The organism is Rahnella victoriana (assembly GCF_021276285.1).
Taxonomy (GTDB): Bacteria; Pseudomonadota; Gammaproteobacteria; order Enterobacterales; family Enterobacteriaceae; genus Rahnella; species Rahnella victoriana.
On record NZ_CP089919.1, the window covers coordinates 3,794,015 to 3,909,357 of the forward strand.

Sequence of the window (115,343 nt, forward strand, 5' to 3'; positions counted from 1 at the left end):
GACGCCGACCGTATTGCCGAAGCCGCGTCAGTGGAGAACGATAAAGATCTCTACGAAAGCCAGATGAGCATCTTCCTCGATCCGAATGATCCTGAAGTGATCGCCCAGGCTGAAAAAGACGGCATTCCGATTTCCGTGATGGACGCTGCGCGCCAGTCGCCGGTCTATAAAATGGCGATTGAATGGAAGCTGGCACTGCCGCTGCATCCTGAATACCGCACATTGCCGATGGTCTGGTACGTGCCGCCGCTGTCTCCAATCCAGTCCGCTGCCGACGCCGGTGCATTACCGCACAGCGGCGTGCTGCCGGACGTCGAAAGTCTGCGTATTCCTGTGCAATATCTGGCGAACCTGCTGACGGCGGGCGACACCGCACCGGTGCTGCGTGCGCTGAAACGTATGCTGGCGATGCGTCACTTCAAACGTGCTGAAACGGTGGACGGCATCACGGATACCAGCGCGCTGGAGCAGGTCGGATTGTCTGCGGCGCAGGCGGAAGAGATGTACCGCTATCTGGCGATTGCCAACTACGAAGATCGTTTCGTGGTGCCATCCAGCCATCGTGAACAGGCGCGTGAAGCCTTCCCGGAAGCCAAAGGTTGTGGTTTCAGCTTCGGTGACGGTTGTCACGGCAGCGACAGCAAATTCAACCTGTTCAACAGCAAACGCATTGATGCCATCGACATCGGCGCGAAAACAGAAAGGAAGGGCTAATGAACAGTTTACGCATCATCGGCCTGCTGCTGGATTATCCGTCCGAAGACTTGTGGGAACACAAGATGGAGCTTCTCGAGGCAGTGACTCAGTCTGCTGAACTGGACTCTGAGCAGCGTCTGGATCTGGCGCTGTACATCACGGATTTCTGTAAAAGGGATCTGCTGGATGCGCAGTCGGCGTATACCGGTTTGTTCGATCGCGGCCGCGCCACATCGTTACTGTTGTTTGAGCACGTGCATGGCGAATCCCGTGACCGTGGTCAGGCGATGGTTGATCTGATGGAGCAATATCGCGAAGCCGGGCTGGAAATTGACAGCCGTGAGCTGCCCGATTATCTGCCGCTGTACCTGGAATATCTCACCACGCATGACGAACAACAGGCCCGCGACGGCCTGCGCGATATCGCGCCAATCCTGGCCTTGCTGAGTGCCCGTTTGCAGGAGCGTGACAGCCATTACGCCGAACTGTTTGATTTACTGCTGGCGATGTCCGGCAGTGATATCGCCACCGAAACGGTGCGCGAAGGGATCAAACAGGAAGCCCGTGACGACACGCCCGCCGCGCTGGATGCGGTCTGGGAAGAGGAACAAATCACGTTCCTCGGCGAGCAAAGCTGTGCGTCAGGCGAGGAAGCCGCGCACCAGAAACGCTTCGCCGGTGCGGTCGCACCACAGTATCTGAACCTTGATGAAACGCCTGCGGGGGAACCACGCAAATGACCGACTTCCTCAACAACTTCTTCTTTAATATCTATCCGTACCTGTGCGGCACGGTATTTCTGGTCGGCAGCTGGCTGCGGTATGACTACGGTCAGTACAGCTGGCGTGCTGGCTCCAGTCAGTTACTGGAGAAAAAAACGCTGCGCATCGCGTCGCCACTGTTCCACGTCGGCATACTCGGCATCATTGCCGGTCACGCCTTCGGGATGCTGACGCCGCACTGGATGTACGAATCCTTCCTGCCGGTGCCGGTGAAACAGCAAATGGCAATGTGGGCGGGCGGTGCCTGCGGCGTGATGACCCTGATCGGCGGCGGTATGCTGGTGTGGCGTCGTCTGAGCAACGAACGCGTGCGGGCAACCTCCAGTTTTGGTGACATCATGATCATCATTCTGCTGGTGGTACAGTGTGCGCTGGGGCTGAGCACCATTCCGTTCTCCGCGCAGCATATGGACGGCAGCGAAATGATGAAACTGGTCGGCTGGGCGCAGTCGGTGGTGACCTTCCGTGGCGGCGCAGCGGCGCATCTTGATGGCGTGGCGTTTATTTTCCGCGTGCATCTGGTGCTGGGGATGACCTTATTCCTGCTGTTCCCGTTCTGCCGTCTGGTGCATATCTGGAGCGCGCCGGTGGAATATCTCACCCGCCGCTATCAGTTGGTGCGTAATCGTCGCTGATTGACCTTCACGATTGTGAACTGACGATTTTGACATAAAAAAGAAGGGCGCTATTATGCGCCCTTATCTTTATTTTATTGCTCAAGGACGCTTCTGATGGCCACCCCAAGACAACCCATGACCGTAGCCCGCCGTTTATTACGCAACAGTATGATTTTACTGGTTATCGGCATTGTTGCCACGATCCACGGTTTAGTGGTCGGCAGCCCGGAAACCCCGCCGGGAGAAATGGCTCCGCAACTGATGCTGGGTATCTGGTTTATCTTCATCGGCTGCGTGATGGCGCTGATCAGCTGGTTAGTGATCCGCAACAAAAAGAAAAAAGGCGAACTCTGATCTTTGGTCTTCCCCTGAAACAGCGCTCAACCGGGCGCTTTTTTTACGCCCTGAATCGCGGAAACCTGCGTTGCATCAACATCCGGCGCTCAGTTTTCACGCAATTTATTTTCTGGTATTGAATACAGCTAATAAAAATCCTAATCAACGTTGGCCAGGAAAAATAACATGACCAGAACGGTGTACCTCAACGGGGAGTTTGTTGCCGAGCATGACGCGAAGGTGTCGGTATTTGATCGCGGTTTTTTGTTTGCTGATGCGGTGTATGAAGTCAGCGCCGTGCTGAACGGTCGTCTGCTCGATAACGCGGCGCATCTGGCCCGCCTTGCGCGTTCCTGTCAGGCACTGAGCCTGCGTCTGCCTTGTGCGCTGAGTGACATTGAGATCCTGCAAAACCGGCTGATCGCAGAAAACAATCTGGTGGAAGGGGCGGTTTATCTGCAAATCAGCCGTGGCAACAGCGGCGATCGTGACTTTGATTTCCCCGGTGAAAGCGTCACGCCGACTTTTCTGATGTTTACGCAGGCGCGTGCGCTGATCGACCATCCGAAAGCGAAAAGCGGCATACGCATGGTTTCTGTTGAGGATATCCGCTGGCAGCGTCGCGACATCAAAACCGTCGGCCTGCTGGCACCTTGTCTGGCGAAAGAGTACGCCCATCAGCATGACGCCGACGACGCCTTACTGACTGAAAACGGCCTGATCACCGAGGCCAGTTCCAGCAACGCCTGGATTGTCGACGCCGACGGCACGCTGATCACCCGTCCGCTGAGCACCCACATTCTGCACGGCATCACCCGTCAGGCGCTGCTGGAACTGGCGAAGCAGCACGGTATCCGTTTCGAGGAACGTCCGTTCACGCTGGAAGAAGCGCAGAACGCTAGCGAGATATTTATCAGCTCCGCCACGACCTTTATCTGGCCAGTGATTTCGCTGGACGGCAAGCCGGTCGGAGAGGGAAAACCGGGGGGAGTAGCCGCGAAACTGCGGGAGATTTATGTGCAGATGGCGGTTGAGGCGGCGAGCCGGTAATTAGCTTTCAAATTCAAATTCAAATTCAAGGTCATGGTGCTCCTCCCCCTGCGAAGGGGGAGGGTGGGAGGGGGTTTTAATGGCTAACACCTTGTTAAAGTTCACTTTCACTTTCACTTTCACTTTTGGATTTTGACCTTAATACCCCACCCCACCCCACCCCAACCCTCCCCTTCGCAGGGGAGGGAGTGAACGTTTTTAACCTGAAAATAATCTCACATCGCTTTTTTTTATTTCAATGATAAAAATGACCCCCTCATTTATTGAAAATGATTTACCGGTTGATGGCGCCGTTTCTTTCTTATGACTAATTTTTTGAAGGCAGGGGCAATGGAATAATGCCCACCTTCGGAATTCATCACAGGAGAGGCATTTTGAAATCAATCATTAAATTCAGCGTCGCGATATTGATTGTCGTGATGGCAATAAGCGGGTGTTCCACCCATCAGTACGACGCGACGTTAGATAATCAGATTACCGATTTCGAAATGAAAGCTGACCGGCAATTTGTGACCTGGACGGCGCAGGCAATGGCTGACGATGCACAACCCGCCGCACCGGTTGTTGCCTGCCAGGCTGCGCCCGTGGCGGCAGGGCAAACGCTTTCACTGATTTCTTCCCTTTCTGCACCCGACAGTCAGTTCTTCAATTCCGCGGAAACCGATCTGGCGCTGATTGAATCCCGCACCAAAGCCTTAAATAACAATCCTGCGATTGACCAGCAGATATTCGGCCTGAGAAATATCTTCTATCAGATTAAATATAAAAGGCAGCATTGTTCGCAACAGGATTCTCCGGCGTATATCGCTATTCAGCGTAAACAGGTTTCCGTGATTATGCAGTCAATGCTGACGTATGAACGGGTATTAAAAAATGGCTCAGGCACATCGCAACAATAATAAAGGTGAACAGGATGAGTGATATTTTTGATTTAAGAGACCGCGCAATCAATGCGGCAAAAGTTTCGCTGGGCGCAAACTGGAATACGGTGGCAAGCAGTGCCGTCCCGCAGATTGAAGCCTTACTTCAGCTGACATGGGAGATTGAAAAGGGCAAAGGCAGTTTCCGTTCTGGGGAATATGAATCTTTGCTGGCGACGCAAAAATCCACTTTCGTGGCGGTGCTGACCACCTATGAAACGATCAGCGCAGAGATAGCCTGGCAGGCGCTGAATGCGGTCTTTGATGTGATTTTGAGCGGCGTGCGCAACGTGCTGTAAAAACGATCTTCCGGCGGGGCGCGTCTAAAATTATCTTTATCGATAACCATTTTCATTTAGACTGACGGACTTGCCCGCCTCCGGGCCGTTTCTATGAGGATGCATGATGCTCCGCCGTTTCTTCTCTTATTACGTGCCTTATAAAAAGCTGTTCTTTCTTGATTTCGGGTGCGCCATTCTGGCCGGGTTGCTGGAACTGGGCTTTCCGATGGCCATCAAAACCTTCATCGACACACTTTTGCCTGCCCATGACTGGGTGCTGATCATCGGGGCGACGGTCGGTCTGTTGCTGATCTACCTGTTCAATACCGCGCTGATGGCTATCGTCAACTACTGGGGACACGCGCTGGGCGTCGGCATTGAAACGGATATGCGTCGTCAGGCATTCAGCCATTTACAGAAACTGTCTTTCCGTTATTACGACAATACGAAAACCGGTCACATCATTACCCATGTCACCAAAGATCTGGAAGAAGTGGGCGAGGTGGCGCATCACGGGCCGGAAGATGTGTTTATCGCGGTGATGACCTTTATCGGCGCGTTTATCCTGATGGCGACGGTGCATGTGCAACTGGCGCTGATGACCATCATTATTGTCCCGGCGATGACCTGGATGGTGAGCCGTTACGGGGCGCAGATGACCGAAACCTGGCGGCGTCTGTTCGGGCAGGTGGGGAATTTCAACGCACGTATAGAAGAAAGCATCGGCGGTATTCGTGTGGTGAAAGCCTTTGCCAACGAAGAACATGAGCAAAAACTGTTTGCCTCGGATAACGATAACTACCGTACCACCAAACTGAAAGCCTATCAGATCATGACCGCCAGCCTGACGCTCAGCTACCTGAGTACCCGTCTGGTTCAGCTGATCGTGATGGTCGCCGGTACCTGGTACGTGATTAATGACCAGCTGACCTATGGCGGATTCGTCGGATTCCTGCTGCTGGTGGAAGTGTTCTTCCGTCCGGTGGCGAAAATCAGCTCGGTGCTGGAAAGCTATCCGAAAGGAATTGCCGGGTTTAAACGCTTTACCCAACTGATCGACACCGCGCCGGATATCGTTGACCGGCCTGGCGCGCAGGTGGTCAGCCATTTACGTGGCGATATCCGTTACGACAACGTGGTGTTCGGTTACACGCCTGCCAGCAAGATCCTCAACGGCATCTCGCTGACCATTAATGCCGGTGAAACGCTGGCGTTTGTCGGGCCTTCCGGCGCGGGCAAAACCACATTGTGCTCGCTGCTGCCACGTTTTTACGAACTGGACAGCGGCAGCATTACCATCGATGGCATTGATATCCGCGACATGACGCAAACTTCGCTGCGCCATAACATCGGCATCGTGCAGCAGGATGTCTTCCTGTTCGGCGGCACCATTCGCGAAAACATTGCCTACGGTAAACTGGACGCCAGCGAAGAAGACATCCGTCTGGCCGCCAGCCGTGCGCGACTCGATGAGGTGATCGACGCACTGCCGCTGGGGATGGACACGGTGATTGGTGAGCGGGGCGTGAAACTCTCCGGCGGGCAGAAACAGCGTCTGTCCATTGCGCGCATTTTCCTGAAAAATCCGCCGATCCTGATCCTCGATGAAGCGACTTCCGCACTGGATACCGCCACCGAGCAGGCGATCCAGCAATCGCTGGCCGAGCTTTCGGAAGGGCGTACCACGCTGGTGATTGCCCATCGTCTGGCGACGATTCAGAACGCTGACCGCATTATCGTGGTCGACAAAGAAGGCATTGTTGAGCAGGGCACTCACGATTCCCTGCTGGCCCTTCAGGGGCGTTACGCACAACTTCACGCCGCGCAGTTCCGCTAACTTTCTTTTAATCACCTCATTTTGTCCTCTCTTTACACAGAGAGGACATGTGCAAATGTCTTCTCATAAAATCCGCAAAGCCCGTATTGAATAAAAATAACGCAAACCGGTCATATTTAAATAACCGGTTTTGTTCAAACCAATCACGGGCGTCATTATTATTTCATTTAATTTGTGTTTATTTTGTTCGATGCTTTTAACAAAATTCCGAAATAAGAAAAAATGGCGTAGTACAAAAATCTTATGGCTGCATTTTCTATTAATGAGATAATGAACTTTCCCGCGAAATCATTACCCTGCTATGCACTATTTAAATGCAACCCTTCTTTTTCTCTCCTTAATTCATTAACGATTGTTAACAGAAAAAAACCTTTTGATAAAGGTGATTTGGCCTGCAACTCCTTTACAAAATGAAAGACGTTTTGCACCAAAAAGAGGCGACGCACCATTACTGTGCAAAACGTTATGCGAAAACCGCATATAATCAGGGGCTTAGTGGCTTATGATAGAAACATTATGTTACATCTCTTTACGTGAAAAAGACTTATTGAGGCGAACTTTTCCATTTTAACTTTTCGTGCTCAGTGTTAAGGTTCAAATCGTTTTACAGACAGACGTATTTTAAAACATGTACAAATACTCACAGCCCGATATCTAAAAGCGGGCATGAGAACTCCTTTATAAAAAAATCAAGGAAACTTAAATAATGATGAAGCGCAGTGTGTTGGCCTTAGCGGTCTCTTTAATTGCAGTGGGATCTACCGCAAATGCAGCCGAAATTTATAATAAAGACGGTAATAAACTGGACCTGTACGGTCGCGTAACCGCTAAGCATTATTTCACTGATGATTCAAGTTCAGAAGGCGACAAAACCTATGCGCGTCTGGGCTTTAAAGGTGAAACTCAAATTAATGACACACTGACCGGTTATGGCCAGTGGGAATACAACATTCAGGCTAACCACGCAGAATCTCAGGGCGACCTGGGCAACAAAACCCGTCTGGGCTTTGCGGGTCTGAAAATTAAAGACTTCGGGTCTATCGACTACGGCCGTAACTACGGTGTGGTATACGACGCTATCGGTTACACCGATATGCTGCCAGAGTTCGGTGGCGATACCGGCAACTCTGACAACTTCATGGTTGGCCGTTCAAATGGTCTGGCAACTTACCGTAACCAGGACTTCTTCGGTCTGGTCACTGGCCTGAACATTGCCCTGCAATATCAGGGTAAAAACGAAAACGACGGTCGTTCAGCCAGCAAAGCAAACGGCGACGGCTACGGCGCATCCATCGATTATTCTGATATCGCAGGTTCCGGTATCGGTGCCGTTATCGCAGGGTCTTCTTCTGACCGTACTGACGCACAAACCAGCGGCACTTACGGTAAAGGCGACAAAGCATCTGCATGGGCAACGGGTCTGAAATATGACGCTAACCAGGTTTATCTGGCAGCAATGTATAACGAAACACGTAACTCAATGCCAATCACTGTGGGTTCAACCGCTGGCTTCGCTAACAAATCTCAGGGTTATGAGTTTGTGGCTCAGTACCAGTTCGAAAACGGCCTGCGTCCATCCCTGGCTTACGTGCAGTCCAAAGCGAAAGATGTTGAAACCGTCGGTGACGAAGATCTGGTCAAATACGTTGATGTTGGCGCAACTTACTACTTCAACAAAAACATGTACGCCTACGTTGACTATATGATCAACCTGATCGATGACAACAACAAACTGGGTGTGAACTCAGACGACATCGTTGCTGTTGCACTGACTTACCGCTTCTAAGTTAGTGGATTACATTATTACCCCATTCTGTGTCTGAAAAAGGTAATCGCAAAGGCAGAGTTCATTGGCTCTGCCTTTTTTTATGCCTGCGGATCCTGCCTGTTGCCCTCATTTCCTGCCAGTCAAATAACCACAATAAATTCATATAGCTAAACCTATAGCCTGAAGTTATACCCCAGCGCCAAACAAGTATTCGTCAGCCGGTTTCTCCCGTGGAATATTCTCTGCAGCCTTATTAAAACCACACCTAAAAAATATTCCGGAGAAACTGACATGCAGCAAATTCCAAAGCCGTATCTTCTCTTCCTGGGTGATGTGATGGATCCGCTGGCGGCTAAAACGGCGCGCGGTATTCACGTCTGGCGTCCTGAAGCCTGCGTCGGGCAAATCCGTCTGGCGACGGATTCTGTGTCCCTCGGCCTGCCGGATATGGATATCGCCACCGCCAAAGCGCAGGGCGCGAAAACCATGGTGCTTGGCACCGCCAACTCCGGTGGTAAATTACCGGCACACTGGATTGATTCCATCAAAACGGCGATCACTGCCGGGCTGAACGTGGCGAACGGTCTGCATCAGGGGCTGAACGACATTCCTGAACTGGTCGCTCTGGCCGCAGAACACAACGTGCAGTTGTTTGACGTACGCCACATGCAGCCGGAACTGGATACCGGTACCGGCGAAAAGCGCAGCGGTAAACGCATTCTCACCGTGGGTACTGACTGTTCGGTCGGCAAAATGTACACCTCGCTGGCGCTGGAAGCCGCGATGCGCGAACTGGATCTGAACGCTGATTTCCGCGCGACCGGACAGACCGGGGTGCTGGTGGCCGGTGCCGGTATTGCCATCGATGCGGTGATTGCCGACTTTATCTCCGGTGCCGTCGAAGCCTTGTCTCCGGCCAATGACGACGATCACTGGGACATCATCGAAGGTCAGGGCTCGCTGTATCACCCGTCTTTTGCCGGTGTCAGCATGGGGCTGATCCACGGCGCGCAGGCGCACCTGCTGGTGATGTGTCATGAACTTGGCCGCCCGCATATGCGCCATCTGCCGCATCAGTTTATGCCGACCCTGCGCCAGTGCCTCGACACCAATCTGGCGGCCGCCAGCCTGACCAACCCGGACGTGCGGCTGGCCGGTTTCTCGCTCAATACTTCCGCCGTCAGTGAAGAAGAAGCCAAAGTCGCGCTGGCAAAAATCAGCGAAGAATTCGGCGTACCGGCCACCGACCCGGTTCGTTTCGGCATCAAAAACATCGCGCAATGGATCAGGGATAACGGCTGATGATGCAGATGACGTTTGAGTCCGTTGAATTGCCGCTGGCCCGGCCGTTTGCGATTTCACGCGGTACCCGTACCGCGGTCACGGTCGTGCGTGTTTTCCTGACCGACGGTGAATTTTCCGCCGTCGGGGAGTGCACGCCGACCGCGCATTATCAGGAATCGCCGCAAAGTGTGTGCGAGCAACTCGACCTTATCCGCCCGCAGGTTGAACAGGGCCTGAGCCGCGAGGCGTTGCAACAGGCATTGCCGATCGGTTCCGCACGCAATGCCCTGGATTGTGCAATGTGGCGTCTGGATGCGGCAAAACAGGGCAAGACCTTGTGGCAACTGCTTGATATGCCGAAGCCTGCGTCAGTCATTACCGCAGAAACCCTGAGTCTGGATTCACTGGAAAACATGGCGAAGGCGGCAGAAGTGGCCGTCGCCGGTGGCGCGCAGTTGCTGAAAATCAAACTCAACCGCGAGCAGATTATCGAGAAAGTGGCCGCTATCCGCGCCGCTGCCCCGCACGCCACGCTGGTGGTGGATGCGAACGAATCCTGGCTGGGTTTGGATCTCGGCAGTCTGTTTCAGGCACTGCATGAATTCAACGTGGCGATGATTGAACAGCCACTTCCTGCCGGTAATGACCACGATCTGGTGCGTTGTTTGCATCCCATTCCTGTCTGCGCCGACGAAAGCTGCCACGAACGGGCGGATATCGACGGGCTGCGCGACCGCTACGAGATGATCAACATCAAGCTCGATAAATGCGGTGGCCTGACCGAAGCACTGGCGATGACCGACGTGGCTCGTCAGCTTGGCCTGCGCATTATGGTCGGCTGCATGCTCGGTTCTTCCATTGCGATGGAAGCGGCGCTGCCGGTGGCGGTGCAGGCGGAACGTGTCGATCTCGATGGCCCGATCTGGCTGGCACAGGACGCCGAACCGGCATTGCGTTATGAGCACGGTGAAGTCTGGCTTTAACCATTCAACCTATAAAGGAGGCGTTTATTGATGACAGTGCCCATTTTGCAGATTAACGATTTGTCGGTGACATTTTCCGGCCGGCAAGGCAAAACGCAGGCGCTGAAAGGCGTTTCCTTCTCTATTCATAAAGGTGAGGTGGTGGCGGTGGTCGGCGAAAGCGGCTCCGGTAAATCCGTCACCTCACTGAGCGTCATGGGGCTGTTGCCGGATTCGGCACACATTGACGCCGGCAGCATCGAGTTTTTTGGCCGTAACGGCATGCGTCATGCGCTGACCTCGCTGTCGGCTGAATCGCGGCGCAAACTGCGCGGTCAGGAAATGTCGATGATTTTTCAGGAGCCGATGACCTCGCTCAATCCGGTCTTGCGGGTTGGCGATCAGCTGACGGAAGGGCTGCTCGATCACGGCATGGCGAACAAAGCCACCGCGCTGAACAAAGCCCGCGAACTGCTGAAACAGGTGCGCATTCCTGACGTTGACCGCATCCTCAAATGTTATCCGCACGAACTTTCCGGCGGCATGCGTCAGCGTGTGATGATCGCGCAGGCGCTGGCCTGCGATCCGGCGTTGCTGATTGCCGACGAACCCACGACGGCGCTGGATGTCACGGTGCAGGCGCGCATTCTGCAAATTCTGCGTGATCTGCAACGGGGCACCGACATGTCGGTACTGTTTATCACGCACGACATGGGCGTGGTGGCGGAAATTGCCGACCGCGTGGTGGTGATGTATCAGGGCAAAGTGGTGGAGCAGGGCAGCGTGACGGAAATTTTTGCCAACGCGCAGCATCCTTATACCCGCGCGCTGCTGGCCGCCGTGCCGAAACTCGGCGATATGCAGGGGCTGAAATGGCCGCGCCGTTTCCCGCTGTTAGCCGCCAAAACCGCTCAATCTGTTTCATCCGAAAAGCAATCGGTTGCAGGTGATCTCCCTCACATTCCTGCGGCAGAGGACGATCAGAAAACCGCGAATTACGATGCGCCACCGTTACTGGATGTACGCGGACTCCGCGTCTGCTACCCGATCCGCTCCGGCGTATTGTCGCGTGTGACCAAAGAAGTGCACGCCGTGGAACAGATCGACTTCTCCATCTGGCCGGGCGAAACGCTGGCGCTGGTGGGCGAGAGCGGTTGCGGGAAATCCACCACCGGGCGCGCCATCCTGCGGCTGGTGGGCAGCCAATCCGAAAGCATTCATCTTGAAGGCCGGGAAATTACCCTGATGCGCGACACGCCGTTTCAGGCGGTGCGCCGTCAGATCCAGATGGTGTTTCAGGATCCGTATGCCTCGCTCAATCCGCGTCTCACCGTCGGATTTTCCATTGCCGAACCGTTATTACTGCACGGCCTGAAAAAGTCGCTGGCCGATGCCACGCCGGTGGTGAATCAGCTGCTGAAAAGTGTCGGGCTGGAACCCTCCCATGCGCGGCGTTATCCGCACGAATTTTCCGGCGGCCAGCGTCAGCGTATTGCCATCGCGCGCGCAATGGCGTTGCAGCCGCAGGTAATTATTGCCGACGAAGCGGTGTCGGCGCTCGATGTGTCGATTCAGGCGCAGGTGGTCAATCTGATGATGGATCTCCAGCGCGATACCGGCGTGGCGTGGCTGTTTATCTCGCATGACATGGCGGTGGTGGAGCGTATCGCCAACCGCGTAGCGGTGATGTACAGCGGGCAGATTGTGGAGATTGGTCCTCGCGATGCCGTGTTTAGCAATCCTCAACATTCCTATACCCGACGTCTGCTCAGTTCGGTGCCGGTGGCGGATCCGACGCAGCGTGCGTTACGCAATTTTGATGATGTGGAAGTGAAATCGCCGGTGCATCCGGCGGGTGTACAGATAGAAAAACTCAAATATTCCCGCGTCAGTGAACATCACTGGGTCGCACAGGGATAACTCACCTTTCTTTTTTGGGACACACAGGAGAACACCATGCATTCGACCTTACTGCGTAAGAGCCTGCTTGCCGCCGGACTGGCGCTTTGCTTCGCGGCCTCGGCTCAGGCCAAAGATTTGCGTATTTCCATGTATGCCGACGTGACCGGTTTCGACCCGCACGACACCACTGATACCCTGAGTTATTCCATCCAGAGCGGCATTTTTGAACGCCTGTTCCAGTTCGACAGCAAAATGGCCGTCGTGCCGGTGCTGGCGACGGATTACACCAGTAACAGCGATGCCACCGAATTCACCATCAATCTGCGCCACGATGTGACCTTCCAGGATGGCACGCCGTTCAATGCTGATGCGGTAAAAGTTAACCTTGATCGTCTGGCGAATCCGGCTAATCACCTGAAACGCAACTCCCTGTTCAGCATGATCAAATCTGTGGAGGTGATCAGCCCGTATCAGGTCAAAATCACCCTCAACAAACCGTTCGGCGCGATGATCAACACCCTGGCGCACCCGTCAGCGGTCATGCACAGCCCGGCGTCGTTAAAACAATACCCGAACGAACAGGATCTGAGCGTACATCCGGTCGGCACCGGTCCGTTCAAATTTGTCGAATGGCAGCAGGGTAAAGACGTCAAACTGGTGAAATATGACCACTACTGGCAGAAAGGCTGGCCGAAAGTCGATTCAGTGACGCTTTACCCGACGCCGGAAGATTCCACGCAGGTGGCGAAACTGAAATCCGGCGGCGTGGATGCGGTCTATCCGTTGCCGTCCGATCTGGTGGATACCGTGAAAAGCGATCCGAAGCTGGATATCGCGCAGGATCCGGGCATCTATCTGTATTACATCGCTTTCAATACGCAGAAAAAAGAGTTCTCTGATGTGCGCGTCCGTCAGGCGATCAACTACGCCATCGACCGCAATCTGTGGCTGAAAGTCGGTTTCGCGGGGCTGGGATCGCCGTCAACGTCGCCGTTGCCAAAAAACGTTCAGTTCTATCAGAAACAAACCACGCCGGATTACAGCTACAACATCACCAAAGCCAAAGCACTGATGAAAGAAGCCGGATACGAGAAGGGCTTTGACGTGGAAATGTGGAGCTCAAACAAGACCGACCGTATCCGCAGTGCGCAGTTCCTGAAACAACAACTCTCCCTGATTGGCGTGCGCGTGAAACTGGTGCCGATGGATTCCGGTTCGCTCAACCAGCGTCTGTGGAGCACGCCGAAACCGGCGGATGCGAAAGTGGAAATGTATTACGGCGCATGGTCGGCGTCGACCGGTGACGCGGACTGGGCGCTGCGTCCGCTGTTCGCCACCGAATCCTGGATCCCGTCGGCGTATAACGTCTCTTATTACAGCAACAAACAGGTGGATGCGGCGATCACCGCCGGTCTGCAAACGGCTGACGTCGAAAAACGTAAAGCGGCGTATGCCGATGCGCAGAAACTGCTGTGGGCCGATGCCCCGGTGGCCTATCTCGGCGTGCCGGATAATCTGGTGGGGAAAAGCAAAGATCTTTCCGGCGTCTACATGCTGGCCGACGGCTCGCTGATCTTTAACCAGGCACAGTTTAAGTAATTTTTTTGGCTCCCGGCGCGTAAGCAGATTTTGGTCGGCTCCCTCCCCTGCGAAGGGGAGGGTTGGGGTGGGGTATTAAGGTCAAAAACTGATGTTAAGGTTTGTTTAAACAGGGTGTTAGCCTTTAAAACCCCCTCCCAACCTCCCCCTTCGCAGGGGGAGGAGCAAAGGGCAAAACCAATGTATGTTCCGGTCTGCTTCCCCCTTCGCAGGGGGAGGAGCAAAGGGCAAAACCAATGTATGTTCCGGTCTGCTTCCCCCTTCGCAGGGGGAGGAGCAAAGGGCAAAACCAATGCATGTTCCGGTCTGCTTCTCCCTTCGCAGGGGGAGGAGCACACCACCATCAATATTCAGGTTCAGGGAAACCCTTTTATGCTGACCTATTTTATCCGCCGGATACTGGAAATGATCCCCGTTTTACTGGTGGTGTCGTTACTGGTTTTCGGCTTTATCAAGCTGCTGCCGGGTGACCCTGCGCGTATTTACGCCGGTCAGGATGCGCCGATTGAGGCGGTTGAGTCAGCACGGCAACTGCTTGGCCTTAACGATCCGCTGCCCGCGCAGTACTGGCACTGGCTGGATGGCATGGTGCACGGCGATCTGGGCACGACGTATCGCACGCGTCAGCCGGTGTTAAGTGTGATTGAAAGCGGTTTTATGCCAACGCTGTTGCTGGCGCTGGCGGGCTTTGCGTGGTCGGTGGTGCTCGGCCTGGTGATTGGCGTGGTGTCAGCGCTCAAACGCGGAAAATGGCAGGACTGGACACTGATGAGCATGGCGGTCGGTGGAATTTCCATGCCGCCGTTCTGGCTCGGATTGCTGCTGATCCAGTTTGTCGCCATGCCGTTCGGGATCTTCGCCGTCAGCGGCTTTAACTCGCCCGCTGACATTATCTTACCGGCGATCACCCTCGGTTCGTCAGTGGCGGCGGTGATGGCGCGCTTCACCCGCTCGGCGTTTCTCGATGTGGCGCAGGAAGATTACGTGCGCACCGCCAATGCCAAAGGATTACGTGCGCGGCGGGTGACGTGGAAGCACATCATGCGCAATGCGCTGATCCCGATTATCACCATGCTTGGCTTGCAGTTTGGCTTTCTGCTCGGTGGTTCGATTATCGTCGAAAGCGTGTTCAGCTGGCCGGGGCTGGGCTGGTTACTGATCGAATCCATCAAGACGCAGGATCAGCCGGTGATCCAGGCGCTGGTGATGCTGTTTGTGTTTGAATTTATTCTGATAAACCTGCTGGTTGACCTGCTTTACGCGGTGGTCAATCCGGCAATCCGTCTGCGTTAGGAGCTGCTCATGACCGATCCTGTCTCTGTGCTGGAAGAAACCACACCGGCTGCGGTAGCCTCGCAAAACGATGATATCCGTTCGCCGTGGTACGACTTTTTTCATACCTTTATCCGTCATCCGATGGCGCTGGTCTCAGGCGGATTTATTCTGCTGCTGGTGCTTGTGGCGATATTCGCGCCGTGGCTGGCCCCTTTCGACCCGATGACGCCGGACTGGATGGCGCTCGGCGTCGGACCCACGCCGGCGCACTGGTTTGGCACGGACGATTTAGGGCGTGATGTCCTCAGCCGTATCATTTATGGCGCGCGGATCTCCCTGTACGTCGGCATTTTCTCGGTGACGCTGGGGATGATCGCTGGCGTGTTACTCGGCTTGCTGGCAGGGTATTACGGCCGCTGGCTCGATATGCTAATCATGCGCGGCTCCGACGTGCTGTTTGCCTTTCCCGGCATGTTGCTGGCGATCGCGGTGGTCGCGATCCTCGGGCCGGGGCTGAACAACGTGATCATCGCGGTCGCGGTATTCAGCGTGCCGGTATTTGCCCGCATCGTGCGCGCCGCCACGTTATCGATTAAACAAAGTGCCTACGTCGAAGCGGTTCGCTGCGTAGGCGCACCGGACAGGGTGGTGATTTTGCGCCATATTCTGCCGGGTACGCTGTCGAATGTGATCGTCTATTTCACCATGCGTATCGGCACCAGTATTCTGACGGCCGCCAGCCTGAGTTTTATCGGTCTGGGGCCGGAACCTGACGTGCCGGAGTGGGGCAATATTCTGGCGATGAGCCGCAATATGATGATGGCGGGAAAATGGAACGTCAGCGTGTTCCCGGGGCTGGCGATATTCCTCACGGTTCTGGCATTTAATCTGCTGGGCGACGCGCTGCGGGATACGCTGGATCCTAAACTGAAAAAGTAATAGCCACTGAACAGCTGAGACGGAAAACTGATGCATCCGCAACAACATAACGATGAATTTCAGCAGCAGGCGCTGTCTGCCTTGCTGCAACGCTGGCGCACCGCGCGTCAGATTTTCCGCCCGCGATTTCCCTGCGGCGCGACCAATAGCATCACCGACGTCGCCGGAGTGACCGTCGGTCACAGCACACTGTCGGCGGGGGATGTGCAGACCGGCGTCACCGCCATAGTGCCGCCCGGCGACAATCTTTATGAAAAACCGCTGCCATGCGGTGTGGCGGTGCTTAATGGTTTCGCCAAACCGATGGGGCTGATTCAGGTGACGGAGCTGGGGGAACTGCAAACGCCGGTGCTGCTCAGCAATACTTTTGCCACCGGCACCTTGTTCAATGCGCTGGTGAAACGCAGCTGTCAGCAGTTTCCGCAGATTGGCCGCCCGGACGCCACCATTAATCCGGTGATCCTCGAGTGCAACGATTTCTATTTAAACGATATTCAGGCGATGGCGGTCAGTGAAGACGACGCGCTGACCGCACTCGACGGCGCGACAAAAACCTTCGCCCGTGGCAGCGTGGGGGCAGGACGCGGCATGAGTTGCTTCGGTTTAAAAGGCGGCATCGGCACCGCCTCGCGCTGGTGCGAAACCCTCAACGCGACATTAGGCATCCTGGTGCTGGCCAATTTTGGCAAACTCTCAGAACTGACGCTCGACGGCGTGCGGGCAGGCGAGGCCATCGGCGCAATACTGCCGCAACTGGCCCCGCAGGTGGATGCCGGTTCAGTCATTATTGTCATGGCCTGCGACCGTTATCTCGACAGCCGCCAGCTCGGACGTATCGCCAAACGCGCCGGTGCCGGGTTAGGACGGCTGGGCAGTTACTGGGGGCACGGTTCAGGTGATATCGCGCTGGCGTTCTCGACGCAACGTGACGGTGTCACGCTGGCCGATGCCGAACTGGAGCCCCTGCTGGCGCTGGCGGCAGATGCCACAGAACAGGCTATTATTGATGCCTTACTGAGTGCAGAAACCGTCTGCGGATTCGACGGACATTACCGGCTGGGGTTGAGTGAAATTCTGGACGCTCTGGCAAACCAAAAAGGGAACGACTGATGAAAGTGTTTATCTCTGCGGATATTGAAGGCATCGCAGGCGTGATGCGCCCGGAACAATGCAGTCCGGGCAACGCCGATTACGAGGCCGCGCGGGCCCTGATGGAAGGCGAAGTTAACGCCGCCATCGACGGCGCTTTTGCCGGTGGCGCGATGGAAGTGACGGTGGCGGACAGCCACGCGATGATGCAAAACCTGCGCGCCGATAAAATCGACCCGCGTGCCCGTCTGGTGCAGGGTAAACCGCGCGGATTGTCGATGGTCGAAGGGTTGCAACAACAGCAATACGACGGACTGATGTTTATCGGCTATCACACGGCGGCGGGCGAAAACGGCGTACTGGCGCACACCATCAATGGCCGTGCCTTTTACCGTGTCAAACTCAACGGCAACGTGGTCGGTGAAAGCGACTTATACGCCGCCGCCGGTGCGGAACTCAATGTGCCGTTGTGGCTGGTGACCGGCGACGATCACCTCGAAACCTGGATCCGCCGTTATTACCCTGAATCGCAATATGTCTGCGTCAAACGGGCGATTTCTGCCAATGCGGCCGAATCCGACAGCCCGTCCATTGCCTGCGCCAAAATCCGCAAACAGGCGACGATTGCCGTCAGCAAACCCGCACCGCTGACCGCCGCAAGATTCAGCGCGCCTTATCATCTTGAGCTGATGACCGCCAGACCGGTGCTGGCGGATTTATTCTGCCTGATCCCCGGTGTGGAGCGTCTCGATGCCGTCACCGTGGGTTATCACAGCCCGACGGTCGCCGGGATTATCAGCCTGTTAAGTGCCTTCTCGTACTTAGCAACCACGCAGAAATAGGGCCGCAATGCGCTTACGCCACATCGAAGTGTTTCAGGCGGTCTTACAGGCAGGCAGCGTCAGCGGCGCGGCGCGTTTGCTCAATGTGTCGCAGCCGAATGTCAGCCGCGTGCTGAATCACGCCGAGCAGCAACTGGGCTTCACGTTGTTTGACCGCACGCCGCAGGGATTAATCGTGACGCCGGAAGGGCGGCGGTTAATGCCGGAAGTCGAGGCGCTGTTCAGCCATATTCAGGCCATCGGCGAACTGGCGGAACAGCTGCGCCAGGGCGAAGGTCAGCACGTGCGCATCGGCTCGGCGCATGCTCTCGGTCACAGCGTGATGGCGCCGGTGCTGGTGGATTTTCGCCGCCAGACGCCCGGCGGCAGTGTCGAACTGGTGACCGGACATTTCAACACCCTGAGTCAGGATCTGCTGCAATACAAAATGGATTTCGCGCTGGCATTTGGCGAGCAGGCCACGCAGGAACTGGTGGCCGAGTCGATTTATCAGGGCAACATGGTCGCGCTGTTACCAAAAGATTCAGCCGTCGAAGGGCCGGTCTCACTGGCGTGGTTATGTGAAAACGATCTGCTGATGTTGCAGCAACAGGATCCGCTGGGTCAGGTGCTCAACCGCGTCCTGCGCGAAAACGGCCTGATGCCGCATTCGGCGCTGTTTATCAAAACCTACTCGGTGATCGCCGACATGGTGCTGGCAGGCGGCGGTGTCGGTGTGGTCGATACCTTTACCGCCCGGCGGTATGTCGATCAGCTGAAGATTGTGCCGGTGGTGGAACCGCTGCCGTTCGAGGTGATTTTGCTGAGCCGGCGGGATCAGCCTGCGTCGCAGGCTTCGAACCGGCTGAAACAACTGATCCGGAGTAAGCTGTGGGATCTCAGAATTCAGGGAGTCTGAGCCTTACTCCCTCCCCTGCGAAGGGGAGGGTTGGAGTGGGGTATTAAAGTATAATCAAAGGGTTGATGTTAGCTTTACTCTGGTGTTAGCCCTTAAAACCCCCTCCCAGCCTCCCCCTTCGCAGGGGGAGGAGCAGAGTCATGGCCGCTTTAGCCCTGTCGTTACGGGCATGCCAAAATCTAATTAATTTTCGCCCCCAGCCTTTCCACTCTCTCTATGGCGGCCCGAATTTCCGCAAACTCCACTTCCCACGGCATGTTCGCCATATCCGGCGTGCTCAGGCTGCGGTCGATAATCACGGCCAGATCCTGCTCTGTCAGACCCGGTGCGATATGCGCGAGCTGTGTCGGGACGGCACTGGCGCGGGCCAGCGCGATGGCGGTCAGCAGTTCTTCGTCACTGCGTTTTTCCAGTGCCAGCAGGCACAGGTTGCCGTAACCGACCAGCAAACCGTGGGCGACGTGGCGGGTTTTCGGGCAGGCGGTGAAACCTTCGTATAATGCATGGGAAGCGCCGGTGTGTGCGCCGTTACTCATGATGGAGGTCAGTCCGGCGTAGAGGAAAATGGCGTCGAGCACCTGTTCGAGCGCGTTGTTGGCTTTGCCGTCCTGCACCGCAAAACAGGCGTCAGCGGCAAAATGCTCGATCAGGGTATAACACAATTCACTGTTGGTTCTGGCGACACCTGCCAGACCGGTCAGCTGACTGAGATCGCTGATGGCGCGGTATTCGTACCATTTTGCCAGCGTATCGCCGATGCCCGCCGAGAGCCATTGCAGCGGGGCGGTGGCCAGTAAATCCGCGTCGATGACCGACGCCGCCGGGCCACAGGATAACGGCATCATGTCGCGGAATTCACCGTCCTGATGATAGCGAAACGCCAGTGAAGTCACCGCTGAACAGGTACCCGCAATGCTCGGCAATGTCACCACCGGAATATTGCAGGTCACGCCCGCGGCTTTGGCGGTATCCAGCGCCTTGCCGCCGCCGGTGGCGATAATCACTTCTACGCCCTGCGTGCGGAACACATCGGCCAGTCGGTTGATCTCTTCCTGACAACAGACGCCGCCAAAAATCTCGCTGCCGAGATAGCTGACCATTTGCTGCTCAAGCTGATCGGCGACTTTCGCCTCGACGCTGGCAATGGCGCGTTTGCCGCCCACTAACATTGCCCGCTGGCCTAAACGTCCGCACATCGCGCCCAGATGTTTAATGGCGCCGCGCCCGCGCAGGACGCTGGCAGGAAATACCAAACGATGGGTGAACATGCATGCCCTCATAAACCGGAGTGTTTTAAGAAGTATAGAAGGCGCGCAGGGGAACGACAGAATATCAGCGGCGGCGCTGATGCACTGCGTCGTGGGTTTTGCGTAAGGCGTCGCGTGCACCGGGCAGACGCTGGGCGATACCGATGAACAGGCAGTCGATCAGCAGTAACTGGCTGGTGCGGCTCGCCATCGCGGCGGCGCGAAAACCCATCTCGCGGTTGCTGGTTCGCAACACGACATCGGCTTTGCGGGCGAGGGGAGCACGGCCATTGGCGGTGATCGCCAGCGTGGTTGCGCCTGCGGCTTTTGCCAGGACAAGCGCGTCGATGACATCTGTGGTCTGGCCCGAATGGGAAATCGCCAGCGCGACATCACCCGCGGCAAGCTGACAGGCACTGACCAGACTTTCATCTGTGCTGCCGTAGGTTCTGGCGTCAACGCCGATGCGCCGCAGTTTCTGGCAGAAATCCTGCGCCACCAGCGACGAGGCACCCGCGCCATAAATATCAATCCGCTGCGCCTGTGAAAGAAAACGCACCGCCTGCTCCAGCGTCGCGGCGCTGAGTAACTGCGTGGTTTCGGTGGCGCCTTTGACCTCGAATTCCAGCAACTTTTGCAGGATCTGTTTGGGCGAATCATGGTCGCCAATATCGGCCGCCAGCGGCATGTCGGCGGGCATAGGGCGGGAGGATTCAGCAGCTAAGGCCAGCCGCAACGCCGGATAGCCGCTGAAACCCAGCCGTTTACTGGTGCGCACCACCGTGGCAGTGCTGGTTTCGGCGTATTTCGCCAGTTCCGTCACGCCCATTTTTGCGACCTCCGGCGGATCGCGCAGGATGATGGCGATGATGCGCTTTTCCGCCGGTGAAAAACTGCCCTGTAAGGCATCGAGACGCGACTGTAAGTTGATGTCCTTCATTGCTTATTCGTCCAGATCACGCAGGTGGTCGTCTTTGCGCAGGCTCATCAACGCAAACAGGCTGACCACGCAGGTGGCGACCACGTAATACGCCGGAATATCCAGATTGCCGGTCTCTTTAATCAGGCCGGTGATGATCAGACCCGCACAGCCGGAAAACACCGCATTCGACAAGGAATAAGATAACCCCAGCCCGGTATAACGCACGCGGGTCGGGAACATTTCCGCCAGCATCGCCGGACCGGGACCGGCAATCATGCCGATCGTCGCCCCGGCAATCAGCACCGCAATGCCCTTCGCCAGCAGGCTGCTTTCCGGGTTTTGCAGCAGATGCAGCAGCGGGAAACTCAGCACGATCACCGCGAAAACGGCGATCATCATCACTTTCTTACGGCCAATTTTATCGCTCAGCCAGCCGGAAGGCAGAATCGCCAGCGCAAAGCCGACATTCGCCAGTACCGTCGCCACCAGCGCCTGTAAAAAGGTGGCGTGCAGGGAGGTTTGCAGATAAGACGGCATGACGACCAGGAAGGTATAACCGCCCGCAGACCAGCCCATCATGCGGCCAATCCCCAGCGCGATGGCTTTGGCGGTGGCGACCGCAGAGGCTTTTTCTGCAGTGGTTTTCTGTGCTGTCGGTTCGGCTTTTTTACTGGCAACAAAGGTCGGTGTTTCATCGAGTTTCAGACGCAGATACAACGCCACCAGCCCCATCGGCAGCGCCAGCAGGAACGGAATGCGCCATCCCCAGTCTTTCATTTGCGCTTCCGGTAACCACTGCACCAGGATGGCGACCAGCGCCACGCCGGTCAGCAACCCCAGCGACACGGTAAACGACTGCCACGCGCCATAAATACCGCGTTTGCCTTTCGGCGCAAATTCGGTCATCAGCGACACCGCACCGCCGAATTCACCGCCCGCAAATAATCCCTGGAACATGCGCATCAGCGTCAGCAACAGCGGCGCAGCCACGCCAATCTGGGCGTAGGTTGGCAGCAAACCAATGATCGCCGTGGCCAGCGTCATCAGCAGGACGACGGCAATCAGCGTCGGCTTGCGGCCAATGCGGTCACCGATGCGGCCAAAAATGATCGCGCCAACCGGGCGGCAGAAAAACGCCAGCGCGAAGGACGCGTAAGTGAGCAGTAAACCGGTCATCCCGGTCTGGCCTTCCAGAGTGAAAAAGTTACCGGCGATCAGCGTCGCCAGATAACCGTAAACGCCGAATTCATACCATTCGATAAAGTTACCCACCGAACCGGCGACGAGCGCGCGGCGTGACTGGCTGGCGGTGGCAGGGGAAATCTGTCCGGTGCGGGTCATCATTAACCTCTTCAGAAAAGGAACATTGTTATAAGAATAGGATGTAAATATTTTTCTAAATTTCTGAGGTTATTATGTCAATAATTTTCATGTATTGAACAAAATTAAAGCGGGAAGTGTGGGGTCAGGCAGGTTTTTTGGCATAAAAAAAGCTGCGCCCCGAAAGGTGCAGCTTGTTGATAAGCGGTGTCGTTACAGCGTGTGGATGTCGATCCCGTCGCCGATATTGCTTTTCTGGTAGTACGCCCGCGGGACTTCGACCTGATACTGCTTGTCTGCGTACGCGACTTCCAGAATAAAACGTTCGTTTTCATAGGATTCCACCGGAATGAACCCAAAGAAACCTTCCGTTACGCTGATCGTCCGGCTGGACGGAATGGCATAACGATGAACAATCCTTGCTCTGAGCGGCTGTTGCTTGCCGGTTAACGTGTTCCATACGCGGTTAACGGGTTGCGCCAGAGAAACCATCACCTCTGAGGCCAGCGAGTTAAGAGCGGAGGGCCAGCTCTTCGGTGTTTTCATAGTCATGATAAATACCTCGTTGGTCTATATAACCCAATTCTTATAATTATCCGCGGCTAAGATCCAATCTTTTTTTACGCTAAGCTTAGTCAGGTTTTGTAAGTGTTTGATTTATTCGGCGACGGTTTTGCGCCTTTTGCCAGATTTGCGTTCTGCTAGCAATAAGGGACAGGAAGGGCACATGGCGTGATCCTCCAGATCGTAGCGCAGGCAGCACTGTTTACGGTATTGCGGGCTGTCGGGGTCGGAAGGGTCTTCGGCGCGCATCGGCTGGAATAACGGATTTTTGCCGCCATTGCGCAGCTCGCGTGATTCCATCAGTTGCATGCCATCCGAGATGTCCGCATGGACCAGTTCGGCCTGCTTCACACCCCAGCCGACGCGGATCGCCGCGTTGCTCCAGTAAATGCCCGGTTTCAGACCGGAAAATTCAGCCAGTGCTTCGCAGACAGGGCGTAAGTGGCGTTCGATCATCACATCAAAGCGTGCCATCGGTTCTGCGGAGATCAGCGCTTCGCCTTCGCCGTCCAGATAAATTTGCGCAGGCAGACCTTCTTCCTGCATGCACAGATAGACGTTTTCAGCGGCGATAGGCAGTTGCCAGCCATGGCGCAGGGACACAATCACCCAGCTTGGCAGCAGGGTGGCGAAATACCATTGTGACCACATCGAAATACGCGCGCGTCGTTTATCGCACACTGCGGCATCGGCCGCATTGGCATCCAGATAGCGTTTAAGCACGCTGGCGCAGCCTTCGGCGGTCATCAGCAGTGACATCGGCACCGCATTGGTCACCAGCGGTGACATCGGTTTGAAAGTATCTGCAACCCAGCTGACCGGCGTTTCGCGGAAACTGTCGAGGAGTGTTTGCATCATTACGTTATGAAAGTCATTCGGCTCGATAAATCATGCGAATAGAGTAACGAATATTAAAGCGGAATAGTAATGATTTCGATTTAGATTGAGGGTTTTTGCCTCCCGCAGTGAAGGGGAGGCGCAGAGGAAGCGTTAGCCGACGACACTGACGCCCGCTTGTTTCAAAATCTCACGCACAATCTTTTGTTTGTCATTGCTCAGCGGCAGCGCCGGTTTCAGTGAATACACCGGCATATCGCTGATGACTTGTGAAATGGCGTATTTGATGACGTTGTAGATCGGCGTATCCAGCGTGTAGAGCGGAGGCAGGAATGACAGACGTTGTTGCAGTCCGACGGCGGTGGCGAAATCTTTCTCTTTAAATGCGCGGTAAATTCCGCAGGTCAGTTGCGGGGCGAAGTTGGCGCTGGCGGGGATCGCGCCGTCGCCACCGAGGATCAGCGTGCCGAACAGATATTCATCGTACCCGGAGAACACGGCGAAATCCGGGCGCTCCGGTTTCACGGCCTGTATCGTTTCGCGGATATGGTTCAGGCTGTCAACGGTGTCTTTCAGGCCGACAATGTTCGGGCATTCCAGTGCCAGACGTTTGATCAGACTGACGGGCAACGGCTGGCCGGTCAGCCCCGGATAGTTGTACATGATCACCGGCAAACCGGCGCCTTCAGCAATCGTGCGGTAATGCAGATATAACGCTTCTTCAGTTATCGGGTTGTAATACGGGTTCACCACCACCACGCCGTCGGCACCGACGCTTTTTGCATGTTGCGCAAAAGCCAGCGTTTCAGCCGTGCCCGGATGCGCCGCACCAATCAATACCGGCACACGTCCGGCAACGTGTTTCGTGCAAAACTCAGCCACTTCATGACGCAGTGCCTGAGACATATGCGCAAATTCCCCCGCGCTGCCGAGGAAAAACAGGCCGTTCACGCCGCCTTCAATCGTAAAATCAATCAGACGCGCCATCCCCTGACGGTCAAGTTGCTCATTTTCATTCAGGATCGTTGCGACAGGGGGGATCACGCCATGAAACAGTGGACGGGTCATACATTCGTTCTCCATATGAAAGTGCACAAAACTCAACACTCCATTTATAGAACGCTGTTTCAAATATTTATAGCGATGGGATCGAATTACATAGATTTAGCGAATATTTGGAAGGGAAGTCACAAAGATGGCGGTAACTCCCTACCCACAGGGAAAATTTCACCTGGGTAGGCGGTGAAACACGGTCAACTCCCTCCCCTGCGAAGGGGAGGGTTGGGGTGGGGTATTAAGGTCAAAAACTGATGTTAAGGTTTGTTTAAACAAGGTGTTAGCCCTTAAAACCCCCTCCCGGCCTCCCCCTTCGCAGGGGGAGGAGCAGGGCAAAACCCGCTCGCGGTGCAGAGTGAAACACGGTCAACTCCCACCCCTGCGAAGGGGAGGGTTGGGGTGGGGTATTAAGGTCAAAAACGGATGTTAAGGTTTTTTTAAACAAGGTGTTAGCCCTTAAAACCCCCTCCCGGCCTCCCCCTTCGCAGGGGGAGGAGCAGGGCAAAACCCGCTCGCGGTGCAGAGTGAAACACGGTCAACTCCCTCCCCTGCGAAGGGGAGGGTTGGGGTGGGGTATTAAGGTCAAAAACCGGTGCTAAGGTTTGTTAAAACAGGGAGTTAGCCCTTAAAACCCCCTCCCGACCTCCCCCTTCGCAGGGGGAGGAGCAGGGCAAAACCCGCTTGCGGTGCAGAATGAAACCAGACCTACATCACCAGTGCCTGTCCGTCTTTACGGGATTCGGTGCCTGCCAGATAACCGCCTGCGGGATTGGTGACAATCACCTGCGCGCCGCCAAACGAATGGCCGCTGAGAGGGTCTTCGACGATCAGTTCATGGCCCATGGCGCGCAGTGCCGCCAGCGTGTTGTGGTTGAAGGTGGATTCGATCGCCACCTGACGGCCACCGTTGATCCGCCAGCGTGGGGCATCAATTGCCGCCTGCGGATTTTGCTTATACAGCATGACGCGCAGCGCCAGTTGCAGATGCCCCTGCGCCTGCATCGGGCCGCCCATCAGGCCGAATGACATCAGCGGTTTGCCCGCCGCGTCCTGCGCAAAGGCCGGAATAATGGTGTGCAGCGTGCGTTTGTTCGGCGCGACACAGTTGGCGTGCGTCGGGTCGAGGGTAAATCCGCAGCCACGGTTTTGCATGCTGAGACCGGTGCCCGGCACCACGACGCCGGAACCGAAGCCCATGTAGTTCGACTGAATGAAAGACACCATCATGCCGCTGGAATCAGCCGCCGTCAGATACACGGTGCCGCCGGGACGCGGAGCGCCGTACGTCACGTCGCTGGCCTGGCTGCGGTCAATCAGTTTTGCGCGTTCCGCCAGATACTCGTCATTGAGGAACAGTTGCGGATCGAAGAACATGTGCTCGCTGTCGGTGACGTGCTGATCCAAATCCGCCAGCGCCAGTTTCATCGCTTCAATGCACAGGTGCGTGGTTTCGACGGAATCCACCGGCTGATCGCCGATATTCAGTTTGTCGAGAATGCCCAGTGCGATCAACGTGGCGATACCCTGACCGTTCGGCGGCAGTTCATGAACCGAGCCGCCCGCGAAAGACTGCTGCATGGTTTCGACCCAGTCGGCTTTGTGATTCGCCAGGTCGTCCAGCGTCAGCGCGCCGCCGTGGGCCTGGCTGTGCGCCACCATTTTTTCTGCCAGTTCGCCGCGATAGAAGGCTTCGCCTTCGGTTTTGGCGATCAGCTCTAACGAATCCGCCAGCGCCGGATTACGGAATATTTCGCCGATTTTCGGCGCACGGCCTTCAGGTGCGAAACACTCCATAAAGCCCGGCTGGTTATGCAGTTTTTTGACCGCGATTTCCCACAGGCGGCCAATCAGCGGCGAGACCGGAAAACCGTTGCGGGCATAATCGATGGCCGGTTGCGCCAGCGTGGTCAGCGGCAGGGTGCCGAAGCGTTTTGCCAGCGCCACCCAGCCGGAGACGGCACCCGGCACCGTGACCGCATCCCAGCCGTAAGTCGGTACCGCGTCCAGACCTTTGGCGGCGAAATATTCCGGCGTCCACGCCGCCGGTGAGCGGCCAGACGCGTTGAGGCCGTGGGCTTTTTTGCCGTCCCAGATAATCGCGAACGCATCGCTGCCTGCGCCGTTGCCACTCGGTTCGAGCACGGTCAGCGCAATGGCTGTGGCGATAGCGGCATCGGCGGCGTTGCCGCCCAGCATCAGCATTTTCATCCCCGCCTGCGCGGCCAGCGGTTGCGAGGCACAGACCGCATTGGCCCCCATCATGGTCGGACGCAGGGTCGGATACGCCACGTTAAAATCGTAATTCTCAGACATGTATTCTTCCTTAAAAAGCAGCAAACGGTTTATTCAGAACGCGGGTCGAGCGCATCACGCAGCCCGTCACCCAGCAAATTGAAACCCTGTACGGTGAGGAAAATTGCCAGACCGGGGAAAATCGACATCCACGGCGACTGCTCGAGGAAGCTGCGCGCGGTATTGAGCATCGCGCCCCAGGAGGCATCCGGCGGTTGCTGGCCGAGACCGAGAAACGACAGACTGGCTTCGGTGATGATCGCCGAGGCAATCGCCAGCGTCGCCTGCACCAGAATCGGCGACAGCACATTCGGCAGCACGTAGCGCCAGAGGATCCAGCGGTCAGGCAGACCAATCGCCCGCGCCCCTTCGATATATTCCTCGTTGCGGATACTCATCACCTGCGCTCGCGTCAGGCGGGCGAAAATCGGCATCGCGGAAAGCCCGATGGCAATCATCGCATTGCCCAGACTCGGGCCGAGAAACGCGCCCAGCGCGATCGCCAGCACCAGAAACGGACACGACAGCAGCGCCTCAACCACGCGGGAAATCACGCTGTCCAGCCAGCCCTGCCAGAAACCGGCGATAAGACCGAGCGGCACACCAATCACAATCGCGATAATCACTGACACACAACCGGCCATCAGCGACGTGCGTGCGCCCCAGAACAGGCGCGATAAAATGTCACGACCCAGTTCATCGGTACCCAGCCAGTGCAGGGCGGAGGGCGCTTTTCGTACCGCCATGAAATCGGCTTTGATCGGATCAAAAGGCGAAATCCACGGCGCGAGTAATGCCAGCAAGGCAAAGGTGACGACCAGCACCGCACCAATCACCGCGCTTTTGTTGCGCAGGAATTTGCGCAGCACGCGGTTCGGCTCGCGGGCGGGGAGTGACGTTGTCACGGAAATCACAGATACGCTCATCTCAGGCTCTCCGCATACGTGGGTTGACCAGCACATACAGCACGTCGGCCAGCAGGTTCATCAGCAGAAATCCGACCGCGACCACCATCACCACGCCCTGAACCACGGCGTAATCACGGTTAAACACTGAATCGACAATCATTTTGCCAAAGCCCGGAATGGTGAAAACCTGCTCGCTGAGCACCGCGCCGCCCAGCAGTTCGCCGAACAGCAAGGTGGTCAGGGTGATGATCGGCACCAGCGCATTGCGCAGCGCGTGTTTCATGATCACTTTTTTCGGCAGCAGCCCTTTGGCACGGGCAGTACGGATGTAATCCGCCTTGAGAACCGCAATCATCGCCGCACGGGTATGGCGCATCAGCGTGGCGGAAAGGCCGGTGCCGAGCACCGCCGCGGGCAGCAACATGGTTTTCAGGTTTTGCAGCGGATCTTCCGAAAACGGCACATAACCGGAGGCCGGAAGCCAGTGCAGCTTCACCGAGAACAGCATAATCAGCAGCACACCCAGCCAGAAATGGGGGATCGAAATCCCCGACAGCGCCAGAAAATTGGTGCCGTTATCTATCCAGGTGCCTTTGTTGACCGCCGCCAGCACGCCCATGGTGATGCCGATAATCAGCGCCACGATCATCGCCAGCATCGACAGTTCGAGCGTCACCGGCAGCTTGGTGGCAATCAGCTGCAACACCGGTTCCTGCGTGCGCAGCGAGGTGCCGAAATCGCCCCGCAGCGCATTGCCGACCCAGTGAAAATACTGGCTGGGGATCGGGTCATTCAGGTGATATTGCTCGCGTAACTGCGCAATCACTGCCGGATCCCGCTCCTCGCCCGCCATCGCGGTGATCGGGTCGCCGGGCAGTAATTTCTGCAACGAGAACACCATCAGCGTCACCAGAAACAGCGTCGGTATGGCTGAAATCAGCCGTTTCACCACCAGTTCTAACATTGTCTTTCCTCAGGCAATTACTTGTTCAGAGCCAGACCCTGCAGGCGGATCAGCCCGTCGGCGTAAGGCACGAAACCGCTGACTTTTTTGCTCATGCCAAAAATGCGCGGTTCGAAGTACAGGTACACCAGCGGATCGTCGATGTTTTCCTGCGTCACCACCTGTTTGTACAACGCTTTACGCTTCTCCACATCGCTGGTCAGACGCGCTTCCTGTAACCACTGATCGACCTGCGGATTGCTGTATTTGCCGTCGTTCAGGCCGCCTTTGGTATGGATGAAGGAAAAGATATTGCCGTCCGGATCCGGGCGTCCTGACCAGCCGGACATACTCATTTTGAATTCGCCGCTTTGCTGGCGATCCAGCAGTGTGGCGTATTCGGTCATTTGCAGATTCAGGTTGATGCCCGCTTCACTGACCATCGCCTGAAGCACCTGCGCAACCTGCTGGGACGTCGGGTTGTTGGCGACCAGGAAATCAATGGTCATCGGCGTTTTCACCCCGGCTTGTGCCAGTAAGGCTTTGGCTTTTTCGATATCGCGTTTTGGCACCGGAATGTCAGCGTGATACGGGCTGGCCGGTGAGAACGCCTGATTCGCCGGGGTATATTGCCCCTGGAACACCACCTGATTCAGCGCGTCGCGGTCAATGGCCAGCGACAGCGCCTGACGCACACGGGCATCTTTCGCCAGCGGGGTATTGGTGTTGGCGGTGCCGTTGGCGATATTGAGCGTCAGCCCCATATAGCCGAGGCCGGTGGTGCTCGCCAGTTGCAGAGTGTTGTCGGCTTTCACCGTAGCGGTGTCGCTGGCGGCAATGCCTTCGGTGATGTCCAGATCGCCCGCCCGCAGGTTGGCTAAACGCACGGACGCATCGGGGATCGGCAGGAACACCACTTTATCGAAGTGATACGCGCCTTTATTCCAGTAATTGTCGAAACGTTTGAGGACAATGCGGTCCTGCTGCACACGGCTGACGAATTCGTACGGGCCGGAACAGACCGGATGCGCCGCGACGTTGCCTTTGGCGGTGGCCGCCGGGGCCATCATGGTGCCCGCGCGGTCAGTCAGTTGCATCAGCAGCGCGGCGTCGGCGGTTTTCAGGTGGAAAACCACGGTGTACGGCGCGGTGGCGTCCACGGACTCAATGGAGGAGAGTTCACTTTTACGCAGGGAACCGGGCAGGGTCAGATAGCGTTCAATGTTGTATTTCACCGACTGCGCATCGAATTTTTCGCCGTCATGGAAGGTCACGCCTTCACGCAAATTCATCGTCAGTGTTTTGCCATCTTCGCTGTATGACCAGTCCTTCGCCAGACCCGGCACAATTTGCAGATGCTGATCGACATCCACCAGACGTTCGCACATGGCGCTGAACACAAAGCGGCCGTAATAGGTGCGCGCCGTGGCCGGATCGAGCATGTCAGGATCGCTGCCAAGGCCGATGCGCAGGGTGCTTTCCGCGTGGGCGAGGCCCGCCGAGGTCAGCAATAGTAAGGCCGGAATGCAGGCAGTTAAGCGGGGGGCAAATTTCATGGTCGGGTTCCCTGGGTTGATGTTGGAATGGAAAGTGAAAGCCGGGACTGGCTCGCTTGCTCAAACAGCGCACGCCGTAAGGTGAAAGCGGCGGACGGCGGCGGAACCAGCACGGAAGTGCGGTCCCGTTGCAGTTCGCTCCAGCGGTGGCAGGCCACCATGCGGTTGTCACTGACAGTTTCAAGTGGCGGTTCCACCAGACGACATTCGTCGGTGGCGTACGCGCAACGGGTATGGAAACGGCAGCCGGCAGGCATATTGGCCGGATTGGGCATATCGCCCTGTAACATCGGCACCGGACGTTTTACACCGGGCGTCAGCAGCGGCGCGGAGGCAATCAGCGCCTGGGTATAGGGATGCAGCGGCTGATCGAAAATGTCATCGGTGCTGGCCAGTTCGACGATTTGCCCGAGGTACATCACGGCCACGCGGTCGCTCATATGGCGGATCACCGCCAGACCGTGCGCGACGACAATCATCGTCAGGCCAAACTGCTGTTTCAGGCTTTCCAGCAAATTCACCACCTGCGCCTGCACCGACACATCCAGCGCCGACACCGGTTCATCGCCCAGCAGCAGTTTCGGCGAAGACGCCAGCGCGCGGGCAATGCCGATGCGCTGGCGCTGACCGCCGGAAAACTCATGGGGATAACGGTTGCTGAACGCGGCGGGCAGGCCGACGGTGGTCAGCAGTTCGCGCACTTTCGCCTGCCTGTCCGCCTTGCCGCTGACAATGTTATGCAGCCACAGCGGCTCGCCGACGATCTCTTCCACCGTCATGCGCGGGTTGAGCGAGGCAAAGGGATCCTGAAAGATGATTTGCAGATCGCGGCGCAGTTTCTTCATCTGGTCAGCCGAAAACTGTTTCAGGTTTTCGCCTTCATAAAACACGTCGCCGTCGGAGGCGCTGAGCAGTTGTAACAGCAGGCGGCCAAGGGTCGATTTGCCTGAGCCGGATTCGCCGACAATCGCCAGCGTTTCGCCGTGCCAGACGCGTAATGACACGCGATCTACCGCCTGCACGATTTTCGGTTTGCTGAACAGTGACGACGGGCCTTTAAAGACTTTGCTCAGCCCGGCGGCTTCCAGAATGGGGCGGGGTGCGAGGCTCATGCGCAGGCTCCTTCGGCGGACAACGCGAAATGGTTTTCCAGCGGCGCAAAGAAACAGGCGACGTGGTGCGACGACTGATGCAGGGCGCGCAACGGCGGTCGTTCACGCTGGCAACGTTCGGCGGCAAACGGACAGCGCGTCGAAAACCGGCAGCCCTGCGGCATATCCTTCGGCAGCGGCACGGCACCGGGAATGGTGGAAAGTGCGCCCTGACGCGAGGCCAGCGACGGCATCGACCCCATCAGCCCGATGGTGTAAGGATGCTGCGGATTATTGAAAATATCGGCCACCAGACCCTGTTCGACGATTTGTCCGGCATACATTACGGCCACGCTGTCAGCCACTTCCGCGACGACGCCGAGGTCATGGGTGATCAGCAATAACGCGCTGCCGGTTTCCTGCTGAATCCGGTTGAGCAGGGCGAGGATCTGCGCCTGAATGGTGACGTCCAGCGCGGTGGTCGGTTCATCGGCAATCAGCAATTGCGGACGGTTGATCAGCGCCATCGCAATCATCACCCGCTGACGCATACCGCCGGAAAGCTGGTGCGGATACGCATCCATCCGCAGCTCGGGAGCCGGGATCTGCACTTTTTTGAGGATTTCCAGCGCCTGCTCGCGGGCCGGTTTTTTGCCGACACCCTGATGACGCATCACCGCTTCCGCCAGCTGATCGCCGAGCGTCAGCACCGGATTGAGCGAGGTCATCGGCTCCTGAAAAATCATCGCCAGTTCCTGACCGCGCAGATCGGCATACTGGCGCTCAGAAAGTCCGGGCAACGATTTTCCGTTGAGGCGGATATCGCCCTGCAACACCTTCGCGCTGGCGGGCAGTAACCCCATCAGCGCCAGCGACGTGACGCTTTTGCCACAGCCGGATTCGCCCACCAGCGCCAGCGTTTTACCGGCTTCAAGCTGTAAGGAAATACCGTCGAGCACAGTCGCGGGGGAGCCGGAAAACTGCACCCGCAGGTTGTTGATGTGTAACAGCGGCGTGACGGGTTCGGCCGGGTCAGTCATCAGTAAAATCCTCGTCGTCATCATTCAGGGTGGAAAGAAACGCCTGTTGCAGCGCCAGAAGGTGCTCGCGCATCATTCTGGCGGCTTCCTTTGGCTGGCGTGCGGCAATGTGTTCTACGATGCGTTCGTGGTGATCGTCGTAGCGGTTCAGGCGTTCCTGATTACGTGCCGCGTTGCGCACCGCCAGCCAGCTCGGATCGCGACGAATGGCATCGACGGCATCAAAAAGACCCAGCAGCAGCCGGTTTCCGGCGGCATCGGCAATGGCACGGTGAAAGGCGCTGTCCCACAGTTCGATCTGATCCGGATCGCCGCGCGACATGGTTTTGACTTTGTCGAGCAAACGACGCATCAGCTGGATCTGTTCCGGCGTGGCGCGCAGGGCGGCATATTTCGCCAGCCCCGGTTCAATTTGCAGCCGTGCTTCCATCACTTCCTGCAAATTCGATTGTTTCGGTAACGCCTGCAAACTCAGCGGCTGGGCAGGGCCGTTCGGCCCGATAAACGTGCCTTTGCCCTGTTTGCGCCACACGCGGCCTTCTTCCTCCAGCACATCCAGCGCCCGGCGGATTTCGCGGCGGCCAACGTCAAACATCTGCATCAGATCACGCTCCGCAGGCAGTGGCCGGGTGTGATCCGGATGCTGGCGGATCAGCTGACGCAACTGTTCCAACGCGGAGTTAGACGTCCCGTTTGAAGGGGGCAACGCCCCGGAATGTGTGGTCATATTTCAGTTTCCCGCCGGGAATTGAATCGTTAATCAGTCCTTTGCATTTTCTGAACCAATTCTGTAATGGTTCATGTGAAAGTTTTGCAAAAAGGGGAATTTGTTTTTAATTTCAAATGAATAAAATTTATGCGCTTTAGTTGAAGGATAGTTTTTGTAATTTATAAGGCATTGATATTTAGCTGATATGCACAAGTGTAGTGCGTTAAATTAATGTTAACGGATCGTAATGGTGCGTGTTTTCCTGGTATGAGAAGTAGATCAAATAAGAAGAATAAGTTGGCTAATGGTTCGCTATTTCCTTCCTTCCCAAAAGAAGGAAGGCCCGGGGCAGGGTATTAAGGAATAATTCGGAAGCCGGAGTGTGCGCAGGCAGTGGTTTCGTCTGCAAGATCGTGAGTACTGGTGAGGTTTTCGCAGAGTAGCCAGGGAATTCAGTTCAGCGAAGGGGAGGGTTGGGGTGGGTTATTGAATTAAAATCAATGAGTTGAAGTATTCTTTTACCGGGTGTTAGTCCTTAAAACCCCCTCCCAACCTCCCCCTTCGCAGGGGGAGGAGCAGGTCAACACCCACTTCCGGTATGGAGGGAAACATGGTCGGCTCGCTTCCCTTCGCAGGGGGAGGAGCAGGTCAACACCCACTTACGGTATGGAGGGAAACATGGTCGGCTCGCTTCCCTGCGCAGGGGGAGGAGCATGTCAACAGCCACTTTCGGTGGAGGGAAACACGGTCGGCTCCCTCCCCTGCGAAGGGGAGGGTTGGGGTGGGGTATTAAAGTAAAATCAATGAGTTGAAGTATGCTTTGACCGGGTGTTAGCCCTTAAAACCCCCTCCCAGCCTCCCCCTTCGCAGGGGGAGGAGCAGGTCAAAACCCACTTCCGGTATGGAAGGAAACACGGTCGGCTCGCTCCCCTTAGCAAGGGGTTGTGCAAAAACAATCGTCAGAAATAACAGGCTTATATGCCGCTGTTCCCCCGATCATTCCCGACAAAACCCGTGTCTAATAACTACCATCAGAGGGGTGCAAACCCGGTCAGTCTTGACTCTGAGGGTTGAGGCCGTCCGAAGAAATATCCCTGGAACAACGTACAACCTTCTTCTTTCAGACGCCGGAACTGCTCGTCGGTTTCCACACCTTCTGCCGTGGTCTGAATGTCCAGACTGCGGCTCATGCCGGTGATCGCGCGGATGATCGCCAGTGCTTCGCGGCTGTCCTGCATATCATTAATGAACGACCGGTCGATTTTGATTTTGTCGAACGGGAATGACCGCAGATAGCTCAGCGACGAATAGCCGGTGCCGAAATCATCCAGTGCGATGCGTACACCCAGTGATTTCAGTTTTCTCAGCGTGCTGATATTGCCCAGCGTGTTATCAAGCAACACCGATTCGGTGATTTCCACTTCCAGACGTGCCGGATCCAGCCCCGAGGCTTCCAGCGCGGATTCCACCACTGACACCAGCCCGCTGTTTTTGAACTGGATCGGCGACAGGTTGACGGCGACGGTCTGATTGCCTTTCCAGCTGGCGGCTTCACGGCAGGCTTCGTGCAACGCAAACGAGCCGAGACTGTGGATCAGCCCGGTTTCTTCGGCAATCGGGATGAAATCTACCGGCATGATCAGACCGTTTTCCGGGTGATGCCAGCGCATCAGCGCCTCATAACCCATTACCGCATCGTGCCGCGCATCGGTGATCGGCTGGTAGTAAAGACGCAGCTGATTACAGGTGATGGCGTCGCGTAAATCCATTTCAACCACCCGGCGTTTACGCGCGGCGGCGTCCATCTCCAGGCGGAAATCTTCGTAACGGTTGCGGCCATTACGTTTGGCTTCGTACAGCGCCATATCCGCACAACGCAGCAACTGGTCGGGGGTATTTTCTGCTGAGTCTGCCAGCGCAATGCCGATGCTCAGGCCGACGGACAGCGAATGGCCGTCAATAATGACCGGCGGACGCACCGATTCAATCAGGCGTTTGGAAATCTGATGCGCCGCTGAAATGTCTTTCAGCCCCGGCAGCACCACGGCAAATTCATCACCGCCAATGCGTGCCAGCGTGTCGTCATCGCGCAGGGTCATGCGCAGACGTTTGGAAATCGCACGCAGCAGTTCGTCACCGACCTGATGGCCGAGCGCGTCGTTGACGTTCTTGAAGTTATCGAGATCCAGACACAAGGTGGCGGTGTGGCTGTGGGTATAACTGTCGCGCTGCAACGCTTCGCTCAGACGCTGGCTGAACAGAATGCGGTTCGGCAGGCTGGTCAGGTTATCGTGATGCGCCATGTGATGGATCCGGGCATGCGCCGCCTGTTGATCCGTCACGTCATCGGCAATCATCATCACGTAGCTGGTCTGCGGATCGTGTCCGCGGATCACCGAGCTGGTGGTCTGTAACGTCCGGTCGCCGATAGCGGTCAGCAATTGCTGCTCGCTGCGGTGTACGCCTTCCGCGCGCAGACATTCATCCGACTGCTTATTGATGAAATTGCTCAGCCCGACGCCCATACAATCCTGCGGACGTTTACCCAGCATTTTGTCGCGGGAGATGCCCAGCAGACGTTCTGCCTGACGGTTAACCAGCAGGATTTCACGCGAGACGGCATTCTCGACAATCACCGAAGAGGGAATATTGGCGATCACCGTATTGAGGAACTGAGACAGGGACGAGAGCTGCTCGCTGTTGGATTCCGCCAGTTCTTTGGCCTGCAACAACGCCTGTTCCGTTTCACGACGCTCCGTGACATCACGGGTGATCTTGGCGAATCCGATGATTTCTCCGGCTTCACGCAACGCTTCGATAATGATATGCGCCCAGAAGCGCGAACCGTCTTTGCGCTGTCGCCAGCCTTCGGATTCGTAACGGCCGGTGGACCGTGCTGTTTCCAGCCCGTGCTGCGGCCATCCGGATTGTTTGTCTTCCTCAGTGTAAAAGCAGGAAAAATGCTTACCGACAACTTCTTCCGGCGTATACCCCTTCGCCCGCTGCGCACCGGCATTCCAGTTAGCAATAAGGCCATCGGGAGTCAGCATATATATCGCGTAGTCTTCTACGCGCTGAACCAGCAATCGATAAAGTACATCAGAATCTTCACTCATATTTTTTGCCTGATAGCTGGCCGTCTCTGCACGGGGTCCGTCCAAATCAGAGTCCGGCTAAATAGTGCGCCTGTTCCCGACGCATTTTTGCTGTGATGTGCCGGAGAAACGTTAGCATAAGATAATTCTTACTTCGCCAAATTTTGCTTCTAACGTGCTTAAATTTAAGCATATTTAGCAAAAAGATCGGCCTTAAGTGAAATTCGTTGTCCGGGTTTTAAATAACAGGGGAGTTATCGGCAGGCGGGGAAATAACTTTACTCAAAAGGCACATAAAGTTCATGTGTTACAAGCGTTTAATCAATACGTAAAAAAGCCGCAACAGCGTGCGGCTTAGGATGAATCGCTTAACCGCGATGCTGCGGTTTCACTTCCGGCTTCGGCTGAACCTTATGATGCACCGGCGCAGGTTTCGCCTTGTGGCGGACCGGCTTGTGTTTCACGACCGGTTTATGCACCTGATGCACCGGCTGAGGCGGTTTTACCGGCTCTTTACGCGGGCCTTCGGCGTTGGCACTCAGACTGGCAGCCAATAAGCTTGCACAAAGGATAAGCATTCCAGATTTGTTCATTTTAGATATTTCCTGTGTCCCGTGATCACGGTGATTCTTGTTCATGCGCACTGTGCAGGGCAGAAGCTAAAACGACAATTCGGAAAAGGCTTAATCGGCAGTGTTTAACGGATAATTTAAATTGCGCTTACGAAATACTGAGAGAAGCATAAGGTCCGTCAACCACTGAGTCCCGCAAAATAAGTTCCGAGACAAATTTATTCTGCTCGGACAAATAACCGCCGTCGAGCATGGAAATAATCTGGCTGATGACTTCGCTGACCATATCGCTGACCGGATCTTTCACGCTCGACAGCGCCGGAATAAGAAACGGGGCGGTCGGAATATTATCAAACCCGATCACCGAAACCTCTGCGGGTACAGTGATCCCGGCATCGTTGAGTTTTTTCATCGCGCCGATCGCCATTTCATCGTTACTGGCAAGAATGGCGCTGAACGGTTCACCGGCCGCCAGCAGGGTTTCGACGGCGGCAGCACCGCTGGCCGCAGACCATTTCCCCGGCACGATCAGCGATTCCTGCACCGGTAAACCGGCGGCGGTCAGCGCCTCTTTATATCCCGACAGGCGCTCGATGGCGGTAGGGGAATCCATCGAGCCGGTGATAAATGCAATACGGTGGTGGCCGCGTTCAGTCAGCGCACGGGTGGCATTAAATCCGGACCCTTTGTGGTCACAATAAATACAATGGCTCTGATGTTTACGTAATTTGCGGTTGACCACCATCACCGGTTTTTTATATTTGTCGATCAGCTCATCCATTTCATCCACGGATAAAAAGCGCGGATAAATAATGATGCCGTCGCAACGTAAATCATGCAGAAACTGAATGGCTTCCCGTTCTTCTTCGGCGCTGTGTTTGCCATCGACCAGGATCAGCTGACGGCCGTTGGCATCGAGTTTTTTGGCCGCCTGAGAGATTAACTCACTGAAATAGTTTCCGTTGTACAGCGTGTTGGTGACCACCAGACCGATGCACATGGATTTGCTGGTCGCCAGATTACGCGCCAGTAAGTTTGGCCGGTATCCAGCTTCCTCGATGGCTTTAAAGACCTGATCTTTGGTTTCCTGGCTCACATAACCTTTACCGGAGAGCACACGGGACACCGTGGCTTTAGAAACACCCGCTTTGGTTGCCACTTCCTGCATTGTCGACATCAGCCACACCTGAAATATAAAACGATGCATCATTCTACACATTTCGGCTGTTTTGCGAGGATTTTGGACTCGCTGAAAGCGGGGTGGCGATCGGCGTCACAAAAATAAAACGGCGTTGCAGGTTTTTATTGAAGTCTGCATCAGAACTGCACATTCTCGTATGAAACCGGTTACCTACCGTTTCACAGCCTTTCATAAAAGAACCTGAACGTTTCATAAAAAGCGGTTTCACGGAAGCTGCGGCTTCTGAAAAACATTCATAACACTATGAATCCGAGAGAGTTGTCACTCATGTCTAAAAATTTTGCAGCAATGTCTCAGTCGATTGTCGACGCAATCGGCGGCGCGGAGAACGTGGTGGCGGTGACGCACTGCATGACACGCCTGCGCTTCGTGCTCAATGACGAATCTGCCGTCGATGCCGCCACGCTGAAAGCCATTACCGGTGTGATGGGTGTCGTACGCAACGAAAAACAATGTCAGGTGATCATCGGTAATAACGTCTCACAGGCGTATGCCGAAGTGCTGAAATTGCTGCCGGAAGGCTTTGCAGCCAGCGATCACGACGCCCCGGCTAAAAACAAAATCACCTTAAAACGCATCGGTTCCGGCATTCTGGATGCGCTGATCGGCACCATGTCACCGCTGATCCCGGCGATTATCGGTGGCTCGATGGTGAAACTGCTGGCGATGATCCTGGACATGACCGGCGTGTTTGAGAAAGGTGCCTCGACGCTGGTGATCCTCAATACCATCGGCGACGGCGCATTCTTCTTCCTGCCGGTAATGGTCGCGGCCTCGGCGGCGGTGAAATTTAAAACCAACATGTCGCTGGCGATTGCCATTGCCGGGATTCTGGTGCATCCGGCGTTTATCGATTTGATGGCGAAAGCCGCACAGGGGCAGAAAGTCGAATTTATCGGTATTTCCGTTACTGCCGTGAAATACACCTACACGGTGATCCCGGCGCTGTGCATGACCTGGCTGCTGTCCTACATTGAAAAATGGGTGGACCGCATCACGCCTGTGGTCACCAAAAACTTCCTGAAACCGATGCTGATCATGCTGATTGCCGCGCCGATCGCCATCATGCTGATTGGTCCGCTGGGCATCTGGATCGGTACCGGGATTTCCGCCGTGGTGTACACCGTTCACAGCTATCTGGGCTGGCTGTCGGTTGCCATCATGGGCGCGGCCTGGCCGCTGCTGGTAATGACCGGCATGCATCGCGTGTTTACCCCGACCATTATTCAGACCATCGCCGAAACCGGCAAAGAGGGCATGGTGATGCCGTCGGAAATTGGTGCCAACCTGTCGCTCGGCGGGTCCTCGCTGGCGGTCGCATGGCGCACCAAAAACCCGGAACTGCGTCAGACCGCACTGGCTGCGGCGGCCTCGGCGATTGTTGCCGGGATTTCTGAACCTGCTTTGTACGGCGTGGCGCTGCGTCTCAAACGTCCGCTGATCGCCTGCCTGATCAGCGGCTTCATTTGCGGCGGTGTCGCCGGATTAGGCGGCCTCGCCAGCCATTCAATGGCCTCGCCGGGGTTGTTTACCAGCGTGCAGTTCTTCGACCCGTCCAATCCGATGAGCATCGTCTGGGTGGTGGGCGTGATGATTCTGGCGGTGGTGATTTCCTTCTTCACCACGCTGTTACTCGGATTTGAAGATATTCCGGTGGAAACCGTGACGCCGAAAGAAACAAAAACGGCCGAACCGGCAGCTTCCGCTTCCTTTGCGGTTTCGCAAAGCGCAGTTAAATAAAGACAGAAGAGGATTTTTTCATGTCAGCATCAGTATTTCCCGACGGCTTCTTATGGGGCGGCGCGATTGCCGCCAACCAGGCCGAAGGCGGCAGTTTTGAAGGCGGGAAGGGCCTGACCACGGTCGATATGATCCCGCATGGCCCGCATCGTCTGGCGGTCAAAACCGGTCAGGAAAAACGTTTCACCCTGAAAGACGACGAGTTTTATCCGGCGCATCAGGCGATCGATTTTTACCACCGTTATAAAGAAGACATCGCGCTGATGGCGGAAATGGGCTTTACGGTCTTTCGTACCTCGATTGCCTGGAGCCGTCTGTATCCGAACGGTGACGAGCTGACCCCGAACGCCGAAGGCATCGCGTTTTACCGTGATGTGTTTGCGGAATGCAAGAAATACGGCATCGAGCCGCTGGTAACGCTGTGCCATTTCGATGTGCCGATGCATCTGGTGATCGAATACGGTTCGTGGCGTAACCGCAAAATGGTGGAGTTTTTCGCCCGTTATGCCCGTACCTGTTTTGAAGCGTTCGACGGGCTGGTGAAATACTGGCTGACGTTTAACGAGATCAACATCCTGCTGCACAGCCCGTTCTCCGGTGCCGGATTAGTCTTCGAAGAAGGTGAAAATCAGGAACAGGTAAAATATCAGGCAGCGCACCATGAGCTGGTGGCCAGCGCATTAGCCACCAAAATCGCCCATGAAGTGAACCCGGAGAATCAGGTCGGTTGTATGCTGGCGGGCGGGAATTTTTATCCGCAAACCTGTAAACCTGCTGATGTCTGGGCTGCATTGCAGAAAGACCGCGAAAACCTGTTCTTTATCGATGTGCAGGCGCGCGGCGAATATCCGTCCTACACCCGTCGCGTCTTTGCGGAGAAGGGCGTGACCGTGGTCACCGAACCGGGCGACGACGAGATCCTGAAAAATACCGTCGATTTTGTCTCGTTCAGTTACTACGCGTCACGTTGCGCATCGGCGGATATGAACGACAACAACAGCAGCGCGGCGAACATCGTCAAATCGCTGAAAAACCCGTATATCGAAGCCAGTGAATGGGGCTGGGGCATTGACCCGCTTGGCCTGCGCATCACCATGAACATGATGTACGACCGCTATCAGAAGCCGTTATTCCTGGTAGAAAACGGCCTGGGGGCGAAAGATGAGATCAACGCGCAGGGCGAAATCAACGACGATTACCGCATCAGCTATCTGCGTGAACACATCCGCGCCATGGGTGAAGCCATCACCGACGGCGTTCCGCTGATCGGCTACACCTCATGGGGCTGTATCGATCTGGTCTCCGCCTCGACCGGTGAAATGAGCAAACGCTACGGCTTTGTTTACGTCGACCGCGACGATGCCGGAAACGGCACGCTGGAAAGAAAGAGAAAGAAATCGTTTTACTGGTATAAAAAAGTGATTGCCAGTAACGGAGTGGATCTGGACTGATCCTGTGAAAAGGGAATATCTGCAACGGATATTCCCTTTATTTATTTCGCCGCCGTACTCGCCCGCACTTTCAATTTCCCGGCCATGATCACCCGCGTGGCAGCGTCTTCGCCGGAGCAGAGATATTCCACCGCCATGCGACCGAGTTCGAAATAGGGCAACTGCACGCTGGTCAGTTTCGGCGTCATCTGATCGGCAATGCGCTGATCATCGTAACCGGCGACCAGAATATCCTGCGGAATGCGCAGGTGCAGTTCGGTCAGCGCCTGATAACACCCGATGGTCATCCAGTCGCTGGAGCAGAAAATGGCATCCGGCGGTTCGGGCAGTTTCATCAGTTCCAGTGTGGCGCGGTAGGTTTCATTCAGTGACCAGTTGGTCGCCAGAACCCGTTGGTCGTCATGCGCCATACCGGCCTGCGAGAGTGCTTCGCGGTAGCCTTCAAGCCGCATTTCACAGGCTTCCATCCAGTTATCGCCCATGATGTGGGCGATCCGCGTCGCGCCCTGATCAATCAGATGACGGGTAATTTGTAGCGCATTGGCGCGGTCGTCCGGCAAAAAAGTCGGCAGCAGCGGAAAGGCGCGGTCATAGACATTCAGCAGCACCACCGGCAGTTGCGTCTGGTTGGCAAACGGGGCGTAATCAATCGCCTGCGTCACCGGCGAGGCGAGGATAATACCGGCACAGCGCCGCTGATTGAGCTGCGCAATAATCCGCACCGCCAGTTCGGCATCATCGCCGTAGTCATACACGGTCAGCAATGTGTCGTGTTTCCACGCCGCTTCACGCGCTTCACTCAGCGCATCGACAAACGGGTCGTAACTGGGCATGGCATTAATCAGCAGCGCAATTTCTTCCTGACCATTATCACTGTGCGGCGCGGGCATCTTTTTGTAGCCGAGCGACAGGGCGGTGTTAAACACCCGCTGGCGGGTTTCCTCACTGAGTTTTACGGAGCGCGAGTTGTTTAAAATCAGCGATACCGTGGCCTGAGACACACCGGCCTCGCGCGCAATATCACTCATTGTGACTTTGTTTTTCTTCTCCATTTCCCTTTTCCCGTCGCCCATATTTTTTCCTTTTGCACTATAACACAGCGCCTGTTTTTGCCCGACCACCACGCAGTTTGTGTAAAAAGAGTGTGATCTCAATTGCAGAACCTGAGCATGTGATTTGCAGCAATTCCGAGTGAGTAATAAACATTAGCTAATAATATTAGTTGATGCACTTTACCATGAGGAACGATGAATGAAAGAGCAATGGAGCACAGAACAGGCGGCAACGTGGAGCAGGCAGCAGGGCTGGATTTGCGGATTTAACTATCTGCCGCGTACGGCGGTGAACTGGACGGAACTGTGGCAGCGCGACACCTTTGATGCACCGACCATCGATCAGGAACTCGGCTGGGCGCACGACGCGGGCTATAACCAGCTGCGTATCAACCTGCCGTTTATCGTCTGGCAGGATGATCGCGAGGGTTTGCTGGCGCGCATTGATGAGTTTCTGGCGATCGCCGCCCGTCATCAGATCAAGGTGATGCTGACGCTGATGGACGATTGCGGATTCTCCGGCGACGAGCCGTTCCTCGGGCCGCAAAAAGCGCCGGAGCCGGGCAAACATAACAGTCAGGCGGCGGCCAGTCCGGGACGCGACGTGGTGTGTAACCGCGACATCTGGCCGGACGTGGAGCGTTATGTGCGTGATGTCATCCGACATTTCCGCACAGACGACCGCATCGCCATCTGGGATTTGTACAACGAGCCGGGTAACCGGGGCACGTTTGCCACCGGGCTGGAAGAAGTGTTGTACGACGAAAAGCTGGAGGTTTTCGCGCTGGAACTGATGCAAAGGGCGTTTGTCTGGGCGCGGGATGAAGATCCACGCCAGCCGCTGACAGTCGGCGCATGGCATTTCTCGCAGGATCCCGATCAGCCAGAATCGGAGTTTTTCACCCATCCGATCGACGTCGAAGCGGCAAAGCTTTCCGACGTCATCAGTTTCCACGCCTACGTTGCCACGCCGAAACTGTTACAAGCGCTGCGTTTCTGGCAGAAATTTAACCGTCCGCTGCTCTGCACTGAATGGCTGGCACGCCACGTCGGCAGCGTGTTTGAGGAACAACTGCCGCTGTTCAGCGCCTTCAATTGCGGCTGTTATCAGTGGGGGTTGGTGCGCGGGAAGACCCAGACCACGCTTCCGTGGCCGGTGGTGCGCAAAGGCAATCACGATTACGCCCATTTATGGTTCCACGACGTACTGGACGAATACGGCATTCCGTTCCGTCGTGCCGAAATGGATCTGGTCCGCCGTTTAACACGCATGAAATAACCCTTTCAACAGGCAGCACAGGGACGTGCGAGGCGATATAAAATGACGATTTCAATGAAAATCCCTTCCAGGGAATTGTGGTCTTATTTTGGTTACGGGCTGGGGCAATGCTTCAGTTTCGGTTTGGTGGGTTCGTTTATTAACTATTTCTATACCGATGTGTTGGGCATCTCTGCGCTGGCTGCCAGTACCATATTTCTGGTGGCCCGCGCGTGGGATGCCATACACGATCCGTTATTTGCCAGCGTAATGGACACCATTCAGACCCGTTTCGGGAAATTCCGCCATTTTATGTTGCTGGCACCGTTCCTGATTACGCTGGTGACGCTGGCGTCGTTTTATAATATTGATGCGCCAACCGGCACCAAAATTCTGTATGCGGGCGCGACCTATATTCTGTGGGGTACGTTATACGCGATTTCTGATATTCCGTTCTGGTCGATGAGTTCGGTGATGAGTTCCGAGCCGAAGGAGCGGACCAAAGCCGTGACCGCCGCGGTGCTGGGCGTCAATGCCGGGATTGCCTGCGCCTCAATATTCTTCCCCCGTCTGACGGCGTTTTTCGCGCCCGGTTCCAGCGACCACGGCTATTTTGGTGCCACGGTGGTGATGATGGTCATCGGCCTGCTGCTGATGCTCAACGGCTTCTGGCATATTAAAGAACGCGTGCCGCCAAGCACCGAAAAAGTCACCATGCGCGATACCTTCCATAACCTGAAAAATAACCGGCCGCTGTTCTTTGTCTTAGCCTCATTCTTTTTCTGCGTGCTGCACAATATTGCCAACGGCATTTATATCTACTTCTTTATTTATAATATGGGCGACGGCGCGTTACAGGCCGCGATTGGCGTAATGGGGATCCTCGCGGCGATCGCCTGCCTGACGGCTCCGTTATTAACCCGCCGTTATAAAAAGAGAACGTTATTTATTGCCCTGTGCATTCTGGATATTGTGGTGCGCATTGTGTTGTGGTTCAGCGGTTATCACCATCTTGCCTGGCTGTTTATTCTGCTGGGTCTGAGCACGGTATTCGTGATGATGAGCAATCTTTTTACGTCGGCAATGATTGTCGACACCATCGAATACGCCGAATACAAAACCAATAAACGCTGCGCCGCCATTACCTTCTCCGGCCAGACGTTTACCGGCAAAATGTCAGTCGCCGTCGGCGGCGGGCTGGTAGGGATTTTCCTGACCGCGATCCACTATGTCCCGCAGGCCGCGCACCAGACTGAAAGCGTGATGAACGGTTTGTTCTTCGGCATCAGCCTGTTGCCCGCCATCGGTTCATTAATCCGCATCGGCTTCATGTGGTTCTTCGATTTCACCGAAGATAAACACGCCGACGTGCTGGCGATACTCGAGCAGCGCCGTAAATCTGGTGAAGTGTTCGAAGAGCCGCCGCAGGGCGAGGGTAGGCCGTTAGAAGTGTGAGGACGGCGTCAACGCCTTCGCAGGGGGAGGGAGTTGACCGAGTTTTACTCGCTACCGTAAGTAGGTTTTTGCCCTGCACCTCCTCCTGCGAAGGGGGAGGACGGGAGGGGGTTTCAAGGGCTAACACCGGGTCAAAGCATGCTTCAACTTATTGATTTTTCATTAATACCCCACCCCAGCCCTCCCCTTCGCAGGGGAGGGAGCTGATCGAGTTTTACTCGCCACCGTAAGTAGGTTTTTGCCCTGCACCTCCCCCTGCGAAGGGGGAGGACGGGAGGGGGTTTTAAGGGCTAACACCGGGTCAAAGTATGCTTCAACGTATTGATTTTTCATTAATACCCCACCCCAACCCTCCCCTTCGCAGGGGAGGGAGCTGACCGAGTTTCACTCGCCACCGTAAGTGTTTTTTTTGCCCGGCGCCGCTACTGCTCCGGCACACTTCTTGCTTTATCCTCTGTACCTCTTCCCTGAACAGAATTCCTCTATGTCTCATTCGGCTCTCGGTTTTGTGCTGGCATCGAAAAAAAGTGAAATTGCCTGCCTGCAGCAGTTGCTGGAGACGGGCAGGCTGGTCGGCACGATCAGTCAGCTGATCCATGTGCTGCAACGTGAGCGGGGCACGGTGAACATCTTTTTGTGTTCGCACGGCAAACTCTGGGCTGACCAGTTGAATGAGCGGGCGTTGCAGGTGGAGAACGCGGAGCAAGCCGTGGGGCAGCAGCTGGCTGCACTGGATCTGAGCGGGCAGGGTGTGGCAAACGCGCCGCGCCTGTTCAGCCGCATCGCCGCTGTTCTGCACAGTCTCAGCATCCTGCCGTCACTGCGCGGTCAGGTTCAGGCACAGGCCATCAGCCAGCCGGACGCCATGCGGCAGTACAGCGAGGTGATCCGCAGCCATCTGGCGCTGGTGTTTGAAGCCGCGGATATCTCCGGTGATCCGTCCATTTCGCGGGCATTACTGGCGATGTTCAGCTTTATGCAGGGCAAGGAACTGGCCGGACAGGAACGGGCGCTGGGTGCCGCAGGTTTTGCGGCCCGTCATTTCGACGAGGCCGCGCATCAGCAATTGCAGGATCTGATCGACAGTCAGGAGCGTTGTTTCCAGACGTTCAGCGGGTTCGCCGATCCCCGTTGTCTGGCGCAGTGGCAACAGCAGGTGAACACGGACAGCAGTGAATTCGAACGTCTGCGGCGCATTGCCTGCACCCGCATGACACCGGCAGAGGACGCGCTGCGCTGGTTTGAGGTGACGACGGCGCGCATTGACGGCATGAAAACGGTGGAAGACAGTCTGGAAGAAAGCCTGATGGAATGCTGCCGTCAGCGGATCCGCGATGCGCAGAATGCCCTTGCGCGCCAGCAGCAGGATATCGGTGACATCCCGCCGCAGGAGTCGCACTATTCCGCGCTGATCCCTCCGCAGCTCAGCCGGTCCGTGCTGGAACTGGTCGAACAGCAGTCGCGCCAGTTACAGACGCTGGATGCCGAACTGACCGGACTGCGCGCCACGCTGGCCGGACAAAAACGGGTGGAACGCGCCAAGGGCCTGCTGATGCAGCATCACGGTCTGACCGAGCCGCAGGCGCACAAAACCCTGCGCGATATGGCAATGAAGCAGAATAAAAAGCTCTCCGAGATTGCAGAAGCGATGCTCGCGGTGGCGGAAGTATTGGGGAAAAAAAATCCCTAATCCCTAAGGAGTAGCTGCACTGACGATGTGCCATCACGATGTGCAGGACGTGCTGTTGCGGTGCAGAAAAGCAGCAATGCCGTGACGGCGTGCCGCTAACCGGCTGATTTTACTGTGCGGCAACAAGTTGGCATACAAGCTGCATTGTTATACGACATAAGCACTAAACCAATGGCGGTTTAGTCAGGATTACGGATAAAGGCGTCCGTTAGCGTTCAGGAAACTGAGCGCTAACTGGACGCTTTTTTTTTGCTCATTTTTCAACTTTACAGGAAGCCGCAATGACGCAAGACAACACTACGCCGGGGCGATTCTCCCGCCGCCGTTTTATCGCGGCCAGCGCGGCGCTGGGCGGCAGCATGATGATGCCCGGTTTTATGAACAGCGTATGGGCGGCCGGCTCCGATGCACCGGAGAAAAAAGAGATCCGCGTCGGCTTTATTCCGCTGACCGACTGCGCCTCCGTGGTGATGGCGGCGGTGAAAAAGTTTGATGAGAAATACGGCATCAAAATCATCCCGAGCAAGGAATCAAGCTGGGCGTCAGTGCGCGACAAACTGGTGTCCGGCGAGCTTGATGCCGCGCATGTCCTTTACGGTCTGGTCTACGGCTTACAGCTTGGCGTTTCCGGCCCGCAGCACGACATGGCGATGCTGATGGCGCTCAACAATAACGGGCAGGCGATCACCCTTTCAAATCAGCTGAAACAGGCCGGCGTCACCGGGGCGGACTCGCTGAAAAAAGCGGTCGATGCCAGTGCGAAAGGCACGTACACCTTTGCCCAGACTTTCCCCACCGGCACCCACGCCATGTGGCTCTATTACTGGCTGGCGAACGCCGGGATCCATCCGTTTAACGATGTCCGCAATGTGGTCGTGCCGCCGCCGCAAATGGTGGTGAACATGAAAATCGGCAACATGAGCGGCTATTGCGTCGGCGAACCGTGGAACCAGCGCGCCATTCAGGATGATATCGGTTTCACCGCCGTGACCTCGCAGGAAATCTGGCCGGATCATCCGGAAAAAATTCTCGGCACCACTCAGGCCTGGGTGACGGCGAATCCCAACGCCGCCCGCGCCCTGACGGCGGCGGTGCTGGACGCTTCGCGCTGGATCGACACCTCAGACGCCAACCGTATCGAGACCGCGCAGGTGATATCGGCACGCGCCTACATCAATACGCCGGTGGAAACCCTTCAGGGGCGGATGCTCGGCGATTACCAAAACGGGCTGGGCAAAACCTGGAAAGACGCCCACAGCATGCGCTTTTTCAACGACGGCGCGGTCAACTACCCCTATCTCTCCGACGGCATGTGGTTCCTGACCCAGCACAAACGCTGGGGACTGCTGGATAAGGATCCGGACTATCTGGCCGTCGCCAGAAAAATTAACCGCATTGACGTCTACAAACAGGCCGCCACGGCGGTGGGTGGGATCAGCCTGCCGTCCGGCGAGATGCGCAGCAGCACGCTCATCGACGGGAAAGTCTGGGACGGCAGCCAGCCTGCTGAATATGCCAACAGTTTTGCCATGAAACGCTAAGTGAGGTCGCCAATGTCTGTTCACTCCCCATCCAAAATTGTCGTACTGGCAGAGCCGGTCAGCGCGCAGATCGTGCCGCTGACCCCCGCGCCGCCGGTCGTTAGCGTGAAAGCGCCTGTCACCGGCCGCGTACATGGCGTGCTGCGCCGGTGGCTGCAACAGGGCATTCCGGCCCTGCTGGGCGTCATTGTGCTGATTGCGCTGTGGCAGGTTGCCGCGCTCAGCAGCAAAGGTTTTCCGACACCGCTGAAAACCTGGGACGCCGCCAAAGTGATTTTCGCCGATCCGTTTTACATCGCGGGACCAAACGACATGGGGATCGGCTGGAACGTACTGGCCTCGCTGCAACGTGTGGCGACCGGGTTCGGGCTGGCGGCGCTGGTGGGCATTCCCGCCGGTTTCCTGATCGGACGTTTCCGCTTTATCGCCCGCATGCTCAACCCGGTGATTTCGCTGCTGCGCCCGGTCAGCCCGCTGGCGTGGCTGCCGATTGGTCTGCTGCTGTTTCAGCGTGCTGAACCGGCCTCGGCATGGACCATCTTTATCTGCTCTATCTGGCCGATGATCCTTAACACCGCAGAAGGCGTGATGCGTATTCCGCAGGATTATCTCAACGTCGCGCGGGTGCTGAAACTCAGTGAATTCACCGTGATGCGCAAGATCCTGTTTCCTGCCGTGTTGCCTTACATCCTGACCGGTGTGCGCCTGTCGATCGGCATCGCGTGGCTGGTGATCGTCGCCGCCGAAATGCTCACCGGCGGCGTCGGCATCGGTTTCTGGATCTGGAACGAATGGAACAACCTCAATGTGGAAAACATCATTATCGCCATCCTGCTGATTGGCGTGGTGGGCATGGCGCTGGAACAGGGGCTGATGGCCATTGCCCGCCGCTTCAGCTACGACAACGTCAGGAGCCTGAGATGAAAAATGACAAAGCCATTATCCGCGTGCAAAACGTCAGCCAGCAATTTCCGACCGCAAAAGGCACGTTTCTGGCGCTCGACAACGTCAGTTTTGATATTGCGCAGGGCGAAACGGTCAGCCTGATCGGGCATTCCGGCTGCGGGAAATCCACCTTGCTGAACCTGATTGCCGGGCTGAGTCGCCCGACGGCAGGGGTGTTGCTGTGTGATAACCACGAGATTACCGGTCCGGGGCCGGAGCGCGGTGTGGTGTTTCAGAACCATTCCCTGCTGCCCTGGCTGACCACGACGGAGAACGTCGCGCTGGCGGTGAATCAGGTATTCAAAGGGGTGATGAGTAAAAGTGAAATGCGCGAGTGGATCGCGCACAACCTCGAGCTGGTGCATATGGGGCACGCCGCCGACAAGCGTCCGGGTGAGATTTCCGGCGGCATGAAACAGCGGGTGGGGATTGCCCGCGCATTGGCGATGAAACCCAAAGTGCTGCTGATGGATGAACCTTTCGGTGCGCTCGACGCCCTGACCCGCGCGCATTTGCAGGATGCGGTGATGGAGATCCAGTCGCGTCTGAACACCACCATTTTGCTGATCACCCATGACGTTGATGAAGCGGTGCTGCTGTCGGATCGCGTGATGATGATGACCAACGGCCCGGCGGCGAAAGTCGGCGAGGTATTACAGGTGGAACTGGAACGTCCGCGTTCGCGGCTGGCGCTGGCGAACGACCCGATGTTCCACCGTTACCGCCAGCAGGTGTTGCAGTTTCTGTACGAAAAACACCGGTCAGTGGCCTGATTCAACCGGCAGGATAAGCGCAATGGAAAAACCCACGTTGATGGTGATCGGCAACGGCATGGCGGGCGCGCGACTGGTGGAACGGTTGTGCGAACAGGCAGCGGACCGGTTCCGCATCCTGATGATCGGCGATGAAGCACAGCCTGCGTATAACCGCATCCTGCTGACGCCGGTGCTTGCCGGTGAAAAGCACTTTGATGACATCGTGACCCATGATGCGTCGTGGTATCAACGTCACAGTGTCACGTTTATGGCCGGTGCGGCGGCGACGGAGATTGACCGCAAGGCCCGCAGGGTGCGGGCGGGCGGCCAGTGGTTGGCGTACGACCATCTGGTGCTCGCCACCGGTTCCCGGCCTTTTATGCCGCCTTTGCCCGGCGCGACACTGCGCGGCATTTATGGTTTTCGTGCTCAGCAGGATGTGGAAAACATCCTCGACGGGCATTACGCCGGACAACCGGCGGTGGTGATTGGCGGCGGGGTGCTGGGGGTGGAAGCCGCCGCCGCCCTGGCACAGCGCGGTATGCAGGTCAGCCTGCTGCACCGTGGCGCGTATCTGATGGACAGTCATCTCGATGAACACGCCGCCGGGCTGCTGCGTGACAGCCTGACGGCGCGGGGGATTGAGGTGATTTTGCAGGCACAAACGCGGGCGTATGCCGGGGATGCACAGGGCAATGTGCAGGCGGTCAGGCTCCGCGACGGGCGGGACATTCCGGCGCAGCGCGTGGTGGTGGCGGCGGGTGTCCGGCCTGATATCGCGCTGGCACAGGCCGCCGGACTGGCCTGCGATCGCGGCATTCTGGTCAGCGACACGCTGCACACTTCCGACCCGGCCATTTCCGCGATTGGCGAATGTTGTCAGCAGGGGGAACTGACGGCCGGGCTGGTGGCACCGTGCTGGCAACAGGCCGAAGCGCTGGCGGCCCGTCTGGCGGGCGGGCAAAAGGTGTCATCAGTGATCCCGCCGCTGCCGCTGCGCCTGAAAGTAACCGGCCTGGCGTTGTTTTGCGCCGGTGAATTGCATGCCGGTGACGGGGCGCAAATCCATACCGTCTCAGACCCGATCGACGGCCATTACCGCCGCCTGATCCTGCGCGATAACCGCCTCACCGGCGTGTTGCTGTGGGGCGATATCAGTGACGGACCGCAATACGTTTCACGACTCAGCCATCCCTGCGTGCAGCAGGCAAAACTCAGTGTTTTCAGTCCCGGTGACGTCCCGGCTACGTCCGGTCTCACGGCCATCACATCAGAACAGTTACCCGTTGAGGTGACGAGGAGCAATGCAATGTCGAAACCCGTTTTAGTCATGGCCGGACACGGCATGGTCGGTCACCATTTCCTGCAACAGCTGGTGGAGCGGGAACTGCATCTGCAATATCAGGTGATCGTGTTTGCGGAAGAAACGTCACCGGCTTACGACCGCGTACATTTATCAGAGTTTTTCTCCGGCCGCAGCGCGGAATCGCTGTCGGTGGTGGAGGACGACTTCTTTGAATCGACCGGTATCGAGCTGCGCCTGGGGCATTGCATCGGCCATATTGATACCCGCCACCGTTTTGTGGTCGATCATCAGGGGCGACAGACCCCTTACGATCTGCTGGTGCTGGCGACTGGCTCTTATCCGTTTGTGCCGCCCATTCCGGGCAACGACGCGCCGGGTTGTCTGGTGTACCGCACGCTCGACGACCTTGCGGCGATCCGCGACTGCGCAGCGGAAGGCAAAACCGGCGTGGTGGTCGGTGGCGGGCTGCTGGGGCTGGAAGCGGCAAACGCGCTGAAACATCTCGGGCTGCACACGCATGTGGTGGAATTCGCGCCCCGGCTGATGGGGGTTCAGCTCGATGAAGGCGGGGCGGCGATGCTGCGCCGCAAGATTGAAGCGCTGGACGTGCAGGTTCATACCGGCAAGGAAACCCGCGCCATCGTGGCGGGGGTAGCCAGCCGCTATCGCATGGAGTTTGCCGACGGCGGTCATCTGGAAACCGATCTGGTGCTGTTCTCCGCCGGGATCCGTCCGCGTGATCAGCTGGCAAAAACGTGCGGGCTGGACGTCGGGCCGCGCGGCGGCATCGTGATTAACGATCAGTGCCGAACCTCGGATCCGGCCATTTTTGCCATCGGTGAATGTGCGTTATGGAACGGGCAGATTTTCGGTCTGGTGGCGCCCGGCTATCAGATGGCGCGCACGCTGGCGGATACGCTTTCCGGCAGCGAGGTGGCGTTTAAAGGGGCGGACATGAGCACCAAACTGAAGCTGCTGGGCGTGGACGTCGCGTCAGTCGGCGACGCGCATGGCCGCACGCCGGGCAGTCAGAGTTACAGCTGGGTGGATGGACCGGCGGAAGTGTACAAAAAAATCGTGGTCTCCCAGGACGGTAAACGTCTGCTCGGTGCGGTGCTGGTCGGCGACAGCAACGAGTACAGCACGCTGTTACAGATGATGCTTAACGACATGCCGCTGCCCGCCAGACCGGAAAGCCTGATCCTGCCTGCCGGGGCAGGCGCAGCGCCACAAAGTCTCGGCGTGGCGGCACTGCCGGATGGTGCACAAATCTGTTCCTGCCATAACGTCAGCAAATCCGCTATCTGTGACGCGGTGAAAGGCGGCTGTGGCGACATGGCGGCAGTCAAAGCCTGCACCAAAGCCGCCACCGGCTGCGGCGGCTGTGCGGCGCTGACCAAACAGGTGATGGAATTCGCGCTGAGTGAAATGGGCGTCGAGGTGAAAAAAGACGTCTGCGAGCATTTTGCGTACTCCCGTCAGGAGATGTACCACCTGGTGCGCATGGGCAAACTCCGCAGTTTTGCCGAACTGATTCAGAAACACGGGCGCGGCAGCGGCTGTGAAATCTGCAAACCGCTGGCCGGATCGATTCTGGCGTCCTGCTGGAATGACTACCTGCTCACACCGCAGCATTTGCCGTTGCAGGACACCAACGATCGTTACTTTGCCAATATTCAGAAAGACGGCACCTATTCCGTGGTGCCGCGTGTCCCGGCCGGTGAAATCACGCCGGACGGCCTGATTGCCATCGGTCAGGTCGCCAAACGCTATAACCTCTACACCAAAATCACCGGCGGTCAGCGGGTGGATTTGTTCGGCGCGCGCCTCGAACAACTGCCTGAAATCTGGCAGCAACTGGTGGAAGCCGGTTTCGAAACCGGCCATGCCTACGGCAAATCGCTGCGCACGGTGAAATCCTGCGTCGGCTCGAACTGGTGCCGCTACGGCGTGCAGGATTCCACCTCGCTGGCGCTGCAACTGGAGCACCGCTACAAGGGACTGCGTTCACCGCACAAAATCAAAATGGCGGTGTCCGGTTGCACCCGCGAATGTGCCGAAGCGCAGAGCAAAGACGTTGGCGTGATTGCCACTGAAAAGGGCTGGAATTTATATGTCTGCGGCAACGGCGGCATGAAACCGCGTCATGCGGATTTGCTGGCGCAGGACATGAGCACCGGCGATCTGATCCGCACCGTGGACCGCTTCCTGATGTTTTACATCCGTACCGCCGACCGCCTGCAACGCACCAGCACCTGGATGGATAATCTCGAAGGAGGCATGGAGTATCTGCGACAGGTGGTGCTGGAAGACAGCCTGCAGATCGGCGCAGAACTGGAAAGCGAGATGAACGCGGTGGTCGGCACTTATCAGTGCGAATGGCAAACCACGCTGGCCGATCCTGACCTGCTGGCGCTGTTCCGTCCGTTCGTTAACAGCACCGCGCCGGATGAGGCGGTGGTGATGGTCACCGAGCGTCAGCAGGTGCGTCCGGCGCGTGCGCATGAACGGGCGGCACGGGAGGGGATCACGGTCAGTGAGCCGGTGATGGCGGTGCAGGGCTGGGTGGCGTTGTGCGATCTGACTGAGATCCCGGCCAATGCCGGTATGGCGGCACGGCTGGCGCACCGGCAGATTGCGCTGTTCCATTTACCGGATCATCCGCAGCAGGTCTTTGCCCTGAGCAACCGCGAGCCGGACAGCGATGCCAACGTGCTGGCACGGGGACTGCTGGGGGATGTGCAGGGCGAACCAGTGGTGATTTCACCGCTGTATAAACAGCGTTTCCGCCTGCGGGACGGGCGCAACGTGGATGACGCGCAGTCCGCGCTGCACGTCTGGCCGGTGAAAGTGGAAAATGGCCGCGTCTGGGTGCAGGAACAGCCGGTGCAGACCGCCGCTGAAATTGCCGCGACGGTCAGCGTATGAAGACACCTTCCGTTACCGTTCCGGCACTGACCACCTGCGCCTATTGCGGCGTGGGGTGTGGCGTCAGCATGCGGCCCGAGGGAGACGATTTTTGTGCAGAGGGCGACCCGAACCATCCGGCGAACCACGGGCGGCTGTGCGTGAAAGGCAGCGCGCTCGGCGAAACGCTGGGACTGGCCGGACGGCTTTTACAGCCGGAAATCGACGGTCAGCCGGTGAGCTGGATGCAGGCGCTGGATACGGTAGCGCAACGCCTGCGGGCGGTGATCCGCGAGCACGGGCCGCAGGCGGTGGCGTTTTACGGCTCCGGCCAGTTGCTGACCGAAGATTATTACGTCGCCAATAAGCTGATGAAGGGCTTTATCGGCGCAGGAAATATGGATACCAATTCGCGGCTGTGCATGGCCTCCGCCGTGGCAGCCTACAAACGCGCCTTCGGGGCCGACGCCGTGCCGTGCAGTTATCAGGATCTGGAACAGGCGGACTGCGTGATATTAACCGGTTCGAATACCGCCTGGGCGCATCCGGTGGTGTATCAGCGGCTGGTGCAGGCTAAACAGGCGCGTCCTGAAATGCGTATCGTGGTAATTGACCCGCGTCAGACTGCAACCTGTGATATCGCGGATTTGCATCTGGCCCTGCGTCCCGGCAGCGATGCGGCACTGTTCTGCGGCGCGCTCAATGCGATGGCTGAGAGCGGAAATCTTGACCGCGATTTCCTGCACCATCACACGCAGGGCGCGGAAGAGACGTTGCAGGCAGCGCGGGACTGGACGGTGGCGCGTACCGCCGCGTTCTGCGAATTGCCCGCTGAACAGTTGCTGGCGTTTTACCAGATGATTGCAGGCTGTACGCGGCTGGTGACGCTGTATTCCATGGGCATTAACCAGTCCAGCTCCGGCGTTGATAAATGCAATGCCATCATCAATCTGCATCTGGCGACCGGCAATATCGGGCGCGAAGGCTGCGGACCCTTTTCCATCACCGGCCAGCCAAACGCCATGGGCGGGCGGGAAGTTGGCGGGCTGGCGAATCAGCTGGCGTCACACATGGGCTTTACAGCGGAAGATATCGGGCGCGTCGGCCGCTTCTGGAAGAGTGACAACGTCACTCAATCCGCCGGGCTGAACGCCGTGGATCTGTTCCGTGCGGTGGAAGACGGCCGGATAAAAGCGGTATGGATCATGGGCACCAATCCGCTGGTCTCGCTGCCGGATGCGGACCGGGTACGCGCCGGACTGGCCCGCTGTCCGCTGGTGATTGTCTCCGACATCATGCGCGACACCGATACCACCCGCGCCGCGCATATCTGTTTACCCGCGCTGGGCTGGGGCGAAAAAAATGGCACGGTCACCAACTCGGAACGCTGCATCTCGCGTCAGCGGGCGTTTCTGCCCGCACCGGGAGAGGCGAAAGCGGACTGGTGGATCCTCAGTCAGGTGGCGCAGCGGCTGGGGTTCGGTCAGGCTTTTGCCTGGCAACATCCGGCTGAGATTTTCCGTGAACATGCGGCGCTTTCCGGTTTTGAAAATCACGGCGCGCGGGCGTTTGATATCAGCGGGCTGGCGACGCTGTCGGATGAAGAATGGGACAACCTGCGTCCCGTGCAGTGGCCGGTGAACGCGGCGCATCCGCAAGGCACCGCGCGGTTATTTACCGATAACACTTTCTTTCACCCCGACGGCAGGGCGCGGCTGGTGGCGATCACGCCACGGCTGCCCGTCAGCCCGACGTCGGCGGCCTGGCCGCTGATCATGAATACCGGCAGGGTGCGCGACCAGTGGCATACCATGACCCGCACCGGGAAATCGGCGCGGCTGATGCAGCACATCAGCGAACCCTTCTGTCAGTTTCATCCCGACGATGCGCCGGACATTCAGGCCGGTGATCTGCTGCGCGTGGCCTCGTCGCACGGCTGGCTGCTGCTGCGTGCGCAACCGGACAACCTGCAACCGCGCGGCAGCGTGTTTGTGCCGATGCACTGGAACAGCCTGTTCAGCCAGCAGGCCCGGGTGGATGCGCTGATTGCGGCGCATGTGGACCCGCTGTCAGGGCAGCCGGAAAGCAAGCATATGCCGGTCAGCCTGCGGCGCTGGCAGGCCGCGTGGCAGGCTGAACTGTTTATCCGCGGCGAAGAGCGCGAGCCGCCGGTGACGGCTTACCGGAGCCTGATCACCCAGCCGGGCATCACGCATTTTACGCTGGCCGATTCGTCACTGCCCGCCGACTGGATGGCGTGGCTGGACGAGTCTTACGCTACCAACCAGATGGTCTGCCAGACCGCACGGACGGGCGACGACGGTTTCAGTCTGCTGGCCTGGGCAGACGGCGCCTTGCAACTGGCGTTTTATGCCCGCCGCACACCGCCGTCACCTGACCGGCAGGCGGTGGTGGCTGCCTTTACCACGCCGCCGCACACCGCGTCGCAACGTCTGGCACTTTTGGCCGGTCGCACCGCCCGCGATACCCCACCGGCAGGCGCGATGATTTGCAGCTGCTTTTCGGTGGGTGAAATCCGCATCGTGCAGGCGGTACAACAGGGCTGCCACAACGTGCAGCAGCTTGGCGAAACACTCAAATGCGGCACAAATTGCGGCTCATGCATTCCTGAACTCAAAAACATCATAGCCCGTCAGCGTGTCACGCAAACGGAAGGAGACAGCCAGTGAATATTCCCGAAACATTCTTACAGGTGCAGCAGATCGCGCACATCATGGCAGCCGCCACCCTGCGTCAGCCGGTATGTCGCGGCGAAGTCTGGCTGGTGGGTGCCGGGCCGGGTGATGTGGAATTACTGACCCTGAAGGCGCTGCGCGTGATACAGCAGGCGGAGGTGGTGGTGTTTGACCGGCTGGTCTCCGCGCCGGTGATGGCGCTGATCCCGGAGGACGCACTGCGCATTGACGCCGGTAAATCCACACGTCATCACACCCTCGGGCAGCCGGAGATTAACCAGTTACTGGTCGGTCTGGCGCAGACCGGTCACCGCGTGGTTCGTCTCAAAGGCGGCGATCCCTTTATTTTCGGCCGGGGCGGTGAGGAGATGGCGCACTGTCAGCAGCACGGCGTGACCTGCCATATCGTGCCGGGGATCACGGCGGCGATGGGGTGTGCGGCGGCCAGTGGTATTCCGCTGACGCACCGGGATCTGGCGCAGTCCGTACGCTTTGTCACCGGTCACGGCGCGCAGGGTGAGCCGGACGTTGACTGGTCTGCACTGGCGATGGCGCATCAGACGCTGGTGTTTTACATGGGCATCGCCGGCAGCGACAGCATCAGTCAGAAACTGATGGCCAACGGTATGCCGCCCGACATGCCGGTCGCGGTGATCGAACGCGGTACGCAACCGGAACAGCGGGTATTCACCGGCACGCTGGATTCGCTGGGGAATATCATCGTGGCGAACCGGGTGGCTACGCCCGCGTTGCTGATTATCGGCGAGGTGGCGGGAATGTACCGGCAGCCTGTGCGACAGATTCAGCGCGAAACTGAAACTGTCCGCTGATTCTTGACCCGCACAATATCGGCCATCACTGCCAGCGCGATTTCGGCGGGGGTTTTGCTGCCGATATCAATACCAATCGGGGCGTGAATGCGGGTCAGTTCTTCCGCGGTCATGCCGCCGGTGGTTTCCAGCCTTCTGATGCGGTTCTGGCTGTTACGCAGCGAACCCATGACGCCGATGTAAAACGCGTCGGTGTTGACCGCTTCCATCATGGTCAGGTCATCCATTCTCGGATCATGGGTCAGCGCGACGATGGCGGTATTGGCATGGCAGCCGTGTTGTTCGAGATAGCGCGCCGGAAACACCGTTTCAAGGATCGGCGAACCGCTGATTTGTCCGCGAAAATTCTCCAGAATGTCTTCCCTCGGTTCACAAATCACCGTTTCAAACCCCAGCCCGCTGGCAAACTCTGCGCAGAATACCGCCACGGCAGACAGCCCGGCGATGATAATGCGCGGTGCGCAGGCGAGGGTAATGACGATTTCAGACGTCTCACGTTCAACAATGGTGCTGCTGCGCCAGGTTTCCTGCGTTAAGGAATGGCAGGCCGCAGGCGGCGTAATGCGTTTTTTCAGCGCAAAATGACGGTTCAGCGACTGGCCGATCCCGGCGATATAAGCCTGATTCGCCGCCGTGGGTGCGAGATACTCAATCAGAATATCCAGCACGCCGCCGCAGGGCAGCGCGCGATCCGGCGTTAATCCGCCGTCGCCGTAGCGCACCACCTGACTCGGCTGGCGAAAATCACCGTCGCGGATGCGCTGAATAAAATCATCCTCAATACAGCCGCCGGACAGCGAACCACAAAAATGGCCGTCGCGGTTTATCACCATTAATGTGCCCGGCGGACGTGGCGATGAACCGAAAGTGCTGAGCACCGTGCACAGCCATATCGGCTGATCGTTAATCCAGCGGGCTGACTGACTGATCACGCTGATATCCAGACTTTGCATTGGTTAACACCCTTGTTATGTCTAAAATAACCGGCATGTGGATTAACTCATCATTATAGATGTTTATGAAAATGGCTTCGGGAGCAATCTGAAATGAAACAACCCGTGGTGATATTGCTGGCGGCGGGCTTCAGCCGTCGTTATCAGCAGGCGACCGGTCGGCATAAATTACTGGAAGAGCTTACCGGTACCGGCATGACGATATTTCAGCACAGCCTCGGCAATGTTTTGCGAACAGGCTTGCCGGTCTGCGTGGTGCTGCGCCCCGGTTCACAGGAACTACAGGCGTTCTGCCAGCGTGTGGATGTGCCTTTTGTCTGCGTGGAGAGTCAGGGCATGGGCGATTCCCTGACGGCCGGTGTGCAGGCCACGGGGGAAGCCGGTGGCTGGATTATCACGCTGGCGGACTTGCCCTATATCCTGCCGCAAACCTATGACGATATCGCACAGGCCGTGCGCGCCGGGCAATGTGCCAGACCGGTGTATCACGGACAACCGGGGCATCCTGTCGGATTCCCCGCCTCCATGCGGACCTCGCTGATCGCCTTACAGGGCAGCGGCGGGGCGCGCGACCTGCTGAAAACGCACCCGCCATTAAACATCGAAAGTGAAGATCCGGGCTGCGTGTGGGATATCGACCTGCCGGGTGATCTCAAAATTTGAACGGTTCGCCTTTAGTGACAGCTGTTTTTCTTATGCCTAATTCGTCCATATTTATATTTTTAAATTCGTAGTCGCTCATTCTTCCTTATGCAATTCTTTGACCTACAAAAGAAAAAATACCGGATCTTCATTTTTAACATTTGGGGCGTCACTGCCTCTGAAGACTATTCATAAGGAAAAACGATGGCTGTCATTAACGTAAATAAAACCCAGATTGCTGCCGGACTGTTTCTGGCGCTCAGCACGATTTCTACTTTTGCCGCGCACGCGGATCAGCTGGCGGACATCAAAAAAGCCGGTGTGGTGAAGGTCGCGACGTTCGATTCCAATCCGCCGTTTGGATCTGTTGATGCCAAAACCCATGACATCGTCGGTTATGACGTGGATTTCGCGAAAGCGCTGGCGAAAACGCTGGGTGTTAAATTGCAACTGGTGCCGACCAATCCGGCGAACCGTATTCCGTTATTACAGTCCGGTAAAGCCGATCTGATCGTGGCGGATATCACCATCACGCCGGAACGCGCAAAAGTGATCGACTTCTCTGTGCCTTATTTCGTCACCGGCCAGCAGTTCCTGGTACCGGCCGGATCGCCGGATAAGCTGGATGCCTATGCCACGGCACGCATCGGTGCGGTGAAAGGCACCACCGGCGAGCAGGAATTGCATAACCGCTTCCCGCAATCCCGCGTGTTGTCTTATGACGATATTCCGCTGGCACTTTCTGCGCTGCGGAATGGCAACGTGCAGGCCATTACGCAGGACAGCACCATTCTGGCGGGGCTGCTGGATGGCGCGCCGGACAAAGCAAAATACAAAGTGCTGCCTGAATTGCTGAGCAAAGAAGAGATTGGCGTGGGCGTCAAAAAAGGCGAAACCAGCCTGCTGAAAGTGGTTAATGACGAGCTGCTGAATCTGGAGAAAAACGGTCAGGCGGTCAGCATTTATAACGTCTGGTTCGGTCCGCAGACCAAATCACCTCAGCCGCGTCTGTTCAAAATCGAAGCCAAATAATCTGTTTTATGCAAGGTAAGACACATGCAGCAAGACACTATCTCAACCGCAGCGGCGTCTGCGGTTTTTTCACATTCATCCGCCGGAAAAACGGCGGCCGTCGAATTCCGCCAGGTCAGTAAATCTTTCGGTCCGCATGAGGTTATCCGTAACGTTGATTTACGTGTGAACAGTGGCGAAGTGGTGGCAGTTTGCGGGCCATCCGGTTCAGGTAAATCCACGCTGATCCGGCTGATTAATCAGCTGGAATCGGTCAGCAGCGGTGAAATTTTTATCGCCGACCAGCCGACGCGCAATCTCAGGGGTGCCGCATTACGCCAGTTGCGCACACACATCGGATTTGTGTTTCAGCAGTTCAACCTTTACGCCCACCTCACCGCTGAAGACAACGTCAGTCTGGCGCTGATTAAAGTGCATGGCTGGAAGAAAATTGAGGCGCGCGAAAAGGCACGGGCATTGCTGGCGCGCGTCGGTCTGGGTGATAAAGCGCAGCATTATCCCGAGCAGCTTTCCGGCGGTCAGCAGCAGCGCGTGGCGATTGCCAGGGCGCTGGTCACGGATCCGGGCATCATTTTATTTGATGAACCGACCTCGGCGCTGGATCCGGAAATGATCGGCGAAGTCCTGCTGGTGATGCAGGAACTGGCGAAAAGCGGCATCACCATGATTGTGGTGACGCACGAAATGAGTTTTGCCCGTGAAATCGCTGACCGGGTGATTTTCATGGACGGCGGCGAAATCCTTGAACAGGCGCAGCCGGAAGATTTCTTCCTGCGTCCGCAACATCCGCGTGCGCAGCGGTTTCTGCAAAAAGTCCTGTTTCCGCTGCATCCGCAAACCGGAGTCGCGCTATGAACTGGCATCCCGACTGGGCTGGCGTGCTGACCGGCCAGCCTCTGCACTGGATAATCTCCGGCTTCCTCACCACGCTGTATGTCAGCATTATCGGAAGCTTGCTCGCCACGTTACTGACGGTATTGCTGCTGGCGCTGCGCCTGAGTTCGTCGCGTCTGGCACGCGGTGCGGTGGCGGCGTTTGTCTCTGTTTTTCGTAACACGCCGCTGCTGGTACAACTGCTGTTCTGGTATTTCGCGGCGTACGGCGCGTTGCCGCAAAGCTGGCGTTTTTACATCGGCGACATTCATCCGTGGGCGACGTTTCCGGGCAACATTGCCTGGCTGACCCCGGAATTTCTGTGTGCGGCCTGGGGGCTGGCGCTGTTTACGGCGGCGTTTCTGGTGGAAGAAGTGCAGGCCGGGCTGAATTCCGTGCCGAAAGGCCAGACCGAAGCGGCGATTTCTCAGGGTTTCAGCCGTAAAACGCTGCTGCTTTCGATTCTCCTGCCGCAGGCGCTGATCAACGCGTGGCAGCCGATCACCGGCCAGTATCTCAACCTGATGAAGCTTTCCTCGCTGGCGACGGGTATCGGTTTTTCGGAACTGACGTATCAGGTCAGCCAGATTGAAAGCTATAACGCGCACGCCTTTGAAGGTTTCGCCGTCGGGACGCTGCTGTATCTGGCGCTCGGACTGCTCCTCGGCTGGCTGATGACGGCGTTTGGTCCGAAGCGACCGCAGCACAGGCCGCAGGTGGTTCTGAAAGAGGAAATTCGCGATGGAATGTGACTGGTCAGTTATACACGATAATTTCACTTATCTGCTGTGGGGAAGGCTGGTTGACGGCGAGCCGGGCGGCGTATTGCTGACGCTTATCATGGCGGCGTCGGCGGGCGTTCTGGCGTTAGTGTTCGGTGTGCTGATGGCGGCGCTGGCGTGGCGTTTCGGCGGCCTGACACGAAAAATCCTGTTTATCTGGGCGTCCTTTATTCGCGGCATTCCGCTGATTTTCGTGATTTTCTGGCTGTACTTCCTGCTGCCGGTGGTGTTTGGCGGTTCAATTCCCGGCCCTCTGACGGTGATTGTGGCGCTGGCCTGGTTTACCTCGGCGGCGGTGATGCACTCGACGCTGGCCGGTCTGGAAGCCTTGCCGCGCGGGCAAACTGAAGCGGGAATTGCATCCGGCATGGGTTACGGCAACGTGCTGTTGTTCGTGCTGTTACCGCAGGCGTGGCCGAATCTGCTGCCGTCGTATCTCGGGCTGCTGATCTCTCTGGTGAAAGACACATCGCTGGCGTTTATCGTCAACGTGCCGGAACTGACCACGGTGGCCGGGCAGGTGAATAACCGGGTACAAATTTACCCGGCAGAAATCTTCCTGCTGGTCGGCCTGATGTATTATCTGCTGTGCGCGACGCTGGCGTATCTGGCGGGTAAATCCATCAAACGTCGTCAGGGGTTGCGCACGTAAACGAAAACCCCGCCTGTTTCCGGCGGGGTTTTCAGACGGGAGAGACGGTAAGTTTATTGCCTTTTGCTGACCGACGTTAATTCCATGTCCACACTCAGATCCCGGTCAAACCACTTCTCAGAAATCTTCTTCAATGTCCCGTCTGCCCGTAATTCACCGAGTGCGACATCCACTTTTTGTTTCAGTGCTTCCCCGCGCGCATCTTTCCTGAACGGCAGGGCAACCTGTTTCAGGCCGAAGGGTTCACCGACAACTTTCAGCGGCAGATTTTTATGTTTGATCTGACCGAGCAGGATCACCTGACCGGAAACATAGGCATCCACTTTTCCCTGAGCCACGCTGTTGACCACCACATCCATGCCCTCGAAGGTCACCAGTTTGATTTCATTTTTCGGATCAAATTCTTTCAGGACTTTGGCATAGTTCGAACCGAGATCGGCGGCGACGGTTTTACCTTTCATGTCCTGTAATCCGTGAATGGTGGTATTGTTTTTACTCACCGCTAACTGCGCCGCAGAGTAATAGTAGGGCGCTGAATAATCGTATTTTTTTCGCCGCTCCGGCGTGTCGGCGAAATTGCCCACGGTATCCACTTTGCCGGTTTCCAGAGAACCCAGCACGCCCACCCAATCGGACGTTACCCATTCCACTTTGTAGTGGATCTTACTGGCGACGGCGTTGAGAATGTCCGCGCTGAATCCTTTGATGGTATCGCCGTCTTTAAAATAGTGGGGATAACCGTCCGGTGTCGCCCCCACCCGCAGAACGGGTTCATCATCGGCTTTTGCGGCGGGTTTATCACACGCCGTCAGCAGCAAAGGGAGTGAACAAATTGCCAGTGTTAACAAGCGCATATCAAGATTTCCTGTTTTAACCGGCATAAGGTTTGCCGAGATGTTTTTCGAGGCGACGCTGTAACTCACTGAAAATGATGGTCAGCGCCCAGTAGACCAGTGCCACGGCGAAATACGCTTCGAAGAATTTCAGCGATTCTGTGGCCACCATTTTTCCGGCGGCCAGCAGCTCGCTGACGCCTAATGTGAACGCCAGCGAAGAGTTCTTGATCAGGCCGATATACACGTTGCCGGTCGCCGGGATCGCATTGCGGCAGGCTTGCGGAAACAGGATACGGCGGGAAGCGGTAAACATGCTTAGCCCGGAGGCCAGCGAGGCTTCCAGTTGCCCTTTATCAACAGAGTCGATGGCGGCACGGAAGATTTCCGCCAGATAGGCGGACGTGTTTAAGCTTAAACCGAGGATCACTGCATTCATGGCACTCAGCGAATTCATAGAAGGAATAATTTGCGGCAGCCCGAAATAAATAATCAATAATTGCACCAGTACCGGTGTGCCGCGAAAGAAGGAAATATACAGGTGTGCAAACGCTGCGGGTATTTTACCGGCCCGGAGTAACAGGGCGAAAATAATCCCCAGTACGGTCGCCAGTAAAATGGAAAGCAATGAAATCAGCAAGGTCACGGGAAGATAAACGAGGATCTGCGGAATAACGCCGAGCATATAAGGAAAATCAAAATTCATTGTGCAAAGTTCCGTGTACGGCCATCAGGCAAAATCGTGTAAGAAAGATCGGGTACGCTTCCCGGAAGCGGTCTGGAATATTTTGGCCGGTTCGCCTTGTTCGATAATTTGCCCGTGCTCCATGAAAAATATCCGGTCAGAAACATCCCGTGCAAAGCCCATTTCATGCGTCACGATCATCATGGTTAAGTCGCGCCCGGCCAGCCCTTCAATCAGGTTCAGCACTTCACGGCGCATTTCGGGATCCAGCGAAGACGTGGGCTCATCAAATAAAATGACCTGCGGATCAACGGCCATGGCGCGGGCGATGCCGACGCGCTGCTGTTGTCCGCCGGAGAGTGTGCCGGGATAAGCCGCCGCTTTGTGCGCCAGACCCACCTGCGCAAGCAATTCCTGACCCCGTTCGCCGGCCTGCGCTTTAGTCAGTTTTTGCGTAAAACGTAAAATCTCCGTGATATTTTCCAGCGCGGTTTTATTTTTAAATAAATTGTAGTGCTGAAAAACCATCGACGTCTGGCGGCGAAAACCGTCGGTTTGTTTGCGGGTGAGTGTTGCGGCGTTTATGTGTTTATCACCAATCTGAATCTGGCCGGAATCCGGCCTGACCAGCAAATTCAGCGAACGTAACAGAGTGGATTTCCCGGAACCGGAAGGGCCTATTACCGACACCACTTCACCTTTATTCACCGTGAAATTAATATCCGACAGGGCAGGGAATTGGTTAAATGATTTATTCAATCCGCTGACAGTGATCATGTGTGCTCCCGCTGGTTAATATAAATAACGCGCATATTTCCTTAAAAGAATATTAACTTTTCGGTCGCCTGCGACAAATGCTTTAAATCGCTAACGATATGCGGGGCGTAATATTATGCCTGTGTGAACTGACAACCGGCAGCGCATCAATCAGCTTTTCCGTCCACGGATGGACAGGGCGGTGGAACACCTCATCGAATTTTCCGTGCTAAAGGTCAACACCTTGGGTTGCCACCCAAACTGGCCTCAAGGGGCGCCTGTCGCCACACCCCTTGAGAATCCCGGGCTCTTTTACTGCGTGCTCCGCTCGCTGGCTATGTTTCAGGTATCGCAGTGACAGGCTGGAAATCTTGCCGCTGCGCGGTTCCTTCTCTCGGTCCTGGAGCCTCTGGTCTCCAGGCCGCTCCGTTCAGCAAGATTTCTGAATCGCCCGCACGATCTTTAAACCAACGGCAGACTGTTTTTCATCTTTTAAAAAGGTTGATTGGCGTGCTCAAAATTCAGCTGAACGGAGCGGCTTCAAGACCTATGGCTTGAAGACCGAGAGAAGGTAGTGCGAAGCACCTGGATTTGCGGCACTCACCAATGCACCGGAACATGTCCGTCATACCCGCGACAGCGCGCAGTGAAAAAGCGCGGAGTCCAGAGGCCCGCGCGTTACCGGGTCTCTGGTCGGTGTGGGCCGACGCCCACGACCTTGACCTTAATAACCCGGCGAACTGAATGCGATAACAGGCGGGTGACGAGGCTTCTTCTTATTACAATACTTATTAAAATGTTCAGGTAATAAGATTACCGGTATGGCTAAACCTGTTGAGTAATATTGATTTTTTATTGAGTTTGATCAATAAATCAACAGCCAGATAATAGACTTTAAAATTTTAAAGCATATAAAGAGAAAACAGGACTGGCTCTGTAAAAATCAAGGAAAAGAGATGAAGGGGAAATGGGCGAATTATTTAATATCGCAGGTGAAATATAACGAGCAGCATACTCACATTATCGATGTGGTGGTGCATGAGGATCTGGGAAATGCCGTTGGTGCTGCGGTAATACAACCCCGGCAGTGGGTCATCTCTATGATTGATAATGACTATAGTTTCTGCACCGCGATACAAAACAACCATGGCAAATGGGTAAGAGGACGAATAGTGGTGACGGATCGGGTAATGGGTAAAGATTACCTCACCACTCTCGCTGACGGGCAAGCCATAGATAACTTAGAAAACCTTCCTGAATATTTCTGATATTCATTTTGGTCTTAACAGACAGGTGCGCAAAAATACAGCACCTGTCTGTTATCACCGGCAACAAAACCCATATTACGGCAAATCTTAACCTCTCGGTTTATTATTCCCCCGGCGTTAAACCAGCGTCCGTAATTCAGCAACAGAGCGAACCAGCGGTGCCTGCTCGTGCGCTTCAAAGGCCTGTTGATTGAGAATTTTGCGCAGATACACCAGTTCGACACCCAGCGGGTTAGTCGCGGTATGAAACGGCTCATAGCCGCGCCGCTGATACAGACCGGTCAGCCACGGATGTTTCACCGCCGTCGCCAGATACACCGCCGGTGATTTCAGCGTGTCGCGTAAAAACGTTTCTTCGACGTAGCGGATAATTTCATTGCCCAGCCCCTGACCTTTGGCGTGTTCCGCCACCGCAAACCAGTGCACAAACGGCCACGGCGCAAGATGGTTTTTGGCCGGTGTCCATAAGAAACGTGTGGTCAGCGTGGCCGTCAGTACGCCGTCTTTCTCCAGCACATAGGTGGTTTCATTGCGGATAACATCCCGCACATCCTCCACGCTTGCGCGGGTGATGGTGAAATGAATGCCATGGTCCAGCAACGGCGCGTACGCCTTTTGCAAAAGACGGTGCAACGCCGCCGCTTCAGACTCGTGCGCAAGGCGGATCAGGTGGCTCATCTTCAGTTCCTATTGTTGGCAGCAGAGCGTTATCCCCGATTATTAAAGTCAGGAACCAGGGATGTAAAACAACAATAGTTGCTATGGAGTTGCGGAAGATGGAATAGGGGGCTGGCCGCCCCCATGCTCCCCGGGCTCTTCAGCGGGACATCCCGTCCTTATGAACCTTCGAGGTAGTCATTAAAACGCCTGCGCCAGTGTCCCGGTGAAATATGGTATTTACGGGAAAACGCCCGGGTGAATGACTGCTGCGAATCGAAACCATAACGGTGAGAAATATCGACAATAGAATCAGTATTTCTGACTAAATCGCAGGCAGCACTTTCAAGTTTTTTGTCGCGGATATAATTTGCAATAGTTTGTTCTGTTTTCTCGTGGAAGACGCGTTGCAAATGCCATTTTGAATAGCCAGATTTCTCGGCGACATCATTTATCTTCAGCGGTTTATCTATATTGTCGTCAATCCATAGCATGATTGAACGAACGATCTCATCGCGTATCACCATCATCATAGCCTCAGAGCATTTATCTATTTTCACTTGCAGTAAGAGAATAACAGTAAACAAAACACTAATTTACCCGCCCCATCCTGATTAAACTCATGAGTGACGTTAATTAATGCGGGTCCCGCCTGAGGTAATATAAGTTTTTCTTATCCTGAAATAAGTTCATGAAAATGAACAAAAAACCGAATACCAAGATATTCGGTTATATGAAAAGCATATAATTAAATTATAAATCAAACAGGCCAATGAAAAGCCAAAAATAATAATGAAGCAACTCAACGTAACCGATTGCCCGCAAGCAAGGATTATCAAAATGTGCGATTTGAGTTAAGGGCTGAGATATTTATCAATCTGTGCTGACAAAATAAAACATTTATTTACACCCTGAGTTTAAAAATGATAAATCAAATGCGCAGCAGTTTTTACTGCCTTGAGAAATAATCATTACAGGGGCCATAAGTGATAGTAAAGGCCCGAAACTTTATTTTGCCTAAAGCTCGATAAATAAGCAGTGGCGAGTTATCAATCATTGAGGGTTATGATGAAGCATAAAGCGATCTTTTTAGTGATGTCATCCGCATTACTTGCCGGTACGGCGCACGCAGCAGAAGTTTTCAATAAAGACGGCAATAAATTAGATATTTACGGTCTGGTGTCCGGCGAACATTATTTCTCCAAAGACAGCAGCATGGATGGCGACCAGACCTACGTCCGTCTGGGTTTTCGTGGTGAAACGCAGATCTCTGACAATCTGACCGGTTACGGCCAGTGGCAGTCACAGTACGACGCCAGCAGCGCAGAAAGTGAAGATTCCACACCGCGCACCCGTTACGGTTTCGCGGGTCTGAAATTTGGTGATTACGGCTCCTTCGACTACGGCCGTAACCGTGGCGTGCTGTACGATTCCTTAGGCTTTACCGACATGCAGCCTGAGTTCGACGGCATGACTTACGGTTCTGACCAGTTCATGTTCAGCCGCGCAAACGGTGTCGCGACTTACCGTGACAGCGGTTTCTACGGCCTGATTGATGGTCTGGATATTGCGATTCAGTATCAGGGTAAAAATGACGGCGGCGGTGAGCCGGGCGTGCGCAGCGTATTGCGTCAGAACGGCGACGGTTACGGCATGTCTGCCACCTACAATATTGGCGCAGGCGTCAGCATTGTCAGTGCCATGAGCAGCGCTGACCGTACCAATGAACAAAACAGCCGCACGAACGGCATCATGGGTAACGGCAAACGTGCCGAAGCGTATTCCGGTGCGATCAAGTATGACGCGCACGGCGTGTATTTAGGCGCGATGTATACCCAGGCGTATAATGCGTCCCGCTTCGGTTCTGTTTCTGATGATACGGCGTACGGTTATGCCAATAAATCTCAGATCATGGAACTGTACGCCAGCTACCAGTTTGACTTCGGTCTGCAACCGTTTGTGGCCTATAACGTCAACAAAGGGAAAGATCTGGGCCGTTCCGCCTCCGGTCGTAATTACGGCGATCAGGATCTGATCAAATATGTCGATTTCGGCGCGACGTATTACTTCAACAAAAACATCAATATGTTTGTTGATTACATGGTTAACCTGGTGGATGAAAACAGCTTTACCCGTGAAGCCGGTATCAGCACCGACGACGTGACCGCAGTCGGTATTGTTTATCAGTTCTGATGCGGGGATCTGATGCAGGGATTCTGGCTGAAAACATAAGCCATCTCTGAGAAAGGATATAAAAGGCGACGCATGTCGCCTTTATTATTGACGCACGAAATGCATCAAAATGTTTCAATATCAAATGTTTAATGCATTATCAGTTAGTTAGCTAACGAAAATCAGAGGGTTTTAAGGGGAGGGCGGGATAAGAAAGGGCGCATGAACAGCGCCCTGAAAGGTCTGCTGCTATTCGTCACAAAGAATGACTTTTTTCTTCGAGCGCATAGGCCTGTCGATAAACGTCATGGTCTTGGGATCATAATACCGGCTTGGCCAGATGACGCAGGCGGGGACGCCGACGGCCTGACTGATCAGTAATTCACCTTTTGGCCACGGACGGGAAAGTGCATTAGACAGGGTGGAAGAACATAAACCCGCCGCACGCGAAACGGCGGACAGGGTGGTGCCTTTCTTACGCAGCGCCGCAATAATGTCAGCGGGATGCCAGTCTTTACTTTTCACGGTTCCGCCCTCCGCTGGCTGGTTGAACGCAAGCAATAAAGGGCAGGAAAGTGGGGTCGCGTGATAATTTCATTGTGTATTTCCGATGTGATTAAAAAACCCCCACCGGAGCTGCGAAACTCTTGGGTGGCGGCTCAGACAAGGTTCGCAGTACCGGTCACATCGGAAACCGGCCAGCCCGTAAGCTGCCCCGCCAGAGCCACCATAGTTGTACAAATACCGATCATTTGTATCTGACAGGTGTGCCGAGGCCATACATAGCTATTATATATGTATTTTCGATGTGATATTCAGGCTGCGAAACCTTGCTGCGGATTTTGCCGCAGCGGTGGGACTATAACGTAAGCGGGGTATGTAAACCAATCTGATAACGTGGAATGGGGTGTGCTTTCCAAAGAAATGTAATGGGGGCAGTAAGTTACAGCCCCCGTCCTCTCACTCCGGAGGAAGGTACGGGGACACATCGTTTACAGCACGTTGCTCTGTAAAACCCATACTGCCGCTTCGACGCGGGATTTCAGTTTCATTTTTTTCAACAAATGCTTAACGTGCACTTTCACCGTGCTTTCCGTGATATTCAGACGGCGGGCAATCATTTTATTCGGCAAACCTTCGGCGATCAGTTTGATGATATCGCGCTCGCGCGGCGTCAGGGACTGGATATCGCGGTCACCGCTCGGACGGCTTTCCCTCAGGCTGGCGGCCAGCACCGGCGTCAGGGCTTCACTGAGCACCATTTTGCCTGCCGCCGCGTTATGCAGCGCGGTCAGCAAATCTTCCGGCTCCATGTCTTTCAGCAGATACCCGTCTGCGCCGCGCTTCAGGGCGGTCACCACATCGTCTTCATGGTTTGACACGCTGAACACCACGATACGGCCTGACAGGGAGGTCTGGCGCATGCTGTCGAGGGTATCCAGTCCGTTCATGCCCGGCATGTTCAGATCCAGCAGGATCAGGTCCGGGTCGAGCTGTTTTGCCAGCTCAACGCCCTGTTCGCCATTGCTGGCTTCGCCAATCACTTTCAGGCGCGAATCGAGGGCAATCAGCTGTTTGACGCCGTTACGCAGCATAGGATGATCGTCAATCAGCAAAATGGTGGAAGGGGTGATGTCGTTCATACTTGCTCCTGGGGATTGATGGGCAATGCTTCCGGGCGGAAACGGACACAGACTTCGGTGCCGCCGTCCGGGCGTCGGGCAACCCGACACTGGCCATGTAAGGTGCTGGCACGATCCTGCATGATGATCAGGCCATAATGATTTTGCCGCTCCGCATCCTGCGAAATGCCTTCGCCGTTATCGCGCACGCACATGTTGATCTCGCCGTCATGGCATTGCAGGGAGAGCGACACCTGCGTGGCGTGGGCGTGCTTGTGGACATTATTCAGGGCTTCGCGGGCGATGTGCAGCAGGTGAATGCCCTGATTCGCCGGTACCGAGCGCGGCGGGATCTGATAATCGAAATCAATCGTTAGCCCCATCCGGCGCGAAAACTCATCAACGGTATGTTGCAGCGCGGCGCGCAGGCCGGGGGTGTTGAGTGTGAGACGGAAGGTGGTCAGCAGCTCGCGCAACTGACGGTACGCGGTGCCCAGTTCCTCACGCATCTGTTGCAGCAGATTATTGTCTTCTTCAGAGAAGGACTCCGCGTGCCTCTGCAAACAGGCCACCTGAATTTTCATGCAGGACAGCGACTGCGCCAGTGAATCGTGCAGTTCACGCGCGATGGCGGATCGTTCTTCCATCAGCATCAGTTGCTGCTGATGTTCTGCCTGACGCGCCAGCATCAGCGTACTGGTGAGCTGTTCAAGCAGGGTATGAACCAGCTGCTGCTGGTCGTCATCGAGATACTGTCCAGGCGGCAACTGCGCCAGCAACACGCCGTAATTCTCGCGATCGTCGCGCAGGCTCCAGCTCAGGGATTCGCCGCTTTCTTCGGCATGTTCACCGACCTGCGGGCTGTCGGGCTGACGGGCGGAACCGTTGCTGAATTCGTTGAACACCTCGGCGCTGTTGTTTTCATATTGCCGCAACTGCACACCGCTCAGCGGCGTCAGCGACTGCAACTCTTTCAGCACCGGTTCCATGCGCGCCTCAAGCGGGGCGCTGGTATGCAACTGGCGGCTGACGCGGTAGAGGTAATCCAGCATCTGGTTTTTCTGTTGCAGATCGGCGGTTTTTTCCGCCACGCGCTGCGCCAGATTATCGACCATTTCCGCCAGTGCCAGCGACATGCTGTTCAGCGAGTCGCCGAGGATATCCATTTCATTATGAGCATCGCCATTCGCCACCCGCTTGCGCTGATAGCGACGGCTGAAATCGCCGGCCGTAATGGCGCTGGCCTGTGCGAGCAGGCTTCTCCACGGCGTCAGCAAATGACGGCGCAGGAACCAGACTGTCAGCGCCATCAGCAGCAAGGTCACGGCCACCAGACCGCGCTGGATCAGCGAAATCTGCTGCAAATGGTATTCGGTTTTATGTTCAAGCTCGGCGACCAGCACATCCAGCTGACCGACAAATACCGCGATATTGGCGGAGACATCCTGCGGGCGTTTTGCCGCCAGCAACTGATCCCGCAAGGTGGTCTGCCAGTAATTGCGCAGTGCCAGAAACTGCGGTTGCAGGTTTTCGCGCTCGACCGCTTTCAGCAGATCCGCGCTGCTCTGGTCGTTCTCAAGCTGGCGGATATACGCGGAATTTTTCCCGCTCAGCGGCACTTCAGACAGCAGGCGGTAACTCTGCATACGCAGGGAACCCGCCTTGTTGATGGCATGGGCGTTGCCTTCGATGCTGCCCGCCATCCACGCCGCCATGCTCATTCCGCCAATGCCCAGCAGGCCAAGCAGCAGCATCAGCAGCGTGATCTGGCTGACCAGTGACAATGAAGGCAGGGCGCGTTTAAGCATGAAATCGGGTTCCTGAATCTGATAAAGAAGCGGTGAGTGCCGGAACAATTCTATTACAAAGTGGGCATTTTTTATGATCAGCAGGCGTTTCCCTATACCCCTTTGTGATTACTCCTTTATTTCCAGTGGAAGGATAACTGCAAACAGGGAAGGGTTATATTTCTATCAACTTTCTGAATATTAGCACTTTATAAGCAGGGCGCAGAATACTCACAAAGGATTTGAGGGCAATTTCACGGTGATTTTGACCCGCCATTGCGTTGATTTGCATCAACATCCCGAAGCGGTGCTCTACCTAGTGTGTGCGGCATAACTGAATCATTACAACAACAATGCGCTACCACCCGAGGTACACATGTCACATACATCAGCTACACCTGCGGAAAAACCGTCCCGTCTGCTACAGGACTGGCGACCGGAAGATCCGCAGTTTTGGGAAAAAACCGGGCATAAAATCGCCAGCCGCAACCTGTGGATTTCCGTACCCTGCCTGTTACTGGGTTTCTGCGTCTGGATGCTGTTCAGCCTGGTTTCCGTCAACCTCAACAAAGTCGGCTTTAACTTCACGACCGATCAGTTATTTATGCTGACGGCGATCCCGTCGGTGTCCGGCGCGCTGTTGCGTGTGCCTTACTCCTTCATGATCCCGCTGTTTGGCGGCCGCCGCTGGACCGCCATCAGCACCGTGTTTCTGGTGCTGCCGTGCGCCTGGCTGGGCTTTGCGGTGCAGGACACCACAACGTCCTATAACGTCTTCCTGATCATCGCGCTGTTGTGCGGTTTTGGTGGCGCTAACTTTGCCTCCAGCATGTCTAACATCAGCTTCTTCTTCCCGAAAGCGAAGCAGGGCGGCGCACTGGGTATCAACGGTGGCCTCGGTAATCTGGGCGTGAGCGTGATGCAGCTGGTCGCGCCGCTGGTGATTTCACTCGGCGTGTTTGCGGCTTTCAGCGATAAACAAACGCTGGCCAACGGTGCGGATATGTGGCTGCAAAATGCCGCGTGGATCTGGGTACCGTTCCTGATCATCGGCACCATCGCCGCCTGGTTCGGCATGAACGATCTGGCGTCATCCAAAGCCTCTATCCGTCAGCAGTTGCCGGTACTGAAACGCGGCCATCTGTGGATCATGAGCGTGTTGTATCTGGCGACCTTTGGTTCCTTTATCGGTTTCTCCGCCGGTTTTGCCATGCTGACCAAAACCCAGTTCCCAGATGTCAATATTCTTCAATTCGCCTTCTTCGGTCCGTTCTTCGGCGCACTGGCGCGTTCTGCGGGCGGCATGCTGTCTGACCGTCTGGGCGGTATTCGTGTGACGCTGGTGAACTACATTGTGATGGCGGTGTTCGCGGGGCTGTTGTTCCTGACGCTGCCGGTGAACGGCGCGGGCGGTAATTTCCCGGCATTCTTTGCGGTATTCATGGTGTTGTTCCTGACGGCCGGTCTGGGCAGTGGTTCCACTTACCAGATGATTGCGGTGATCTTCCGTAAACTGACCACCGATCAGGCAAAAGCCCGTGGTGCAACGGATGATGAAGCCTTGCGTGAAGCGGTGACCGATACGGCGGCGGCGCTCGGTTTTATTTCTTCAATCGGCGCGATCGGCGGGTTCTTTATCCCTAAAGCCTTCGGGACATCACTGGCGATGACCGGCTCTCCGGCAGGTGCCATGAAAGTGTTCCTGGTGTTTTACGTGGTCTGCGCGCTGATCACCTGGCTGGTCTACTGGCGCAAACTGAACAAAGGTTTTGCCACCAAACAGGTCAAAAAGTAAGGTTCAGCATGCCGTAACAGAAGGGGCTTCGGCCCCTTTTTGCTGCGCAGAATTTACTTCACATAGGTGTTTAATACACTGAGAACCACGTCAAGATCCGCTTCCCGCTTCACCACGTCGTCTTCATGAACAATATGTTCAGTCAGATGCCCTTTGATCACTTCCCGCATCAGCCCGTTCACCGCGCCACGGATAGCGGCAATTTGTTGCAGAACCGCCGCGCATTCATGAGGCTCATCCAGCATTTTATGTAATGCCGCCACCTGCCCCTGAATCTTACTGGTACGGGCTTTCAGCTTCTGTTTATCGCGAATGGTATGCGACATATCACTTCCTCCATGACACCGATGATGACCCGATCATAGCATTTTGCGGATACTGGGGGGGTGTATTTAATACTGGGGGGGAGTACAATCCCCGATGCCAACTTTACCGGGGATCGGGAATTAACACCATGAATGACTTTTCTACACTTTTGCAGCAGGGAAACGCGTGGCTGTACATGCCCGGCGCCATCTTACTGGGAATATTGCACGGACTTGAGCCGGGACATTCGAAAACGATGATGGCGGCTTTTATCATCGCGATTAAAGGCACCGTGCGGCAGGCCGTTCTGCTCGGTCTGGCTGCCACGGTTTCGCATACGGCGATTGTCTGGATTATCGCTTTCGGCGGCATGGTTCTCAGCAACCGCTTCACTGCCGAAGCGGTTGAGCCGTGGCTGCAACTGGTCTCCGCAGTGATTATCCTCGGTACCGCCATGTGGATGTTCTGGCGCACGTTTCGCGGGGAGCAGTTATGGAAAAGGGAGCAAGCGCACGGACATCATGGTGATCATGCCCATCACCACGAACATGATCATCATCACGGGCCTGCTCAGACGCACACCAATGTACAGCGCCACGTTCAGCCGCAGGGGCTGAGTAATTTGCGCAGCATGACGCGCATCAGTCTGTCGCCACAGGAATATCAGGATGCGCATGAACTGGCGCACGCCAGCGATATTCAGCGGCGTTTTGCCAGCACGGAAGTGACCAACGGGCAGATTGTGTTTTTCGGCCTGACCGGCGGGTTGATCCCGTGTCCGGCAGCCATTACCGTGCTGCTGATCTGTATCCAGCTCAAACAACTGGCGCTCGGGGCCACGATGGTGGTGTGTTTCAGTCTCGGGCTGGCGCTGACGCTGGTGACCGTGGGCGTAGCCGCTGCCGTGAGTGTCCGCCAGGCCACGAAACGCTGGAGCGGTTTAAACACGCTGGCGCGCAGGGCACCGTATTTCTCCAGCGTGCTGATCGGGCTGGTCGGGATATACATGGGCGTGCACGCTTTTATCGGTTTAACCTCGTGAAAATCTGAACGTAATCAGTCATAAGCCATAACGATTCAGACTTTTTAAAATCGCGGCAAGAGGCTATAAATGACGGGATGACATTCTTAACAGGAACCCGTGATGAAAACTGCCCACCTTGTCGATCCCGAACTGCGCCCGTTACTGTCTCTGATGCCCGAACGTGTGCTTGAGGCGTCCGTCCTGCCGGCCATGCGCGCGCAGCGGCAGGCGGCGGCGCTGGAAAGTGTATTACAGGACGACGGGCTGGCGCTGACCGTCAGCAGCCAGTTTATTTCCGGCAGCGAAGGCGCGCCGCCTGTGCGGGTGGTGGTGATTTCCCCGCAATCCACACGCCAGGGCCGGATGGGGATCCTGCATATTCATGGCGGCGGTTATGTGCTGGGCAGCCCGGAACAGTCGATGCCGCTGACCCGTCCGACGGCGGCGCAACATGACTGCGTGATTGTCTCCGTCGATTACCGCCTCGCGCCTGAAACCCCGTTTCCCGGCCCGCTGGAAGACTGCTATGCCGCGTTGTTGTGGATGACCGCGCAGGCAGAGGAACTGGGTATCGATCCTGCGCATATCGGCGTGATGGGTGACAGCGCCGGAGCCGGACTGGCCGCGTCACTGGCCTTGCTGACCCGCGATCGTGGCGGTCCGGCACTGGCATTTCAGAACCTGATGTACCCGATGCTCGATGACCGCACCGTGACGGACAAGGATCCGAATCCTTCAACCGGCGAATTCGCCTGGACGCGCGACGACAACCGCTTCGGCTGGCAGGCCTATCTGGGGCATGACGCCGGTTTAGCGGATGTTTCCTGCTATGCCGCGGCGGCGCGCGCCGAAAATCTCAGCGGATTACCACCGGCCTGGATTGGCGTCGGGTCCGTGGACCTTTTCCTGGATGAAAATATTGAGTATGCCCGCCGCTTGATCCGCGCCGGTGTACCGGTTGAATTCAGCATTTATCCGGGCGGATTCCACGGTTTTAACGGTGATCCGGCCTATGCACTGGCACGTCGCGCCCGCGAACAGCGTCAGGATTCCCTTTCAGGGTTTAATCCGCTGCGTCATATACATCACGATGGCTTATAATAAAATCCAATCAATCAGGCATAACTCAGGGCTGAAACAGACAATAAATTGGATATCAAACAACTCATTTACCTCTGTAATCTCGAACGCGAGCGGCATTTTGGCAGGGCGGCGGAAGCCAGCTTTGTCAGCCAGCCGACGCTGTCGATGCGTCTCAAAAACCTCGAAAAAGAACTCGATCTGAATCTGATCAATCGCGGTAATAACTTTGAAGGTTTTACCGCCGAGGGCCTGCGGGTGCTGAGCTGGGCGCGCGAAATCGTCGCGGTATACGAAGGCCTGAAGCTGGAAGTTGAATCGCTGAAACAGGGCATGAGCGGCACGCTGCGTATCGGCGTGATGCCGCAGTGCAGCGTCTCGCTGGCGCAACTGATCAAAGCGGTCAGCGCGGCCCATCCGGGGCTGGATTATCGCGTGGCGGAAGTCAGCGCCGATCAGCTGATTGAAGCGCTGAGCAGCCACTCGGTGGATGTCGGTATCGGTTTCTTTGAGTTTTCGACACTCAACGAGCTGCGTTTCCAGCTGGTGCCGCTCGATGACGGCGGGGTGGATGTGGTGTATCACCCGGATCATTTTCCGCAGTTGCAGGATATCGCGCTGATCACGGCAGAACAGGCTGCCGCGCTGCCGCTGTGTTTGTCTGAGCCGAGCCGCTATTTCCGCCGTTATCTGGATAATTTCTTCCGTCAGGCCGGGCTGGAGTTGCATCCGCGGCTGGAAAGTACCTCGATCTTTCAGCTGATGCAGGGCGTTTATGTCGGCATCGGTTGCGCACTGGTACCGCGCGGTCATCTGATTGATGACATGCATCCGGCGCTGAAACGTTGTCCGCTGGATATCACCCCCATGAGCCGCCACGCCGCGCTGGTGGTCGCTGAACCGGGCAGGGCAACGCCGCTGGCGCAGCATTTCTTCACCGCCGCCGGGGTCTGGTTAGCAGAACAGCCGTTGCCCAAAACGGCCATCAAATAAGGCTTTACCGCCGGTTTATCTCCGCAATTCCTATTGATGTCGTGAATATTTAAGCTCAAGCTTTAGCGCAATACTTATGTGATTGAAGGAAGTTAAGCATGAAAGCATTACAAGCCGTTGTCCTGACCCTCGCCTCCGCCGGTTTATTCCTGTCAGCAGGCGCGCAGGCCTCAAATAATCTTCTCGGACAACTGCAGCAGGCTGCCAGCGACGGACTGAACGGCAGCAGCAAATCCGGTTCAACCGGCACCACGTCTTCCCTGACCTCGCTGCTCAGCGGCGGTGACAGCGCACTGACCTCGACCAGTGCCTCTAACGCGGCGGGCGTATTGCAATACTGCGTGAAGAACAATGTGCTTTCCAAAGCCAGCACGGAAAACGTAAAAGATCAGTTGCTGAATAAACTGGGGATCCAGAGTGCCTCCGGTGCAGAAAGTCAGGATTATCAGCAGGGTCTGGGTGGTCTACTGAAGACCGGTAAAGATCAGAGTGTGGATCTGAACAATCTGGGAAGCGGGCTGACGCAGGTGAAAGAAAAGGTGAAAACCAAAGCCTGTGATGTGGTGCTGAAACAGGCGAAATCATTTATCTGATTTTGACTTTCTCCTCCCCCTGCGAAGGGGGAGGTTGGGAGGGGGTTTTAAGGGCTAACACCTGGTCAAAGCATACTTTAACTTTTTGATTTTTCTTTAATACCCCACCCCAACCCTCCCCTTCGCAGGGGAGGGAGCACACCGAGCCATCCTGACCTCGCCATGTGATAACCGTTATTGAAAAACCGAAACTTACTCAATTCTATGTAAAGTCATTTATAGCTATTTAAAAGGGATCCAAAGGGAATCCCTTTCATTCCGCATAAACCTTCTCTTTGCTCTCACACAAATCCTCGATCAGACACGACCCGCAGCGCGGCTTGCGCGCAATACAGGTATAGCGGCCATGCAGGATCAGCCAGTGATGGCAGTCCAGTTTGAACTCGCCCGGCACCACTTTCAGTAATTTCTCTTCGACGTCATCGACAGTTTTACCCGGCGCGAACTTCGTGCGGTTACAGACGCGGAAAATATGCGTATCCACAGCGATGGTCGGCCAGCCAAACGCGGTGTTGAGCACCACATTGGCCGTTTTACGGCCTACGCCCGGTAAGGCTTCCAGCGCGGCGCGATCTTCCGGCACTTCACCCTGATGTTTTTCCAGCAAAATCCGACAGGTTTTGATCACATTCTCGGCCTTGGCATTAAACAGGCCGATGGTCTTGATGTATTCCTTTACGCCATCCACACCCAGCGCCAGAACCGATTCAGGGGTATTGGCGACCGGATACAGCTTTGCTGTCGCCTTGTTAACGCTGACGTCCGTGGCCTGCGCGGAAAGCAATACCGAAATCAGCAATTCGAACGGGGTGGTGTACACCAGTTCAGTGGTCGGATGCGGGTTGTTATCCCGTAAACGGCTGAGGATTTCGATGCGCTTTTCCTTATTCATGAACACTTCCCTTTGGCAGACTTTCTTCAGCCGCAACAAGCTGCGCGGCCTTACGCGCTTTCATGCGCTGATCGATAAGATATTTGCCCGCCAGCAACAGGCCGAGGCCGATAAATGCGCCCGGCGGCAACATCGCCAGCAGGAACGGGTTATCCAGATGCAGCACTTCGACGCGCAGCACTTTCGCCCAGCTGCCGAGCAGCAGGTCAGCACCGTTAAACAGCACGCCGCTGCCGAGAATTTCACGCATTGAGCCGAGCACAAACATTGCGCAGGTTGCGCCCAGACCGGTCATCGCGCCGTCAAGGGCCGCCAGATGGATCGGGCTGCTGGCGGCACAGGCTTCGGCGCGTCCGACCACAATACAGTTGGTGACGATCAGCGGGATAAAAATCCCCAGCGCCTGATACAAACCGAAGGCATAGGCGTTGATCAGCATCTGCACGGTACTCACTACCGAGGCGATAATCAGTACGTAAATCGGGATACGGATTTCATCCGGGATCCACTTACGGAATGCGGAAATCATGGCGTTGGTACAGGTCAGCACCAGCGTGGTCGCCAGCCCTAAACCGAGGGCGTTGGTGGCGGTGGACGTCACGGCCAGCAGCGGGCAAAGCCCCAGCAACTGCACCAGCGAGGAGTTATTGGTCCACAGACCCTGAACGATTATCTTTCTGGCTTCACTCATCACGTGCTCCACAAGGGGTGAGGTGGGAAAGCTGAGACGGTACCGTCCCGATAAACAGCGCCGTGCGTTTGACGGAGCGAACGACAGCGCGCGGTGTAATGGTCGCACCGGTAAACTGATCAAACATACCGCCATCTTTCTTCACCGCCCAGCGTTCATCGCTGGCGCCGTTGACGGTCTGATTGGCAAAATGCTTGATCCAGTCAGAGATGCGCACTTCAATTTTGTCACCCAGCCCCGGCGTTTCATGCTGTTCCAGCACGCGGGAGCCGTACACTTTGCCGTGAAAATCGGCAGCTACCAGCAACTGGATCGCGCCGGAATAGCCGTCAGGCGCGGTGGTTTCCACCACAGCCGCCACCGGCTGACCGTTTTTACGTGCCAGATACAGGCGGTGCGGGGTGGCGGTGCCGAGTGATTCATCGGTGACGTTGTAACATTCATTCTGCATGTCGTTATCGTACACGCCAGCCGGGATCACCTCATCAAACAGCGATTTCTGCTGTAACAACGCCTGATGTTCAATGGTCGGCTTGGTCATCAGGTTCACCAGCGCGGTCATGCCGGTCATCAGTGCGCCAAAGAAAGCCAGGATCAGGCCGTGGCGTCGCATTGTAGCTAACATATTTCTTCCTCAGCGATGCCCGTAGACGCGTGGTTGCGTGTAGTGATCAATCAATGGCACGGTGATATTGGCCAGTAAAACCGCGAAGGCGATGCCATCCGGATAGCCGCCGTAACTGCGGATCAGCCAGACCAGCAAACCAATCAGCGCGCCGAAAATCAGGCGGCCTTTTGGCGTGGTGGACGCCGTCACCGGATCGGTGGCGATAAAGAACGCGCCGAGCATGGTCGCGCCGGAGAACAGCCCGACGAGTGGTGATGAATAGTGTTCAGGGGCCAGACCCCACGCGATACCGGCACAGACTGCCAGCATACCCAGCATGGCAACCGGAATGTGCCAGCTGATGATTTTTCGCCACATCAGGAACAGCCCGCCGGCCAGAAAACCGAGGTTGATCCACTGCCAGCCCAGCCCGGCGAGCGTCCCGCTGAACAGCGGCGTCCCGAGGATCTGATCGGCGGTATGACCGGAACGCAGCCCGGTTTTAAACGCATCCAGCGGTGTCGCCTGCGTCACGCCATCAACGTTCATGTTCAGCTGATAGGCGGTCAGATCCTGACTGTTATGGCCGGTGAAAATGGTCAGCAGCGTGTCGGTGAATCCGACATGATGATGTTGCAGGGCGTCCGGCGGCAGCCAGGTGGTCATCTGTACCGGGAACGAAATCAGCAGCACCACATAGCCTACCATGGCCGGGTTAAACGGATTCTGACCAAGCCCGCCGTAAAGTTGTTTGGCGATGATGATGGCGAAAATCGTGCCGAGCACCACCATCCACCACGGCCCCAGCGGCGGCAGGCTGATGCCCAACAGCACGGCGGTCAGCAGGGCGCTGTTATCGCCGAGACGTTTTTTCACCGGCAGTTTGCGCAGCTGTAATACCGCGCCTTCTGCCAGCAGTGCAATCACGATAGCCAGCGTCAGCTGAACCAGCGTGCCGTAACCGAAAAACCACACCTGAGCGATCAGGCCGGGAATACAGGCCAGGATCACCATCATCATGATGGTGCTGGTGTTCTGGCGGTTATGCGTAAAAGGTGAACTTGCGATCCTGAAGGCCATCTATTCCTCGTTCGACATTGTCTGAGCGGCTTTACGGGCCTTAACTCGTGCGATCGCAGCAGCCACGGCGGCTTTGCGTGGATCGCTTTCTTGTTGTTTTGGTTCTGTTTCTTCGGCGTCTGCTTCCTGCGCCTCACTCTGCGCGGCGGCTTTTTTGGCTTTGGCACGGGCGATGGCGGCAGCCACGGCGGCCTTGCGTTTGTCGTCTGCGGAAGGTTCTGCAGGTGACGCTGTCACGTTTTCCTGTGCATTCGCCGTCTGCGCGGCGGCCGCTTTTTTGGCTTTGACGCGGGCAATCGCGGCCGCGACAGCCGCTTTGCGGTCATCCTCAGCAGAAGCGGGCGCGGCAACGGCCAGTTCGCTTTCTTTCGCTTCGACCACAACGCCGTTGTTACCGGCTTTTTTGGCTTTCACACGCGCAATGGCGGCGGCGACGGCGGCTTTGCGGTCATCTTCTGCGGAAGGCGGCGTTTCACGCACCGGCTCGGAGGCCACCGGAATTTCCTGTTCTGCGGCGGCTTTTTTCGCTTTGGCACGGGCAATAGCTGCGGCCAGCGCGGCTTTACGCGGATCAGCTTCAGCCGGTTTTTCTGCCACGGTTTCCGTGACCGGCGTTTGTTCTGCCGGGACGTCGTCCAGTTTCACGGCGGCTTTCTGATGTTTCTCTTCGCGCGCTAATTTCTCGCGCTCCATGCGCGCCTGTTTGGCTTCGAAGCGCGCTTTGGCTTCGGTAGCGCGGGCGGTCTCTGCATCGATGGCGCGGATTTCGGCCTTTTCCTGCCGGTAATACTGCACCAGCGGAATATTGCTCGGGCAGACATACGCGCAGGCACCGCATTCGATACAGTCGAACAGATTATGCTTACGCGCTTTCTCGTGTTCTTCGCCTTTACTGAACCAGTAAAGTTGCTGCGGCAGTAAACCGGCCGGGCAGGATTCGGCGCACAGGCTGCAACGGATACAGGCTTCTTCCTGCTCCTGTTGTCCCAGCTCGGATTCCGACGGAGCCAGCAGGCAGTTGGAAATTTTGACCACAGGGACATTGAGCGACGGCAGGGTAAAGCCCATCAGCGGACCGCCCATGATCACCATCTTTTTGTCGCCCTGCGGCTGCAACTGGCCTTCCTGCATCAGGTGTTCAATCGGCGTACCGAGACGCGCCCAGACGTTGCCCGGTTTCGCCATGGCTTCGCCGGTCAGCGTGACCACGCGCTCGATCAGCGGCTCGCCGTCAATGATCGCGCGTTTGATGGCGTAGACCGTGCCGACGTTTTGCATCAGCACGCCAATGGCGGACGAGTGGTGGCCTTTCGGCACTTCGAGACCGGTGAGGATTTTGGTCAGCTGTTTGGCACCGCCGGACGGGTATTTGGTGGGGATCACCCGCACTTCAATCCGCACGCCGTCAGTGATCTCCGCCTTAATGGCCGTTTTAAACGCGGCGATGGCTTCCGGTTTGTTATCTTCGATGCCGATCAGCACGCGTTCCGGATGCAACATATGGCACAGAATGCGCGTGCCCTGCAGGATCTCCGCAGCGTTTTCCTGCATCAGCCGGTCATCGGCGGTGATGTAAGGTTCACATTCGGCAGCATTGAGGATCAGCGTGCGGGTAGACGTCAGGCCGCCGGCCAGTTTGCTGGCGGTCGGGAAACCGGCACCGCCCAGCCCGGCGATCCCCGCCTGACTGATACGCTGATTCAGCTCATCGGCTGAAAGCTTGCGGTAATCGGCCACGAATTCACGCTCGCACCAGGTGTCCTGACCGTCGGCGGCAATCAACACGCACAGTTCTTTCAGGCCGGAAGGGTGCGCGGTGATGTGCGGCTCGATGGCGGTGATCACGCCGGACGTCGGGGCGTGAACCGGCACGGTGCGGCCGCGACCGGTGGTCAGCGGCTGACCTTTCAACACGCGGTCACCGGCTTTCACACACAGCTCGCCCTCAGGGCCGAGGTGTTGCTGAAGAGGGATGATAAAACGCTCAGGCAGCGGCACGTTGCGCAGCGGAACGTGGCTCGACTGAGTCTTCATTTCAGGCGGATGAATACCGCCGTCGAAGTCCCAGATTTTGTCTTTTTTGAACGCGGCAAACAGATTGAACATGTTACTCCGCATGGATGATCTGAACCGGAATGGATTGCAAATCCCACTTCCAGTTTGCGGTGGTGGTTTTGACCGGCAGCATTTCGATGCAGTCCGTCGGGCAAGGCGCGATGCAGAGATCGCAGCCGGTACATAAATCGGTGATCACGGTGTGTACGGCGCGGGTGGCACCGACAATGGCATCCACCGGACAGGCCTGAATGCATTTGGTGCAGCCGATGCAGTTGCTTTCGTCGATATACGCCACTTTACGCACCGGAACGGCCGCAGCGGCGTCTTCGCCCATCGGCTGAGGTTCAACGTTCAGCAGGGTGGCCAGCTTAAGCATGACGGCTTCGCCGCCCGGCACACATTTGTTGATGTTGTCGCCATTGGCGACCGCTTCGGCGTAAGGTTTGCAGCCGGGATAGCCGCACTGTGCGCACTGGCTTTGCGGCAGGATATCGTCAATCTGATCGACAACCGGGTTGCCTTCCACGGCAAAACGACGCGAGGCGTACCCCAGCAGCAGTCCAAACACCAGCGCCAGTGCGGTCAGCGCGCCAATCGCTACCCATAATTCAAACATCAGAATTTCACCAGACCTGTGAAGCCCATAAAGGCTAATGACATCAGGCCAGCCGTGACCAGCGCAATCGACGATCCTTTAAACGGCGCAGGCACATCAGCGACCACCAGACGTTCACGAATAGCGGCAAACAGCACCATCACCAGTGAGAAGCCCAGCGACGCGGCAAAACCGTACAGCGCGGATTGCATAAAGTTGAACTGCTGGTTGATGTTCAGCAGCGCCACGCCGAGCACGGCGCAGTTAGTTGTGATCAGCGGCAGGAAGATACCCAGCAGGCGATACAGTGACGGACTGGTTTTGCGCACCACCATTTCTGTGAACTGTACGACGACCGCGATCACCAGGATAAACGCCATAGTGCGCAGGTAGACCAGCCCCAGTGGCATCAGAATGAAGGTATTCACGATCCACGAGCAGATATTCGACAGGGTGATCACGAACGTGGTCGCCAGCCCCATGCCAATGGCGGATTCAAGTTTCTTGGAGACGCCCATAAACGGGCACAGGCCAAGAAATTTGACCAGCACAAAGTTATTCACCAGCACGGTGCCGACAAAAAGTAATAAATAAGAGGTCATGACAATTGCCCGGACATAATAAACATTAAAAACCTCAGGGTTATTCCGTGAAGGTTTCTTTTACCCGCAGTGAGCGTTTGAAATAAGGCACAAAGACGGCGGCGGCCAATAAAGGTAACAATAAGTTACGTACGGCCAAATCATCGGTAACTGGCGAGAATGCAAAGGCTTTTACCGCCAGAAGCACCGTGCACAACAACCAGATAATAAACATTTTGGGTAAGACGCGTGCGCGCTTACAAAATTGCCACAAAACCGCGACGGTAAATAACCCCATCGCCAGCGTGGTCACCACTGAAAAATACCATTGCAGGGTAAACGCCTGCGAATTGGTGATTAAGTATTCACGCGATTCCGGCATAAATAAGGCCATTGAAAACAGAAACAGCATTAATACCACGCTCAGCAGCGTTACAATCAGATACGCCATCGGGGCCAGTAACCACCCGCCAATACGTTTATAGCCCGGATTATTCGACATAAAAGCTTTTCTCACGCTGGTTTCGCCATCAAATCAGCACAGGGACACTTCCCCGACCTTCAAGGCGCAGTAGCTTAACCTGTGAGAGACATTCTCGTTATCGTATTTATGTGATCAATGATCCCCTTCGTTCAGGAAGGGGATTTAAATAGTAAGGTTTTCAGTGCACCGGCACCAGAATTTCGGTGGCGGCGATCACTACAATCAGACCGACCAGTACCGGCACGGAGGTGCGCTTAACCACTTCGAATGGCGAGATTTTTGCCATACCGGCCACGGCGACAACGACGCCGGAAACCGGGGAGATAGTGCGTCCGAGGTTGGAGGCCTGCAACATCGGAATGACCAGATATTCCGGGTTGATGCCCATTTTTGTGGCCAGTTTCGGGATCAGTTCAACGAAGGCGTAAAACGAAGCATTGCCGGAGCCGGTGGTCATCGCAGCCAGCACGGTGATCACCACCAGTACCAGCATCATCACAATGCTGCCGGAGCCAAAGTTTTGTGCCAGTCCGATCAGGCTGCTGATGAAGCCGACAGTGCTTAAACCCTGGGCGAATACGCCAGCCGCCACCAGCAGCATCACCACGTTGGCGAACGCATCCGCCATGCCGCGATAGGCGACGTCCAGCCCGGCAAACACGGCTTTGCCGTTACGGTTACGCACGGTTTCAATAATGGCGGTGAGCAACATACAAATCACCAGAATGGTGATGATATGCAGATTCGGCCCCCATTTGCCGTCAAAAATCAGCACACCAATTATCGGCGTGAACGGCAAAATGGCGTAGAAAGCGGGCGCATTGGTTTCAATCACATCATCTGCGTTGGAATCGACGGCGTCCGCGAGCGCGGTGGTATCGCGTTTATCCAGATAGCGTTGCCAGAAGAAGTGCGCGACCGCCATCGCCACAATGGCCGCAATGGAAATCGGCAGGGTGACTTTGAAGGCGAAATCCACCAGCGGCATGTTCGCCGCCTGCGCGGCCAGCACCACATCGCCGGAAGTCGGGGAAAGAATGATCGCCGCAGGGGAAGCACAAATCGCCGCCGCCGCCCCCCGGCTGATGCCGACGTTGACCATGATCGGGAACAGTGTCGCCATCAGCAGCACACCCAGACCGGTTGCCGACGATACCGCCAGTGACATCAGGCAGGCCAGAATATAGGCCGCGACCATCAGAATGTACGGTGAGTTGATCATCTGCAACGGCCGCGACGCCAGCTTCACGACGACATCATTGGCACCGATGTGGGTCATATAGGCGGCAAATCCGCACAACATCATGATCATCATGCCGAGATCACCACCGCGACTCATCAGCAGAATTTTGACGTACTCCACGATATCCGTCGCATTCCAGCCAGTGCTTTTGGTGCCTTCCGGCAGGATGCTGTGACCCATTATTGCGCTGATAATCAGTAATAATAAGCCGCCGACCATCAGTACGCCGGTGGGCGAGTAGCCTTTGATGATGTAGCGCCCGACAAACACGGCGACCACCAGTCCGATCAGTAATTCCAGCATTATTGTATTCCCCGAGATTAAATTTGGATCCAAGTGAAAGGCGGGCACTTTGCCGAAATAACGGTGCGGGCGTTATGACACTTATCAATTATGGGTGATGAAAGGCGGGGGAATATTAAAATATGTGATGCCTGTTCAGAGGAGGATCCGGTGCGGCGCCTCCCCCTGCGAAGGGGGAGGCGGCGAGGGGGTTTTACGGGATAACACCGCGTTTGAGCAAACTTCAACTTATTGATTTCGCTTTAATACCCCACCCCAACCCTCCCCTTCGCAGGGGAGGGAGTTGACCGTGCACATCATTCTGTTTGCCTGAAAAATCAAAGCTTCGGGATTTCCCGATAAAACCCGACCCCAATCAGACGGCCGAACAAAAACGGAATGAATTTCCGCCCGCGCAGCCACAATTCCATACGGGATGGCGGTCGGGTGCGCTTCTTCTGTCCTGCCTTACTGATCATAATCTGTAACGCCTGCGTGGCCCAGGTCGGGAACGTCCGGCGGCGCTGGATACGTTTTAAGTGTCGCAGCGTCAGGCGTCCGGCTTTCAGCGGCTCAGTAATGATATTCGCCGTCGCCACTGCATCCTGAATCGCCAGATTCACGCCGACGCCGCCAATCGGTGACATCGCATGGGCCGCGTCGCCGATGCACAGCAATCCCGGTTTCGCCCATTCTTTCAGGCGGTCGATACGGATCACCAGCAGGCGCACATCGTCCCAGCCGGTGATGTCTTCCTCAAGCCGTGCGCGTTCGAAGGGTGACACTTCCGCCAGGAGGTCGAGAAAGGGCGCGATGCCCTGTGCTTTAAGCGTATCCAGGCTGTCTTTCGGGATCGAATAACCGCACTGCCAGTAATCGCCGCGGTCGATCATGATGAAGTTTTTCTTCGGCCCGCGATGCCCCATCGACCACTGCGGATCGTCCGGGCGTTTGTTGATTTTCAGCCACAGCACGTCGCGCGGTGCGCCATAACGGCGGATTTCCATCCCGGCCTGTTCGCGTACGACCGAATTACGCCCGTCACAACCCACCACTAAATCGGCGTCAAAATGCCGCGTTTCGCCGTTTACGTCTGCCACAACGCCTGAAACCTGACCGGTATTCTCCAGTAACGACAGCACCTGCGCGTTATGGATCAGACGGAAGTTCGGCAGTTGCGCGGCTTTGCTGGCGATAAAATTGAGGAAATCCCACTGCGGCATAAAAGCGATAAATTTACACTGCGTCGGCAGGTGGCTGAAATCCGCCAGCGTGGTTTCCTTGCCGTTGATTTCGCCGTAAAGCTTCTCTGCGCGCTGATGTGGCAGGGCGAGAAACTCATCGAGAAAACCCAGTTGCCAGATGATGTCCAGCGTCGAAGGATGAATGGTGTCACCGCGAAAATCGCGCAAAAAATCGCGATGTTTTTCCAGAACCGTGACGTCAATCCCCTGACGCGCCAGAAGATACCCCAGCATTAATCCTGCGGGACCGCCGCCGACAATGCAGCAGGATGCCGCTGTGGAAGTCTCTGTGTTCGCTGTCATACCTGCCTGCCTTACCGGATGAATTTACATGATAACAATTATCATTTGCACCGGTGTGCGTCAATTCATCCCGTGCGACATCTCAGAACATTTCCTGCACAGGGGCGTAACAAATCCTGTCCTTTTTGCACCGTTGAGCAGGTGGAGGAGTTTTCTCATTTGCTCCTCCCCCTGCGAAGGGGGAGGTTGGGAGGGGGTTTTAAGGGCTAACACCCTTTGTGTTCTGGTCTATTAAAAGTTGACACCCCATTAAGCGGCTTTTGCCTCAGAAAGCCGCATCAACCGGACCCCGACGCCCACGCCGGCAATCAGCATCAGACTGATAAACCCGGTGATCCCGTACCATCCGTACGCGTGCCAGAAGAAGCCGCCTAATGTCCCGGCGACGCTCGATCCCGCGTAGTAGCTGAACAGATATAAAGACGAGGCCTGACCTTTCGCACGACGCGCACGACGGCCGATCCAGCCGCTGGCGACGGAGTGGGCGGCGAAGAAACCGCCGGTGACCAGGATCATACCGATGAAAATCAGCCAGACCGGTGAGAAGGCGGTGATCACAATCCCCAGTAGCATCAGCGCCGTCGCGCCGATCAGCACCGGCCCGCGGCCATATACACCGGTCAGCACACCGGCTTTCGGCGAACTGTAAGTACCCATCAGATAGACGATGGAGAGGATCCCGACAATCGCCTGACTCAGGTTGTAAGGTGATGACAGCAGGCGGTAACCGATGTAGTTAAACATGGTGACGAAACTGCCCATCAGCAGGAAACCTTCGGCGAAAAGTAACGGTAAACCGCTGTCGCGCCAGTGCAGTTTGAAGTTAATCAGCAGTTTGCGTGGTTTCAGCGAACTGGCACGAAAATGCTTAGACGGCGGCAGGATGCGCCAGAACATGATCGCCGCCGCGAGGGCGAAGAAGCCCACCACGGCCACGGCGATACGCCATGAGAAGAAATCGGTCAGGACCCCGCTGACCAGACGGCCACTCATTCCGCCGATGGAGTTGCCGCTGATGTACAAGCCCATTGAGAAAGCCACCACGCTGGGGTGAATTTCTTCGCTGAGATAGGTCATCGCCACCGCCGCCACGCCGCTCAGCGACAGGCCGATCAGGGCGCGCATAATCAGAATGCCATCCCAGCTTTGCATAAACGAACACACCAGTGTGCAACCGGCGGCAAGCAGTAACGCCACCACCATCACCGATTTTCGCCCGACGGCGTCAGATACCGGCCCGGTGAACAGCAGGCCAATCGCCATTAAACCGGTAGATAACGACAGCGACAAACTGCTGGTCGCCGGTGAAACACCAAAATCATGCGACAGCACCGGCAGGATCGGCTGAACGCAATACAACAACGCAAAGGTCGCCAGACCGGCTGAAAACAATGCCAGCGTGACGCGGATAAATTGCGGTGTACCACGTTTGATAAAAGGGGTTTTAAGACCGGAGCGGGCGACAGGGGTTTCGGGATTTAACTCGTCGTCGTTAACTGAATCACTGGCTGGTGCAGCGGAAATCCGCCGGGAGGTTTTCACTGTAAGTCCTTAATACGGGGTGCTGTAAAACTTAATTTTAAAATGTGTAAGAATTTTAACGCTGAGGCAGTTATTGTCTAATATATTAATTACTCGAAAACGATATGTTTAAAGTATCAATCAGGACACATTGATCGCCACCATGAATCACATCGAACTCCGTCATTTGCGTTATTTCATCGCCGTGGCTGACGAACTGCATTTTGGTCGCGCTGCAGAACGTTTGCATATTTCCCAGCCGCCGCTGAGCCAGCAAATTCAGGCACTGGAAACCCATCTCGGGGCGGCGCTGTTTTACCGTAATAACCGCAGCGTGCGGCTGACCCAGGCGGGGCAGGCTTTTTTGCAGGAAGCGCGGCAGATTTTACAGCGGGTGGATGAAGCCTCGGCGCAGGCGGCGCGGATACATCGCGGTGAGTCAGGCAACCTGACGCTCGGGCTGACCTCTTCAGCCCCGTTTCTGCGCCGTGTGTCCCGGACGTTGCACCGTTTCCGTCTGACCTATCCGGGCGTCAATATACGTATCGAGCAGCTCAACAGCAAACAGCAGATCGAACCGTTGCTGGAGGGAAAACTGGATCTGGGCATTATGCGTAACGGCGAATTGCCGGACGAGCTGGAACATCATCTGGTGCTGTCCGAGCCGCTGATCGCCGTGGTGCATAAAGACCACCCGCTGAATGCCCTGGCCGACGGGGAACTGACCTTTCAGCATCTGGCCGATCAGCCGTTTGTTTTTTTCTCCAAAGATGTCGGCACGTCACTGTACGACGATATTCTCGGCCAGCTGAAAGCGCAGGGGATCACGCCCTTTATCACCCAGGAAGTGGGCGAGCCGCTGACCATCATCGGGCTGGTGGCGGCCGGGCTGGGAGTCTCCATTTTGCCAGCGTCTTATCTGCGCATTCAGGTCGAGGGCGTGCGTTATTTGCGGTTTGGTGAAATGCAGGGGACGACGGAACTCTGGCTGGTGAATCACGCACGGCGTCCGGTGACCGCCGCGACACGCGCTTTTATGGATTTGCTGTTACACGAAGAGTGAAGGCGGCGAGGGCCGAACATGCTGTATTTCCAGTCAATTCTGAGTACCTTTTCACGTAATTTGTGCACCAAATCACATAACGAATCAAATAGTTGACGACATATGACAAAAACCCCAACATAGCCCTAATCTTTATTTTGAAGCGCGAAAATAACAGGAGTTCCTTGAGTGATCCCCGACGGGCAACCAGGACATATAGATCAAATTAAACAAACCAATGTCGGTGCTGTGTACCGCCTGATAGATCTGTTTGGTCCCATTTCGCGCATAGAATTGTCGAAAAAAGCACAACTGGCACCCGCCAGTATTACCAAGATTGTCCGCGAGTTATTACAGGCGCATCTGGTGTTGGAAACGGAATTTCAGGATCCCGGCAGCCGGGGGCGTCCGGCTATCGGCCTCGCGCTCGACACCCAGGCCTGGCACTACCTTTCAGCCCGTATCAGTCTCGGTTCCATCACGTTAGGTTTACGCGATCTCAGCAGTAAGCTGGTGGTGGAAGAAGTCCTGCCACTGCCGGAGCAGGCCTCGCAACCGCTGCTTGGCCGCATCATTTCTGAAATCGATCAGTTTTTTATCCGCCATCAGCGCAAACTCGAGCGCCTTACCGCCATCGCCATCACCCTGCCGGGCATGATCGACGCCCGTCGCGGCATCGTTCACCGTATGCCGTTCTATCACGATGTGTTCGATATGCCGCTGGGCGATACCTTGTCTGCTCATACCGGTTTGCCGGTGTATGTGCAGCATGATATCGGTGCCTGGACACTGGCCGAATCGCTCTACGGTGCCTCGCGTGGCTGTAAAAATGTGGTGCAGGTGGTCATTGACCATAACGTCGGCGCAGGGGTGATCACCAGCGGACGGGTGTTACACGCGGGCAGCAGCAGCGTGGCAGAAATCGGCCATACGCAGGTGGACCCCTACGGTAAGCGGTGTTATTGCGGCAATCACGGTTGCCTTGAAACTGTCGCCAGTACCGACAGTATTCTGGAGCTTGTTCGTCAGCGGTTAACGGTACCGGTTCCAGCCAGTTTATTGCACGGTGTGTCACTGACCATCGAAGCGGTATGTGATGCCGCCAACCGGGGCGATCAGCTGGCGCGGGATGTGATCATCAGCGTCGGGCAGAGCGTCGGGCGTATTCTGGCGATCATGGTGAATCTGTTTAATCCCGAAAAAGTGCTGATTGGCTCACCGCTTAATTTATCTCAGGATATTCTGCATCCCGCGATAATGTCCTGTATTCAGCAGCAATCACTTCCCGCTTATAGCGAAAATATTAAACTGGAATCCACACAATTTTATAATCAGGGCACCATGCCAGGGGCGGCATTAGTGAAAGACGCCTTATATAGCGGATCACTTCTAATAAAATTACTGCAAGGCTAATATCCTTCATACTTAAAATTACCTCTGGGTGGCTGCGTTCTTTCGCCCGAATCACTGACTTATGTCAGCTCATCGGGACTTTCTCACTTGCCGCCTTGCCGTAATTTTGATTATTTTGGATATTCCTTTACTGTCTGTTTTAAATAAAAAAGCGATAACCGTTTCGCCGTCACCGCACTATCAGTCAACAAAACATTGCGCTAACGCAAACCGCTCTCATCCCGCATCGCCTAGACTTTCTGTCGTTACTTTGTCTCTGGCGCGGTTTTCTTACCGGAGACTATCTTTCAATAAGACGGAGAGATCCCGGAGCCTGAATTCCATGTTAACGCACTTTTTCGTCACGGGTACGGATGCCCGTGTAGGTAAAACCATTGTCACACGTGCCTTGCTTCAGGCCTTAGCCGCGCAGCATCGCTGCGTTTTAGGCTATAAACCTATTGCAACTGGCAGCCAGGAGCTGGCCGACGGGGTTCGAAATAAAGATGCGGTAACTCTCCAGCAGTCATCTTCTATTTCTTATCCTTTTAATAAAATAACGCCACTGGCATTAACGGATGAAGATATTTATGCCAGTCATATCCCGGATAATGTTTTTGAAATAATGACGAATGGCCTCAATTTCATGCGTGAAGAGGCGGATTCTGTTGTTGTAGAAGGTTGTGATGGCTGGAGGACATTGATTACCCCACATCTTTTATATTCTGACTGGGTACGCCAGCAAAATATGCCGGTGGTATTAGTGGTCGGTATTCAGGAAGGGTGTGTCAGTCATGCCTTATTAACCGCACAAGCGATTATTGCCGACGGACTGCCGCTGCTGGGCTGGGTGGCGAACCGCATCAACCCGTGTCTGGCACACTATCAGGAAACCATTGACGCCATCAGCGCCAATATTTCCGCGCCGCTGCTGGGGGAAATTCCGTATCTGCCCCGGGCGGAAAGTCGCGATATGGCGAAGTTTATCGACCTGTCCAGCTTCAATCTGAAGACGCTGGCAAAAGCCTGACGGTGACGTTGTCACGGAAAATCTGTCCTGAAGAGGCGCTGAGTGCACAACTCAGCGCCTCTTTTTTGTCTATAATCGGGTATCTGCCTGAGTGCATTCATCAAGACAAGTCTAAAGAAAACAGGGAATATGGCCGTCAATCATTCTGATGTAAACACATCTGCTGTTAAATCTTCTCACCGCCCCCTCATTCTGACCGCCTGCATGTTGTCGATGTTCATGGCCGCCGTGGAAGTGACCATTGTGGCGACCGCGATGCCGACCATTATCGGTGATCTCGGCGGCTTCTCGCTGCTGGGCTGGGTGTTTGCGGTCTATCTGCTGACGCAGGCGATCACTGTGCCGGTTTACGGGCGACTGGCCGATCTCTACGGGTGCCGCAAAATGTTTTTCATCGGCACCACGCTGTTTTTGATCGGCTCCGTGCTGTGCGGATTTGCGCCTTCCCTTGGCTGGATGATTGGTTTCCGTGCCTTGCAGGGGCTGGGTGCCGGGGCGATCACGCCGATAGCCACCACGCTGATTGCCAATGTGTATGGCCCGCAGGAGCGGGCGAAAGCGCAGGGGTATTTGTCGAGTGTCTGGGGCGTGTCGGCAATCGTCGGGCCGCTGATGGGCGCGTTTATAGTCTCGCATTTTCCGTGGGCGGTGGTGTTCTGGGTGAATGTGCCGATCGGTCTGGTGGCGATGGTCATTCTGGTGAAATACCTGCCGCCCGACGGCCAGCGTAAACCGCATCAGCTGGATCTGGCCGGTACCGGTTATCTGACCCTTTCTGTCGCGGCATTATTGCTGGCGCTGTTGCAGGCCGAAGTGCTGGGTTACTGGGCGCTGGCGCTGATCGCGTTTGCCGTGTGCAGCGGATTACTGCTTATCCGTCAGGAGCGTAAAACGCCGGAGCCGTTATTCCCGCTGGCGCTGTGGGAAAGTAAGGTGATTATTGCCGGTAATGTCGGGGGTCTGATCATCGGCGCGACCATGATGGGGATCAGCGCGTTTTTACCCACCTATGTTCAGGGCGTTCTCGGCGGCACACCGCTACAGGCGGGCACCACACTGGCGCTGATGTCGATCGGCTGGCCGCTGGCGAGTATGTTCAGTGGCCGCCTGATGCGGGCAACCTCGTACCGCGCAACGGCGGTCACTGGCGGAGTATTGCTGGTGGGCGGCAGTCTGGCGTTGCTGCTGCTTTCACCATCGTCCGGTTTATGGATGGCGCGGCTGGCGGCCTTTTCGATTGGCGCAGGGATGGGGCTTTCTAACACCACTTTTATTGTTTCGGTACAAAACAGTGTGGAACCGGCTATCCGCGGCATTGCGACCGCGTCCACACTCTTTACCCGTATGCTTGGTTCCGCCATCGGCACGGCGGTGCTGGGGGCGACGCTGAATCTCAATCTTGAATACCGCCTGCCACAGGTAAACGATCCGGTGCAGCAACTGATGGAGAAAGCCACCCGCAGCACGATGGGTAGCCAGCAACTGAGCGCGCTGACCGACAGCGTGGCCGCCTCGCTGCACTGGGTGTTCGTGGTCTCGGCGGTGATTTCTGTGCTGGCAGTCGCCGCCGGTTTACTGATCCCGTCCGGCGACCGCCCGCATACTGAACCTCAGCGGGAAAGCTAAGCCGCAGGCCGTTGTTGCAGCCTGACGGCGATTAACATCAGCGTCAGGCTGATAAACACGGCCACCGACGCCATCGCCATACCATCGCCCACCGAACCCTGTTCAAACTGCCGCCAGACATACACCGACACCGTTTGTACGCCCGCCGGTGACAAGAGCAGGGACGTCACCAGTTCGCGCGACGCCACGGCAAATACCATCATCATCGACGCCAGCAGGCTGGGAAATACCAGCGGCAGCAAAATCAGCCGTAATGTCTGTGCCGCCGTCGCGCCATGCACCCGGGCGGCGGCATCCAGATTGCCACCAATCTGCTTCAGCGCCGCGCTGACATAGCGCACCGGGTAAGGCAGCAGCAGGCAGCAATACGCCAGCAGCAGAATGCCCCAGGTGTTATACGGCGTGACCGGCCAGAAGCTGCGGTTCCACGCCAGAATCAGGCCGACGCCGACCACAATTCCCGGCAACGCGGCCGGTAACAGCGACAACCCATCGATCATCGCCGCCCCGCGAATTTTACGCGCCACCACCAGCCACGAGGCCAGAAAGCCTGTCGCCCCGGCGATCAGCGCTGTGCCCAGCGCCAGACTGAGGCTGGTCGACAACGCACCGAGCGCGTCGCCGTGGGCGGCAAACAGGTTGCCAAAATGCCGCAGGGTCAGGTTGGATACCGACAAGCCGCCGGAGAGGGTGCGGGAAAACGCCGTGGCCAGCATGGAGACCACCGGCAGCGCGACGGCGATCAGCGCGACACAGGTAAAGAGTATCAGCACCGGTAGCGTCCAGCCCGCCAGCGTTTTTTGTGTCACGTCCGCCGGTTTGCCGGTCATGCTTTCGACATTTTTGCCTGCCAGCACGGCGCGCTGGACGCTGTAAGCACACAGCGCCATTGCCACCAGCATCAGCGACAGCACCGCCGCGCCCGGCAAATCAACCGGCCAGTCGGCAAGGCGCTGTTCAATGCCGGTAGTCAGCATCAGGATACCGCTGCGCGACCCCAGCGCACCGGGTACGCCGTACTCTTCAATCGACAGGGTAAACGCCAGCAGCAGGCTGGAGGCGATAGCCGGTAACGCCATCGGCAACGTGATACGGATAAACGCCCGCCACGGCCCCGCGCCGTGAATGCGCGCGACATCGGCCAGACGACTGCCGCTGGCGGCCATGCTGCGTGACACCGCGAAATACACCACCGGGAACACATTCAGCGTCATCACCGCTACCATGCCCGGCAGGGAAAACAGAAAATCATTCAGATGCAGCCACGGCAGCAGTTGCTGCGCATAACCGTTGGTCTGTAACGCCAGCATCCACGACAGCGCGGCAATGTACGGCGGCAGCAGGAAGGGCACCAGAAACAGGATGTCCCACAGCGCGGCGGCGGGCAGGGCGAAAAGACCGCGCAAGGCACCGAGCGGTACGCCAATCAGCCCGCTGCACAACGCCACACCCAGACCGACTTTTAATGTGGTGGCAAACAGTTCCTGTAACTGAGGTTCGGCGAACACGCGGCTAAAAGCACTGAACGGTGCGGAATAACTGCCGGTATCGAGATGCGGAAAGACCGCCTGTAAAATCACAAAACTGACCGGTACCGCGACCAGCAGCAACAGCGCAATACCCGTTACGCCCGGCAGGAAAGCATTTCTATTCATTGATTACATCTCAGAAGCGGGCTGCTTTTTAACAGCCCGAGAAGGAATTATTGCTGGCCGAACAGTTTCGCAAAGCGGTCGAGAACCTCTTTACGTGACGCAGAAGCCTGTGAGGATTCCGGTAATAATTTCAGTGATTTAAACAACGGACGTTTGGCCTCGATATCGCTACGGGCAGGCATCAGCCAGGCATCGGCGACCAGTTTCTGACCTTCCGCAGACAGTGCGTAATCGATAAAGGCTTTGGCTTCCTTCTGTTGCTGGCTGGATTTGAGGATCATCATCGGGCGCGGGGCGATCACCGTGCCGCTTTCCGGGAAAATCACTTTGACCGATTCACCGTCCTGCACGCTGGCGTAAGAGACATAATCCACCGCGCCGAACACGGCGGCTTTCGCCCCCTGTAACACCGGCGTCAGTGCCTGTGCGTTTGGCCCTGCGATGATCATGCCGTTGGCTTTCAGATCTTCAAACAGCGTCCATGCCTGCTGCGCGTGAGCATTTTGTAACCCGATCAGCAAATCCAGAGAGGCACCGGAAAGCGACGGGTCCGGCGTGGTGACTTTGTCTTTGAATTCCGGTTTGGCTAAATCGCCCCAGTCTTTCGGTTCCGTGGTGCCGCTTTTGGTGTTCCACACAATCCCCAGTGCGGAAATTCCCTGAGCGACGTAATACGGCGTTTTGAACTGCGCCGGAACCTGTGCCGCATTCGGGCTTTGGTATTCGAGCAGCCAGCCGCGCTGTTCAAGATCGGTGGCGGTATCCCAGGACGCCGAAATTAAGACGTCCGCGCGCGGGTTGGCCTGTTCGGCTTCCAGTCGCGCCATCACTTTGCCGGTGGTTGCCTGAAACACATCGACTTTCACGCCGGTTTGTTTTTCATAGCCTGCGGCCAGTTTTTTGGCCAGAGAACCCGGCCCGGCGGTATAGAGCGTCAGCGCCTGCGCATTGCCGGCGGCCATTGCGAGAGAAAGAGTCATTGCTGTCATTACGCCTGTTTTGGTACGGGAGAACGTGTGAGGAGTTTTATTGTGTGTGCGGTTCATCATTTTCATTCCATCAAAGGTTAAGCAACAAAAGGGGAAACAACGGAAGGGTCAGTCTGGTCAATGCTGACGATCGCGCCTTTATCCATCCGCGCGATGCAGTGAGCGAGTGTGCGGGCTTCATGCTGATCGTGAGTGACATACACCGCCGTGGTGCCGAGCTGGCGCAGCAGGGTCGCCATTTCGTCGCACAGACTTTCGCGCAGGTCACGGTCAAGGTTCGACAGCGGCTCGTCGAACAGCAAAATGCGTGGCTCGGCGACAATTGCCCGCGCCAGTGCCACACGCTGTTGCTGACCACCGGAAAGTTCAGCAGGGCGGCGCGAGGCGAAATCCGCCAGCCCGACGCGGGCCAGTGCGGCGATCACTTTTTCCTGTTGCACCGCGCCACGGATACCGCGCATCTGCAACGGAAACGCGACGTTCTGGCGCACGGTCATGTGCGGCCACAGGGCGTAATCCTGAAACGCCATGCCGAGATTACGTTTTTCCGGCGGCAGGCTGAATGTTCCGCTGGCGACGATATCGCCGCCGAAACTGATCTGCCCCGACGCGGGATGGAGTAACCCCGCCAGCATTTTCAGCAGCGTGCTTTTTCCGCAGCCCGAAGGGCCAAGCAGCGCGAGAACCGTCCCTTCCGGCACGGATAAATTGACGTGATTGAGTACCTGATTGTTCCCAAAGAAATGGGACACCTGATGAATGGCGATAGCAGGAGGAGAAGACATGCGCGACGGCGCATTCCCGCTGGTATGAGCTGGAATGATCATGGTTGGTACTATCCTCTTTGGGATTTAATTGTGGGGGTGAGCGTAAAGGGGGAATGTGACGGACGGATGACAGTTTGTGTGGGTTCTTGTCGGGGAGGCGTACGAAATGTGAAGACTGGCTGGGACGACTCCCTCCCCTGCGAAGGGGAGGGTTGGGGTGGGGTATTAACGAAAAATCAAAGAGTTGAAGTGTGCTTTTACAGAGTGTTTGGCTTTAAAACCCCCTCCCGGCCTCCCCCTTCGCAGGGGGAGGAGCAAATAAATCAGCGATTGCAAAGCTTGTAATACACCTCATTCCAGCGGATCTGATTCTTGAAGTCCGGCAGCGTGGTGTCGTTATCAATCACCAGCAATTCAATCCCGGTAAGTTCCGCATACAACCGCAGGGCGTCGATATCCAGCGCCTGTGAGAACACGGTATGGTGCGCGCCGCCGCCGAGGATCCAGGCTTCTGCCGCCGTGGCCAGTGATGGCTGGGCTTTCCAGATCGCGCGGGCCACAGGCAGTTTTGGCAACGGATGTGGCTGTTCAACGGTATCCACCAGATTGACCAGCAGACGGAAACGGTCGCCCATGTCGATGACGCTGGCGTTAACCGCCGGGCCTGCCGGGGTGGAGAAGATCAGACGCGCCGGATCCGCCTTGCCGCCTATGCCGAGGTACTGCGCATCAAGCAGCGGTTTTTCTTCTTTGGCAATCGACGGACACACTTCCAGCATGTGCGAGCCGACCACCAGATCGTTGCCCGGTTTGAAGTGGTAGGTGTAATCCTCCATGAACGAGGTGCCGCCTTTCAGACCGCTGGCCATCACTTTCATGATGCGCAGCAGGGCTGCCGTTTTCCAGTCGCCTTCGCCACCGAAACCGTAGCCTTTTTGCATCAGACGCTGAACCGCCAGCCCCGGCAGTTGCTTCATGCCGTGCAGGTCTTCAAAGTTGGTGGTGAACGCGCCGAATTTGCCTTGTTCGAGGAAACGGGTCATCCCCAGCTCGATTTTTGCCGCATCCAGCAGATTCTCACGACGTTCGCCGTTAAGTTTAACCGCGTCGGTCAGGCGGTAGGTGGCTTCGTATTCTTCAATCAGCGTATCAATATCGCCTTTGCTGACTTCGTTGATCACGCTGACTAAGTCACCGATCCCGTACGCGTTGATGCTGTAGCCGAACTGGATTTGTGCCGCGACTTTATCGCCTTCGGTTACCGCCACTTCACGCATGTTGTCGCCAAAACGCGCCACTTTCAGGTGCTGACTTTCGTTTTTCGCTGCCGCAACGCGCATCCACTGGGCGATACGGCGATGGGATTCGCCATCCTGCCAGTGACCGGCGACCACGGTGTGCTGCTGACGCATACGGGCGCCGATGAAACCGAACTCGCGGCCGCCGTGTGCGGTCTGGTTCAGGTTCATAAAGTCCATGTCCATGGTTTCCCAAGGAATTTCAGCGTTGAATTGCGTATGGAACTGCAACAGCGGTTTATGCAGGATGCTCAGACCGGCGATCCACATTTTGGCCGGGGAGAAAGTATGCAGCCAGGTGATGATCCCCACGCAGGCATTGTCGTAGTTGGCTTCGCGGCACAGCGCAGTGATTTCATCCGGCGTGGTGACCAGCGGTTTAAGTACCAGTCTGACCGGCAAACCGGCTTCGCTGTTCAGGCTATTGACCACCTTCTCGGCGTTCTCTTTTACCTGACGTAACGCTTCCGGTCCGTACAGATGCTGACTGCCAATGGCGAACCACACTTCGAGATGTTTAAACGCGTCCATTTGTAACTCCTGAATATCGGATAGGTAAAATAGGGATTAATGCGCCGGTTTCGCTGCAAACAGCGGTTCTGTGCTGGCACACCATTGTTGATAACGTTCGTACAGGCGCTGATATTGTTCGACGCGCTGCGGGTCCGGCAGCAGGGTGCGTTCGATGCTGCAGGCCATTTTTTCCTGAGCGGCAGGCACATCGCTGAACTCTCCGGCGGCGACGGCGGCAAAAATCGCGGCGCCCAGCGCGCAGCACTGATCGGAGGCGACAATCTGCAACGGACGGTTCATGACATCGGCACAAACCTGCATGATGACCGGCGATTTACGGGCGATACCGCCGAGCGTCAGGACGTTTTCCACCGGAATATCCTGCTGTTCGAAACATTCCATGATGGCGCGCGCGCCAAAGGCCGTCGCCGCGATAAAGCCCCCGAACAGTTCCGGTGCTTCGGTGCCTAAATTGATGTCGGTAATCACGCCTTTCAGGCGCTGGTTGGCGAAAGGTGTCCGGCGACCGTTAAACCAGTCGAGTACCAGCGGCAGGTGATCGAGTTTCGGACTGGCTGCCCACGCAGCGGTAAGATCCGACAGCAGGTTTTTTTGCAGGCTGGTCAGTTGCGGTGCCATTTCAGGATGGGCTTTGGCCGCCTGAATCAGCGGCCAGCTCAGCAGACGACTGAACCAGGCGTACATATCACCGAAAGCGGATTGTCCGGCTTCCATCCCGATCATGTCCGGTACCACGCTGCCTTCCACCTGTCCGCAGATCCCGGCAATGGCGCGGTCATTGACCCGTTCTTTATCGGCGATCAGAATGTCGCAGGTGGACGTACCGATCACTTTGACCAGCGTATACGGCTGGGCGCCCGCACCGACTGCGCCCATATGGCAGTCGAATGCGCCGCCGGAAAGCACCACGCTGGCCGGTAGGCCAAGGCGCTGCGCCCATTCCGGCGTCAGGGTGCCCACGGCCTGTTCGGCAGTGACCGTGTCGGTAAACAGCGGGTATGGCAGATGTTCCACCAGCAGCGGATCGAGCGCGGCAAAGAAATCTTTGGGTGGCAGGCCGCCCCAGGACGGATGCCAGAGCATTTTGTGTCCTGCGCTGCAACGACCGCGCACCACTTTATCGGGTGCGGTCGTGCCGGAAAGCAGGGCGGGCACCCAGTCGCACAGCTCAACCCAGGAGGCGGCGGCTTCTTTCACGGAGGCATCGGCGCGGGAAACGTGCAGGATTTTCGCCCAGAACCATTCGGAGGAATACACGCCGCCGATATAGCGGGAATAGTCAGGGAAATCGCCGCTGCGGCACAGGCGGTTGATCTCTTCGGCTTCTTCGATTGCCGTGTGATCTTTCCACAGCACGAACATGGCATTCGGATTTTCGGCAAACTCCGGCTTCAGCGCCAGAATGTTGCCTTCACTGTCTACCGGTGCCGGCGTGGAGCCGGTGGAATCGACGCCGATCCCCACCACACGCGCCGCACGCTCGCTGCCCAGACGCTGCACCACGTTTTTAATCGCCTGTTCCATGGCTTCTATATAGTCGAGCGGATGGTGGCGGAACTGATTTTTTGCCGCTTCACAATAGCGACCTTCATTCCAGCGCGGGTAATACACCACGTCGGTTTCCATCTCGGCACCGGTCTGGCAATCCACTGCCAGGGCACGGACGGAATCGCTGCCAAAATCAAGACCAAGAGCAATCGCACCTTGCGTCATTCTTTCTCACTCCTTCAGGTTTGCCGTAGTCATTACGGCGGCGAATCGAATTGATCTAACAGTAGGAGGATGGAAAAAAGGGAGTGAGGAGGCGTTAGCTGGAAGTATGCACAAATCTGCTCCCCGTGATGTTTCTGTGAGGTTGGTCAAATGTTAGCGTTTGGCTAAAATCGCTATATCTATGCACAATCCTGCTGTTTTCCTGCCGTGTGATAACGCTCTACATTCCTTTGCAAAATTACCGCTAAAACTTAACCCGTCTTACAAGAAAGTGTGACGTCAATCCGCTACAGACAGGACTTCGCCGCACATTCACTTTGTTTCCTTACGCTACTGATAACGTTTTCATGATTGCGCAAAACCACCAGATTTCGGACTGCGATTGTGAAAAACAACAATAAAAGTCGGAGAACATCATGCATAAATTCACTAAGGCATTAGCGGCGGTCGGGTTAGCTGCCCTTATGTCACATTCAGCTATGGCGGCTGAGAATCCGAAGCTTGGCTTCCTGGTCAAGCAACCGGAAGAGCCGTGGTTCCAGACTGAATGGCGTTTCGCAGATAAAGCCGGGAAAGATCTGCATTTCGACGTGATCAAAATCGCCGTGCCGGATGGTGAAAAAACCCTGAACGCGATCGACAGCCTGGCGGCCAACGGCGCGAAGGGGTTTGTCATCTGTACGCCAGACCCGCGTCTCGGGCCAGCCATCATGGCGAAAGCGCGCAGCTATGACATGAAAGTGATCCAGGTGGATGACCAGTTCGTGAATGCCAAAGGCAAGCCAATGGAAGAAGTGCCATTAGTGATGATGGCCGCGACCAAAATCGGTGAGCGTCAGGGGCAGGAACTGTATAAAGAAATGCAAAAACGTGGCTGGAAAGCTGCTGATACCGGCGTAATGGCGATTACTGCCGATGAGCTGGACACCGCACGTCGTCGTACTTCCGGTTCCATGGACGCGCTGAAAGCGGCTGGCTTCCCGGAAAAACAAATCTACAAAGTGCCCACCAAATCTAACGATATCCCGGGCGCACTGGATGCCGGTAACTCGCTGTTAGTGCAGCATCCTGAAGTGAAAAACTGGCTGATCATCGGCATGAACGACAACACCGTATTGGGTGGCGTGCGTGCAACAGAAGGTCAGGGCTTTAAAGCCGCTAACGTGATCGGCATCGGCATCAACGGTGTGGATGCGGTCAATGAGCTGTCAAAAAGCGCGCAAACCGGCTTCTACGGTTCCCTGTTACCCAGCCCGGATATCCACGGTTATAAAAGTATCCAGATGCTGAACGAATGGGTCACCAAAGGCGTCGAACCACCGAAATTTACCGAAGTGACAGATGTTGTGCTGATCACCCGCGATAACTTCAAAGAAGAACTGAAGAAGAAAGGCTTAATGTAATTTCCTCGTCATCCTTCGGGCTGCAGATGCGTTGGCTGCGTTCGCTCACCCCGGTCACTTACTTATGTAAGCTCCCGGGGATTCACGAACTTGCCGCCTTCCTGCAACCCGAATGATTTAGAGGAACAGCGAGTTAAACGAGCATTAGATAACGCTGCTGCATGGCGGACGACAGGAAGTTTTACGAACTGTTTTCTGTTGTGCAGTGGCGTGCATCCATACTTACTCAACTTCCAGGTAGCCACTATGACTCAGCAATCTTTCGATAATAAGACGCCTTTGCTGACACCGTCACTGACGGAGTTTGATGCGGCCAGGCCGTATCTGGAATTCCATGACATTGGCAAAACTTTTCCGGGCGTGAAAGCGCTGGACGGTATTTCATTCAATTGTTACGCCGGTCAAATTCATGCGCTGATGGGCGAAAACGGCGCGGGTAAATCCACGCTGCTGAAGATCCTCAGCGGGAACTATCAGCCTTCGCAGGGCAGTATTCATATCAAAGGCCAGCCGGTCGCGTTCAGCCATACCACGGATGCGCTCGATGCCGGTGTGGCCATCATTTATCAGGAACTGCATCTGGTGCCGGAAATGACGGTGGCAGAGAACATTTACCTCGGCCAGTTGCCGAGTAAACACGGTTTCGTAAACCGTAAATTGCTGCGCTATGAAACCAAACTTCAGCTCGAACATCTCGGGCTGGATATCGATCCGGATACGCCGCTGAAATACCTTTCCATCGGCCAGTGGCAGATGGTGGAAATCGCCAAGGCACTGGCGCGCAATGCCAAAATCATTGCCTTCGATGAGCCAACCAGCTCGCTGTCTGCCCGTGAAATTGAACAATTGTTCCGCGTTATCCGTGAGTTACGGGCAGAAGGGCGCGTCATTTTGTATGTCTCACACCGTATGGAAGAAATCTTTGCATTAAGTGACGCTGTCACGGTTTTCAAAGACGGACGCTATGTGCGCACCTTTGATGATATGTCTCAGGTGGATAACAGCAAGCTGGTGCAGGCGATGGTAGGCCGTAACCTGGATGACATTTATGGCTATGCGCCGCGTCCGCACGGCGACATTCGTCTGGAACTGAATGAGGTGAAAGCGCCGGGCGTGAGAACGCCGGTCAGCCTGACCGTACGTCAGGGGGAAATCGTCGGCCTGTTCGGGCTGGTGGGTGCCGGGCGCAGTGAGTTAATGAAGGGATTGTTTGGCGGCACGCGCATTACCGGCGGCACCGTCCGGCTGGATGGCGCGGTGCTGAACATCCGTAAACCGGCAGATGCGATCCGTCAGGGCATCATGCTTTGCCCGGAAGACCGCAAAGCCGATGGCATCATTCCGGTGCACTCCGTGCGCGACAACATCAACATCAGCGCCCGCCGCAAAACGGTGAAAGCGGGGTGTCTGATCAACAACGCCTGGGAGGCGAAAAACGCGCGTAAACACATCGATGCGCTGAATATCAAAACCCCCAGCGACCAGCAGCTGATTATGAATCTTTCCGGCGGTAACCAACAAAAAGCCATTCTTGGCCGCTGGTTGTCGGAAGAAATGAAAGTCATTTTGCTGGATGAACCGACGCGCGGGATCGACGTCGGTGCCAAGCATGAAATCTACAACGTGATTTACGCACTGGCAAAACAAGGCATCGCGGTGCTGTTTGCATCCAGTGATTTACCGGAAGTGCTGGGTCTGGCCGACAGAATTGTGGTGATGCGCGAAGGCGCAATCTCCGGCGAACTGTTGCATGACGACGCCACCGAAGAAAAAGCACTGGGGCTCGCCATGTTGCGAACGCCAGACCTTGATTCTGCCCCTGACGCTGCCTGACTGAGGAGCAAAAATATTATGTCGAGTATGACAACCAATTCCGCCAAACCGGATCAACCTTCAGCCGCTTCCCGTGGCGGGCAGGGTCTGATGCGTATCTGGGACAGCTACGGCATGTTAGTGGTGTTCGCCGTGCTGTTTATCGCCTGTACCATTTTTGTGCCAAATTTCAGTTCTTTCATCAACATGAAAGGGCTGGGGCTGGCGATTTCGATGTCCGGCATGGTGGCCTGCGGGATGCTGTTCTGTCTGGCATCCGGTGACTTCGACCTGTCCGTAGCCTCGGTCATTGCCTGCGCGGGTGTCACCACCGCGGTGGTGATCAACATGACCGAAAGCCTGTGGATCGGCGTGGGTGCGGGTTTGCTGCTCGGGATGCTGACCGGTTTGCTCAACGGTTTTGTGATCGCGCGTCTCAAAATCAATGCGCTGATCACCACGCTTGCCACCATGCAGATTGTGCGCGGTCTGGCGTACATCATTTCTGACGGTAAAGCGGTCGGTATCGAAGATGAGCGTTTCTTCACACTGGGTTATGCCAACTGGCTGGGGCTGCCTGCACCAATCTGGCTGACTGTCGGCTGCCTGATCATCTTTGGTCTGCTGCTGAACAAAACCACTTTCGGGCGCAACACGCTGGCGATTGGCGGTAATGAAGATGCCGCGCGTCTGGCCGGTGTGCCGGTGGTACGCACCAAAATCATCATCTTTGTGCTGTCCGGGCTAGTGTCGGCGGCAGCGGGGATCATTCTGGCTTCGCGTATGACCAGCGGCCAGCCAATGACCTCACTGGGCTTCGAGCTGATCGTCATCTCTGCCTGCGTCCTGGGTGGCGTTTCGCTGAAAGGCGGCATTGGTAAAATTTCTTACGTGGTATCCGGGATCCTGATCCTCGGTACCGTGGAAAACGCCATGAACCTGCTGAACATTTCCCCGTTCTCGCAGTATGTGGTTCGTGGTCTGATCCTGCTGGCGGCGGTGATCTTCGACCGCTACAAACAGAAAGCGAAAAAGACCGTTTGATGCGGGTTTGTGATAACGCTTTCACAAAATAATACCCACGGCATTTCGCGCTTTCAGGGGTGAAATGCCGTAAAAACGCGTGTTTGTTCACAAATCAGTAACCTTTACTGGCAGCGTTTTCACCGACGATTAGAATAGATGAAAAGTCCATAGCCCTATGTAGTTTCAGGAGGTTCGATGTATCACCGTATGATTCAGGATCAACAGCAAAATCCGCTGTTACCGGGTTACAGTTTTAATGCCTATCTGGTCGCCGGTATGACACCGATCCTTGCTGACGGGCCGCTGGATTTCGCCATTGACCGTCCCGGCGGCATGAAAGGTTACATCCTTAACCTGACGGTAAAAGGGCAGGGCAAAGTCTTCGACGGTGAAGATACCTTCTATTGCAATCCCGGCGATCTGCTGTTGTTCCCGCCGAAAGCCCGCCATCTTTACAGCCGCTCTGCCAATGCGGATTCCTGGTATCACCGCTGGGTGTACTTCCGCCCGCGCGCCTACTGGGCCGACTGGCTGGAATGGCACACCAAAACCCGTGACGTCGGCCGTCTATCTTTACCGAATAACACTTTATTGCTGGAGTTCGACCGCCTGTTTGCCAACATCGAGCAAACGCAAAAATCAGGGCGTCGTTTCTGCGAAGAGCTAGGGATGAATCTGCTGGAGCGTCTGTTGCTGCGCGCAATGGAAGAAGATCCGCAGAGCCCGCAAAAGATTATGGATCCGCGTGTCATCGAAGCCTGCCAGTTTATTACCGGCAATCTGGCCGGTGAACTGCGCATCGACGAAGTGGCCCGCCACGTCTGCCTTTCGCCGTCGCGGCTGGCGCATCTGTTCCGCGAACAGGTCGGGATCAACATCCTGCGCTGGCGTGAAGATCAGCGGGTGATCCGCGCCAAATTACTGTTACAAACTACGCAGGAATCCATCGCGACGATTGGCCGCGTGGTGGGTTATGACGATCAGTTGTATTTCTCGCGGGTGTTCCGCAAACGGGTAGGGGTGAGTCCGAGTGATTTTCGTCGCAGAAGTGTGGAGATCAACTATCCGGCCAAACCGTACAAATCTCATCCATGGCCTGAGCAGGAAAATGCCGTGGCATATCATTTTTGAGTTTTGCTTTGCGCCCTCCCTGCGAAAAGGGAAAAGTGAAAGTGCCATACTGCTCCCTCCCCTGCGAAGGGGAGGGTTGGGGTGGGGTATCAGAAGCAACTCTGAATCTGAAGTTGCCATTAAAACCCCCTCCCAGCCTCCCCCTTCGCAGGGGGAGGAGAAAACATTACCCGGCGAAGAAACTCTGCTTCAACGCCCGCTCCACACCCCGCAGTTCTGCCAATCCACGTAAGCGTCCAATCGCCGAATACCCCGGATTGGTTTTCTTATGCAAATCATCCAGCATCTGATGGCCGTGATCCGGACGCATCGGAATGGCGCGCAGATTACCGGCGCGGCGGCGGGTTTGTTCTTCGGTCAGAATCGCTTTGATCACCGCTACCATATCCACATCACCGTCCAGATGGTCGGCTTCATGGAAGCTGCCCGGGACGTCTTCGCGCTGGGTGGCGCGCAGATGGATAAAGTGCACGCGATCGGCGTAGGTGGACATCATCTTCACCAGATCGTTATCTTCGCGCACGCCGTAAGAACCGGTGCAGAAGCAGAAACCATTGTGGATGCTGTCGACGGTTTCTTTCAGCCATTGCATATCTTCAATGGTGGAGATAATACGCGGCAGGCCGAGAATAGGGCGCGGCGGATCATCCGGGTGAACCGCCAGACTTAAACCGCACTGCTCGGCAACCGGCACAATGCTGCGCAGGAAGTGCGCCATATTTTCACGCAGTTTCGCTTTATCGATGCCGTCATACGTCGCCAGACGCGCACGGAACTGATCCAGCGTGTAGCCTTCTTCTGCGCCCGGCAAACCGGCAATAATATTAGACACCAGCTGATCTTTCTCCGCCTGCGTCATCGCCGCAAAATAATCGGCTGCCTGTTTTTGCTCATCCGCGCTGTAGTAAGAGGTCGCGCCTTCACGTTTGAGCAGATGCAATTCAAAGGCGGCAAACGCGATGTGGTCGAAGCGCAGGGCGCGCGAACCGTCCGGCAGCAGATAGCCCAGGTCAGTACGCGTCCAGTCCAGAACCGGCATGAAGTTGTAGCAAACCGTATAGATGCCACATTCCGCCAGATTGCGGATGGATTGCTGATAGTTAGCAATGTGTTTCTCAACTTCTCCGCTGCGGGTTTTGATTTCCTCATGCACCGGAATGCTTTCCACCACAGACCACACCAGACCTTTGGCTTCGATGATTGCCTTACGTTTTTTGATTTCTTCTACCGGCCAGACTTCACCGTTAGGAATATGGTGCAGGGCGGTGACCACACCGGTTGCGCCAGCCTGACGCACATCATCAAGTGAAACCGGATCGTTCGGGCCGTACCAACGCCATGTCTGTTCCATGTGTTTTCCTTAAAATTGTTAACTGACTCTCTGAATATAGTTGACGCATGGCCGGTGATAAGTTCAAGCTTAATGCGCGGTCTGGTCAGGTGGTCTGCTGGTCAGGCCATCAGACCGACATATGATTCAGCATCAAACCGATCATTAATGTGACCGGGATAACAGATCTGGGATTCAGCATGAGCATGGAGAAAATAATGGCATTACCTACCCTGAAAGTTGAACGGCTGTATCGCCAGATTTCTAATGTCTTGATTAACTGCATTAATACCGGCCAGTTCGCGCCGGGCGCGATGATCCCTTCCGAACGTGATTTATCGAAACAGCTGGGTGTCAGTCGTTCGTCGATCCGCGAGGCGTTGATTGCCCTGGAGATCACCGGTTGGGTGGAAATCCGTACCGGCAACGGGGTATACGTCAGCGATCCGCTGCCACAGCCGATGCCAGTCGTGCCAGCGACCGCCGTCGAAGAAGAGTTCAGTCTGCAATCTCTGGTAAAAGCCCGGCAGGTTTACGAAGCCATGACCGCCGAACTGGCGGCGTTAAACGGCACGGATGATCAGCGCGCCAGACTGAAAGAGATCGCCCTTGAATTAAACGAGCTGAATGCCAATAACGATGCGTTCCTCGAAGCAGACCGTCGTTTCCATCTGATGATCAGCGAAATGACCGGCAACGAAGTGCTGCACGATATGATGGGATACTTGTGGGATAAACGGCATTCACGCCGCTTTATGCGCCTGGAAAGCCATTACACCGAAGTGGATTTCGCCCGCGAAATGAACGCCGATCATCAGGGCATTCTGGACGCGATTCTGGCGAAAGATGGCGCAGGGGCGCGGGCAAGAATGAGCCGACATTTACAGCATGTGTATGACCAGTTATTTGCAGAATAAATGCAGAAAGACGGACAACTCCCTCCCCTGCGAAGGAGAGGGTTGGGGTGGGGTATTAAGGTCAAAATCTAAATCTGAAGTTTACTCTTACCCGGTTTTAGCCCTTAAAACCCCCTCCCGTCCTCCCCCTTCGCAGGGGGAGGAGCAAAGCCAAACCCGGTTTACCGGTTTCACTCAGCTCGGATAGGGCACCCATCCTCCACCATTCAGCCGGATGTAGATTTTCCCCTGATATTCCATCACCACCGAGTTCTCATTTTCTGACACCAGCGGCGTTTGCGGCAGGTTGGCGCTGAAGGTTTTCCAGTCCATGGTCGGGGTGGTAAACACTTTGCCATCCACTGCGCGGGCCACCATTTCCGAAATCGCCTGATAGCTGCTCTGCGACTCGATTTTCATCGGAGACGGCGCATGCGGCGCCTGCATACCAAAGAACTTCACGCCGACCGGAATGTGGGTGATGGATGGGCTGGGAATATCACGCAGCCCGGAGATCTGCATCTTGTCGCCCACCAGCGCCGCGCCATGCTCCGGCACCACCACCAGCATCACTTTGCGGCCGGATTTATCCAGCTGATCCATGAAGGTATTCAGCTGATTGAGCAAGGTCTGCGCCCGGTTGTGATAATCCGCGCCTTTATTGCTGCCGACATACCGGTTGCCGTCATGCAGCGGGATCAGGTTGAAGAAGGTTGCCGTACGTGCGGTTCCGGCCTTTTGCTGATTCTCCAGCCAGCGGGAGAACAACTGTCCGTCGTTGAAAATCGGCGATCCGTCAAATGACGTGAGTTCATAACCCAGACCGGCCTGCGACATCAGCGGTGCTTTCATATCGGCATCATCCCGCAGATTGCCGATGTAATTGCCGAACTCGCCGGTGTGATCCATTGCCAGCTGGGAAGTAAAGCCCAGACGGGCCAGATCGTCGAACAGATAACATTGCTGACCGGCAGGCTGATACAGATTGTGGTGAGACGGCTGGCCGCAACTGGCGCGCAGCAGACGAATCGATGCCGGACCGCTGTAGGCCGTGGCTGAGTTGAAATTGCTGAACACATAATCGAAACGCGACCAGAGCGGTGAACTGGAAAGATTGACCGCATCCAGATCTGACCACGCCAGCGAACAGATGTTAATCACCAGCAAATCGAAAGGCTGGGCGTCGGCGGGCAGCGCATCAGGGAACGTCGTCGCCTTGCGGCTTTCGTTCTGATAGAACTGCTCTAAATAGGCGTTCAGATTGGCATTGGTCGGCGGGCCATTCACGGTATTATCCGTGCCGGAAGGGGCGACGTCTGCCGGGGCTGCGGCGGTATTTTGCACCACAGCCGGTGGCGCAGGATGCGCAAAGAACGGCGTGATCAGGCCGCTCAGGTTGACCCACAATAAGACCGCGACCGTAAACGTGGTCAGACGGATCCACTGCGAGATGAACAGATAGCCCACCAGCAGCGCAAACCCCACGGCAATCCACTGCCAGTTGATAAAGCGGTCAGCCAGTTCGAGCAGATAACTGACACTGAATCCGGCGACGTCCGCCCCCTGACTGACAATTGAACGCCAGCCCGGCAGCCAGGTGTCGTGATACAGCAGCGCCAGCCCGAAAGGCAGTGCGATCCATTGTCGCCAGCGGTGCAGCCGCAGCGAACGAAGCGGGAACAGCAGGATGGCCGCAAAGACCAGATTGCTCAGTGCATCAAAATTCAGATAACCCTGTGAAAGCAGAACAAATTTCAGCAGAAAATAATAGTTCCAGGCACCCAGGCCGCGCCAGGATTGCCAGATCCGCAAACGCGGCGAAGAAGATTGCGATTCGTTCATAGTGACGTTTTGGAGTTCCCTGTAGCCGGAGAAGCCTCAGTCCGTTTTGGGGAGCCTGAGCGTTTCTTATTGATCATGCTGGCCGTCATCGGTGTTAAATAACGCGGCGAGAGAAAACGGGTGGCGAAGCGGTTTTTCCAGCGCGGCAGACGGCTGCGCAACGCATATCCGGCGGGGATGAAAATCACTGCCGCCAGAATAAAAATTTCAATAATATCCTGAATATCCATGTCTGTTACTCCGGTGCCCTGGTCGCAGGCGAGTCACTCACGGCGAGCGTGATGGGAACAGGTTGATGCACCTGTGCGCGTCTGAGCGGCCCGGTTTTCTGTGGTGTGAACGCTTCTGCGGCGACCACCGGTTTTTCCATTGGCGGTTTCGCGGCCAGCCGGCGGATCTCCGTCTGGATATCCAGCTCCTGACTCCAGAACGTCTGGCTGGTGAATACCTCTTTCACCGGCAGAGTGAACAGGAAAGCCAGCACATTTTCCACATCGCTGACCTGACAGTTCGACAGGAACAGATACAGATGGCGTTCGGTGACCGTCAGAATATCGCCGTCACGGCGCAGGGAACACAGAGACATCGCCTGCTGCGGGCTGATCCCGGCAGCAGGGCGCAGGGAAATCAAAATCCCGCGTGATTCGGTGGCCAGCGTGGCGTGGTTCCAGATGTCGCGCATGACTTCACAGAACACCGGCAGCGGCAGATAGCCTTTATGATGCGTCGGTAAACGGCTGTCGAGCAGCAGTTCGATATCTTCCGCAACATGACGGGTGAAACTGAGATTTTGCAAATCATCCAGCAAGGTCAGGAAGTTGGAAAGCCGTGCCGCATGAGGCACCACCAGATTGGCACCGCAGGCCTGTAACAGACGCTGGTCGACGTAACGCAATGACGAATTCATTTCGCGCACCACAATTTTCAGCCCGTTGCCGCGCTGAATGCGCAGACGGTGAACCTGACGGGCCAGCACTTCCACCTCATCATTGCCCTGCAGGGCGAAAATCACGGTCGCGGAGCGCGCATGAGAAGCTCTTTCGGTCAGCGCATCATTGTCATCAAACAGGAACCAGCGTTCCGAAAGCGCGGGCGCGCCTTCCAGCACCGACCGCTCAGCCAGCAACATCCACTGATCATCACCGGTTTGATCAGAGACAGAGGTCGCGGCGGTTTTGTGAATTTCCCAGCCGGTCTGGCGGGGCGTCAGCGGATACAGCGTATTGGCTTCGACACCCAGCGGGTCATGCCACCACGAAATGCCCCACTGGTTAGGCTCGACGTCCGTTTTTAAATCCGCAAGCCCGTATATATTGCGATGATATAAATGCAGCTGAGTTTTGACTGCATTTATACCCATGCCGTAACAGATAATAAGGAGCGTCGCGCCCTTATTATTGGCCGACGCTTGCATTTCGCTCATCCAGCGGGCGAATTGTTTATCATTAAGATCCTGCCAGGCGCTGGCGGGAAGTAATAAAATCATGAAGGGCGACGGTTGCGCAGGCAAACGATTAATATCAGCAGACAGGGCGAGAAACGCTTTCTTTCCTTTGGCGAGCTGGTAATAAGAGGTTTTTTTCGGGTAATGATGTAAATGTGAGAGCAGAATATCCTCGTCTGAGAGTCTGTTTTCTTCCGACGTACACAGTAAATTGTGCTGTGGAAAAAATACACTGACCGGGCTCTCGCCTTGCTGGGCATCCACCGCCTGACCGCACAAACGATATGCCGCATCCTGGCTGTCAGTATTGACCCAGTACAGCCCCTGCGCCTGCATCAGGGCTAATCCATTCCAGAATTGCTTCCTGCCCAATGAAAAGGAATGTGCCATATAGTTAATCTGCTTGTGTCATTTTTGATTAAAAGTCTGCTTGGGGCACACTGATAAATGTGAGTATAATAAATTCTATCATTGCTACATTAAATAATCATAATTCTTCACAATAATGTTTGATACTAAAATGCCTAGGCCGTCACGGCAATTTGCATTGTTTCAGGTATCAGTAATTAGATTGAAGCCGGGAGGAAAACAGGTGGAAGCCAATATTGTCGACTCAGATGATTCTGAGCCCGCGAAAGACGACGATTTCTTTGCGCTGAGTCACCTTTTTTCTTTGTCAGAATTAAATTACGTCGATATCGCCCGTAAAGAAAAAATTCCGCAACTCATGTCCCGCTGGCCGCTGCTGGCCGAGCTGGCGCAATACAGTGAATCCGGCGCGGAGACGAAATAATATGGCGGTCATTGCCTTACAGGGGTTTCGTGGCGGTACAGGCACCACATCGGTGACGGCTGCACTGGCCTGGGGTCTCGCGCAATTACATGAAAAGGTGCTGGTGATCGACTTTTCACCGGAAAACGTGCTGCGCTTGCATTTCGGCATGCCTTTCACTCAGGGACGCGGCTGGTGTGCGGCGCATACTGCGGGCGAACCCTGGCAGAACGCGGCCATGCGCTATCATTCCCATCTTGATTTTTTACCCTACGGACACCTTTCTCCTGACGCGACGGCTGCGTCCGCTTTCGACTGGCAAACCGCCATCACTCAGCTTAAAAACACCGGTGTTTACGACTGGATACTGATTGATTCTCCGGCGGCTGATCCTGTGCCTGCGCAAAATATTGCCGACAGCACGGTAATGCTGATCCACGCCGATACCCAGTCGCATCTCCGTTTGCATCAGCATGCCTTGCCGGAAAACGGTCGCTATTTGCTGAATCAGTTCATTCCTTCCAGCCAGTTACAACAGGATATTCTGCTGCTGTGGCAGGAAACCTTGCCAGCGTTAATCCCGGTGATTTTACACCGTGATGAAGCCATGGCGGAGTCGCTGGCCGCAAAACAACCGGTCGGGGAATGGAAAGATAACAGCAAAATCAGCCGTGAGATAAACACGCTGGCTAACTGGTTTCTGCTGAATCTGCGTGGCGTCAAAAATGCGTCGCGGAGTCCGGAAAAATGAACCGCGTGCTGAACCTGTTTCTGGTCCCGCCGGTGGTGGCCGAATTACAAAACCGCTACCGGCGTTATCGTGCCAGCCAGTCCTCACGATTTGCTGCCGGTACCATGATTGTCTGTGTGGCGCTGTGCTGGCTGTTTCTGCGATTCGAATCGCCGGTCTGGCAGCGTGTCAGCGCACAACGCACCCGCTGGTATCCGCATATTTCGCCGTCGCGTCCGCGTCTGGCTGATCCGCTGCGTTATCTGGTGCAGAGCCTGTGGCTGCTGGTGATTTTGCCGTCCGAAGGCGTGCGCGAGCGTTTTGTCTATACCCGCTGGCCTCAACGTTTACGCGAAAGGGCGCACCGCTGGCTGGAATCCCTGCCGAAACAGGTGACGCAGAATCCGCTGGAAAGACGCGTCACGCGGCGCATTGGCAAAATGAGCCGTCTCGGTAAACGCCTGCTGATGTTGCTGGCAGGGCTTGTCGCCTTTACGCTGGCGATGTTCTGTATTTCTCAGCCGTTTGGCTATATCGCGCAGTTTGTTTTCGTGGTGCTGCTGTGGAGTATCGCGATGATCATCCGTCGCATTCCCGGCCGCTTCCCTGCGCTGATGATGATTGTTCTGTCGCTGACCATTTCCTGCCGCTATCTGTGGTGGCGTTATACCTCGACGCTGAACTGGGACGATCCGCTGAGCCTGATTTGCGGCCTGCTGCTGCTGGGCGCGGAAACCTATTCCTGGACGGTGCTGGTGCTGGGCTATAT

101 protein-coding genes (2 of these 101 running past the window's edge) are annotated in these 115,343 nt (G+C 56.0%); 53 read left to right on the forward strand and 48 right to left on the reverse strand.

The window, feature by feature from the left end:
- The 18 genes from narH to J9880_RS17665 all read left to right on the forward strand — a co-directional run.
- On the forward strand, positions 1–714 hold the final stretch of the coding sequence (gene narH / locus J9880_RS17580) for a nitrate reductase subunit beta (RefSeq protein WP_120163019.1). Its footprint begins 822 nt before the window's first position; only the last 714 of its 1,536 coding nucleotides appear in the window; its start codon lies beyond the left edge, outside the window; the stop codon is at positions 712–714.
- Positions 714–1,436, forward strand: a complete 723-nt coding sequence (gene narJ / locus J9880_RS17585) for a nitrate reductase molybdenum cofactor assembly chaperone (RefSeq protein WP_232769675.1) — start codon at positions 714–716, stop codon at positions 1,434–1,436. Before narH ends, narJ begins: the two co-directional genes overlap by 1 nt.
- On the forward strand, positions 1,433–2,113 hold the full coding sequence (gene narI / locus J9880_RS17590; protein WP_095922190.1) for a respiratory nitrate reductase subunit gamma: 681 nt from the start codon (positions 1,433–1,435) through the stop codon (positions 2,111–2,113). The genes narJ and narI overlap by 4 nt, the downstream gene beginning before the upstream one ends.
- Positions 2,114–2,209: 96 nt before the next feature.
- Positions 2,210–2,449 (forward strand): hypothetical protein, encoded by a 240-nt coding sequence (locus J9880_RS17595; RefSeq protein WP_195817189.1) that lies wholly within the window; start codon positions 2,210–2,212, stop codon positions 2,447–2,449.
- Between the two features lie 168 nt (positions 2,450–2,617).
- Positions 2,618–3,481, forward strand: coding sequence for a D-amino-acid transaminase (locus J9880_RS17600; protein WP_232769676.1), 864 nt, complete (start codon positions 2,618–2,620; stop codon positions 3,479–3,481).
- Positions 3,482–3,855: 374 nt separating this feature from the next.
- Entirely contained in the window at positions 3,856–4,380 is a 525-nt protein-coding gene (locus J9880_RS17605) for a hypothetical protein (protein WP_232769677.1), read from the forward strand.
- A 14-nt stretch (positions 4,381–4,394) separates the two neighbouring features.
- Positions 4,395–4,700: a hypothetical protein gene (locus tag J9880_RS17610; protein WP_232769678.1), complete on the forward strand. Its 306-nt coding sequence runs from the start codon at positions 4,395–4,397 to the stop codon at positions 4,698–4,700.
- A 106-nt stretch (positions 4,701–4,806) separates the two neighbouring features.
- Positions 4,807–6,519, forward strand: coding sequence for an ABC transporter ATP-binding protein (locus tag J9880_RS17615; RefSeq protein ID WP_131694478.1), 1,713 nt, complete (start codon positions 4,807–4,809; stop codon positions 6,517–6,519).
- Positions 6,520–7,225: 706 nt separating this feature from the next.
- On the forward strand, positions 7,226–8,305 hold the full coding sequence (locus tag J9880_RS17620; protein WP_119824959.1) for a porin: 1,080 nt from the start codon (positions 7,226–7,228) through the stop codon (positions 8,303–8,305).
- Between the two features lie 273 nt (positions 8,306–8,578).
- Positions 8,579–9,589 carry an N-acetyltransferase DgcN gene (gene dgcN, locus J9880_RS17625; protein WP_119824957.1) on the forward strand — a complete coding sequence of 337 codons (1,011 nt, stop codon included), beginning with the start codon at positions 8,579–8,581 and terminating at the stop codon, positions 9,587–9,589.
- Positions 9,589–10,554: an N-acetyl-D-Glu racemase DgcA gene (gene dgcA, locus J9880_RS17630; protein ID WP_133823886.1), complete on the forward strand. Its 966-nt coding sequence runs from the start codon at positions 9,589–9,591 to the stop codon at positions 10,552–10,554. The genes dgcN and dgcA overlap by 1 nt, the downstream gene beginning before the upstream one ends.
- Before the next feature lie 30 nt (positions 10,555–10,584).
- Positions 10,585–12,453, forward strand: coding sequence for an ABC transporter ATP-binding protein (locus tag J9880_RS17635; protein WP_232769679.1), 1,869 nt, complete (start codon positions 10,585–10,587; stop codon positions 12,451–12,453).
- Positions 12,454–12,489: 36 nt separating this feature from the next.
- The gene (locus J9880_RS17640; RefSeq protein ID WP_232769680.1) at positions 12,490–14,034 is read left to right on the forward strand and encodes a glutathione ABC transporter substrate-binding protein; all 1,545 of its coding nucleotides are present in this window, start codon (positions 12,490–12,492) and stop codon (positions 14,032–14,034) included.
- A gap of 372 nt (positions 14,035–14,406) precedes the next feature.
- Positions 14,407–15,327 (forward strand): ABC transporter permease subunit, encoded by a 921-nt coding sequence (locus tag J9880_RS17645; protein WP_119824949.1) that lies wholly within the window; start codon positions 14,407–14,409, stop codon positions 15,325–15,327.
- Positions 15,328–15,336: 9 nt separating this feature from the next.
- Positions 15,337–16,248 carry an ABC transporter permease subunit gene (locus tag J9880_RS17650; RefSeq protein WP_119824947.1) on the forward strand — a complete coding sequence of 304 codons (912 nt, stop codon included), beginning with the start codon at positions 15,337–15,339 and terminating at the stop codon, positions 16,246–16,248.
- Between the two features lie 30 nt (positions 16,249–16,278).
- A complete protein-coding gene (locus J9880_RS17655; RefSeq protein ID WP_232769681.1) occupies positions 16,279–17,358 on the forward strand; it encodes a DmpA family aminopeptidase in 1,080 nt (359 codons plus the stop codon).
- Complete coding sequence (locus tag J9880_RS17660) at positions 17,358–18,179, forward strand: M55 family metallopeptidase (RefSeq protein WP_232769682.1); 822 nt, start codon at positions 17,358–17,360, stop codon at positions 18,177–18,179. Before J9880_RS17655 ends, J9880_RS17660 begins: the two co-directional genes overlap by 1 nt.
- Before the next feature lie 7 nt (positions 18,180–18,186).
- Positions 18,187–19,077 carry a LysR family transcriptional regulator gene (locus J9880_RS17665; RefSeq protein WP_119824941.1) on the forward strand — a complete coding sequence of 297 codons (891 nt, stop codon included), beginning with the start codon at positions 18,187–18,189 and terminating at the stop codon, positions 19,075–19,077.
- A 179-nt stretch (positions 19,078–19,256) separates the two neighbouring features.
- On the opposite strand, the gene J9880_RS17670 is transcribed toward J9880_RS17665, so the two are convergent.
- The 16 genes from J9880_RS17670 to J9880_RS17745 all read right to left on the reverse strand — a co-directional run bounded on the left by J9880_RS17670 (position 19,257) and on the right by J9880_RS17745 (position 38,406).
- Positions 19,257–20,345, reverse strand: a complete 1,089-nt coding sequence (locus J9880_RS17670; protein WP_131694471.1) for an iron-containing alcohol dehydrogenase family protein — start codon at positions 20,343–20,345, stop codon at positions 19,257–19,259.
- Between the two features lie 64 nt (positions 20,346–20,409).
- Complete coding sequence (locus J9880_RS17675) at positions 20,410–21,264, reverse strand: MurR/RpiR family transcriptional regulator (RefSeq protein WP_119824937.1); 855 nt, start codon at positions 21,262–21,264, stop codon at positions 20,410–20,412.
- Positions 21,265–21,267: 3 nt separating this feature from the next.
- Positions 21,268–22,587: an MFS transporter gene (locus J9880_RS17680; RefSeq protein WP_131694480.1), complete on the reverse strand. Its 1,320-nt coding sequence runs from the start codon at positions 22,585–22,587 to the stop codon at positions 21,268–21,270.
- A gap of 192 nt (positions 22,588–22,779) precedes the next feature.
- Positions 22,780–23,118 (reverse strand): hypothetical protein, encoded by a 339-nt coding sequence (locus tag J9880_RS17685; RefSeq protein ID WP_095922172.1) that lies wholly within the window; start codon positions 23,116–23,118, stop codon positions 22,780–22,782.
- Positions 23,119–23,223: 105 nt separating this feature from the next.
- Positions 23,224–23,988: a siderophore-iron reductase FhuF gene (fhuF, locus tag J9880_RS17690; RefSeq protein ID WP_131694473.1), complete on the reverse strand. Its 765-nt coding sequence runs from the start codon at positions 23,986–23,988 to the stop codon at positions 23,224–23,226.
- 132 nt (positions 23,989–24,120) lie between these two features.
- Complete coding sequence (locus tag J9880_RS17695) at positions 24,121–25,035, reverse strand: dihydrodipicolinate synthase family protein (protein ID WP_095922170.1); 915 nt, start codon at positions 25,033–25,035, stop codon at positions 24,121–24,123.
- A 693-nt stretch (positions 25,036–25,728) separates the two neighbouring features.
- A complete protein-coding gene (locus J9880_RS17700) occupies positions 25,729–27,336 on the reverse strand; it encodes a gamma-glutamyltransferase family protein (protein ID WP_232769683.1) in 1,608 nt (535 codons plus the stop codon).
- A 29-nt stretch (positions 27,337–27,365) separates the two neighbouring features.
- Positions 27,366–28,241 (reverse strand): ABC transporter permease, encoded by an 876-nt coding sequence (locus J9880_RS17705; protein ID WP_095922168.1) that lies wholly within the window; start codon positions 28,239–28,241, stop codon positions 27,366–27,368.
- Position 28,242: 1 nt separating this feature from the next.
- Positions 28,243–29,187 (reverse strand): ABC transporter permease, encoded by a 945-nt coding sequence (locus J9880_RS17710; protein ID WP_195817178.1) that lies wholly within the window; start codon positions 29,185–29,187, stop codon positions 28,243–28,245.
- A 17-nt stretch (positions 29,188–29,204) separates the two neighbouring features.
- On the reverse strand, positions 29,205–30,722 hold the full coding sequence (locus tag J9880_RS17715) for an ABC transporter substrate-binding protein (RefSeq protein WP_232769684.1): 1,518 nt from the start codon (positions 30,720–30,722) through the stop codon (positions 29,205–29,207).
- Complete coding sequence (locus J9880_RS17720; RefSeq protein ID WP_119824931.1) at positions 30,719–31,834, reverse strand: ABC transporter ATP-binding protein; 1,116 nt, start codon at positions 31,832–31,834, stop codon at positions 30,719–30,721. The genes J9880_RS17715 and J9880_RS17720 overlap by 4 nt, the downstream gene beginning before the upstream one ends.
- Positions 31,831–32,853: an ABC transporter ATP-binding protein gene (locus J9880_RS17725; RefSeq protein WP_232769685.1), complete on the reverse strand. Its 1,023-nt coding sequence runs from the start codon at positions 32,851–32,853 to the stop codon at positions 31,831–31,833. The genes J9880_RS17720 and J9880_RS17725 overlap by 4 nt, the downstream gene beginning before the upstream one ends.
- Positions 32,846–33,580, reverse strand: a complete 735-nt coding sequence (locus tag J9880_RS17730) for a FadR/GntR family transcriptional regulator (RefSeq protein ID WP_232769686.1) — start codon at positions 33,578–33,580, stop codon at positions 32,846–32,848. Before J9880_RS17730 ends, J9880_RS17725 begins: the two co-directional genes overlap by 8 nt.
- A 1,013-nt stretch (positions 33,581–34,593) precedes the next feature.
- Positions 34,594–36,678 (reverse strand): sensor domain-containing protein, encoded by a 2,085-nt coding sequence (locus J9880_RS17735; RefSeq protein WP_095922162.1) that lies wholly within the window; start codon positions 36,676–36,678, stop codon positions 34,594–34,596.
- A 347-nt stretch (positions 36,679–37,025) separates the two neighbouring features.
- The gene (locus J9880_RS17740) at positions 37,026–37,250 is read right to left on the reverse strand and encodes a hypothetical protein (protein ID WP_015690004.1); all 225 of its coding nucleotides are present in this window, start codon (positions 37,248–37,250) and stop codon (positions 37,026–37,028) included.
- Between the two features lie 127 nt (positions 37,251–37,377).
- Entirely contained in the window at positions 37,378–38,406 is a 1,029-nt protein-coding gene (locus J9880_RS17745) for a LacI family DNA-binding transcriptional regulator (RefSeq protein WP_232769687.1), read from the reverse strand.
- 291 nt (positions 38,407–38,697) lie between these two features.
- Here J9880_RS17745 and ascF point away from each other — a divergent pair, with 291 nt between their 5' ends.
- On the forward strand, positions 38,698–40,170 hold the full coding sequence (gene ascF, locus J9880_RS17750) for a PTS cellobiose/arbutin/salicin transporter subunit IIBC (RefSeq protein WP_232769688.1): 1,473 nt from the start codon (positions 38,698–38,700) through the stop codon (positions 40,168–40,170).
- A 20-nt stretch (positions 40,171–40,190) separates the two neighbouring features.
- Positions 40,191–41,621, forward strand: coding sequence for a 6-phospho-beta-glucosidase (locus J9880_RS17755; protein ID WP_131694559.1), 1,431 nt, complete (start codon positions 40,191–40,193; stop codon positions 41,619–41,621).
- A gap of 41 nt (positions 41,622–41,662) precedes the next feature.
- Here J9880_RS17755 and J9880_RS17760 read toward each other — a convergent pair whose 3' ends face one another.
- Entirely contained in the window at positions 41,663–42,673 is a 1,011-nt protein-coding gene (locus J9880_RS17760) for a LacI family DNA-binding transcriptional regulator (RefSeq protein WP_232769689.1), read from the reverse strand.
- Positions 42,674–42,872: 199 nt separating this feature from the next.
- Here J9880_RS17760 and J9880_RS17765 point away from each other — a divergent pair, with 199 nt between their 5' ends.
- The 9 genes from J9880_RS17765 to cobA all read left to right on the forward strand — a co-directional run bounded on the left by J9880_RS17765 (position 42,873) and on the right by cobA (position 58,056).
- Positions 42,873–43,952, forward strand: coding sequence for a cellulase family glycosylhydrolase (locus J9880_RS17765; protein ID WP_195817168.1), 1,080 nt, complete (start codon positions 42,873–42,875; stop codon positions 43,950–43,952).
- 42 nt (positions 43,953–43,994) lie between these two features.
- On the forward strand, positions 43,995–45,386 hold the full coding sequence (locus J9880_RS17770; RefSeq protein ID WP_232769690.1) for an MFS transporter: 1,392 nt from the start codon (positions 43,995–43,997) through the stop codon (positions 45,384–45,386).
- Between the two features lie 484 nt (positions 45,387–45,870).
- Positions 45,871–47,076: a nitrate regulatory protein gene (locus J9880_RS17775; RefSeq protein ID WP_232769691.1), complete on the forward strand. Its 1,206-nt coding sequence runs from the start codon at positions 45,871–45,873 to the stop codon at positions 47,074–47,076.
- A gap of 281 nt (positions 47,077–47,357) precedes the next feature.
- Positions 47,358–48,617 carry a CmpA/NrtA family ABC transporter substrate-binding protein gene (locus J9880_RS17780; RefSeq protein WP_232769692.1) on the forward strand — a complete coding sequence of 420 codons (1,260 nt, stop codon included), beginning with the start codon at positions 47,358–47,360 and terminating at the stop codon, positions 48,615–48,617.
- 12 nt (positions 48,618–48,629) lie between these two features.
- Positions 48,630–49,541 (forward strand): nitrate ABC transporter permease, encoded by a 912-nt coding sequence (ntrB, locus tag J9880_RS17785; protein ID WP_131694203.1) that lies wholly within the window; start codon positions 48,630–48,632, stop codon positions 49,539–49,541.
- On the forward strand, positions 49,538–50,335 hold the full coding sequence (locus J9880_RS17790; RefSeq protein WP_232769693.1) for an ABC transporter ATP-binding protein: 798 nt from the start codon (positions 49,538–49,540) through the stop codon (positions 50,333–50,335). The genes ntrB and J9880_RS17790 overlap by 4 nt, the downstream gene beginning before the upstream one ends.
- Positions 50,336–50,357: 22 nt before the next feature.
- Complete coding sequence (gene nirB, locus J9880_RS17795) at positions 50,358–54,551, forward strand: nitrite reductase large subunit NirB (protein WP_232769694.1); 4,194 nt, start codon at positions 50,358–50,360, stop codon at positions 54,549–54,551.
- Positions 54,548–57,220, forward strand: a complete 2,673-nt coding sequence (locus J9880_RS17800; protein WP_232769695.1) for a nitrate reductase — start codon at positions 54,548–54,550, stop codon at positions 57,218–57,220. Before nirB ends, J9880_RS17800 begins: the two co-directional genes overlap by 4 nt.
- 23 nt (positions 57,221–57,243) lie before the next feature.
- Positions 57,244–58,056, forward strand: coding sequence for a uroporphyrinogen-III C-methyltransferase (cobA, locus tag J9880_RS17805; protein WP_408637239.1), 813 nt, complete (start codon positions 57,244–57,246; stop codon positions 58,054–58,056).
- Here the strand turns inward: cobA and J9880_RS17810 are convergent.
- Complete coding sequence (locus J9880_RS17810) at positions 58,029–59,009, reverse strand: XdhC family protein (RefSeq protein WP_232769696.1); 981 nt, start codon at positions 59,007–59,009, stop codon at positions 58,029–58,031. The genes cobA and J9880_RS17810 overlap by 28 nt on opposite strands.
- Positions 59,010–59,102: 93 nt before the next feature.
- Between J9880_RS17810 and J9880_RS17815 the strand changes: the two genes are divergently transcribed.
- The 5 genes from J9880_RS17815 (at position 59,103) to J9880_RS17835 (ending at position 62,990) form a co-directional block, all read left to right on the forward strand.
- Complete coding sequence (locus J9880_RS17815; RefSeq protein WP_232769697.1) at positions 59,103–59,672, forward strand: nucleotidyltransferase family protein; 570 nt, start codon at positions 59,103–59,105, stop codon at positions 59,670–59,672.
- 183 nt (positions 59,673–59,855) lie between these two features.
- Positions 59,856–60,683, forward strand: coding sequence for an ABC transporter substrate-binding protein (locus J9880_RS17820; RefSeq protein WP_131694209.1), 828 nt, complete (start codon positions 59,856–59,858; stop codon positions 60,681–60,683).
- A gap of 24 nt (positions 60,684–60,707) precedes the next feature.
- On the forward strand, positions 60,708–61,538 hold the full coding sequence (locus J9880_RS17825) for an amino acid ABC transporter ATP-binding protein (protein WP_229921046.1): 831 nt from the start codon (positions 60,708–60,710) through the stop codon (positions 61,536–61,538).
- The gene (locus tag J9880_RS17830; RefSeq protein ID WP_232769698.1) at positions 61,535–62,308 is read left to right on the forward strand and encodes an ABC transporter permease subunit; all 774 of its coding nucleotides are present in this window, start codon (positions 61,535–61,537) and stop codon (positions 62,306–62,308) included. The genes J9880_RS17825 and J9880_RS17830 overlap by 4 nt, the downstream gene beginning before the upstream one ends.
- Positions 62,298–62,990 carry an amino acid ABC transporter permease gene (locus J9880_RS17835; RefSeq protein ID WP_232769699.1) on the forward strand — a complete coding sequence of 231 codons (693 nt, stop codon included), beginning with the start codon at positions 62,298–62,300 and terminating at the stop codon, positions 62,988–62,990. Before J9880_RS17830 ends, J9880_RS17835 begins: the two co-directional genes overlap by 11 nt.
- A 53-nt stretch (positions 62,991–63,043) precedes the next feature.
- Here J9880_RS17835 and J9880_RS17840 read toward each other — a convergent pair whose 3' ends face one another.
- The 3 genes from J9880_RS17840 to J9880_RS17850 are packed head-to-tail and all read right to left on the reverse strand — an operon-like array spanning position 63,044 to position 65,285.
- A complete protein-coding gene (locus J9880_RS17840; RefSeq protein ID WP_232769700.1) occupies positions 63,044–63,844 on the reverse strand; it encodes an amino acid ABC transporter substrate-binding protein in 801 nt (266 codons plus the stop codon).
- Positions 63,845–63,860: 16 nt separating this feature from the next.
- Positions 63,861–64,529, reverse strand: a complete 669-nt coding sequence (locus J9880_RS17845; RefSeq protein ID WP_095922135.1) for an amino acid ABC transporter permease — start codon at positions 64,527–64,529, stop codon at positions 63,861–63,863.
- Positions 64,530–64,553: 24 nt separating this feature from the next.
- Positions 64,554–65,285 carry an amino acid ABC transporter ATP-binding protein gene (locus tag J9880_RS17850; RefSeq protein WP_232769701.1) on the reverse strand — a complete coding sequence of 244 codons (732 nt, stop codon included), beginning with the start codon at positions 65,283–65,285 and terminating at the stop codon, positions 64,554–64,556.
- A 935-nt stretch (positions 65,286–66,220) separates the two neighbouring features.
- Between J9880_RS17850 and J9880_RS17855 the strand changes: the two genes are divergently transcribed.
- Positions 66,221–66,532 carry a DUF3892 domain-containing protein gene (locus J9880_RS17855; protein WP_232769702.1) on the forward strand — a complete coding sequence of 104 codons (312 nt, stop codon included), beginning with the start codon at positions 66,221–66,223 and terminating at the stop codon, positions 66,530–66,532.
- 117 nt (positions 66,533–66,649) lie between these two features.
- Here the strand turns inward: J9880_RS17855 and J9880_RS17860 are convergent, their stop codons facing one another.
- Complete coding sequence (locus tag J9880_RS17860; RefSeq protein WP_232769703.1) at positions 66,650–67,210, reverse strand: GNAT family N-acetyltransferase; 561 nt, start codon at positions 67,208–67,210, stop codon at positions 66,650–66,652.
- 158 nt (positions 67,211–67,368) lie between these two features.
- Entirely contained in the window at positions 67,369–67,716 is a 348-nt protein-coding gene (locus tag J9880_RS17865) for a helix-turn-helix domain-containing protein (RefSeq protein ID WP_095925144.1), read from the reverse strand.
- Between the two features lie 541 nt (positions 67,717–68,257).
- On the opposite strand from J9880_RS17865, the gene ompC reads away from it, so the two are divergent.
- Positions 68,258–69,382, forward strand: coding sequence for a porin OmpC (gene ompC / locus J9880_RS17870; protein ID WP_232770489.1), 1,125 nt, complete (start codon positions 68,258–68,260; stop codon positions 69,380–69,382).
- Between the two features lie 228 nt (positions 69,383–69,610).
- Here the strand turns inward: ompC and J9880_RS17875 are convergent, their stop codons facing one another.
- From J9880_RS17875 to narX, 4 genes are all read right to left on the reverse strand, one after another.
- Entirely contained in the window at positions 69,611–69,886 is a 276-nt protein-coding gene (locus J9880_RS17875; RefSeq protein WP_095925143.1) for a helix-turn-helix domain-containing protein, read from the reverse strand.
- Positions 69,887–70,020: 134 nt separating this feature from the next.
- Positions 70,021–70,113 (reverse strand): ash family protein, encoded by a 93-nt coding sequence (locus tag J9880_RS25205; protein WP_095922130.1) that lies wholly within the window; start codon positions 70,111–70,113, stop codon positions 70,021–70,023.
- A 240-nt stretch (positions 70,114–70,353) separates the two neighbouring features.
- A complete protein-coding gene (gene narL, locus J9880_RS17880; RefSeq protein WP_095922129.1) occupies positions 70,354–71,004 on the reverse strand; it encodes a two-component system response regulator NarL in 651 nt (216 codons plus the stop codon).
- Positions 71,001–72,791 (reverse strand): nitrate/nitrite two-component system sensor histidine kinase NarX, encoded by a 1,791-nt coding sequence (gene narX, locus J9880_RS17885; RefSeq protein WP_232769704.1) that lies wholly within the window; start codon positions 72,789–72,791, stop codon positions 71,001–71,003. Before narX ends, narL begins: the two co-directional genes overlap by 4 nt.
- A 355-nt stretch (positions 72,792–73,146) precedes the next feature.
- Between narX and J9880_RS17890 the strand changes: the two genes are divergently transcribed.
- The gene (locus J9880_RS17890; RefSeq protein WP_232769705.1) at positions 73,147–74,565 is read left to right on the forward strand and encodes a NarK family nitrate/nitrite MFS transporter; all 1,419 of its coding nucleotides are present in this window, start codon (positions 73,147–73,149) and stop codon (positions 74,563–74,565) included.
- A gap of 53 nt (positions 74,566–74,618) precedes the next feature.
- Here the strand turns inward: J9880_RS17890 and rcnR are convergent, their stop codons facing one another.
- The gene (gene rcnR, locus J9880_RS17895; protein WP_095922126.1) at positions 74,619–74,891 is read right to left on the reverse strand and encodes a Ni(II)/Co(II)-binding transcriptional repressor RcnR; all 273 of its coding nucleotides are present in this window, start codon (positions 74,889–74,891) and stop codon (positions 74,619–74,621) included.
- 128 nt (positions 74,892–75,019) lie between these two features.
- On the opposite strand from rcnR, the gene J9880_RS17900 reads away from it, so the two are divergent.
- From J9880_RS17900 to J9880_RS17915, 4 genes are all read left to right on the forward strand, one after another.
- The gene (locus J9880_RS17900) at positions 75,020–75,913 is read left to right on the forward strand and encodes a nickel/cobalt efflux protein RcnA (RefSeq protein WP_232769706.1); all 894 of its coding nucleotides are present in this window, start codon (positions 75,020–75,022) and stop codon (positions 75,911–75,913) included.
- A gap of 102 nt (positions 75,914–76,015) precedes the next feature.
- Positions 76,016–76,996 carry an alpha/beta hydrolase gene (locus tag J9880_RS17905; RefSeq protein ID WP_133824030.1) on the forward strand — a complete coding sequence of 327 codons (981 nt, stop codon included), beginning with the start codon at positions 76,016–76,018 and terminating at the stop codon, positions 76,994–76,996.
- Between the two features lie 48 nt (positions 76,997–77,044).
- Positions 77,045–77,968 carry a LysR family transcriptional regulator gene (locus J9880_RS17910; RefSeq protein ID WP_131694217.1) on the forward strand — a complete coding sequence of 308 codons (924 nt, stop codon included), beginning with the start codon at positions 77,045–77,047 and terminating at the stop codon, positions 77,966–77,968.
- A gap of 98 nt (positions 77,969–78,066) precedes the next feature.
- Positions 78,067–78,561: a DUF2501 domain-containing protein gene (locus J9880_RS17915; RefSeq protein WP_095922122.1), complete on the forward strand. Its 495-nt coding sequence runs from the start codon at positions 78,067–78,069 to the stop codon at positions 78,559–78,561.
- A 253-nt stretch (positions 78,562–78,814) separates the two neighbouring features.
- Here the strand turns inward: J9880_RS17915 and nth are convergent, their stop codons facing one another.
- The 11 genes from nth to J9880_RS17970 form a co-directional block, all read right to left on the reverse strand.
- On the reverse strand, positions 78,815–79,453 hold the full coding sequence (nth, locus tag J9880_RS17920; protein WP_119826161.1) for an endonuclease III: 639 nt from the start codon (positions 79,451–79,453) through the stop codon (positions 78,815–78,817).
- Positions 79,446–80,144 carry an electron transport complex subunit E gene (locus tag J9880_RS17925; protein ID WP_095922120.1) on the reverse strand — a complete coding sequence of 233 codons (699 nt, stop codon included), beginning with the start codon at positions 80,142–80,144 and terminating at the stop codon, positions 79,446–79,448. The genes nth and J9880_RS17925 overlap by 8 nt, the downstream gene beginning before the upstream one ends.
- On the reverse strand, positions 80,137–80,769 hold the full coding sequence (gene rsxG, locus J9880_RS17930) for an electron transport complex subunit RsxG (protein ID WP_232769707.1): 633 nt from the start codon (positions 80,767–80,769) through the stop codon (positions 80,137–80,139). Before rsxG ends, J9880_RS17925 begins: the two co-directional genes overlap by 8 nt.
- Positions 80,770–80,778: 9 nt before the next feature.
- Positions 80,779–81,831 carry an electron transport complex subunit RsxD gene (gene rsxD / locus J9880_RS17935; RefSeq protein ID WP_119826157.1) on the reverse strand — a complete coding sequence of 351 codons (1,053 nt, stop codon included), beginning with the start codon at positions 81,829–81,831 and terminating at the stop codon, positions 80,779–80,781.
- Complete coding sequence (gene rsxC / locus J9880_RS17940) at positions 81,832–83,937, reverse strand: electron transport complex subunit RsxC (RefSeq protein ID WP_195817154.1); 2,106 nt, start codon at positions 83,935–83,937, stop codon at positions 81,832–81,834. It lies immediately after the preceding gene.
- Between the two features lies 1 nt (position 83,938).
- Complete coding sequence (gene rsxB, locus J9880_RS17945) at positions 83,939–84,505, reverse strand: electron transport complex subunit RsxB (RefSeq protein WP_195817153.1); 567 nt, start codon at positions 84,503–84,505, stop codon at positions 83,939–83,941.
- Entirely contained in the window at positions 84,505–85,086 is a 582-nt protein-coding gene (gene rsxA / locus J9880_RS17950; protein WP_095922116.1) for an electron transport complex subunit RsxA, read from the reverse strand. Before rsxA ends, rsxB begins: the two co-directional genes overlap by 1 nt.
- Before the next feature lie 40 nt (positions 85,087–85,126).
- The gene (locus J9880_RS17955) at positions 85,127–85,567 is read right to left on the reverse strand and encodes a DUF2569 domain-containing protein (protein ID WP_131694220.1); all 441 of its coding nucleotides are present in this window, start codon (positions 85,565–85,567) and stop codon (positions 85,127–85,129) included.
- A 160-nt stretch (positions 85,568–85,727) separates the two neighbouring features.
- Positions 85,728–87,095 carry an anaerobic C4-dicarboxylate transporter DcuC gene (gene dcuC / locus J9880_RS17960; protein WP_232769708.1) on the reverse strand — a complete coding sequence of 456 codons (1,368 nt, stop codon included), beginning with the start codon at positions 87,093–87,095 and terminating at the stop codon, positions 85,728–85,730.
- A gap of 317 nt (positions 87,096–87,412) precedes the next feature.
- Entirely contained in the window at positions 87,413–88,621 is a 1,209-nt protein-coding gene (locus J9880_RS17965) for an FAD-dependent oxidoreductase (protein WP_095922113.1), read from the reverse strand.
- Positions 88,622–88,870: 249 nt separating this feature from the next.
- Positions 88,871–90,163 carry an MFS transporter gene (locus J9880_RS17970; protein ID WP_195817152.1) on the reverse strand — a complete coding sequence of 431 codons (1,293 nt, stop codon included), beginning with the start codon at positions 90,161–90,163 and terminating at the stop codon, positions 88,871–88,873.
- A 142-nt stretch (positions 90,164–90,305) separates the two neighbouring features.
- Between J9880_RS17970 and J9880_RS17975 the strand changes: the two genes are divergently transcribed.
- From J9880_RS17975 to J9880_RS17990, 4 genes are all read left to right on the forward strand, one after another.
- On the forward strand, positions 90,306–91,205 hold the full coding sequence (locus J9880_RS17975) for a LysR family transcriptional regulator (RefSeq protein WP_119826145.1): 900 nt from the start codon (positions 90,306–90,308) through the stop codon (positions 91,203–91,205).
- Between the two features lie 168 nt (positions 91,206–91,373).
- Complete coding sequence (gene mlc / locus J9880_RS17980; protein ID WP_095922110.1) at positions 91,374–92,597, forward strand: sugar metabolism global transcriptional regulator Mlc; 1,224 nt, start codon at positions 91,374–91,376, stop codon at positions 92,595–92,597.
- Between the two features lie 322 nt (positions 92,598–92,919).
- A complete protein-coding gene (bioD, locus tag J9880_RS17985) occupies positions 92,920–93,606 on the forward strand; it encodes a dethiobiotin synthase (protein ID WP_095922109.1) in 687 nt (228 codons plus the stop codon).
- Positions 93,607–93,735: 129 nt separating this feature from the next.
- The gene (locus tag J9880_RS17990) at positions 93,736–95,232 is read left to right on the forward strand and encodes an MDR family MFS transporter (protein ID WP_232769709.1); all 1,497 of its coding nucleotides are present in this window, start codon (positions 93,736–93,738) and stop codon (positions 95,230–95,232) included.
- On the opposite strand, the gene J9880_RS17995 is transcribed toward J9880_RS17990, so the two are convergent.
- The 5 genes from J9880_RS17995 to J9880_RS18015 form a co-directional block, all read right to left on the reverse strand.
- Entirely contained in the window at positions 95,229–96,887 is a 1,659-nt protein-coding gene (locus tag J9880_RS17995) for an ABC transporter permease (protein WP_232769710.1), read from the reverse strand. The two genes, J9880_RS17990 and J9880_RS17995, sit on opposite strands and share 4 nt — an antisense overlap.
- Before the next feature lie 47 nt (positions 96,888–96,934).
- Positions 96,935–97,876, reverse strand: a complete 942-nt coding sequence (locus J9880_RS18000; RefSeq protein ID WP_232769711.1) for an ABC transporter substrate-binding protein — start codon at positions 97,874–97,876, stop codon at positions 96,935–96,937.
- 77 nt (positions 97,877–97,953) lie between these two features.
- Entirely contained in the window at positions 97,954–98,703 is a 750-nt protein-coding gene (locus J9880_RS18005) for an ABC transporter ATP-binding protein (RefSeq protein ID WP_095922105.1), read from the reverse strand.
- A gap of 263 nt (positions 98,704–98,966) precedes the next feature.
- On the reverse strand, positions 98,967–100,472 hold the full coding sequence (gene araA / locus J9880_RS18010) for an L-arabinose isomerase (protein WP_095922104.1): 1,506 nt from the start codon (positions 100,470–100,472) through the stop codon (positions 98,967–98,969).
- Between the two features lie 36 nt (positions 100,473–100,508).
- On the reverse strand, positions 100,509–102,188 hold the full coding sequence (locus tag J9880_RS18015) for a ribulokinase (RefSeq protein ID WP_095922103.1): 1,680 nt from the start codon (positions 102,186–102,188) through the stop codon (positions 100,509–100,511).
- Positions 102,189–102,604: 416 nt separating this feature from the next.
- Here J9880_RS18015 and J9880_RS18020 point away from each other — a divergent pair, with 416 nt between their 5' ends.
- The 4 genes from J9880_RS18020 (at position 102,605) to araC (ending at position 107,560) form a co-directional block, all read left to right on the forward strand.
- Positions 102,605–103,591 carry an arabinose ABC transporter substrate-binding protein gene (locus tag J9880_RS18020; protein ID WP_095922102.1) on the forward strand — a complete coding sequence of 329 codons (987 nt, stop codon included), beginning with the start codon at positions 102,605–102,607 and terminating at the stop codon, positions 103,589–103,591.
- A 246-nt stretch (positions 103,592–103,837) separates the two neighbouring features.
- Positions 103,838–105,424, forward strand: a complete 1,587-nt coding sequence (araG, locus tag J9880_RS18025; protein ID WP_095922101.1) for an L-arabinose ABC transporter ATP-binding protein AraG — start codon at positions 103,838–103,840, stop codon at positions 105,422–105,424.
- Positions 105,425–105,442: 18 nt separating this feature from the next.
- Positions 105,443–106,447, forward strand: coding sequence for an L-arabinose ABC transporter permease AraH (gene araH, locus J9880_RS18030; RefSeq protein ID WP_095922100.1), 1,005 nt, complete (start codon positions 105,443–105,445; stop codon positions 106,445–106,447).
- Between the two features lie 177 nt (positions 106,448–106,624).
- The gene (gene araC / locus J9880_RS18035; RefSeq protein WP_095922099.1) at positions 106,625–107,560 is read left to right on the forward strand and encodes an arabinose operon transcriptional regulator AraC; all 936 of its coding nucleotides are present in this window, start codon (positions 106,625–106,627) and stop codon (positions 107,558–107,560) included.
- Positions 107,561–107,726: 166 nt separating this feature from the next.
- Here araC and uxuA read toward each other — a convergent pair whose 3' ends face one another.
- Complete coding sequence (gene uxuA / locus J9880_RS18040) at positions 107,727–108,911, reverse strand: mannonate dehydratase (RefSeq protein ID WP_119826135.1); 1,185 nt, start codon at positions 108,909–108,911, stop codon at positions 107,727–107,729.
- A 197-nt stretch (positions 108,912–109,108) separates the two neighbouring features.
- On the opposite strand from uxuA, the gene J9880_RS18045 reads away from it, so the two are divergent.
- Entirely contained in the window at positions 109,109–109,807 is a 699-nt protein-coding gene (locus J9880_RS18045; protein ID WP_232769712.1) for a FadR/GntR family transcriptional regulator, read from the forward strand.
- Between the two features lie 174 nt (positions 109,808–109,981).
- On the opposite strand, the gene bcsG is transcribed toward J9880_RS18045, so the two are convergent.
- The 3 genes from bcsG to bcsE are packed head-to-tail and all read right to left on the reverse strand — an operon-like array spanning position 109,982 to position 113,462.
- Entirely contained in the window at positions 109,982–111,628 is a 1,647-nt protein-coding gene (gene bcsG, locus J9880_RS18050) for a cellulose biosynthesis protein BcsG (RefSeq protein ID WP_232769713.1), read from the reverse strand.
- Positions 111,625–111,858: a cellulose biosynthesis protein BcsF gene (gene bcsF / locus J9880_RS18055; RefSeq protein WP_095922095.1), complete on the reverse strand. Its 234-nt coding sequence runs from the start codon at positions 111,856–111,858 to the stop codon at positions 111,625–111,627. Before bcsF ends, bcsG begins: the two co-directional genes overlap by 4 nt.
- A gap of 5 nt (positions 111,859–111,863) precedes the next feature.
- Positions 111,864–113,462, reverse strand: a complete 1,599-nt coding sequence (gene bcsE, locus J9880_RS18060) for a cellulose biosynthesis protein BcsE (RefSeq protein WP_119826130.1) — start codon at positions 113,460–113,462, stop codon at positions 111,864–111,866.
- 202 nt (positions 113,463–113,664) lie between these two features.
- Here bcsE and bcsR point away from each other — a divergent pair, with 202 nt between their 5' ends.
- The 3 genes in view from bcsR to bcsA are tightly spaced (at most 1 nt apart) and all read left to right on the forward strand, a layout consistent with a single transcriptional unit that may run on beyond the window.
- Positions 113,665–113,865: a cellulose biosynthesis protein BcsR gene (gene bcsR / locus J9880_RS18065; protein WP_095922093.1), complete on the forward strand. Its 201-nt coding sequence runs from the start codon at positions 113,665–113,667 to the stop codon at positions 113,863–113,865.
- A 1-nt stretch (position 113,866) separates the two neighbouring features.
- Entirely contained in the window at positions 113,867–114,595 is a 729-nt protein-coding gene (gene bcsQ / locus J9880_RS18070) for a cellulose biosynthesis protein BcsQ (protein ID WP_232769714.1), read from the forward strand.
- A protein-coding gene (gene bcsA, locus J9880_RS18075) for a UDP-forming cellulose synthase catalytic subunit (RefSeq protein WP_232769715.1) crosses the window boundary here: on the forward strand, positions 114,592–115,343 show its 5' portion. 1,864 nt of this gene lie beyond the right edge of the window; 752 of the gene's 2,616 nt are visible here — the first part of the coding sequence; its start codon is at positions 114,592–114,594; its stop codon lies beyond the right edge, outside the window. The genes bcsQ and bcsA overlap by 4 nt, the downstream gene beginning before the upstream one ends.

Bases quoted from the DNA above. Each gene is read 5' to 3' on its own strand.
- narJ (WP_232769675.1), top strand. From the start codon at position 714: ATGAACAGTTTACGCATCATCGGCCTGCTGCTGGATTATCCGTCCGAA.
- narI (WP_095922190.1), top strand. From the start codon at position 1,433: ATGACCGACTTCCTCAACAACTTCTTCTTTAATATCTATCCGTACCTG.
- J9880_RS17595 (WP_195817189.1), top strand. From the start codon at position 2,210: ATGGCCACCCCAAGACAACCCATGACCGTAGCCCGCCGTTTATTACGC.
- J9880_RS17600 (WP_232769676.1), top strand. From the start codon at position 2,618: ATGACCAGAACGGTGTACCTCAACGGGGAGTTTGTTGCCGAGCATGAC.
- J9880_RS17610 (WP_232769678.1), top strand. From the start codon at position 4,395: ATGAGTGATATTTTTGATTTAAGAGACCGCGCAATCAATGCGGCAAAA.
- J9880_RS17615 (WP_131694478.1), top strand. From the start codon at position 4,807: ATGCTCCGCCGTTTCTTCTCTTATTACGTGCCTTATAAAAAGCTGTTC.
- J9880_RS17620 (WP_119824959.1), top strand. From the start codon at position 7,226: ATGATGAAGCGCAGTGTGTTGGCCTTAGCGGTCTCTTTAATTGCAGTG.
- dgcN (WP_119824957.1), top strand. From the start codon at position 8,579: ATGCAGCAAATTCCAAAGCCGTATCTTCTCTTCCTGGGTGATGTGATG.
- dgcA (WP_133823886.1), top strand. From the start codon at position 9,589: ATGATGCAGATGACGTTTGAGTCCGTTGAATTGCCGCTGGCCCGGCCG.
- J9880_RS17635 (WP_232769679.1), top strand. From the start codon at position 10,585: ATGACAGTGCCCATTTTGCAGATTAACGATTTGTCGGTGACATTTTCC.
- J9880_RS17640 (WP_232769680.1), top strand. From the start codon at position 12,490: ATGCATTCGACCTTACTGCGTAAGAGCCTGCTTGCCGCCGGACTGGCG.
- J9880_RS17645 (WP_119824949.1), top strand. From the start codon at position 14,407: ATGCTGACCTATTTTATCCGCCGGATACTGGAAATGATCCCCGTTTTA.
- J9880_RS17650 (WP_119824947.1), top strand. From the start codon at position 15,337: ATGACCGATCCTGTCTCTGTGCTGGAAGAAACCACACCGGCTGCGGTA.
- J9880_RS17655 (WP_232769681.1), top strand. From the start codon at position 16,279: ATGCATCCGCAACAACATAACGATGAATTTCAGCAGCAGGCGCTGTCT.
- J9880_RS17660 (WP_232769682.1), top strand. From the start codon at position 17,358: ATGAAAGTGTTTATCTCTGCGGATATTGAAGGCATCGCAGGCGTGATG.
- J9880_RS17665 (WP_119824941.1), top strand. From the start codon at position 18,187: ATGCGCTTACGCCACATCGAAGTGTTTCAGGCGGTCTTACAGGCAGGC.
- J9880_RS17670 (WP_131694471.1), bottom strand. From the start codon at position 20,345: ATGTTCACCCATCGTTTGGTATTTCCTGCCAGCGTCCTGCGCGGGCGC.
- J9880_RS17675 (WP_119824937.1), bottom strand. From the start codon at position 21,264: ATGAAGGACATCAACTTACAGTCGCGTCTCGATGCCTTACAGGGCAGT.
- J9880_RS17680 (WP_131694480.1), bottom strand. From the start codon at position 22,587: ATGACCCGCACCGGACAGATTTCCCCTGCCACCGCCAGCCAGTCACGC.
- J9880_RS17685 (WP_095922172.1), bottom strand. From the start codon at position 23,118: ATGACTATGAAAACACCGAAGAGCTGGCCCTCCGCTCTTAACTCGCTG.
- fhuF (WP_131694473.1), bottom strand. From the start codon at position 23,988: ATGATGCAAACACTCCTCGACAGTTTCCGCGAAACGCCGGTCAGCTGG.
- J9880_RS17695 (WP_095922170.1), bottom strand. From the start codon at position 25,035: ATGACCCGTCCACTGTTTCATGGCGTGATCCCCCCTGTCGCAACGATC.
- J9880_RS17700 (WP_232769683.1), bottom strand. From the start codon at position 27,336: ATGTCTGAGAATTACGATTTTAACGTGGCGTATCCGACCCTGCGTCCG.
- J9880_RS17705 (WP_095922168.1), bottom strand. From the start codon at position 28,241: ATGAGCGTATCTGTGATTTCCGTGACAACGTCACTCCCCGCCCGCGAG.
- J9880_RS17710 (WP_195817178.1), bottom strand. From the start codon at position 29,187: ATGTTAGAACTGGTGGTGAAACGGCTGATTTCAGCCATACCGACGCTG.
- J9880_RS17715 (WP_232769684.1), bottom strand. From the start codon at position 30,722: ATGAAATTTGCCCCCCGCTTAACTGCCTGCATTCCGGCCTTACTATTG.
- J9880_RS17720 (WP_119824931.1), bottom strand. From the start codon at position 31,834: ATGAGCCTCGCACCCCGCCCCATTCTGGAAGCCGCCGGGCTGAGCAAA.
- J9880_RS17725 (WP_232769685.1), bottom strand. From the start codon at position 32,853: ATGACTGACCCGGCCGAACCCGTCACGCCGCTGTTACACATCAACAAC.
- J9880_RS17730 (WP_232769686.1), bottom strand. From the start codon at position 33,580: ATGACCACACATTCCGGGGCGTTGCCCCCTTCAAACGGGACGTCTAAC.
- J9880_RS17735 (WP_095922162.1), bottom strand. From the start codon at position 36,678: ATGAGTGAAGATTCTGATGTACTTTATCGATTGCTGGTTCAGCGCGTA.
- J9880_RS17740 (WP_015690004.1), bottom strand. From the start codon at position 37,250: ATGAACAAATCTGGAATGCTTATCCTTTGTGCAAGCTTATTGGCTGCC.
- J9880_RS17745 (WP_232769687.1), bottom strand. From the start codon at position 38,406: ATGTCGACAATGCAGGAAGTGGCAACCAAAGCGGGTGTTTCTAAAGCC.
- ascF (WP_232769688.1), top strand. From the start codon at position 38,698: ATGTCTAAAAATTTTGCAGCAATGTCTCAGTCGATTGTCGACGCAATC.
- J9880_RS17755 (WP_131694559.1), top strand. From the start codon at position 40,191: ATGTCAGCATCAGTATTTCCCGACGGCTTCTTATGGGGCGGCGCGATT.
- J9880_RS17760 (WP_232769689.1), bottom strand. From the start codon at position 42,673: ATGGAGAAGAAAAACAAAGTCACAATGAGTGATATTGCGCGCGAGGCC.
- J9880_RS17765 (WP_195817168.1), top strand. From the start codon at position 42,873: ATGAAAGAGCAATGGAGCACAGAACAGGCGGCAACGTGGAGCAGGCAG.
- J9880_RS17770 (WP_232769690.1), top strand. From the start codon at position 43,995: ATGACGATTTCAATGAAAATCCCTTCCAGGGAATTGTGGTCTTATTTT.
- J9880_RS17775 (WP_232769691.1), top strand. From the start codon at position 45,871: ATGTCTCATTCGGCTCTCGGTTTTGTGCTGGCATCGAAAAAAAGTGAA.
- J9880_RS17780 (WP_232769692.1), top strand. From the start codon at position 47,358: ATGACGCAAGACAACACTACGCCGGGGCGATTCTCCCGCCGCCGTTTT.
- ntrB (WP_131694203.1), top strand. From the start codon at position 48,630: ATGTCTGTTCACTCCCCATCCAAAATTGTCGTACTGGCAGAGCCGGTC.
- J9880_RS17790 (WP_232769693.1), top strand. From the start codon at position 49,538: ATGAAAAATGACAAAGCCATTATCCGCGTGCAAAACGTCAGCCAGCAA.
- nirB (WP_232769694.1), top strand. From the start codon at position 50,358: ATGGAAAAACCCACGTTGATGGTGATCGGCAACGGCATGGCGGGCGCG.
- J9880_RS17800 (WP_232769695.1), top strand. From the start codon at position 54,548: ATGAAGACACCTTCCGTTACCGTTCCGGCACTGACCACCTGCGCCTAT.
- J9880_RS17810 (WP_232769696.1), bottom strand. From the start codon at position 59,009: ATGCAAAGTCTGGATATCAGCGTGATCAGTCAGTCAGCCCGCTGGATT.
- J9880_RS17815 (WP_232769697.1), top strand. From the start codon at position 59,103: ATGAAACAACCCGTGGTGATATTGCTGGCGGCGGGCTTCAGCCGTCGT.
- J9880_RS17820 (WP_131694209.1), top strand. From the start codon at position 59,856: ATGGCTGTCATTAACGTAAATAAAACCCAGATTGCTGCCGGACTGTTT.
- J9880_RS17825 (WP_229921046.1), top strand. From the start codon at position 60,708: ATGCAGCAAGACACTATCTCAACCGCAGCGGCGTCTGCGGTTTTTTCA.
- J9880_RS17830 (WP_232769698.1), top strand. From the start codon at position 61,535: ATGAACTGGCATCCCGACTGGGCTGGCGTGCTGACCGGCCAGCCTCTG.
- J9880_RS17835 (WP_232769699.1), top strand. From the start codon at position 62,298: ATGGAATGTGACTGGTCAGTTATACACGATAATTTCACTTATCTGCTG.
- J9880_RS17840 (WP_232769700.1), bottom strand. From the start codon at position 63,844: ATGCGCTTGTTAACACTGGCAATTTGTTCACTCCCTTTGCTGCTGACG.
- J9880_RS17845 (WP_095922135.1), bottom strand. From the start codon at position 64,529: ATGAATTTTGATTTTCCTTATATGCTCGGCGTTATTCCGCAGATCCTC.
- J9880_RS17850 (WP_232769701.1), bottom strand. From the start codon at position 65,285: ATGATCACTGTCAGCGGATTGAATAAATCATTTAACCAATTCCCTGCC.
- J9880_RS17855 (WP_232769702.1), top strand. From the start codon at position 66,221: ATGAAGGGGAAATGGGCGAATTATTTAATATCGCAGGTGAAATATAAC.
- J9880_RS17860 (WP_232769703.1), bottom strand. From the start codon at position 67,210: ATGAGCCACCTGATCCGCCTTGCGCACGAGTCTGAAGCGGCGGCGTTG.
- J9880_RS17865 (WP_095925144.1), bottom strand. From the start codon at position 67,716: ATGGTGATACGCGATGAGATCGTTCGTTCAATCATGCTATGGATTGAC.
- ompC (WP_232770489.1), top strand. From the start codon at position 68,258: ATGAAGCATAAAGCGATCTTTTTAGTGATGTCATCCGCATTACTTGCC.
- J9880_RS25205 (WP_095922130.1), bottom strand. From the start codon at position 70,113: ATGATCGGTATTTGTACAACTATGGTGGCTCTGGCGGGGCAGCTTACG.
- narL (WP_095922129.1), bottom strand. From the start codon at position 71,004: ATGAACGACATCACCCCTTCCACCATTTTGCTGATTGACGATCATCCT.
- narX (WP_232769704.1), bottom strand. From the start codon at position 72,791: ATGCTTAAACGCGCCCTGCCTTCATTGTCACTGGTCAGCCAGATCACG.
- J9880_RS17890 (WP_232769705.1), top strand. From the start codon at position 73,147: ATGTCACATACATCAGCTACACCTGCGGAAAAACCGTCCCGTCTGCTA.
- rcnR (WP_095922126.1), bottom strand. From the start codon at position 74,891: ATGTCGCATACCATTCGCGATAAACAGAAGCTGAAAGCCCGTACCAGT.
- J9880_RS17900 (WP_232769706.1), top strand. From the start codon at position 75,020: ATGAATGACTTTTCTACACTTTTGCAGCAGGGAAACGCGTGGCTGTAC.
- J9880_RS17905 (WP_133824030.1), top strand. From the start codon at position 76,016: ATGAAAACTGCCCACCTTGTCGATCCCGAACTGCGCCCGTTACTGTCT.
- J9880_RS17915 (WP_095922122.1), top strand. From the start codon at position 78,067: ATGAAAGCATTACAAGCCGTTGTCCTGACCCTCGCCTCCGCCGGTTTA.
- nth (WP_119826161.1), bottom strand. From the start codon at position 79,453: ATGAATAAGGAAAAGCGCATCGAAATCCTCAGCCGTTTACGGGATAAC.
- J9880_RS17925 (WP_095922120.1), bottom strand. From the start codon at position 80,144: ATGAGTGAAGCCAGAAAGATAATCGTTCAGGGTCTGTGGACCAATAAC.
- rsxG (WP_232769707.1), bottom strand. From the start codon at position 80,769: ATGTTAGCTACAATGCGACGCCACGGCCTGATCCTGGCTTTCTTTGGC.
- rsxD (WP_119826157.1), bottom strand. From the start codon at position 81,831: ATGGCCTTCAGGATCGCAAGTTCACCTTTTACGCATAACCGCCAGAAC.
- rsxC (WP_195817154.1), bottom strand. From the start codon at position 83,937: ATGTTCAATCTGTTTGCCGCGTTCAAAAAAGACAAAATCTGGGACTTC.
- rsxB (WP_195817153.1), bottom strand. From the start codon at position 84,505: ATGTTTGAATTATGGGTAGCGATTGGCGCGCTGACCGCACTGGCGCTG.
- rsxA (WP_095922116.1), bottom strand. From the start codon at position 85,086: ATGACCTCTTATTTATTACTTTTTGTCGGCACCGTGCTGGTGAATAAC.
- J9880_RS17955 (WP_131694220.1), bottom strand. From the start codon at position 85,567: ATGTCGAATAATCCGGGCTATAAACGTATTGGCGGGTGGTTACTGGCC.
- dcuC (WP_232769708.1), bottom strand. From the start codon at position 87,095: ATGCTGGAATTACTGATCGGACTGGTGGTCGCCGTGTTTGTCGGGCGC.
- J9880_RS17965 (WP_095922113.1), bottom strand. From the start codon at position 88,621: ATGACAGCGAACACAGAGACTTCCACAGCGGCATCCTGCTGCATTGTC.
- J9880_RS17975 (WP_119826145.1), top strand. From the start codon at position 90,306: ATGAATCACATCGAACTCCGTCATTTGCGTTATTTCATCGCCGTGGCT.
- bioD (WP_095922109.1), top strand. From the start codon at position 92,920: ATGTTAACGCACTTTTTCGTCACGGGTACGGATGCCCGTGTAGGTAAA.
- J9880_RS17990 (WP_232769709.1), top strand. From the start codon at position 93,736: ATGGCCGTCAATCATTCTGATGTAAACACATCTGCTGTTAAATCTTCT.
- J9880_RS17995 (WP_232769710.1), bottom strand. From the start codon at position 96,887: ATGAATAGAAATGCTTTCCTGCCGGGCGTAACGGGTATTGCGCTGTTG.
- J9880_RS18000 (WP_232769711.1), bottom strand. From the start codon at position 97,876: ATGACAGCAATGACTCTTTCTCTCGCAATGGCCGCCGGCAATGCGCAG.
- J9880_RS18005 (WP_095922105.1), bottom strand. From the start codon at position 98,703: ATGATCATTCCAGCTCATACCAGCGGGAATGCGCCGTCGCGCATGTCT.
- araA (WP_095922104.1), bottom strand. From the start codon at position 100,472: ATGGACGCGTTTAAACATCTCGAAGTGTGGTTCGCCATTGGCAGTCAG.
- J9880_RS18015 (WP_095922103.1), bottom strand. From the start codon at position 102,188: ATGACGCAAGGTGCGATTGCTCTTGGTCTTGATTTTGGCAGCGATTCC.
- J9880_RS18020 (WP_095922102.1), top strand. From the start codon at position 102,605: ATGCATAAATTCACTAAGGCATTAGCGGCGGTCGGGTTAGCTGCCCTT.
- araG (WP_095922101.1), top strand. From the start codon at position 103,838: ATGACTCAGCAATCTTTCGATAATAAGACGCCTTTGCTGACACCGTCA.
- araH (WP_095922100.1), top strand. From the start codon at position 105,443: ATGTCGAGTATGACAACCAATTCCGCCAAACCGGATCAACCTTCAGCC.
- araC (WP_095922099.1), top strand. From the start codon at position 106,625: ATGTATCACCGTATGATTCAGGATCAACAGCAAAATCCGCTGTTACCG.
- uxuA (WP_119826135.1), bottom strand. From the start codon at position 108,911: ATGGAACAGACATGGCGTTGGTACGGCCCGAACGATCCGGTTTCACTT.
- J9880_RS18045 (WP_232769712.1), top strand. From the start codon at position 109,109: ATGGCATTACCTACCCTGAAAGTTGAACGGCTGTATCGCCAGATTTCT.
- bcsG (WP_232769713.1), bottom strand. From the start codon at position 111,628: ATGAACGAATCGCAATCTTCTTCGCCGCGTTTGCGGATCTGGCAATCC.
- bcsF (WP_095922095.1), bottom strand. From the start codon at position 111,858: ATGGATATTCAGGATATTATTGAAATTTTTATTCTGGCGGCAGTGATT.
- bcsE (WP_119826130.1), bottom strand. From the start codon at position 113,462: ATGGCACATTCCTTTTCATTGGGCAGGAAGCAATTCTGGAATGGATTA.
- bcsQ (WP_232769714.1), top strand. From the start codon at position 113,867: ATGGCGGTCATTGCCTTACAGGGGTTTCGTGGCGGTACAGGCACCACA.